Here is a 100566-nt window from a genome sequence, read left to right as displayed (position 1 = left end):
CGGGTAGTTCCTGGCCTTCAGGTCGGGAAGGTTGTTCTGCAGGTCCTCCCGGGTCAGGAACGGAAGGAGGGCCAGGTCTGCCGGGGTCGCGATATCGGCGGGAACAAGCCCTCGTTCGCGAAAGACCCGGCGGTAATAGGGGACGTGTTCGTAGGCATGCTCAAGCAGGCTGGAGAGTGCCTGCGCCTGGTAGGCCGCGAGTTCTTCCCGGCTCCACCGCCGGGATTGCCGGAGAAGAGCATACGTCGTCCTGTAGGTATTGTAAGAAGGGAGAATGCCGAGTGCTCTTACCGTAAACGAATCACGCTTGCAGGCCTTCTCTTCAGGGTTCGCCATGCCTGTCCCTCCCTGGTTTTGTGTGCTTGTCTGCCATGCGCACCGGACGAGGTCCCTGTTCTCTCCTGTCCGGCAGCGCACCGCGGTGATCTCCCGGAACCTCTTTTCCGGGGGAATGCGTTCCGTTCGGCCGGTCCGGACGTCCACCTGGTGTGCATTGGGATGGTATACGCCCGAACGATGTATAAATAAATTGGCATGTCAGCACCTGCTTCCTTCGAGATCAGGGTCCTGTGGGTGCAGGGATGGCGCGTGTGAGGTGTTAGAGTGAAGTCCGGATCCGGCTTCTTTTGGCGAGCGGTCTGTTCCCCTGTATCCCCGGTAACCGAATACCGATCGGCAAACCCAACCCAATGGCGGGAGCATCTGGATAAAGTATAAATATGCACAGACCTATCAGGGGTATGTCTTGGTAAGATAAGGCGACGATTGCCGGGTTTGTGTCTCCGACACGGTCGTACATGCCCGGGATGGGGGGGTAATTATTCTAGAGAAGGCTATACCTGACACCAGTAGCAACGCGGATGTCTTCACGGGTTTTCCGACTGATACGGATCTTCTGGACGAGATACGGGCACTGGCCGGCGGGCTGCGCAGAGAGAACAGAACCGTTCCTGAAGATCTTGATTTCACCGTTCCCATCGGATGGGAGGAGCGGGTAGGCTACCTTGACGGCCAGCCCGTCCGGCGGCTGATCGTCTTCCTGCGTTCCACCGGTTGCGAGTGGGTCGAGAAGACCGGGGGGTGCACCATGTGCGGGTTTTACTGCGCGACTTCCCGGGGCAGGGAGGTCTCGGCCGGGGAGTATGTCGCGCAGTTCGAGTACGTGATGGACGCCATCGACCTCGGGGATTACCCGATCATATCGATATACAACGACGGGAACATCTTTAACGAGCGTGAGATGCCGGTTGATGCTATTGAGAAGATCTGCTCGTACATCGACGGGTATCAGAGCATCAGGAAGGTGGTCGTTGAATCCAGGATTGACTACACACCGGACGGGCATGTTCAGAGGATGAAGAAGGCCTTAAACGGGCGGCAACTCGAGGTGGCGTTCGGGTTTGAGTCCGCGAACCCTCTGGTGATGAACCTCTGCATCAACAAGGGGTTCTCGGCAAATAACTTCGACGTCTTCCATTCGAGGATGCGGAGCATGGGCGTGCTGACGAAACCGCTTCTGCTTGTAAAACCCCCGTTCCTCACCGAGGCGGAGTCGATCCGCGATATCCTCGCGACTGTGTCTTACTGTGTATCCCGGGGGATCGATTACGTGGATCTTGAGGTCACGACGGTCGAGAAGAACACCGTCGTCCACGAACTCTGGAAGAATGACCTCTACCGCCCGCCGTGGCTCTGGAGCCTCGTCGATATCCTCCAGCGATGCCGGGCGCAGTTCGGGGATCATGCCCACGTCTATGTCAGCCCCTGGACCTACTCGGTCGAGTCCCTCGACGGGGCCCGGAACTGCGGGGTGTGCGATGCCGAGATCACGGCTGCGATCGAGCGCTACAACTGCCGTTTCGATACGGCAGAGTTCGAGGGGCTGGACTGCTCGTGCCGTGACGGGGGATGGAAAGAGGCCGTTACGGCGAAAACCCCCCTCACGATCCCGGAGAGGATCCGTGAGCAGCTGGCGTTCGTCCGGCAGGCACGGCTCTCGTCCCTGTAAGTCCCCGGCCGGATAGGGGCGGCCCGTCCGCCCCGGACTATACCTCTATTGTGGATTCCCGGGAGAGCCGGTCCTCCAGGGGCGGATCGCGTTTACGTCGGATTCGTCAGAACGGATAAGGGGACCCCCTCTCGCAGTCCCCGCGGTCCCGGTCGTGGACAGGCTCCTCAAGGTTAAAAAGAGTGGTGAAGACGGTCCTACCGCATCACAACCCGACCCGCCCGAGATCGATCGTCCGGGGCTCTCCGGTATCGATCGACTCCCACGCCGCAAACGTTGCAAGCGTCGTCGCGACGCTCCCTGCGAAATCCGGCTCCTCGCCCTTGACGAACGCCTGGAGCTCCTCGGCGAACCCCTTCTCCTGGGTGAGCCACCGCCTCTCCTTCGATGCCTTCCCGTCTCGCCGGAGTTCGAGGTCGCGAAAGTCGGTGATCCGCCCGACAGCGTTGCCGCAAAAGACCTCGACGGTCTCTTTTGGGTAGGAGCGGTCTCCGAGCGTCGTGTAGGTGACGGTCCCGAGCGACCCGTCGTCGAACGCCAGGGTCGCCTGGAAGTTGTCATACTTCTGGAGGGTCCCGGTCGGTTCGATCGCCCGGGCATAGACCTGGACCGGCCGTGCATCGGTGATATACTGCATGAAGTCGATGAAGTGGCAGCACTCCGAGATCAGCATCCCGCCGCCCTGTTCGTCGTCGTGCACCCAGTGCCCGGGCGGGATCTGCCCGGCGTTGACGCGGTAGTGCAGGACCGCAGGTGTCGTCCGGTTCCCGAAGAACTCCTTCATCCTCCGCGCAAGCGGTGAGTAGCGCCGGTTGAACCCGACCATCAGCCGCTGCCCGGATTCGTTCCAGGCATCAACGATCTCCTTGAGGCCGTCGATATCCGTCGCGAGCGGTTTCTCGACGAAGACGTCTTTTCCGGCACGGAGTGCCTCGACGGCCATGGATGCGTGCAGGTCGTTTCGGGTCGCGATCAGCACCGCGTCGATCCCGGGGTCGTCGAGGATCTTATGATGGTCGGTGGTGCAGTAGGCGAACCCGTACTTCTTCCCCACCGAGTGCGCCGAGAGCCCCGTCGCGGTCGCGACTCCCGCGAGGCTCACCGGGAGCGCCGGAAGGTTCGGGTAGAGGGCGGAGAGGGCGTGGACCCCGGCGCCGATGCACCCGAGCGTCCGGGCGCCGGCGGGGACCTTCCGCGGCCGGGCCGCCGGTTCCGGGAGGCGGACGATTGTCCCGGCGGCGCCTGCACCGTTTGGGCTGTACTGGAGGAGGACCCCGATGAACCGCTCTCTTCCCGTGTTGATGAGGCTGTAAGCCTCGGGCGCCTCGTCAAGCGGGAAGGTGTGGGTGATCAGGGGGTCAAGATCGATCCTCTTCTGCCGCACCAGGTCTAAGAACGCCTCCATGTTTCTGCGCTCCGTCCACCGGACGTAAATCGGGTAATCGACCCCTTTCTCCTCGTAGTTCCGGTCGTAGCGGCCGGGACCGTAGGACCGGGAGACGACGACCTCCGCCTCTTTCGCATAGAAGGTGTCGCGGGGCACGTTCATCCCCACGTTCCCGACGACCACGACCCTGCCCTGCTCCCTGACCAGGCGGCCGGCGGCCTCGATGGGGGCGCTCGACCGTGTGGCCGCGGTGATGATGACCGCGTCCGCCCCGAACGGCGAGAATGCCTTCATCCTCTCCTCAAGGCCGTCGTAGTTCGAGACGACGTCTGCCCCGAGTTCCGCGGCAAGTGCGAGTTTCTCGGGATCGATATCGATCCCGATCACCCGGCACCCCGCGGCCTTGAGGACCTGCACCGAGAGGAGCCCGATCAGCCCGAGCCCGATCACCGCGACGCTCTCCCCCACCGTGACCTGTGCGTTCCGGACACCGTGCATCGCGATCGACCCGACGGTCGTGAACGCCGCTTCCCTGAGGCTGACGCCGTCCGGGACCCTGACACAGAGGTTTCGCGGGACCGCGACATACTCGGCGTGGACCGCATACCCGGCCCCGCCGCAGGCGACGCGGTCACCGACCTCAAAGTCGTCGGACCCGGTCCGGACCACCGTCCCGGCACAACTGTAGCCGAGCGGTTCCGGCTTTGCAAGGCGGCTCATCGCCTGCTGGTAGGCCGAGAAGGGACCGTCCGTCCCGACCTTCTGGAGGACTTTCTTCACGTCGTCGGGGCGTGCCTTCGCCTTCCCGACGAGCGACTGCTGTGCGAGGTTGATCAGCGACGACTCCGTGCCGGCGCTGATGAGGGAGTAGGCGTTCTCGACGACCACCCCCCGTGTTACGGCGGGAACGGGAACGTTCTCCACCTGGATAGACCCTGACTGCAGGTCGAGCAATACCTGTTTCATGTGTGGTTCCCCCAGATCCCTGATTGGCTGAGGCAATCGAGCATCTCCGACGTCATGAAGAGATCGGGAAAGTTCTTCGACGGCTCCACGGTCGACGACCGGATCCCGAGCAGCCGGGAGATGACCTCAAACGACCGCGTCTCCGCGGTCTCGCTGTAGCGTCTCCTGGCAATCTGCCGGTAGACGCCGTAGCCGAACCGGAACGCCCGATGCCGCGTGGGATAACTCCCGAGGGATGCCGTCTTTGCCGCCGCCGCGACGGACGGGACGAGATCGCTCCAGGAGCCCGGCTCCCACCGGGGTGCGAGCCCCTGCACGTTCGCATCGAGCCAATCGAGGCAGAGGCCGGCGTTCTCCCGGTAGCGGTCGTCCATCCGGGACGCGTAGACGAAGGAGGCATGAGCGAACGCGTACGCTCCTGAGAGGCAGTATGCGAATGAGAGCCCGCTCTTCGACCAGTCAAACCGCCCGCCGGGGCGCTGGGCCGCGGCGAGCCACCGTGCCCCCTCCCTGATGCTCTCGTCGATGCGGTCGTCGCAGAGCACCTCGTTTGCCTTTGCAAGGTAGTAGATCGTCACCCCCTGGTAGTGGATGCAGGGAAGGCTGAAGACAAATGGGTAGGTCCCTTTATCGACGGCGTAGGGATAGACGCCGTCGCGGCGCTGATGGCGGACGACGTTCTCCGCCGCCCGCCGGGCGGCGGCATGGGCCAACTCATCGCTGTAGCGCTCAGCATACCGGGCAAGAAACGCCCCGCAGGAGGCGTCGACGTTCAGGTGGTCGGCGGTGTAGCCTGACGACTTCAGGAAGTAGCCCGGCCGCCGTTCGGCCGCGAGGACGAAGTCCCGGGCCTTGTGGAGAGCCTCTTCGTGCGGATGCCGGTCGGCCGCCTCAAGCAGCGCGTCGCCGATAAACGCCGTGATCAGGGCCGAGGGCTCGTTGTAGTTGAGATGGATCTCGTTGTAGGACCCGTCCGGGTTCTGGCATGCCGCGACGTAGTTCAGGATGGGAGCGAGGAGCGGATCGCCGCCCTGGCGAAGCATCGCCTTCGCGACCTCGGCGTGGACACGGTTGCGGATGACCGGGAAGACCGGATCGCGGATGTACGCGGTCTCACCCTCGACGACCGCAAGCTCGCGGACCGCTCCGGTAACCCGGGCGAGAAGCGGTCTCAGGGCCCCGTCCATGTCATCCTCTCGATATGCTGCTTCAGTTTCAGGGCGATCGACCGCCGGTCGTAGTGTTCTGCGACATACGCCCGTCCCCGGCGGCCCATCTCCTCCATCCTCTCCGGGTCGTCGAGGAGCGAGGAGAGTGTGGCGGCGATGGCCTCCGGCGTATTCTCAGCAATGACCCCGGCACCCGACTTCTCTGCGAGCCGGGCGATCTCGCCGCTTCCGCAACCGACGAAGGGGATACCGCATGCCATGTACTCGTAGGCCTTGGTGGGGGCGGCATACTCGAGGTTATCGAGCCTCTTTAGGGGCGCAACCCCGATCAGGGACTCGGAGAGCAGCAGGGGGATCTCCTCACGCGGGAGGATGCCCGTAAAGATGACCGAGTCGGTTATATTCTCGGACTTCGCCAGCTGCTTGAGGTATTCTCGTGTGTCACCGTCACCGACGATGAGGAGTTTCAGGTTGTATGTGCCGTTCATCGACTTGACGGCGAGGGCCACCTTATCAAGGTCCTGGGCATGCCCGACGTTGCCGGCATAGATGATCTGCTTCTTCTTTTCGTTGTTGGCCGGGCGGAAGAAGTCGGTGTTGACGCCGTTCGGCATCAACTCCATCGGCGCCGTGACCCGGTACCGCGACGATATCCGCCGGCCGAGCTCCTCGGTCGTGACCCCGACGAGATCGGCCCGGGCGAGGCAGGCCTGCTCGAACTGCCGGCTCATCCTCTCGTAAATGCTCCCCTCCCGGAGGAACCCGAGGCTTATCGACGCGTCGATCCAGAGGTCACGGATATCAAGGATCCACGTCACCCGGGTTGTCCGTTTCAGGACGTAGCCCGGGATCCCGGTGAAGAGGGGCGGTGCGGACGTGACGACCGCATCGAACCGGTTCCGGGCGAGAAAGAGCCAGAGTGCGGCGTGGAGCGGGAAGAGGAGGTAGTAGGCCATCCTGCTTGCAAACCCCGGATCCCCGGAGACCGGCTGCCAGGTCCAGAGCCGCACAACCCGGACCCCATCGACCTCCTGCACATCCGACCGCTTCCAGACACGGGGAAACGATCCTGTGGGGAATGTGGGGTGAGGCGCAAGCACGGTCACGTCGAGGCCCAGTCTCGCAAGATGCACGGCGGTGTCATAGATGCGTGACGCATTCCCTGATTTTTCCGGTGGATAATGCTGTGATACGATACATATCCGTTTCATGCAATTCCTCGTCTTATTTGAATGCCTGCCGGTGGAGCCTGACGATCATCCCTGGTATGCCGCGTGCGGGGCTAGAGAAGCCCGTCCCGCCCGTTCTGAGTGAGCAGGGAGACTGACGGCGCTGATGGGGATGCGATCGAGCGTGCTGCGTCTGCAGGGTATATGCTTGCTGAGGGGGCGAGCTCGTCTGCCGGCACCGGCTGCACCGATGAACCGTCGCCCAGCACCCGGACGGCAAAACCCTGGCCGGTCCACTTCTCGTGGTCGAGGACGTTCCTGGCATCGATGACGAACTTCGTTCGCATCCGGAGCCCTGCAGGCTCGATCGCCCGGAAACAGTCGTGATCGGTCAGGACAACAATGCAGTCGCTCCCGGAGGCCGCATCCGCTGCGTCCATGAGAGGGTGCGGGAACTCGCTCGCGTACGGGTCGTGGCACCTGATGGCATACCCCTCGTTCTCGGCCAGCTGGATGAACTTGAACGCCGGGCTCTCGCGGGTATCACCGACGTCACCCTTGTAGGCGACGCCGAAGATGCTGATCGTCGGGTCCCTGATACCGGCAAGCAGGCTGCGAACGACGTGCAGCACGTAGTTCGGCATGGAGTCGTTGACCTCCCGTGCCGTGGAGACCATCCTGCACCGTGTCGAGTTCTCGGTCAGGAACCAGGGATCGACGGCGATGCAGTGTCCGCCCACCCCCGGACCGGGGTTGAGGACCGTGACCCGCGGATGCTTGTTGGCGAGGGTGATAGCCTCCCAGACGTTGATCCCGCACTCCTCGGCAAGCTGGGCGAACTCGTTCGCGAGCGCGATGTTGACGTCGCGGCAGGTGTTCTCCATCAACTTGACGAACTCCGCCGTCCGCGTGTCGGTCTGGTAGATCTGCCCGCTGACAAACGTCTGGTAGATCGATGTCGCCTTATCGGTCGAGTCCCGGTCGTACCCGCCGATGATGCGGCAGTTGCCCGCCATCTCATGCAGTGTCCGCCCGGGAATTGCCCGTTCTGGGCAATGGGCGTATAAAAATTCCCCGACAGTAACACCGCTCTTCTCGAGCCTGGGGATGATGACCCGTTCGCTTGTCCCGGGCGGGACGGTCGATTCGAGGATGACGAGATCCCCTTTGCGGAGGTGGGGAGCGATCGCGTCGGCTGCCGCTTTGACATACGAGAGGTTGGAGACCTTTGTTGCCGGATCCAGGGGTGTCGGGACGGCAATCAGGAATGCGTCCGCGGCCTCCGGTTCGGTCCTTGCGATGAACTGGTGCTTAGCATCCCGGTACAGGTCCTCGAGCCCCGGCTCCTTGAACGGGAGGTTTCCATGGTTCAGACAATCTACTACGTCCTGTTTCACGTCGACGCCGACAACATCCGCTCCATTGGCAGCAAACAGCAGCGCGGTCGGCAACCCTATGTATCCCAAGCCCAGTACACAGATCTTCATGCGTATTCTCCTTGTAGGATTATCGGGATCGTGCGGCGGCACAGACCATCACGATCATTTTTCCGGCGATCCCATCGCCGTAAGGGTTCTTCCAGTCGGACTTCCAGGTCGCTATAGAACGAACCCCGGCGAGGATCTTCCCCGAATCGGCACCGACCAGGATGTTTGATCCAACATCCAGCGTCTCGGGCCGCTCGGTGTCATACCGCATCGTAGCGCATGGAACGCCGAGAACGCAGGTCTCCTCCTGAACGCCGCCGGAGTCGGTCAGCACGAGTCTCGCCTGGGACTCGAGCTGCAGGAACTCTAAGAACCCGAAGGGTTTGGTCAGGTTCAGCCCGTCAACCCCGATGCCCAGTTCCTTAATCCTTTTTTCGGTCCTCGGGTGGACCGGGAAGACGACCGGCATGGAGAACTCCTTCTGCACACCTTCAAGGCCTTTGAGGATCTCCTTGAGCCGGGCCCGGTTGTCCACGTTCTCCTGCCGGTGAGCGGTGACAAGGAAGTACTCCCGGGGCTCGAGGTCGAGGTCTTTTAAGACGCTGACCTTTCTCTTTGCTATCTCGAGGTTCTGGTACACAGCATCGACGATGGTGTTGCCGGTCACGCAGATCTTCCGGTCCGAGATACCCTCGTTGAGAAGGTTCTCTCGGGCGTTCTCGGTTGGAGCAAAGAGATAATCCGAGATATGGTCGGTGACCACCCGGTTGATCTCCTCCGGCATCCAGCGGTTGAAGCTCCGGAGCCCTGCCTCGATGTGGCCCACCCGCACATGGAGTTTCGATGCCGCGAGGGCCCCGGCCATGACGGTGTTGGTATCCCCCTGCACGAGGACGATCTCGGGAGACTCCTTCGTCAGGACATCCTCGACGCCGGTCATGATCCCGGCCGTCTGGGCGGCATGGGTCCCTGAACCCACATCGAGGCTGTAGTCCGGGTCCGGCAGGTCGAGTTCCTCAAAGAAGAGCCGGTCCATCTCGTAGGAGTAGTGCTGTCCGGTGTGAATGATGAAGTAGTCAAGACCCCTGCGCTCGCACTCCCGGATGACGGGAGACATCTTGATGATCTCCGGCCGCGTGCCAAGTAGCACTCCGATCATTCTATGCTCCTTCTCTCTGTTCTGCCTCTCATCCCTGCTCACTCCTGCAGCCGTGCGATAAGGGCGAGCATCAAGCCCAGTATGAGTGCGATCGTTCCCGGGATCAGGAAGAGCGATGCGAGCATGCCCTGCTCGATCAGGACGATGCCGGTCTCCGCGAATCCCTGGAGAAACTGGAGCAGGAGAAAGATGCCGGCAAGCATCGCGGCAAGCCCCGGGAGACCGATATGCAGGAGAGGTTTTCTCTCCACCGTGATCCAGAAGAGCGATCCAAGCACCTCTATTCCGTGAGATATGGGGTTTTTGGTGGATGTGTATTGTTCTCCATACTTACAATAGATCGGCGTCTCTCCGATGCGCAGATGCTTCTCCTGCGCAATCCGGAGCATCTCCGACTCGGTTGAAAAATCATTCTTCCGCAACGTGCCAAGCATCGACTCCATGCTCTTTCGGTTCAGCGCCCGAAAGCCGCACTGTGAGTCCGTGATCCCGCTGCCGTTGCTGGAGGCGAGATCGAGCACCGCCCGGCCGAACCTCCGGTACAGGGGCATCTGATCGAAGGTCCGAAACCCGATGACGAGATCGGCGGTATCGGTGAGGATCGGCTCGGTTAGAAGGGGTATCTCTCTTGGGTCATGCTGGCCGTCTCCGTCCATGAAGACCAGGCAGTCGTAGTTGTGATCGACTGCATACTGAAGAGCGCTCTTGATCCCCCGTCCTTTCCCCATCCGGGCGTCGTGCGAGATGACGGTCGCTCCGGCATCCCGGGCAACCTTTACGGTCCCGTCCGTGCACCCGTCATCGATCACAAGGACCTCGTCAGTGTACGGCCGGGCCGTCAGGACGACCGAACCGATGGCAATCTCCTCGTTGAAACAGGGGATAGCTGCAAGTGTCTTCATCTTGCCCGACCGTCGGGACGGGACAAGCGCGGCATCCGCGGTCTCGCTCACGATCTGCCGGTGTCCCGGGGCTGCCGGCGTTCGTAATGGGCTAATCTGCTCCTGGACCTCACAGTGGAGGGCCGGGACATCTATCGGGCTCTCCTGCCCGATACTCCGGGGGGTATGTTGTTTTATCCATCTGCCTCTCTCTGTATCTATGTACTGTGGCAATGGCACAGTTGCCTCTTCGGGGAACCACCCCTCTAAGGGAGCGGGTGGACTCGCCCGAACTGGATCCTTGTTGTACATCCACTTTCCCCTCTTGACGTACTGAAACGGGACTGTGCTGGCATATATTAATAGGTTATTATTAAATGTATATAATTAACATATTACTAAAATCAATGAAGTTAACTTGGTGGGGGTGACCTTAAAACTCTACCAGTCTAATTAAGTGTTCCGGCCCGGAGGCGAGAGGCTTATCTACTCTTGAATAGGCGACCGGGATCTCTGAGCGCTGTTATTCTTGCCCGGTTCGGTCTATACCGGGTATGGGTATCCGAAACGATTAAATACGGTGCTTCTGGACGATCAGCCGCATGCTCGATTTTCCTTGCCGCACCGGCTTTCGGAGATCTATTGCCTATGGTCAGATCCTTTTAAAACAACGGGAATATGAAGAACCCGTTCTTCCGACGATCGCTTCACCACACTGCCACCCCCGTAAACCTTATATTCCGGGTGCGTCCACCCCCCGGCTTTCCAGGGTCGGCAGGGATCACTTACGAAAACGGTCCCTCTCCGGGTGCAAGGCATGCGGATACCTCTGCCATGAGGGTGTGATAGCGACGGCGGTCAGCAAGGTGCCGGCGGCTCTTCTCGTCGATCTGAAGCGGTGTAAACGTGATGCCATACCCGACATCCCAGAGGACAAGGCCCTCGGGGGGAGCCGCAGGGAGCCTCTCCCCGGCCGGTTCCGCAAGGAGCCGGGCGATCTCCCCGGGTCCCGCCTCGCCCCTTCCCACCTGTTCGAGGGCTGTCGCCATGCACCGGACCATATTCCAGAGGAAACTCTCCCCCGTCACCTCAAAGACGGTAAACGGCCCGTCATCGAAGACCCGTGCGGCGAGGATCCCCCGTTCCGGGTTCCGGTCGCCGACGCGGGCAAACGAGGAGAAGTCGTGTCGCCCCACGAACTCCTGAGCGGCTTCGTGCATGGCGGGAGTATCCGGGGCGAAGAAGTAGTAGCGATAGGTCCTTGATACAGCGCTGTACCGGGGATGGAACCCCTCCGGCGCCCTGGCCCACCCCGTACACCAGATGTCGGCCGGGAGTACCTGGTTCAGTGCGGAGACTGCCCGGTCCGGCATCCCGGTCTCAAACGAGCAGACCTGGTTTCGGGCATGCACCCCGCGGTCGGTGCGGCCGGCGGTGGCAAAACCTGCCTCCCGCCAGTCATCGAAGACCCGGAGACGCCTGCAGGCCTCGATGAACTCGCCCTCCACGGTGCGGAGGCCCGGTTGCATCTGCGATCCGAAGAAACGGTCACCGAAGTACGAGAAACGGAACGCCAGATGCATATGGTTAGAGACCCCGTCCCGGCGGGCTGGTTGACTGGTAGACCGTTCGCCGAATCCTGCGGAGAGCGCCCTTGATGGACTGGCGGGTGTAGGTGTGCAGCGGGGTCATCCTCCCTCCTGCCATCGTCCGCCCTTCCCGGATCGCGGAGAGGATAGACGCCACATCCGGCTCGGCCGTGACGTAGGTGATCCCGAACCCGACGTAGCGTGCGTTGTGGGCGTCGCTCCCGGCAACACCGGGTTTCCCGAATCGCCGTGCAATGACTGCAGCCTTCCGGTTCGCCGACCCGGTGATGTAGCGGCTGTTGAAGACCTCCACCGCATCCACCGCTTCGATACCCGCCGCAAGCCTCCTCCCGACGCCGTGACGCCAGCGGTGGTAGGGGTGCGGCAGGATGAGGAGAGCGCCCCGGTCCCGGGCCAGGGCGACGGTCTCAAAGAAGTCGCGTCCTGCCGGCAACGGCTCGGTGACACCGAGAGCGAGCAGGTGACCCTGTTTTGTCGAGATCTCGGTGCCCGGGATGACGGTCACCGCAGTCTCGCACTCCAGGGCGTAGCGGGCACCCTCGACCGTATCGTGGTCGGTGATCGCGACGGCGTCGAGGCCGACCGCCTCCGCCCGCCGGAGGATCTCCTCCACGCTACTCTCTCCGTCTTTGGAGAACCTTGTATGGACGTGCAGATCGCACCGCAGCATGAGATCAGATTATTTGTCCTCCTCTGACTAATAAGTGAAGTGTATGCGCATTCTTCTCCCGACCGGATCGGCAACGGTCGCAATCGTGAAGGCGGCGGCTGAGCGGTTCCGCGACCGCTATGCGATTGATGTGGTGGTTACCGGCGAGATCGCATCCTTCCTTGCCCCCGGCGACCTTACCGGGCTGCTTTCGGGCGGCAACTACGACATGGCGATCGTCTCCGGGATGTGCACCGCGTCGTTTGCCGGCGTCGAGCGCGAGACCGGCATCCCGGTCTACCGGGGCCCGCGGCACGCCGCGGACCTCCCGCTGGTCCTTGCGGTGCTCGATCGTGTCCGGCTCTCACCCACGGTTCCTGCGGATGAGTTCCTTGCAGAGACGCGGCGTGAGGAGGCCTGCCGGCAGGTGGCCCTCCGGGAAGCGGAGGCGGAACCTGACTTCATCATCCGGGGTGTGAAAATCGGCGGGAACTCGAGGATGAAGGTGCTTGCGGAGATCATGGACGCGCATAAGCGCGATGACCTCCTCGCGGATGTCCGGCGGTTCTTTGCCGACGGGGCGGATATCGTGGACCTGGGGTTCGGGTTCGACGCGACCCCTGACGACGTTGTGCGGTGTTTTTCGGGCCTTGCGGGGGTCGAAGGGCCTCTCGCGGTCGATACGCAGGACCCCCGTCTCATCGCGGCGGCACTCGTTCGTGCCGACCTGGTGCTCTCCCTGCACGAGGGAAACATCCCCCTCGTCGGGGAGGCGGTCGCGGATGCCGGAGCGGCCGCGGTCGTCGTCCCGCGCGAACGGACGCTTGAAGAGAACCTCGCCGCCGCACAGGAGGCCGGGATCTCCCGCCTGATCGCCGATCCCCTCCTCCAGCCGGTGGGGTCCGGGCTCGTCGATTCGCTTGCCGGATTCGGGGCGGCGGAGCGCCCGCTCTTCTTCGGGGCGGGAAACGTCGTCGAACTGCTGGACGCCGATTCTCCCGGGGCGAACGCCCTGCTCGCGGGGATGGCCCGCGAGGTCGGGGCTGCCGTCGTCTTCACGAGCGAACACAGCGACAAGACCCGCGGATCGGTGGCGGAGATGCGGCGGGCAACCGATATGATGGCCCTCATGACCGATCGCCCCTACCCCAAAGACCTGGGGCTCGACCTTTTGATCCTGAAAGAGAAGCGGCGGCGGCGGGAACCCCCGCTCGCGTATGAGAGTGTCGTGGATGCGGGCCCCGCGCCGGACGAGATCGTCTACGACCCTCTCGGGTGCATCCGTATCGGGATCGAGGGGGAGTGGATCGTCGCGGTCCACCGGGGATACGCCGTGCGGGGCCGGTGCTGGGAAGACGTCTTTTACACGCTCCTCCGGGAGGGGAGGTTCTCGCGGCTTGACCATGCCGCTTACCTCGGAAAAGAACTCTTCAAGGCGGAACTCGCCATCCGGCAGAAGAGGAGTTTCGAACAGGACGGGCCGTTCTGAGAGGCCCGTTCTCGTGGATCTCCATCCTCGGGGGGAGACGGCCCCCACCCGGAGTTCCAACTCCGATAATTATAATAATATTTATATATTCTCATGCATATTCCCCTCCCGTGGCAGCAGTGAGTGGTGCCGGACGCTTCAGTCCGGTCTCCCGGGCATCATCGACCACTGAAGGTTAATCCCCCTTCAGGGTCCGGATCCTGGATGCCCGTCACTCTCTGCCAGGGTCGATAAACGTGGTGAGACTGTATGAGAAAAATGCCAACCATAACCGGGCTCGTAGTGGCCCTGGCCATCGGACTTATTGCCCTGCCGGTCCTCGCGGCGGCTGCCGATGTTACGATAAGCGGTGGGGCGTACCTCCCCGCCACGCTTACGGTCGAGAGCAACACAACGGTAACCTGGACGAATTACGATCCGGTGAGCCATTCCGTCACCAGCACGGACGGGCTCTTTGACTCCGGGCCGATCGAGCAGAACGAGGTGTTCAACTACACCTTCACCGACACGGGGACCTACCCGTACGGATGCACGATCAACGCCTCAACCCAGCGGACGCCCATGCAGGGTGTCGTCATCGTCGTCCCGGAGGGGATGATGGTCGAACCGGACGAGAACACAACGGCGGATGGGCTGAACATGACGCTCGCCGACGTTATCGCGGGGGATGAGTTCCTGACCCGGTTTGCGGATCTTGTCAGCAGGGCTGCGCTTACCCAGACCGTCCTTGCCTCCGGCGGGCCGTATACGGTCTTTGTTCCGAACGATGCCTCCTTTGAGGCTCTCGGCAACGAGACCCTTGCCGGAGTCTCAAACGACACGGAGATGCTGGATGCTCTCCTGATGCATCACGTGGTGCGGGGGAACTACACCGTGCAAGACCTGATCGCGGAGGTGAACGCCACCGGGAACGAGACGGTTCTTGAGACGCTCTCCGGGGACAACCTGACCATCGCTGCGGTTGACGGCGGCCTCATCGTAGAGAATGCCAGCATCCTCGCAATCGATATCCCGGCCGATAACGGGATCATCCATGTCATCGACAGGGTTCTTGTGCCCCCGGGTCTCATCCTGCCGGATAACGCGACTCCGCCCGCTCAGGCGAACGTCACCGTCATTGAGCCCATGGAGGGCGCCAGTATCCCTGCCGGGAACGTCACGGTGAGCGTCGACGTGATGAACCTCACGCTGGTGGAGCCGACCGGGCAGCCGAACGCTCCCGGCGAGGGCCACCTGCACTACTACCTCGACGCCCCGGTCCCGATGAATGAGAGCGAACCCGCTATCCCGCCAACCGGCGGCTACGTCGTCTCCACGAACCTCTCCCACACCTGGGAGAACGTGACGGCGGGCGAGCACAACCTCTCGGTCCAGCTGGTCAATAACGACCACACGCCGCTCATCCCGCTCGTGTTTGCGATGGTGAATGTCACCGCCGATGGGAACGCCACCACCGACGAGAACGTCACCGTGGATGAGAATGTAACCGTGGAGGCTCTGACGGAAGAACGGATCATCCCCTAACCCCTACCTCTTTCTCCCGGACGAGTCGGTGTATGCGGCCGGGGCTGCATGCCGGACGCGAGGGCTTATGTCCCCTCCTCCCCTACTATTCAGGAGAATGGCCATACGCGGGATCAGCAGGGATCTACTTCGGATGCTCTTTGAACTCGGGAGAGAACATCACCCGAACGAGTTCGTTGCCGTGCTGCGGGAGGAGGGCGGCATCATCCGGGACCTCGACCTGGTGCCCGGCACCATCGTCGGGGAAGAGAGCGCCTCGTTCTTTGTCGATATGCTCCCGCTGGATATCCACCAGGCCGGCAGCGCCCATAGCCACCCGAACGGCGTCCTCTCGCCGTCTTCAGCGGATCTGCGGTTCTTCCCCGGCGTGGGCCGCTACCACATCATCGTCGGGTATCCCTACGGCGAGCGGGACTGGCGGTGTTACCGGGCGGACGGCAGCCCCACGTCCCTGGAGGTGGTCGAATGACCCGCGTGATCGCAACGGGGACGTTTGATATCCTTCATCCCGGGCACCTCTACTACCTCGAGGAGTCCCGGAGGCTCGGCGACGAACTCATTGTGATCGTGGCACGGGACGCGAACGTCAAACATAAGCCAAGCCCCATCCTCCCGGAGGACCAGAGGCTCCGGATGGTCCGGGCGCTGCGGCCCGTCGACCACGCGCTCCTCGGCGACCTCCATGATATGTTCAGGCCGATCGAGGAAATCCGGCCCGATATCATCACGCTCGGATTTAACCAGCATTTCAACGAGGAGAACCTCCGGCAGAGGCTCCGGGACCGCGGACTCGACGCCGACGTCGTCCGGATCCCCGGGTATCCCGGCCCGCTCGCCAGTTCGTCAAAGATTGTAGAGCATATCCTGACGACCCGGGGCCCTCACCGTCCCGCCGGTGAGGGGGAGTGAGCCCGGGCCGACACGCGGGCACTCACCCGCAGGTGACGGCGATTCATGCGGCAGACTGATCGATGGGAGGGTGACGGGGCCGACGACGCGACCAACTGGCTGAAGGTCTCGGTCCCCCTCCTGCTCTGCGGGCTCTTTCTCGCCGTCGTATGGTTCCTCCTCCCGCCGGAACAGTGGCTCCTCCTCTTCGGGGCGATGGTCGCCTACATCGTCCCGCCGCTCGGCCGCGAGACGATCATCCCTGCCTGCATCCTTCTCGGGATCCCCTGGTGGCTGGCTGCGTTCACCCTGGCGTTCCTTGACTTCGCTGGCGCGCTCTTTATGGCCTGGAACTTTCCGCTGGTCCTGCGCATACCCCGGGTCGGCCCCTGGGTCCAGCGGTTCATGGAAGCGGGACGGACGTTCCTGGACCGGCGGCCATGGCTTGAACGGCTCTACTTCGTCGGTCTTGTCGCCTTCGTGAGCCTCCCCTTTGACGGTTCGGGGAGCATCGTCGGTTCTGTCGTCGGAAGGATGCTCGGGATGACGAAGACCGAGGTCCTCTCCTGCATCACCATCGGCGGCATCATCGGCAGTTTCTCCATCGCCCTCGGCATCGACTACGTCACAACCCTCATCCCGGAGGAGGCCGGACTCTGGATCTCGCTCACCGTCTTCCTCGTGGTCGGCGCCATGCTCCTTGCGATGTACCGAAGTTACATGCAGAGAGGGAAAGCAAACGTCTGAGCCCCGTGATACCGTATTCGGCGACGGAACGGGGCAGATGTCTTCTCACGGTCCGACGGTGCCGCGACTCAAATGGAAACAATAATATCAGACCCGGGGGATTGATCATCCTACCCGGTCCGGGAGAGCCCGGACCAGGATCCGGAGAGCAACAGGATGCAGGCCGTCCGAAAGAGTTAAGGACGACTCTGTTCTGCTGCCCGGGATGGTCAGAATATGGATCTGCACACCGTGAACGGTTCACCGGCCAACCTGCCCGTAGAACGGCACGGCGGCGCCTGTCAGGGCTGCCGAAGAGACGAGGACGCTCCCGCCGGCGTGACCGTGTCCGCCATCCCGGGTGTTACTGCTGCGATGCTCCGGCAGGTGGTCGAGCGCTCGCCCTCCGGGATCTGCATCGCCGATAGGAAAGGGCGCATCCTCTTTGCCAACGCTTCGCTGCTTGCCATGTGGGGGTATGACCTGCAGGAGACGGTCGGACAGCCTGTTGACCTCCTCTGGTCTTCCCGGGACGAGGGACCGGACTGCATCGCCCATGCTCTCTCCGCCGGACGGTGGAGCGGGAGGGTTGCCGCCCGGAAGAGAGACTCAAGCCTCTTTGACGTCCGGATCTCAATCGATACCATCAGCGACCCCGGGGCTGCCGACCCCTGTCTCCTCATCTCCTGCACGCCTCTCCCCGCGCAGTGGGGAAGCGCGGACTCCCCTCACCACCGCCTTGAACAGGCCGTCATGGCAATGCCTGCACGCTTTATGGATCTCGCGGAGATGGATCCGGCCATCGACACCTCACTTGAGGACCTCGGCCGTGCGTGCGGGGCGTGCAGGGCCTACCTTTCCCTCCTGAACGATTCCCGGACGCTGCTTGGCACGACCCACGAGTGGTGCGCACCGGAGCAGAAACCCCGGCGCGGGGAGTTTCAGAAGTTCCCAAAGGATCTCCCCTGGTGGCTCGCGCGGCTCCTGGAGGGCGAGACCGTCCGCCTGGACAGGGCATCCGGGGAGGGGCGGCCGGGCAGGGAGGAGCGCGAGTTCCTGAGACGCGACGGGATTACCGCGGTGCTGATGGTCCCCCTCCGGCTGAGAGGGGAGGTCGTCGGGTTTGTCGGGTTTGACCGGAAGACCGAAGGCGCCCGGTTCACGGACGGGGACGTGATGCTCCTCTCTTCCGCCGTCCATATCATCGCGAACGCGCTCAACCGGAAGCAGTCCGAGTACACCTTCCGCGAGTCGGAAGGCCTCTACCAGATCGTCCTTGACGCCATCACCGACACCGTCACCGTCGTCGATACCGGGCTCACGCTCCTCCTTGCGAACGACGCCTTCATCGCCTGGTGCGAGGAACTCGGCCTTGCGACAGACGTCGTCGGGAGGGACCTCTTTGACGTCCTGCCGTTCCTTCCGCCCTCCGCGAGGCAGCAGTACGAGCGGGTCATACGGACCGGGCGGCCGCTGACATCGGATCGGTCCTTCAGGTTCGGCGACCGGATTGTGGTGCTCCGCGAGATGCGGATCCCGATCTTCGAGCAGGGCGAGGTCGCAAGGGTCATCACCGTCACGAGGGACGTCACCGCCCAGAAAGAGGTTGAGGATCTCAAGTCCAAGGCATACGGCCAGATCGAGCGGAACATGGAGCAGTTCGCCCTGCTCGCCGACCATATCCGTAACCCCCTCCAGGCGATCGTGGGGCGCGCCGAACTGATCGACGATGCCGAGGCGCGGGAGAAGATCCGGCAGCAGGTGCAGCGGATCAACGCGATCATCGATCAGCTCGACGAGCGGTGGGCGGAGTCGAGGAAACTCTCCATGTTCTGGCGGAGATACTCCTGATACCGGCGAAGTTCGGCCAGCGTTCTCAAAACTCGCTCCAGACCCGGTTCCGTTCGATGATGACCCAGTAGCGCCGCAGTTCGGCCTCCGCCGCCCGGTGATCGGGGTAGTGTTCGCCGACGAGACGCCAGAACCGCTCCGAGTGGTTCAGTTCCCGGAGGTGGGCGGCCTCGTGGACGACGACGTACTCCCGCAGGGGTTCGGGAAGGGCTATGACGCGCAGGTTGAAGTTCAGGTTGCCGAGCGTCGAGCAACTCCCCCACCGGGTCCTCTGCACCTTCACCGCGATCCGCCCCGACCATCTGCCGGCAAGGTCCGGGCAGGCCTCCAGGCGGCCCGAGACCTCCTCCTTCAGCATCCGCGAGAGGTTTCTCTGGAGAGCGGGGACGGACGGGGAGGCGACGGTCCCGCGCGCGTCGTCGACCGCGAACCGGGCGCCGGGAACCAGGTGGTAGAACCGCCCGGAGAGGAGGAGCATCCCCTCCCTCCCGCGCCCCTCGGCGGCAAGGCGGTCCAGGTCCCTGCGCCGCTCCTCGATCCAGGCCGCGTTGCGCTGCACGAACCCCTCGACGTCGAACGACGGGGGGGCGACCACCCGCAGGCTCCCGTCCGGCCGCACCTGGAGCCGGGCAGAGCGGACTGCTTTCCGGACGATCGTCATCCCGGCAGCGCCTCTCTCCTTCTCTCCCCGATCCATACATCAGTACTGGGACGGCGGTGAGAAAAACTGCGTGATCCGGCACGCACCTATACCCGATGGCAGCAAAGAAGTACGGTAGGGCTCCCGCTCCGGCATTCGGGCGGGTGCGGAGGGTGGTATGATGAGGGATAAAGAACTCAAGATCGGGGATATCGCACGCCTCACCGGGATATCCGAGCAGGACGTCCGCAGACTCGTCCGGACCTACGACAGCCTCTTTACCTACCGGACCGTCGGCCGGGTCAAACTCTTCCCGGAGAAGGCTGTCCGGATCGTCACCGAACTCGTAGAACTCTCAAAGAACGGTCTCACACCGGAAGAGGTCACCGAAGAAATCCGGACCGGCGGGAGACCCGCGGCACCCGAAGAGCCGGCAGAGGAAGTCGGCCGGATTGCTCCTCCGCTTCCCCCGGAGGTGGTGCTTGATCTCGGGGTGATGCAGGAGACGCTCGCCCGGCAGGAACGGCAGATCACCCGCCTCGTGGCTGAACTCGAACGGGAACGGAAAGAGAGGCGGGAGGAGGCCTCCGGGCTGCAGAAACGGCTGGATGAGCAGCAGGAGGAGCTCGTGCTCGTGGCGGAATGGGTGGATTACTTCGACCGACAGATGGACGAGGTCTCCCGCCCGGTATTCGAACGGGTCCGGCGGACCCTCGGGACGAGAGGTGAACCCGGGCCGTCAACCCGCCGTTCCGGGTGACGGGGCCGGCTCTCCCGGGAGAACCGGCCATGCGTTACGCCCGTGTCGGGCAGGTAGCAATGTATAATACAGATTATTATAAAGATAACAAAATTTATATGCGATCCCCGCTACCGGCATCCGAGGTGATTGCATCCATCAGCAGAAAACGGCCACTGTATTGACCGTCGCCATCCAGGCCCTGGTCATTGGCGGGTTGATAGTCTGTATCGTCGTTGGAACACAGGATCGGCCGTCTTCCATTGGTTCGCCGGACGGTGACACCCGGAACGTCTTTGACCGGCCCGAGAGCGCCTCGCCGGCCGCATACTCCATCATCGGCAACCGGCCGGATCTCCCGGTGATGAGCGTCCGGGCCGGTGCCGGGAACACCCTCTCTTTTTCTAACCCATCATGATCTGGATGGCCGTCGGGTAGCGGTTCACGATGGCGTAGACAAGGGGTTTTGCTATCCAGAGCCTCCCGCCCTGCATCCTCCGAAGGGGGCTTATCTCCTGCAGGATCTGGAGAGCCTGCACCGCAGCCTCGTCCGCGAGGAAGAAACTGTCCGGGACCGTGGAGTCGAAGTAGAAGAGGATCGGGAGCCTGAGCCGGCGCTGCAGGTCGCCCGGAAGCCCTTCGGCCAGCCGCTGAAGGACGTCCCGGTCGAAGTCGTACCGTTCGCCGCCCTTTGTGACGGACGATGGGTCCTCCTCCCGAAGAAGCCGGGAGAGGCGTTTTCGCTCTGCAACGACGCCGTCATTGATCCTGCCGATCTCAAGCCGCATCCACTTTAAAAGGGTCGACTCGTCGCTTGCTGATGGTCGGTTAGGCATGGTTCTCCGGTCGTGATCCGTCTCGGATAGAATTCAGTCTCTGGCATCCGATATATACCTGGCCCCGGACGGGCCGGTATGAAGCGGCGGGGTCCCGGGGGATGTTTCCGAATTCAGGGCAGAATATGCCCCTATGCGGATCACGGACCCCTCTTCTCCGGGGGGAAAGTATATCTACCTCTCTTTCCTATCCGAGGCTCTCTATGCGATCATTCGGACGAGATTCAGCCCGCACGAGGCATGGCCGCCGATTCTGGAGGATGCACTTCTCTCTCCTCCTGCTTGCCGGCGCGGCGGTTCTCCTCGCAGCCGCCCCGGCGGGCGCCGCCGGCACGCCCGGGATGGAGTACGATCCTGCCGTCGCCTCGATGCTTGCAGAGATCAACGAATCCGAACTCCAGAAGACGGCATCCGACCTGCAGGAGATCCCGACCCGGGCGTTCGGGTCCGACGGGAACCGGGAGGCGGGCGACTACATCCACCGGAGGCTTGCCGATATGCCCGGGCTCGATGTGGAGTTCCAGGGCGGCGAACTCAACAACGTCGTCGCCATGCTCCCCGGACGCGACAACACCTCTGATGAGGTCGTCATCGTGGGAGCACACTACGACAGCAGGTCATCCGACCCCGCCCGCGCACCCGGGGTCACCGATAACGGGTGCGGTGTCGCGATCGTCCTGGAACTCGCCCGGGTGATGAGCCGGCACTCGTTCGACCGGACGGTGGTCTTCGGGTTCTGGAACGCGGAGGAGGACGGGCGGTACGGCAGCGCCGGGTACGTCGCGAACGTATCGAGCCCGGTCGCGCTCTACTTCAACTACGACTCGGGCTGCTACGATCCTGCAAACCGGTCCGTCCTCGACATCGTCTATGACGAGCGTTCCCGGGAGGCTGCGGCGCTCCTGGCCGGCCATAACATCCTCTACGGGACCAACTTCAGCCTGACCGTGAACAACTACCATTCCTGCGCCTCGGACCATGTGCCCTTCCAGGCCCGGGGCTTTCCGGCGGTGACGACCCACAGCGACGGGCACGGCCCCGCCCATACCCCGGACGACACCGTCGACCACGCATCGTTTGGATATGCGAAGAGAAACGCCGGGCTCGGCCTCTCGGTGCTCGCGAAGGTGGCCGGGCTCCGTGACGACGCGGTTGACCCCGCCGTCCCAAAGGCCCCGCCTGCCGGGTGATCGTCCGTGCCGTCCCTGGCCTGCCTGCGGTTCGTCCTCCTCGCGGTTGCCGTCTCTCTCGTGCCGGCCGCGGCTGCGGCTGACCTATCGAGCGGGTCGGCATACGACCCCGGAGTCGCTGCATTGCTTGCTGAGATCAACGAATCCGAACTCCGAAAGACGGCGTCTGACCTGCAGGAGATCCCGACCCGGGCGTTCGGGTCCGGCGGGAACCGGGAGGCGGGCGACTACATCTACCGGCGGCTTGCCGATATCCCCGGGCTCGATGTGGAGTTCCAGGCAGGGGAGGTGCGAAACGTCATCGCAAGACTCCCCGGGAGCGCCAACACCTCCACCGAGATCGTCGTCGTGGGAGCACACTACGACAGTCGGTCGTTTGACCCCGCCCGTGCACCCGGGATCACCGATAACGGGTGCGGTGTCGCGGTCGTCCTGGAACTCGCCCGGGTGATGAGCCGGCACTCGTTTGACCGGACAGTCGAGTTTGCGTTCTGGAACGCGGAGGAGAACGGCAGACACGGCAGCCGCCGGTACGTCGCAAACATCTCGGCCCCGGTCGCGCTCTACCTCAACTACGACTCAACCTGCCTCGGGGAGGGGGACCGCCCGCGTCTCAACCTTCTCTACAACCGGGGAGCCCGGGAGGCTGCGGAGCTCATGGTCCACCACAACACCCTCTACGGGACCAACTTCACCCTGACCCGGAATGCGGCCCCGTTCATGTCCGACCACATATCGTTCTGGGCCCGGGGCCACCCGGCGATGATGGCGCACGCCCTTCCGCAATGGCCCGCCCACACCCCGGACGATACCGTTGACCGGGCGTCGTTTGAGTTCGCCGGGAAGAACGCCCGGCTCGGCCTCTCGGTGCTCGCGAAGGTCGCAGGGATGGAGGGTATCGCACCGGTCGCGACGGGCGAGAGCGGTGCCGTCCCCTGGCCGGAGGGGTGGGCTGACAACCCGGCGATCCCGGTCATGCCGCGAAACGGTGCCGCTATCCATCGCGCAGGGGAAGACGGCTATCATCCTGCAGTCCGCCTCTCCTCCTCGGGGGCAATTTGGGCCTGTGGATGCTCTTTGTGAGCATGAAGCCACTCTCTGGAGCCCGATCTCCGGTACCAGCACCACACCGGATGCGATGAGGAGAACACGCTTTTATACGGTCGAGACCAACGTTAGAAAAATATGAGAGATTCTGAGATCCTGATGAATCCCAGTGATCTGGTCCGTTTTCTCAAGAAGGATCCTGTGGAGTTTACCAAGGAGGATATCATCCGGTTCTGCCAGGAGACCGGGATTGAGATGGTCAACTTCCGCTACGCTGCCGAGGACGGCAAGCTCAAGACCCTCAACTTCGTCATCTCCTCAAAAGAGCACCTCGATATCATCCTCTCGGACGGCGAACGTGTCGACGGCAGCAACCTCTTCTCGTTCATAGAGGCAGGAAGCAGCGACCTCTACGTGATCCCCCGCTACCGAACGGCTTTTGTGAACCCCTTTGCCGAGGTCCCGACGCTCGAGCTCCTCTGCTCGTTCTACGACAGCGACGGAAAGCCGCTGGAGAGCTCGCCGGAGTACGTGCTCCGCAAGGCCGATGAGGAGTTCACCCGCCGGACCGGGTGCACCTTCAAGACCCTCGGCGAACTCGAGTACTACGTCATCAGCCCCCGGGATGACCTCTACCCCGGCCGCGACCAGAAGGGCTACCACTCGGCCGAACCGTTCGTCAAGTTTTCGGATCTGCGGGATGAGGCGATGCGCCTCATCGCCCGCGCCGGCGGCAGGATCAAGTACGGCCACTCTGAGGTCGGGTGCTTCTTTGCCGACGACCTCTACTACGAGCAGCACGAGATCGAGTTCCTGCCGATGCCGGTGGAGCAGGCGGTCGAGCAGCTGATCATCGCCAAATGGGTTCTGCGGATGCTTGGCAACCAGTACGGCGTCGAGATCAGTTTCGCCCCGAAGATCACCGTCGGCAAGGCCGGGAGCGGGATGCACTTCCACATGCTCGTCGAGAAGGACGGCAGAAACCTGATGGTCGAGGGCGGCAGGTTGAGCCCGATGGCCCGGAAGATGATCGCCGGCATCCTCGACGCCTCCGACGCCCTGACGGCCTTCGGGAACACCATCCCGACCTCCTATCTCCGTCTCGTCCCCCACCAGGAGGCGCCGACGACGATCTGCTGGGGCGACCGCAACCGCTCGGTCGTGGTCCGCGTCCCCCTCGGCTGGGTCGGTGCGGACGACATGACCCGGGACGCCAACCCCTGCGAGGTGGAGGCCCGGGCGGAACGGCCGTCGAAGCAGACGTTCGAGTACCGGGTCGCCGACGGTTCGGCCGATCCCTACCTGACCGTCGCGGGCCTCGTCGTGGCGGCGCTCCGCGGGATCGAGATGCCCGATGCGCTCGAGGCGGCCGAGCGGCTCTACGTCAGCGGGAACATCTTCCGGCCCGAGTTTAAGGAGCGTCTTGCGGAGTTCCGGCAGCTCCCCGCCTCCTGTGTCGAGTCGGCCGAGGCGCTCGAGGCGAAGCGCGCGATATTCGAGGAGAACGGGATCTTCCCTGCCGGGATGATCGAGAGCAGGATCTCCACCCTGAAATCCTTCAACGACCGTGGGCTGAGCGAGAGGCTCTACGGCAACAACGAAGCCATCCGGGAACTGGTCGAGCAGTATATCCACGTGGCGTGAGGACAGGTCTCCCCCTCCCCCACGGCCGAAGACTTTTTTGCCAGCCGGCTCTGGCTGCCCCTTCAAAACCCGGCGCCGGGATAGGCCTATCGCCGCCGGTGTATGGTGTGCTCCTCTCCCGGGTGTGCGGGAGGGGTAAGTTATTATTAGAAGTGGCTCCAGAGGAGGTGGCTCTCCGGGGTGGGGCAAGGGACCCCGATCACGCAGGACCGCGGAACCTGCCGCATTCCGGGTGAAGGAGACATGTCATGAGAGGCGAAACAGGAGAGGCTATGTCGGGAGAACCGGGACCGGTCACGTTTAACTGCTACCAGGTGATGCCGGGCGAGGGGGAGGGTACTCCCGAGGAGGGTATGAACACCTACAGCGTTGTTGTGCTGCTGCCCGGCGGGGAGGTCAAGCACCAGATCGTCTGGGCGGGGGCCCCGGAGGATATCGGCGACGCAATCCGGGTCCCTCCCGGTTCACGGGTGATCATGACCGAGATGAAGAGCCCCACAGTCTGGGACAGCGAGGCCATGGAGGAAGAGGAAGCCATGGAGGCCGCACCGGCCCCCTGACCTTTTTTGAGATCGGCCCGGGCCGATATCTCCGGCAACGCCCTGGCGTGGGTCAGAGCCGTCTGGCATCGAGGAGCATGGATGCCACCCCGACCATCGAGACCGCGATGATCGCGAATATAACGATATTGAAGTTCTCAGAGATGATCGGAATGTTCCCGAAGAGATACCCGGCGAAGACGAAACTCGCAACCCACAGCACCCCTCCCGCGGCATTGAACTGGATGAACCTGGAGTAGTCCATCTTTCCCGTACCCGCGAGGAACGGTGCCAGGGTTCGGACGAAGGGAGCGAACCGGGCTATGACGATGGTCTTTGCACCATATCGCTCGAAGTATCCCTCCGTCTTTCGGATATGGTGCTCTTTGATGAACGGGATCCCTCGTGAGAGGAACCGTGAGCCAAACGACCTTCCTATCCAGTAGTTCACGGTGTCTCCCGCAACCGCCGCGACCATCAGGAGGGCGAGGGCGGTGAGGATGTTGAGGTCTCCCTGCGCGGCGATTGCGCCTACGAGGAAGAGGAGTGAGTCTCCCGGGAGGTAGGGGGTGACGACGACCCCTGTCTCGAGGAAGATGATGAGGAAGAGGAAGAAGTACACGAATACCCCGTACTCCTCTATAATGAGCGGCAGAAAGTCATCGAAGTGCAGGATGAGATCGATGATGGACCACACCTGTTCAAACATTCAACCACCGTGTGCATTAAGACCTCATTATTGCTATGCCGAGAAACCCAATTCCTATCGAAGCGGCCCGGAAACGCCGGATGGATACTGAGAGCCGGTCTTTTTGGAGCCCCTGTGTTCTGGCCGCCCCGCAATATAGATGGCGATCGCGGTCCAGGTTAGATCATGCATCAATCCCCGGGCGATCACGGTGCAATCCCGGCTGTCACGGAGGTCATGACGGCGTTCGGGCCGGTTCGTCTCATCTGGGTTCGGCCTGATACCGGCCCGAAGGTCCGGGAGATCATCCTCCCCGGCGACCCTCGAGCCGGTGCGGTGATGGTCGGCGGGATGGCCTCCATTCCGGAACCCCGGGATGACAGCATCCGGACGCTGATTGCCGGGCTCCAGTCGTTCCTCCGGGGGCACGACGTGCGGTTCGATATCGGGCTCATCGACCTGGACCGGTGCCCGCCCTTCCAGCGACGGGTGCTCCTCGCGGAGTACGGCATCCCCCGGGGGTACGTCAGCACCTACGGGCGGATCGCCCGGCATATCGGGAACCCCGGCGCGGCGCGTGCGGTCGGGAGCGCACTCGCAAGAAACCCGTTTCCCCTCGTCATCCCCTGCCACCGCGCCCTGCGATCGGACGGGCGTCTGGGCGGGTTCCAGGCGGGCCTCGGCATGAAACGACGACTGCTTGAGATGGAAGGGATCAGGTTCCGTGAGGACGGCCAGGTGCTGATGGAGAAGGTGTGGTATTGACGCGACCGTATATATCACGAGGCTACCCGGGCCATCGAGAGGTATATGTGGTATGACGTCCCCCGACCCCGCGGTGACGATAGGATGGCAGATGCGACCGGCCAGCAGATGGCAAAACCCACGGAGTACAGTGCAGTCAACCTGTTGAAGGACGCCGGGGTGGACACGGAGCGGTGGAACCGTATCCCGGACGAGGCGACGATCAGAAAGACGGTTGAGGCGATCGAGGCCCGGAACATACGGGTGATCCTCACGGATACGGCGCAGAAGGCGCTCAGCGCCGTCGTCGACCTGATCCCCGAAGGGGCCGAGGTCATGAACGGCTACTCGACGACCCTGGTCGAGATGGGGTACGACCGGGCGCTCGAGGAGAATCGGAAGGGGTGGCGGGACTACCACGCGACCATCACGGCCGAGAACGACACCGAGAAGCGGCACGCGCTGCGCCGAAAGAGCGTGGCTGCCGAGTACTTCCTCTCCGGGGTCCAGGCGATCGCCGGGTCGGGAGAACTCGTGGCGTGCGACAAGACCGGGAGCCGGACGGGGGCATGGCCTCACGCGGCGGCACACCTCATCCTCGTCTCGGGGGTGAACAAGATCGTGCCGACCCTTGACGACGCCCTCCGGCGGTGCCGGGAGTACTGCCTGCCCCTTGAGAACCAGCGTGCGCAGCATGCCTACGGTGTCGGGAGTTATATCGGCAAACACGTCATCCTCGACCGCGAGGAGGTTGACGGAAGGGTCACGCTCGTCCTGATCCGCCAGCCGCTCGGTTACTGAACGGGGAGGAGACCTCCTCCCTCTCACCCGGTGCGTGCGAAGTCGATGAAGCCGTTGTAAGGATCGGTCGCGAGCAGGCGGACGCGGACCCTCTGGCCGACCCGGAGCCCCTGCTCGCCGATGACCACTTTTCCTTCGGCCGGCGGGTCGATCAGCCGGACATACGTCCCCTTCTCCGATGCGCCGGTGACGAACGCCGCAAACGTCTCGCCGATCTGTTCCCGGAGGAGGACCGCGGCCGCCGCCTTCCGGACGAAGCGCTCGACCTTCTGGGACGCCTTCTCCCGGTCGGTCAGCCGGGCCGCGAGGTCGTCGAGTTCTTCGCAGGTATACGGGCATTCATCCCCGTCGATGACCGATTTTATCAGCCGCTGGATGATGATGTCGACGTAGCGCCGGTTCGGGGCGGTGCCGTGGGTGTAGTCGGTGACGGCGAGGGCGAAGTGGCCGATCGGCTCGTCGCCCGGCCGGAACGCCACGTACTCCCCCGCCCCCATCAGTTTCACCACCGTGAGCGAGAGGTCGGGGAAGCGGTCGGGGTCGGCCGCCTTCTGCCGGATGAGGAACCGGGTGAGGGCCTCAGCGTCCGGTCTGTCGGGCAGAATCTCGCCGCGGTCCGCGGCCTCCCGGACGATGCCGGCCCAGTTCTTCGGCGTGCGGACGATCCGGTGGATCATGGGAAGACCGGCACCGTTCAAGAATGCGGTTATGCTGCCGTTCGCCGCGACCATGAACTCCTCGATGAGGCACCGGGCGAGGTTCTGCTCCTGGACGGCGAGCCCCAGGACCCGGCCGCCTGCCACGACCGGCTCGGCCTCGATCGTCTCGAGGGCGAGGGCTCCCTGCTCCGTCCGGCGCTTCTTCATCCGCATCGCGGCCTCGTGCTGGAGGAGGACCTGCCCGGCAAGCCCCGGTATCTCCGCGACCGTCCGGGGGACGGGACCGCTCCCCTCAAGCCAGGCGCCGACCTCCTCGTAGACGAGTTTTGCGTGGTTCGCGACAATCGCCCGGTAGATATCGCTGGGTCTCGTCCTCCCGTCGGGAAGGACGGTGTACTCGATGACGATCGCCATCCGGTCCCGGCCGGGCAGGAGCGAGGTGAGGTCCGCCGAGAGCCGGTCGGGGAGCATGGGAAACGTCGTGACGCCGGTGTAGACCGATGTCCCGTTCCGGGCGGCGTACCGGTCGGTCGCCGAGTCTTTCGGGACGCGGGAGTCGACGTCCGCAATCGCGACCCTGACACGGATCTCCCCCCCTGGCCCCTCCTCGCAGACCTCTATCTGGTCGAGATCCAGAGAATCGTGGTTGTCGATCGAGGACCAGAGGAGCGCCCGGAGGTCGAGAGGGTCGCCGGGGGTCTCCGGGAAGGCGCCTGCCGCAAGAGCACCGACCTCACGGAGGACGGGCGGCGGGAACGCCGGGACGAAGCCGTACTGCTGCATCGCCGACCACGCGATGCCCTTGAGGTTGACGGGGGGCTGGTTCTGCATCCAGTGAAGATCTCTCTGCGGGCATATATAGCAGGTGAGTCGCGCCCGGTCACCTGCCCTCCTTCTCCCACCAGACCGCGGCCGTCGGCCGGATGGTCCTCTCGACGAACTTCCCGGCCTCGTCTTCGCGGAGCACCCGGGCGAAGTGGTCCCTGACCACCGAGAGGTCCTCCATCTCCGGGTTGTGCATCGCCGCCCAGGCCCGGGCGGCCTCTTTGGGGGAGTCGTAGACCGCGTCCCAGGCGGCGTGATAGATACGGACGTTCGGGTAGATCCCGGCGTCGTGGAGGATGTTGACAGGGTAGATGTAGTCCGGGTAACCCTTCCCGGCAGCCGCCTCCTCACCAAAGACCGCCCGGTAGAGCGCCATCTCCCCGGGGCCCCGCCACTCGCCCGCATGCCAGAAGAGGTAGACCGCCCGGCGGGCCGCGGCGTCGAGTTTCTCGAGGGCGGCGGCGAGGTCGTAGAACCCGATGGAGAACGCCGCAATGACGACGTCGTGCGGTTCGACATCCCTCCCGATCACGGCGTCCTCCCAGCGCATCGTGACGGTGGAGTAGTTGGTCCTCCCCGCGGAGGCCATCCGCTCCCGGAGGACGGCGAGCATCCCCTCCGAGGGGTCGAGGGCCGTGACATGGGCGGCGGTCCGGGCGATCGGCACGGCAAGCCTCCCCGTCCCTGCGCCCATATCGAGCACGGTCTCCTCCGGCCGGATGTCCAGGATCCCGAGTTCCTGCTCGGTTGCCGCTCGCTCGTCGCGGGTGACCCGTTGGTAGGCGGCGGCGCGTCTGTCCCAGTGGGCGGCGGGATCACGGCCTTTCTCGACGCGTTCGGGCGAACTCATGTATATCACTTTCCAGAGTTCGTTCCAGTCGATGATCTTGTGCATGGATGTTCCTCTTCCCGGAACGGCATAAACACTCATGATCGGTTCCTTGCTGCCCTCCCGGAACCCTTATTCGACATCCAGAGGAGATCCGATCATGAAGGTACTTGGCATCAATGGGAGCCCGAGGGCGCGGGGGAACACCGGCCGCCTCCTTGCCGAGATCCTGCATGGGGTCTCTGATGCGGGCGCCGAGGTGAGCGCGGTCAATCTCTCCGAGTATACCATCGAAGGCTGCGTCGGCTGCGAACGGTGCAGGCGCGACCTGACCTGCACCCGCCGTAACGACGGCATGACGCTGCTCTACCCCCGCATCGTGGAGGCGGATGCCCTCGTCCTCGGCTCGCCGGTCTACCACTACAACGTCACAAGCCTTATGAAGGCCTTCATCGATCGGCTCTACGCCTTCTACGATTTCACCGATGATCGTCCGCGGGGCTACTCCAGCCGTCTTGCGGACAGGCCGCGCAAGGCTGTGGTCTTTGCGGTGGGTGAGCAGGCGGATCCTGCCGATCTCGGCGTTGCACTCGAAGCACTCTCCTTGCCGCTCCGGCCGCTTGGGTATGAGGTGGTTGCCGAACTCCCGGTCTTAAACTGCTTTGAGCCGGGGGTCGTCGGGAAGAAGGAGGGGGTGCTTGAGCAGGCGTACCGGTGCGGCCGGGACCTTGCGGCGGGGCTCTCCGGGACCATGGTGCTCTGAGACGTCGGCCCGTATCAGATATTACCGGGCTCATGCCGGACGATCCGCCGGTGGGAGTAGCCTTATTTGCACCACCATCCCTGGACGGTGCCAGTGGGTGATGCCGATGAAGACTACCAGAAGAACGAGGTCTGTGGGGCTCTTCTTCCTGCTAGTCTATCTACTCTCCCTCCCCGTATACCTGCTCCGTCTCATTCCCCCATACAGCCTACTCATGGTCGCTAACCCCTTCATCGCGGCCTCGCTCCTCACCTGCCGGGAGGCAGGATGGGACGGCGTGCGATGTCTGTGGGAGAGATCCTTTGATTACAAACGGATCCGGCGAAAGGTCTGGTATATCCCCCTCCTTCTCCTGATACCGGCCGCGACAATCCTGCAGTACGGGTTGATGAGGCTGATGGGGGAGGTATCCATCCCTCGCCTCCAGTTTCCGCTCCTCGCGATGCCCGTCTACTTCGTGGTCTTCTTCGTCCTCGCGATCGGCGAGGAGGTGGGCTGGTCGGGATACGCCCTCGATCCGCTTCAGGACCGCTGGGGGGCTCTCCCCGCGGGCATCATCCTGGGGGTGGTCTGGGCCCTGTGGCACCTTGTCCCCTACTCCCTCGCAAACCCACCGCTCTGGGTGGCGGGCCAGTGCGTCGCAACGGTGGCGGCACGCATCCTTATGGTCTGGCTCTATAACAACACCGGAGGGAGCGTATTCGGCATGATCCTGTTGCATGCCATGATCAACATGGGATCGGTCCCTGACTACGGTTTCCGGTACGACCCTGTCCTGGTCGGCCCCATCCTGGCCGTCATGGCCGCGGTTGTGGTCTTCCTGTGGGGACCCGGGACCCTGGCCCGCTACCGCTATGCCTGAGCGGACCCGTGGAGTAACGCGGTGAAATTATATCACCCCGACAGCCGGATCCGCACCGATGGTCACGATACGCTACCACACCACCGATTCCCGGGAGATTGAACGGATCAGGCCGTTGTGGGAGAAATTACGGGCGTTTCATGCCGCCTGTCTGCCGGACTTAAGAGACCGCCTTGGTCGGATGACGTTTGAGGAGCGAAGCGATCTCCTTCTGAGGAAAGCGGCGGGCGGCCTCCTGTGGCTTGAGATTGCGCAGGCGGACGGCGGGGATATAGGCTGCTGCGTCAGCACGATCTCGGAGGCGAAGGCCGGCGAGATCGATATGATCTACGTGGATGAGGCGCACCGTGGAGAGGGCGTCGGGATGGCTCTCATGGAGCATGCGCTCAGGTGGCTGGAGGAGCACCGGGCGGACCCGATATCGCTCTCCGTAGGGGTCGGGAACGAGGGAGTGATAGCATTTTACCGGCGGTTCGGGTTCTTTCCACGGCATATCGTTCTTGAGCGGAGGGTGGACGGCGGGCGGCAGTCTTGAGCGGATCGCCTCACCTCCCGGTGCTCTCCGGCAGGACCGTTCCGGCCAGCCCGGCCGCGAGGCTGCGGGCAAACCCGCGGGCAATCCTGCTGTCCGGATCAAGGTCCGGGTTGAAGATGGTGACCGTCAGGCCCACGGCCCGCCCCGACCCGACAGCCGCGTCGAGCGTCTCAGAGAGTTCGGAGAGGCTCAGCCCCCCGGGCATCCGGTAGTCCACCGCAGGCATCACGGCATCGTCCAGGACGTCCGCGTCGAGGTGGATCCAGAAACCGGCGAGGTCGTCCCGGACCAGCCGGGTGAGCGCGTGCGACACCGTCCGTGCGACACCCCGCGAGCGCACCTCCTCCAGGCTGCAGGCCCGGATGGGTGTATCCCGTATATCCCGGCTCCCCTCCCGCGCTGCCTGCTCTTCGTCGCGGAACCCGAAGGCAACGATATCCTCGTCCTGGACGAGAGGGCCGAAGCCGTCGATATCGGCCAGGACTGCGGGGCCGCGGCCGGATACAAGCGCGAGTTCCATCGACGCCACCTCCCCGCGCGGCTCGGCCTCAGGCTGGTAGAAGTCGGTGTGTCCATCGATGAAGAAGAGCCCGTAGCGCCCCATCCGGCGCAGGGCGAGTGCGGGACCGAGGAGGATGCTGCAATCGCCGCCCAGCACGACGGGAAAGCGCCCCCGCTCAATGAGGGGCGCCACGGCGTCGGCCAGCGAGACCGAGTAGGCACGGATGGCGTCGCCGTTCAAGAGATGCGTCTTCGGGTCGCGCCTGCCATCGTAGGGCGGCGGGTCCACCCGTCCGGCGCTGTCGGCACCGAGCATGGCGGACAGGCCCGCGGCCCGGAGGGCGTCAGGCAGCCGTTCGACACCGCCCGGCCGTAACCCCAGGTTCGACGGCGCTTCAAGGATCGTATAATCAGGCATTCATTCATCACCTCTTCCCGGCGAAGGCCGGACCGATCGCCTGTCCGGATCGCCCGTTGCCGGGTGTGCGTCTGGCACCGTCTTCGTTATACCTCTTTGCAGGGATGTCTTACAGCAATACCGGAGTCTGATGGCACTTGATGCAGCGAGGACGAAGGATCTCTGGAGCCGGTTCCATTCCGGGCGCCTGAACCGGTCGGTGGATATAGAGTCTCTATATTCTTCTATATTCTCCGTCGAGAATTGCTATATCCTGCGCAGGGCTACCAATAACCATCCGATATCATGCTCGATCCCACCCTGCTTCTCATCGTCGGCATCATCATCCTCGCACTCATCTTCGATTTCACAAACGGTTTTCACGACTCGGCCAACTCCATCTCGACCGTCGTCTCGACAAAAGTCCTCTCCCCAAGAAACGCCGTGGCATTCGCTGCGTTCTTCAACTTCATCGCGGCCTTCGGGTTCGGTGTCGCTGTCGCGAGCACCATCAGCAAGATCATCAACCTCGATCATGTCGCGGCCCCTGTCATCCCTTTCATCGTGCTCTCCGGCCTCGTCGGGGCGATCGTCTGGAACATCATAACCTGGTACTCGGGCCTCCCGACATCCTCGTCGCACGCGCTCATCGGGGGCCTGATGGGCGGTGGCCTCGCGGCGGCCGGCATTGCGGCGATTCAACTCTCGACCATCGGGACAATCGTTCTCTTCATGTTCCTCTCGCCTATCATCGGGCTCCTTATGGGCCTACTGTTTATGACAGGAGTAATACGGCTCTCCGGGGGTACCTCGCGAGCGGCGGCTGAACGGGACTTCAGGCGCCTCCAGCTCTTCTCGGCGGCCGCGTACAGTTTCAGCCACGGGACCAACGATGCGCAGAAGACAATGGGGATCATCACCCCGCTCCTCTTCTCTATCGGCTACTTCGGAGCGGGCGTCGATCCGAACAACCTGCCGGTTCCCCTCTGGGTGATCGTCGCCGCGCACGCGGCGATCGCGCTCGGCACATTCTTCGGGGGATGGCGGATCGTGAAGACGATGGGCTACGGGATCACCAGGCTCCGCCCGGTCCATGGATTTTCGGCGGAGACCGCCGGTGCCGCGACGATCATCGGGGCTTCCCTTGCGGGGATCCCGGTGAGCACGACGCATATCATATCTTCCTCCATCATGGGCGTCGGGGTCACCAAAGGGGCGAGGTTCGTGAAATGGGGTGTTGCGCGCCGGATCGTCGCGGCGTGGCTCCTCACGATACCGCTCAGCGCGTCGATCGGGTTTCTTGCGTTCTCGGCATTGCACCTGATGGGATGGGCCTGAGGCAGCGGAAACGGGCGCCGGGCATGGGGAACGGGGGCAGCGCAAAAGGGTTTTTTCCTCCTTACATCCATCCCCGCAGCCGAACCTCCCCGTCCCTCAATTCTTGAAACTGTGAATCGGTGCGGGGATCCGTCCGCCGCGGTTGATGAAGTCGGCGCAGCCGAACCTGTTGATCTGCTGGATCGGCGCGTGCCCCAGCAGCCCGCCGAACTCGACGGTCTCGCCGACATCCTTCCCGATCACCGGGATCAGCCGGACGGCGGTGGTCTTCTGGTTAATCATCCCGATCGCGGCCTCGTCGGCGATGATGCCCGATATCGTCGAGGCCGGTGTGTTGCCCGGGATCGCGATCATATCCAGGCCAACCGAGCAGACGCAGGTCATCGCCTCGAGTTTCTCGATCGTGAGGGCGCCGCGGTTCACCGCATCGATCATCCCCTGGTCCTCGCTGACCGGGATGAACGCGCCCGAGAGCCCGCCGACAAACGAACTCGCCATGATCCCGCCCTTCTTCACCTGGTCGGTCAGGAGGGCAAGGGCGGCCGTCGTCCCCGGTGCACCGGCCGACTCAAGCCCCATCTCCTCGAGGATCCCCGCGACGCTGTCCCCGACGGAGGGCGTGGGGGCAAGGGAGAGGTCGACGATCCCGAACGGGATCCCGAGCCGCTCCGAGGCCTCCTGGGCGACGAGTTGCCCGGCCCGGGTGACCTTGAAGGCCGTCTTCTTGACCGTCTCGCAGAGGACCTCGAAGTTCTCGCCCCGGGCGCCCTCGAGCGCGTGCTTGATGACCCCCGGCCCGCTCACGCCGACGTTAATGACCGCGTCGGCCTCCGAGACGCCGTGGAACGCCCCGGCCATGAACGGGTTGTCGTCGGGGGCGTTGCAGAGGACGACCAGTTTCGTGCAGCCGATAGAGTTATGCTCCTTCGTCGCCTCGGCCGTCTCCCGCACGATCTCCCCCATCAGTTTCACGGCGTCCATGTTGATCCCGGTCTTTGTCGAGCCGATGTTCACCGAACTGCAGACCCTCTCGGTCGAGGCGAGGGCCGCCGGGATCGAGCGGATGAGGGCTTCCTCGGTCGGGGTCATCCCCTTCGAGACGATCGCCGAGTAGCCCCCGAGGAAGTTGACCCCCGTGTCCCGTGCGGCCCGATCAAGCGTCTTTGCGACCTCTACGAAGTCTTCGGGGGATCTGCAGGCCCGCCCGCCGACGAGTGCGATGGGGGTTACGGATATTCTCTTGTTCACGATCGGGATCCCGTACTCGATCTCGATCTCCCTCCCGGTCGAGACGAGGTCTCTCGCCAGCCGGGTGATTTTTTCGTATATATTCCGGTTTAAGGCGTCGAGATCGGCGTCGCAGCAGTCGAGAAGGCTGATGCCGAGCGTGATCGTCCGGACATCGAGCCTCTCCTGCTCGATCATCTTGTTGGTCTCGTTCACCTCAAGGATATTGATCATAGGACCCCTCAGATACGGTGCATCTTTGTGAAGATATCTTCCCGCTGGCACCGGATCCGGACGCCGATCGCATCGCCGAGGTCGTCGAGTTCGGTCACCATCTCGGCGTACGGCTTTGACGACCTGCTGGTATCGACGATCATCATCATGTTGAAGTAGCCCTGGACGATCGTCTGCGAGATGTCCTCGACATTGACCTGGTTATCGGCAAGGTAGGTGCAGACCTTCGCGATGATGCCGACGGCATCCTTCCCGACGACGGTAATGATTGTCTTGCTCATGCTTCTTCTGTCCTGTTATGGTATTGGCTCTCCCCAGGCATTAACCCGATTCAAACAATCGGGAGTGAGATGGGGGTCCTTCTCCGGGAGAGAGCGGCGGGTTCATTCGCCGTTCGGGACCCCTCCGTCAACCGGGGAGAGCGTTCTGAGTGCTCCTGTCCCTGAATATAAGTCCCGTCCCGCCCCTGGCACCTGCTGGCGCTACTCTTTCCGTCCGCCAGTCATCTCCACCCGCACCGGTTCAGCCGGACCGAGCAGGAACTCGGTGATCAGCCGGACGAAGAGTTCCGGCGCCGTGCTCATTGCGATATGCTGCTCTCCGGGCATGACAACGATCCTGCTCGCCGGTAGCGCCGCATGCACCGCCTCTGTAGCTGCCTTGAGATAGCGGGGACTCTCCTCACCCTGCAGGAGCAGCGTGGGAACGTCCAGGTCCTTAAAGCGGGAGGGCTCGAAGATATAATCCTCATCCGCGAATTCTCGCGGGATGGTGTGCGCCGCTTCCAGCCGGGCTGCCCAGGACGGGTCCTTTCGGAGAACGGCGAGTTGATCCTCCGGCACCTCGACAACATCACGATAGAATGCGAGCAGAACCCCCTCCCGGTCCCCCGCATCAAGGAGCGCCTGGATCTTCGCCCGTGCACCGGGTGGATACATAGGCAGTCCGACCGGTAACGCGGGTTCGTACAGAACGAGCCTGTTGAGGTTCGTGACGCGGAGTGCTGCCTCAAGGGAGATCAACGCGCCGTACGAGTGGCCGAGAAGGTTCACCGGTCCGGAGATAGAGTTCACCACAGCGGCGATATCCTCGTATTCGCGCTCGATAGCGTAGGCTGCCGAATCGCCGCTCCGACCGCGTCCACGCCGGTCGACGGCATACACGGTGAATGTCCGCTCGAGCATCGGGAGGATACGCCCCCAGCGCGTGTGGTCCGCGGTTGTGCCATGCACCAGGACCAGAGCCGGCCCGGTCCCGCTTCGCTCGTAGGCGATGAGCGTTCCATCGTTCGACCTGACTGTATCCATAGATGTCTCCTTACCCCAAGGGATAACTCCGGCGATGCCGGGTAAAACTTTCGGGTGCCATCTTTAACTCCTCTCATGGGTGCCCGGAGGGCCGGTCGATACCCTCCCCTCCTCACCGGTTGTTCGCACATCGAGCCTCAGGTGCCTCCGCAGGAAGGCGATCTGGTCGGCGATCGCCATTTTCCGCACCTCCGGGCGGTAAAAGTCGAAGTGAGCGACGGGATAACTCTTGAACTCGCCGCGTGGAGCGGCGTCCGCTATCTCGCGGGCCAGTTCCGGCGGTGTTTCGCGGTCGTTTTCGGCGATACAGACCAGCACCGGTATCGCGACCCGGCGCGCCTTCTCGCCAGGCTTGTAGCGCATCATCTCAAGGAGCGCTCGCGGTGCGACCTCGTTTCTCCAGTGGCTGCTCTGCATCCCCTCGATGGCCTGGCGCGCCTCTCGCGTGGCCATGACGGCGGTCTCGCCGGTCGCGCCGACGGCAGGGATGTAGCGGGGCGGGCGGCCCAGCCAGCCCCGGAGGGCGTCTTCGAGTGCCACGAGAAGGAGCCTCCCCGTCGCGGCCGCCGACCTGCCTTCCACCTTTGCCGGGAAGCCGTTGAATGGGACCTGCGCGACGACGGCCGCGATACGCGGGTCGTCTGCGGCAACCGCGATGACGTGGCCGCCTCCAAGAGACGTCCCCCACAGGGCAACCCGTTCCGGGTCGATCCCGGCCAGGCCGCGGGCAAACCGGACCGCGGCGCGGATATCGTCGTGCTGCCTCTTGATCTCGATCACCTGGCGCGGGATGCCCTCGCTCTCCCCGAAGTTCCGGTAATCGAAGGTCAGTGCGGCCAGATCGGCTGCGGCGAACGCACGTGCGGTTGCCTGGATCGATGGCGTATCCTGGGTGCCGGCAAACCCGGCCGCGAGCACCACGCAGGGCCGGAGGGTACCGGCCCCGGCGGAGCGGTAGAGGTAGCCGACGCACGCGGTGCCGCCCGAATCGAAGCGCACCCGGGTCTGCTCGATCATACCGGTCTTGCCGGAGGCAGCTACTCTGCCTTCTCGTCCGGCTGGATCACGCCGAATGTGTTCCCCTCGGTGTCCTTGCAGTACGCGAGCCACCCGACCCGCGGCACCCCCATCTTCGGGAGGGCGATGCTCCCACCGGCTTTGAGGACCGCATCGAGAGATTCGTCCAGGTTGCTGACGCCGATCGTGCAGACGTATGCGTTCACGGGCTGTCCTTCAGTGGGTGCCGGGCCCTGGCGGAATACGAGGCCGCCGTTGATGCCGGGCTCGGTCTCAGGTCCGGTCATCACCATCCAGTAGCGATCTTCGTCTCTCATCTCGACGCCGGGCTGGCGCCACTCCTCTATCTCCCAGCCGAAGACGTCCCGGTAGAACTTCACCGCCCGCTCCGGGTTGCCGGCATGGATCTCGAAATGCACTATCCGGTTCATGATTCACCCTCATTCTGCAGCCTGGGCGCAGATCTCATAGTCCCGACTCGTCCAGGGTACGGATATACTTTCCGATGGGGCGTCAGGCTGCGTACAGTGCGGCTTTTCCGGGATCCACGAAATGCAGCCTGATTCCGGACGTATGGTAGCGGGTGCTCTATCCATGAAAAAATACAGCAAGCAGGACCAGACGGTGATGGCGGCCCGGGCTGCGGACTGTGCCGAGCGGGTCATCTTGCTCTTCGAGGAGGGCCTATCCCGGGGACGACCGGCCGCGAGACGCCATCGAGGCGTGCCGGACCTGGGTCAGGACAGGCGTATTCACGATGGCCGGGGTACGCGGGGCATCCCTCGCCGCCCCTTTATCGATCCAGCCATTCCCGGCCAGTAGGCCTGATCCGCGGGACCCCGCCCGCCCTGCCTCAGCCTCACCAGACCTCCATTCCAGCAGTGCCGGCACCTCCAGCTCGAACGAGGTCCCGGGATCGACAACCGCCTGTCCGAACGTTCCAGGCGCCACCCTGTCGAGCAGAGGGCGATACCCGGCTCCAAAGCGTGCCTGAAGAAACATCTCCGGCATCTTCTCTGTCCGGGCCGAAGGACCGGATTTATGCAACACGGCACCGCTTCAGATAAGCATAAGTATCCGGCGTGTTATGTGGGCACGCCCTCTCAGGGGGGGTCACGCTATGAGGAAACGAATTCTTTTGATAGGAATTGTATGCGTCTGTCTTACCCTGCTGGTTACATCCGGTGTGGCGGCGCAGCACACACAATCTTCCGTAACAAATGACACACAATCCTCTGTAATAAATAATACTACCACCCCGTTGGTCTACTCCCAGGAAGAGTTCGAACTCAGGACGACCATGGACTCGTTATGGACTGAACACGTTGTCTGGACACGCATGTACATCGTATCATCGCTTGAGAACGCTCCAGATACCAATGCCACCGCAGCACGACTTCTCTCGAATCAGGAAGACATTGGCAATGCCATCAAACCCTTTTACGGAGAAGAGGCCGGGGATAACCTGACCGCATTGCTAAAGGAGCATATTCTGATTGCGGTTGATATCATTGAGGCTGTGAAGGCGGAGAATACATCACAGGTGCAAACCGATTCAGCGCGGTGGAACCAGAATGCAGATGACATCGCTGCATTCCTTGCGGATAAGAACCCATACTTCGAAGAATCGGCCATACGCGAAGCGTTATATCAGCACCTGGCGATGACGAACGATGAAGTCGTTGCACGCGTAAATGGAAACTACACCGCTGATATCGAAGCCTACGATGAGATCTATGATCAAATTCTCGTCCTGTCGGATACGCTATCAGATGGGATTGTGCAGCAGTTCCCGGAGCGATTCGGAAAATAATTTTTCTTTTTGGTGTGCCGGCCGGGCATCTCAGCAGGCACGGAATGCCCTCTACCGGTTGGGATACCATAAATCCGCCGTCGATCTCTCACCCCCCGGACGGTATGATGATTGGCGATCCGGGGGCCTCACGTCTGCTCTGCCTGCGCCCTCCCTCATGCATGGTACGGATCCGGCTCCCCGATGGAGCGGTACATTGCCCTGCGCAGTGCGGCTTCCCTTGGATCCTCCAGGTGAATCCCCATCTGGTTCGGGATGTACGCATACCCTATCCCGGCATGCGGGTCGGCAAAGCCGAAGGAACCCCCGGTTCCGGGCGCTCCAAAGGATGTCGGGTGGGCAAAGGGATTCTCATGGTCCGGCTTCATGAATCCGAGCGAGAACCGGACCTCCACCTTCATGCACTCGTCGCGGAACCCGTGGGCCGGCGGGACTGCAGGCGCCATCAGGCGCCGGAGCGTCTCCTCGCGGAGTCCGAGTTCCCTTCCATTGGTCGCAAAGACGCTGTAGGCCCGGGCCATGGCCCGGGCCGTCCCGACACCTCCCCCCGCAGGCACCTCCAGGTTCCGGGCGTAGATGCGCTCTCTGTCTCCTTCCGGCAGCTCCGACCCCTCCAGGCACCTGCGGAAGCGTGATCGCGGGTTGATCGCCGAGAGCACGAGCGGGAGAGGCATCGTGAAGAGCATCGCCGCCATATTGCGCGGCCGTTCAAGCGGCGCCAGCCGGGAGTTCGGGATCTCCTCGGGCAGCCGGATGTAGAAGTCGAGTCCGAGCGTATCGGCGATCTCCTCCTGGAAGAACCGTCCCAGGCTCCGATGTCCGGGATCAACCCGGCGGAGCAGCTCGCTCTCGTAGAAGCCGAGGGTGATGCCGTGGTAGGCCTGGCGGGTTCCCGGCTCCCAGGCCGGTCTCTGCCGGGCGAGGACGACGGCCAGCCGGTCGAGGTTCGCGACGAGGCTCCTGTCCGGCCGCTCATCGAGAGCGAACAGCCCGGCCTGGTGCGAAAGGAGCTGCCGGACCGTGATCCTATCCTTGCCCGCTCGGGCGAACTCCGGCCAGTAGGTGCTCACCCGCTCGTCGTACTCATAGAGGCCCCTCGAGTGGGCGAGCGCCATCGCGAGGCCGGCCATGCCCTTTGTCGAGGAGAAGACCAGGGCCATTGTATCCTCTTCCCACGGCTCCCCCGTCGCCCTGTTCCGGACCCCGCCCCAGAGGTCGACGACCTTCTCCCCGCGGTAGTAGATGCAGCAGGCCGCTCCAAGTTCCCTGCGGCGCCGGAAGTTCTCGATGAACGCCTCCCGGACCCCCTCAAATTCTGGTTTGGCATACCCTCTTACGGTAACATCTTCCATTTGAGCCTTCCAGCCTCCCCTGGCTCTCGTGCCGAGGTGCGGTTTCAACCCCGGAAGACCCGGTCTGTACGGCTCTGAGGCCAGCTCTATAAGCCTGAAAATAGCAGGAGTCGATATACGTTTCGGTGGAGTTCTTCCCGGACCGTATTTGGCACACCGGCCGCAAACGAGAGCATCGGTCTACGTCAACGTAAGTTGTCTTAGACGGGGTGCGTTGATCCTATGTCAACCCGGGTTGACATATGCACCCGTGCGGGTTGTAAGTTCCGTCTGGTTGACTTAGATCTCTTAACCGTGTCTATGTCAACTTGTGTTGACTTGTAAGGCAATTTATACTGTCCTGGATCGAAGTGTACTGCATGGAGAGATATCCCGATAATAGAGCGGGGGTCTTCGTCCGCCAGGATGGGTACGACGCGTTTATTCCGCACCCTTTACCGCCCCCGAACCTGGTTTTCGATGAGGGAGTTCTATATCTATTATCGGGAGCCGATGGCGCCCTGGCCCGCGGACTGCGCTGAGCGGGTGCTTTTGCTCTTTGAAGAGGCCTATCCGGAGGACGTCTGGCGAGCGTGATTCGCGGGAGTCAATTCACCGAACTCTTCGCTGGGCGGCCGGCTACGCGCTTGAGGTGGCGGGGGGTCAGGTGAGGATGACTTGCCACGGAGAGGAGACAGGGGTTTTGCCCCGGTGATCTTTATTCGAGATCCGGACGAGATACCTTGAGCCGGCCAGAACCATGATCCGATTGCGCTTCAGCGTCCTCCGCCGCGCTTCACGCTGACGATGGCAACAATGACCCCGATGATGAGCACAACCGCTCCCGCCGCCGCCCAGAACGGGGATGGGCCGACGACCTCCTCGCAGTTTGCGATGCAGAGGATCGGGCGTATCCGGAGAACCCCCGTGCCCTGCAGAAGCCATAGCAGGCCGAGGGAGGTTACAAAAACGCCGAGAATTGCTCCAACTATCTGTCTTCCCCTCATATGTGATCGAGTGCTGCTCATTGATATCAGGTAACATAACCTCTCCTTCGCAGGGTCATGATGCCGCCCGATACCCGTTCCGGGCTGCTTTGTTCCCATCAAAACAACCTTCATCTCCCCCGAAATCGCATCTAGTATCAACAAAGGGCCCCTCTGTCCATCAGGTCCCGTGAAGCATTATGCACCAGCACAGAAACATCGTCCTCATCGGCATGCCCGGTGCGGGGAAGAGCACCGTGGGCGTCATTCTTGCAAAGACGCTTGGCATGCAGTTCATCGATACGGATATCCTGATCCAGGAGCGGACCGGGAGGATGCTCCAGGAGATCCTTGATGCGGATGGGCCGGGCGCGTTCAAGCGGATCGAGGAGGAGGCGATCCTCTCTCTTCACCCCCGCCGTGCGGTGATTGCGACCGGCGGGAGCGTGGTGCTCAGCCCCGATGCGATGGCGCACCTGAAGTCGGCGGGGGTGGTTGTGTACCTCGCGATCGCGTATGACGAGATGGAAAAGAGGCTCAAGAACATAACGACCCGGGGGATACTCCTCCTCCCGGGCCAGAGCCTCCGCGGGATGTACGACGAGCGCGTCCCGCTGTATGAGCGGTATGCCGATATCACCGTCGCGTGCTCGGGCGAGGATCTCGAGTCCGTGGTCGAAAACGTGCTCGAAGCGCTGTGAAGGGTCCGGGGATGCACGGAGGGGCTCCAGCCGTTCAGGCTGGAGGCGAACCCGATTGGAGCCTACAGCCCTTTCGGGGCACTATCGTAAAGGATATCCGGCGAGGTATTGCAGATAAGAACGATCATGCATATCGCATATCCTGACATCGGCATCTGCGGACTCTCCTGTCGGCTCTGCCCCATGTACAACACCGACGCAGAGAGCAGATGCTCGGGGTGCAAGAGCGCAACCCGAATGGCTGTCGGCTGCCCGTTTATCACATGCGCCGTGAAGAGAAAGGGGGTCGAGTTCTGCTGGGAGTGCGAGGAGAGCGATACGTGCGAGAAGTGGAAGAAGCACAGAAAAGCCGGTAAGGAACGCGACTCTTTCAAGTGCTACCAGACGCTTGAGAAGGATATCTCGCTTGTACGTCAGCATGGGATATGTGAGTTCCAGAGGATACAGGAAGAGCGGGCGCTTTTGCTCCGGGAGATGCTGAGAGATTTCAACGAAGGCCGTTCGAAGAGTTACTACTGTATCGCTGCAACGGTTCTGGAACCCGAAGAACTTGAGGAAGCGCTCTCCCGGGCGAGGCAGGAGTCCGGGGGGCTTGACGTCCGGGCAAGGTCGAAGGCCCTTCATCGGGTTCTTGATGATATCGCTTCGCGAAAGCAGTATCGCTTAAGATTGAGGAAGTAGCGCTTCACACGCCATTAAGTGCCCGGCCGCCTTCCTCATCGTTCCGATCGTTTTTTCTGCTCTTGAGCGCAAGGCATTCTTACCGAAGCCGGGGCGGATAACCTTTACACTCATAGGAGCACTCTTCGACATCGCCTCACTCATGGGCATCATGGGTTCCGGTGGGACTACCATACTTGCATTCAGCGGAATTGTAGGGGCGGTTGTGGGAGGATGCCCGGCCGGCCGGATTCCTACCCAGTCTCTGCGACCAGGAACCGCCCTTCCTCATCCTCGGCAAAGCACACCGTGACCATCTCCCCCTCGTGCACGCCGAAGTTCGAGTAGGGCTCGTTCAGGAGCGTTCCCTGAAATGACGCTCCGTCAGCCGACTGCTCTTCCAGGCGGACCCAGACTCCTTCGGGGATTATTTCCCGGTCCTTCGAGTAGAGGATCACCGATACGTCGTCGAAATACCCCGGAGCCCTGAACCTGTCGAGGTCGGTCCTCTTTCTTACTGCCCGGAGCGGTTCCGGCTCATAGTAGATGCGCCATCGCTGTTCTTCGAGCAGCGAGAGGCTGTTCGCTTCGTCGTTTGAGAGGAGCGTATACGCCTCCACCTCGTCGGAGGGGAGTATGAGCCCCTCGCCGTGGTTCTCGAATTCCACGACGATCTCCGGCGGCCTTCCGGCCTCAGTCCGGCAGAGGGAGTGGATGCGAAAGGTGATCCCCTCCTCGTGGTCGACGTAGAAGAAGCCGATGCATCTTGCGGCATCCGGGCGCATCAATCCTTTATCGGAGAGGATGCGGGAGATGGCGGGACCGATCTCTGCGATTGCCCACCTGTCAATGTTCTCCCGGTCCGAATAGGGCGCTGTTCTATCGTTCATGGTCGTGGTACAAAGTTCGCACGTGCAGCGTGAAAGGGGTTTTGAAATGTTTATGGGATGTTCTTGGTTTGCCGTGGGTGTCAATTGGGTGTGTGGGGTTCGGGGAGGGTGGGGTGGTGGCTTTGGTCGGGCACTGGGAACCCTTGCATTTCCTGCTAAGAGGGCGATCGATTCTGTTGAATGCCGTGTGGGTTGATGTATCCCTCCGCTAGAAGAAGCATACCATCACCATTTCGGCCGAAGGTCTCTTGGAGAAGACCTTCAAATGCGCACACGCCCCCGACGTCTATGAGGGCGAGCAGGTATAAAGTCAGACACACCAGTTTCGCCATGCTCAGGGATGGCGTTCCGCATAAGTCGGCTGTTTAGGAGGCCCCCTCGCTCGAAAGTGTCCGGTGGGAGTTGTGGAAGAGGTGGTAGTCACTGCGGTCTAGGCGTAGGCAGGATTGGATACTCATATATTTTCAAGCATCGAGTTTCTCATCATGGAAATTCCAGACCAGTTGATAGTTACGCTCCTTATTGGGCTCCTCCTTGCAGTGTTAGCACAAGCAATCATGTCATATCGAGCGTTTTATCAACATAAGGAAGAGGTTCGGAATCATTTGGATACAAAATCAGAGAACATCGTCAAGTCCATAGAAAACTGGAATATAAAGAATGAGAATTGTAGCATCAGGATAGATAACATCTACGCTCGATTGGAATCATTTGAAGGCAAGCAGGAGCAGGCCAACAAAGATATCTGGACTAGGACGGATCAGATGGAAAGAAGACTTCACGATGAGCTCTCCTTGTTAAAGAAAGATATATTAGTGCTACAAACTACTTCTGATCTGTTGAGAAAAGTCGGTCTCCGCGGATCGGAAGATACTTACCAAAAACGAGGGGGGGATGAGTAATGCCACTATCGCCTGCGCAACTAGAACGGATGGAATACCTGCTGGGCAAGTCTCAGCACACCTCGCTGACTGCGATGGAGCAGAGTGAATTAAGACGATATGTTGTAGCGGAGCAGCCGGGAGCAAAGGATGTCACGTTTGAAACATTAGTGACATTGGGACTGATCATCGTCGGTGCGTATCTCCTGTATAAGTTTATCGAGTCCACAGCCTGAAGGCAGTGAGGGAAGGGATTCTTCCTTGCATAAAAAGGAAGCAGACTTCCAGCAATCATATTGTATCGTGATCAACAGTGTATCAAGATGGCCCCGCTGTTATGTCCCATACTCTCGCTAACTGCTATTCTATGCGGCTTTAACGTGTATAAAATGCTTACAAGTGAATCAAATTCCAAAGGGTAATGTATTAAAACTCCAATCTGTTAAAATGTGAGATCTATAGTCTGCGTAGTGGTTCTGCTAGTCTGTGTTGCCTCTTGTGGATGTACCAACCTTAGCTTTTCGCAGATCACAGTCTCATCCGAACCGAGTGGCGCAGAAGTCTACTTTAATTCCGAATATCGTGGTTCAACACCCTGTTGCATCAGTAGTGTCCCCGCGGGCACCCACTCAATCGAGTTAAGACATCCTGAACACCTCGTGTGGAAAGACGAGGTAACGGTTAAATCTGGAGAATCGGTAATCGTTTCTGCGGATTTATCCAAGAACACTGTATCCGATGTCCCTACTAGTGCGGCCGACACAGTGAGGGCAGGAGCATACGCAAGTGGCAGTAAAGTGAAGCGGCTTGAACAAATCGTTGAAAACTACCATGATACGCATACCTACAGTATGGTTAATCTCTTTGTTTGCGCAGATATGACAATAGATGTTTGGAACATAGTGGAGACAGCGGGGATAAACGCTAAAATTGCTGTTGGGAATATTGAGCATGCCGATTCGAAGTGGTCCGATTGGAACCATGCATGGGTGCTGGCTGAAGTTGACCCCAACCAGTGGGTGGCATTAGAAACCACAGGTGGTTACCTCGTCTACGGTGATGAGAATAGTAACTACTACAGGGCAGTTTGCTTTGACACCCCAAGGGATTTCAAGGAGTACCTGAACCTAATCCGCGATTATAACAATAAGATCTCATACTGCAATTCCTTATATGACCAATATGACGGTAAAGCGGCTGAGTACAACCGTGAATCTGCGTATTATAGTGATATGGTCAATTATTGGAACACCTACTATGCAGGACAGCCAGTCTCAGTAGCGTCACAATCATACCAGTCCCAGATGGCGGCACAAGCCATACGTGTCTCTTCCTTAGCGGGTGAACTGAACCAGATAACTAGTACAATAAATACGGAGAACGCAGCACTCACGCGAATTGGTAATCAGATTGTCGCCTTGATTTCATGACTCCAGTGATCAAATTGAAACCATCATACCGTGAGAATGTGGCGCATATCCCAGTCGCCAGGAAATCCGCCGCCACAAAATGATCATATCGGTTATTCTTCCTGGGCACATTCATCCCATCCGGTAACTAAATCCCAGGATTTGCCCCTTAATAACTCTCAGAGTACTCGCTTTTAGCCCTTCTACTCCGAAATCCGCCATAGAGAAACCACGAGTCCCTAGCGCAGCTAGGAGAAGGAACCCAAACAGGGGAATCCGCCGCTCTTCTCCTCTTATTCTCCGGTGTTCTCCTCCTCTTCTCTAGGCCCACCTCTGCTTTTCTTCTCTGGTCCTCCTCCGTTCCCCTCATATTTCTGCCGGAGAATCGGCTAGCTGAGTAGCCGCCAGCGATTTTCTTCTTTTTTCAATTCGTTTCTTATCTCGATTTTGTATTTTCCGCACAGCAGGCATTTACGCTTCTTTCCGATTCCAGCCGTTTTCACCGCCCATTCGTTTCCGCATGAGAGACAAACGGTGGTTTTATCTGAGAGTGAAGGTGAAGATAAGCCAATATTCCCTGCCTAATCCGCTCTCCGGGCATACCTGAATCGCGCCAATGTCTTAGATCCCCATAAGTACACCACGATCACAGTCGCGATAGCGATGAGCCCGTAGCCGAGAGCCCCGTCGTAGAGTTCGAACGTTGAACGGCTACCGGGGAATATGCTCCTTCCGGTATTGGTCACGGCATGAAAGAGTATGGCTGCAAAAACGCTTTTTCCGGTGTTGTTATAGATCCAGACCGTCAGAACCCGGAACGTAACGCCGAGTACTATCACTCCCCAGATATACAATCCCAGGGTGTAGCCGATTGAGAACGCCGACGGGACATGCCATACTGCATGGATAAACCCGATGATGAGGCTGGCCGTCAGTGCGGTGTACCGGGCCTGCATTGGATCGGTGACGTATCCTGTATAGCCGAGTTCTTCACCTGCAGCGGCAAAGAAGAGCGCGATAAAGAGGAGCGGTGTAGCAAGGGGCGGGTTCCAGACAGTCGGGACCGGCAGCCCGAGGAGACGCATTATCCCGTAGGTCAGCACGTAGATGAACGGCATCAGGACGATGATGGGAAGATACCAGACTTTCTTCGTGATCCTCTTATAATCAAAGGCTCTCTTCAGGAGACTCTTTACCCCGAAAAGCCCTCCTTCCCGGTAGACAAGGATGGATGCCGCTATCAATGGGGTGAACGTGGCCGCAATGTCCGTCACGGGAAGGTTATCCACGGGAAGTTTTATCGGGTAGATGGCGTTGAGCGCCCAGAGCGGAATGGATAGAGTGTAGACCAGTATGAAGAAGAGGAACGGCGACCTTTTTGAGGTGCTGTTACTCCGGGCCCGGAGTCTCATCGGGAGGCGAAACCCGCCTATTGTATAAAAAGGGTTACTCTTCCCTTCGGTCTATGCCGCCAGGCCGTCCGGGCTTAATTTTGCAGAAAAAGGGAGAATCATGGGCTCGTCGAGATTCGAACTCGAGACCTCCGCCGTGTGAAGGCGACGTCATGACGCGGCCCGTTTCCGGTTTCGGCCCCCAAACGCGCTCCGATGATTTTTCAAGAACCTTGCGGGAGAGTGAGAATAGGTTAACAAGTTATGGTGATACCCCGCCTTTATTGGGTTCTATAGGTCACATAGGGATTGGTTTTAATATCAGTTGATTCGCTGCTCCAAATGTGGATTGCTCTATAACCTACTAATAAAGGATTACATCTCAGCTATTAATCGTAACTTTGTAAAGATGCAGAGAACAGCATTGCCAAAATTTTGATGGTCGAGGTATGGAGCAACGAGCTGAGAGTATTATGATCGACCTAATATCCAGCGATATCAGCATATTCTAGAAACTATTGATGGAGCGAGTGATCTATTACACTTATCTGTGGGATACACACTCCATTTTCTTGAAATATTGATTTTACCGAATCAATTTCTTTTTTTAGCCTATTTATGATCTTTTCAGTATTCTCATTAGATCCTCTTGTTAGTATTATAATATCCGGTTCTTTATATGTTACTAACTGTATTTTCATATGCCCATCCCAAAATGAGTAAGCTGTTGGATCCTCTTTTAATGTGGGGCCAATTAAGTCAAACACTGCTTTCGGACATTTGGTGCAACTAATCTCACAAGCATCAAGTATTCTAAAAATTGCACAAATCAACTGCAGACGGACACCATTTAAATTTTTAGGGACTTCTTCAATATCGTAGGATGAAGAATGAGAGTTGATGGTAAATTTTAGATTGTATAGTGCGTTAGCACTAACGTTATTGATTATATTACATGTACTCTCATCTTGAAGCAATATTTGATACGATACTTCGTTATGATGTTCTCTATCGCAAATACACCCAATATCGTGGAGCCATGCAGATAAATATAGTATATATTTCTCGTCTTCTGTTACTGAGAGGTTCCAATTTCCCGTAAATTCGTTTATCAGTTTAATGATGTTTATTGAGTGATCCAACCCGTGTGATGGAAAATTTTGGATGTTTCGTGGCATAAATCTTAAAAATTGTTCTGCATATATCGCGACCATCTTGAGCGAATCGGATTGGATATCTGAGATCCCAGTATATATTGGATCATAGGGAAACATATTGGTCTGAATCGCCGTGTTAGGGGTAGTTTATCGGTTTCCAATATTTCTCGTATAATTCTTTAACTAAGGGTTTTGCCTCGTTGCTTATCATTAAGAGTCTGCCTGCTCTGCCATTTTCTGTCTCTCCGTATTCTGCTTTTATAATGCCCCAGTCAAATAGGGTATCTATAGCATTTGATATCGTGTTCTTACTGACTTGTCCGGCTAGTCTATCAACTAATTTTCCGTACCATATAACTTCGTTGTTGTTCTGGCAATGATAGATCTCCGTTGCCACTTTGAACTCACTTGATAGAGGACTTTTTACCTCCGAACCTTTTACCTCTGCACCCATAACGTCCTCCTCCAGGCTTCAGATATGCTGACTTCGACGTAGATTTATATAATTCTTTTTGTTTGATCATAACTCTCATTTTTTGGGAGTCTATATCAGTTTATTTGTATCATATTTATCTTTTGGGTATTGTGTCCTAAAGTTGACATATTATATAGAATCAAGAGGTTTAAATGTTGTCGAATTGATACTTCTGCGATAATTCTTGGGGTAATTCTAGAATGTCTGATCTTCCGGCGATCAATATCGAATCAGAGTTTTTAAAATCCCTCGATGCACATCCTGTTGATATTGCTCATCGTATCGAAAATCAGTTGGAAGAATTTGTTCTCGCGGAAATTACACCGCAACATCCAAATGTGTACGTCTTAGAAAGAAAAGGCTTTAATTTGTTTCGCCCATATTTTGACCCCTCAAGAAACGTGAGTGGTTTAAATTCAATTAAACTGCTCTATAATTCTAAAACTATCCGTATTAATTGTTACTCTGAAAATGATCCCGAGAAAGAGAATGTCTTAGTTACTGATGCGATAGGTGAGGGTAAGGAAGTAGATATTACTCTCTCTACCCTCAATGAATTCCGGCCTGAAATAAAGATTTCTAAAGTTTACGCATACTTGGCGAAACAAGATGGATTGAATAAATTAGTTGAGAATTTTCCTTTAATTCAATTCAACTCTCTAAAGTTGGTAACCAGTTCGGAAGATTATCGGGAAGAGCATAAACGGTTATTTTGTGTTTATCATAGTAGGATGGAGCCAATCGATGGAGAGCACCCATATAAGATATATGACATAAAATCCGTGGAATCTGATATAATACACGATGTCCAATCTGCTATCCCATCCATTTACCCAGGGGAATTTGATATCAAAGAGGATAAACTATTGATAAATTCAAAAAAGGCTTTTTCAGTTAATATCTTGGAGCCAGACCTGATCTTAAATAGGTTTTCTTGGTATGATCCAGAGGTCTATGAGGTAGATCGGATGCAATTCAGATTCAAATATGATCCTGAAAACTTCAAATTACGGGTGATGGCACTCTCTCTTATTAATTATAATCCTAATCTGTTATCCAAATGGCCTCATTTAATCTTTGGGAACTGCTTTAAAAAACTAGATGTAAAATTTTGTCAGACCTCCATCGGGTGTAGCACTCGTTCTAGCCAATTCATCGTGACTTGCTGTCCCCACTGTATTGATTGGAATATATCTCAATACCTTTTAAGTCAATTTGAAAGTATTTTAACAACTAATCCTGTTTTTAGCGTGGATATGCAGTAAATATTAGAAGTTAGCAACGATGATTGCCTGGTTTACTTCAGTCGAAATTTGGTATTTGATCTTGTTGTTAGGCATTGCAGAACTGCAGGTGAGCAATCTGAAGCAATCGTCTCTTTTAAACTTGGATATGGGTTGATTTTAGTCGTGCATATTAGAAATAGATATCAAAAAGTTAATCTATCGATAAATAAGACTGCAAGATAAAACGGATTAGCATTTTATTGGATTACCACCCTCTGCGTGCCTCATCGATGAGTGAAAACGAATATCTGACCCGTAAATCGAGGATCGATCCTAAATTACGGGCGGCCGGCTGGGATGTCGTTCCCTACAGAGAAGGACGCTCGCTCAGTGCATACGATCGGTGTTCCATCGAGGAGTATCCGACCGAGAACGGCCCTGCCGATTACGCCCTCTATGTCAACGGAGCAATCCTCGGCATCATCGAGGCGAAAAAAGTCTCGCTGGGGCCGCAGAGTGTTCTTGTGCAGGCCGAGCGGTATGCCCGCGGGATCACCGATACTCCGTTCAACTTCGATGGCATCCGTGTCCCGTTCCTCTACGCAACCAACGGTGAGGTGATCTGGTATCACGATGCACGGCATCCCCTGAACCGTTCGCGGGAGATCGCCGCCTTCCATTCACCGGATGCCCTGCTGGACCGCTTGCAGGCCGATCTCGATCGGGAATGCTCGCAGTTCTTCACGGTCCCCGATAATCCCCGGATGCGTCCCTATCAGCGCGAAGCCTGCAACGCTATCGGAAATGCGATCGCACAACGGCAGCGGGAGATGCTGGTTGCGATGGCGACCGGGACGGGGAAGACATTCACGATGGTCAACCTCATCTACCGCCTGATGAAAGCCGGTGCGGCAAAGCGCGTCCTCTTCCTCGTCGACCGGCGGGCTCTCGCGGCGCAGGCGGTGCGCGCATTCGCTTCGTTTGACACCGAGCAGGGATTGAAGTTCGATAAGACCTACGAGGTCTACAGCCAGCAGTTCCAGCGTGGAGACCTCGACGACGATGACCCCTTTGATGTCACGGTGCTGCCGAACACCTACCTCACCGACCCCCGGCCCGGCCACGCCTTCGTGTACGTCTCAACCATCCAGCGGATGACCATCAACCTCTTCGGCAAGGCTGCCGCCTTCCCCTGCACGGAGGAAGTGGAGGAAGACGCCGAGAAGATGGATATCCCGATCCACGCCTTCGACCTCATTATCGCCGACGAGTGCCACCGCGGGTATACCGCGCAGGAGATGTCGATCTGGCGCAACACGCTCGATCACTTCGATGCGATAAAGATCGGGCTCACCGCGACGCCTGCCGCGCATACGATGGCCTACTTCAGGCACAAGGTGTACGAGTATCCCTACGAGCGGGCTGTCCGGGAAGGCTATCTGGTCGATTACGATCTCGTCACTATCGAGTCAGGTGTCTGGATGCAGGGGATCTTCCTGAAAGAGGGGGAGGCCGTCGATGTTGTCGACCCGGAAACCGGAGAGAAGACGCTTGATATCCTCGAAGACGAGCGTGAGTACTCTTCAGAGCAGATCGAGCGGAGTATCACGTCCATTGACTCCAACCATAAGATCCTTGAAGAGATCAAGCGCTATGCCGACGAGCACGAGCGGCAGTATGGCCGCTTCCCGAAGACCCTGATCTTCGCCGTCCAGGACATCCCGCACATCTCCCATGCAGATCAACTCGTCGATGCCGCCCGCGAGGTCTTCGGGCGGGGAGATGCGTTCGTCCAGAAGATCACCGGCAAGGTCGATCGCCCCCTGCAGAGAATCCGGGAGTTCCGGAACCGGAAACTGCCGGGGGTCGTCGTTAGCGTCGATCTCCTCTCGACCGGAGTGGATATCCCCGACCTCGAATACATCGTCTTTCTCCGGCCGGTGAAGTCCCGTATCCTCTTTGAGCAGATGATGGGAAGAGGCACGCGCAAAGGGGAGCACTACCCGGACAAATCGCACTTTACTGTCTTTGACTGCTTCGGCGGGACGCTGATCGAGTACTTCCGGCAGGCAACCGGCATCACGGCCGAACCACCGCAACGTGAGGCAAAGCCGATCGCGAAGATCATCGATGATATCTGGAACAACCGGGATCGCGCCTACAACATCCGCGTGCTCGTCAAGCACCTGAACCGGATTGACAAAGAGATGTCGGGGGAGGCGCGTGACCTCTTCCGGAAGTTCGTCGATAGAGGGGATCTCAAGCAGTTTGCCGTCTCCCTGCAACGGCGGCTGGAAGAGGATTTCACCGGGACGATGGAGATCCTCCGGGACCCCGACTTCCAGAACCTCCTGGTGAACTATCCCCGGCCTCCCCGGACGTTCCTCATCGACTACCACACGCAGGACGAGGTGACATCGACCTGGGTGGTGCGCGATTCGGCCGGGCACGAGTACAAACCGGCAGACTATCTCACCCTCTTTGCCCGGTTCGTCCAGGAGAACCCCGATAAGATCGAGGCCATCCAGATCCTCCTCGACCGCCCGCAGGAGTGGAGTACAGATGCGCTTGCCGAACTGAAGCAGAAACTCACGGCGACACCGCAGCGGTTCACCGTCGAGAACCTGCAGCGGGCGCACCAGGTGCATTACCAGAAGGCGCTCGTTGACATCATCTCGATGGTGAAGCACGCCGCCCGCGAGGACGAGGAACTGCTCACCGCGGAAGAGCGGATTGATCGGGCGTTTGCAACGATACTGGACGGAAAAACCTTCACCGCAGAGCAGACCGCGTGGCTGGATCGCATCCGTGCCCATTTAATCCAGAACCTCTCAATAAATGAGGAAGATTTTGAGATCATCCCCGTCTTTGCTGATCATGGCGGCTGGGGACGGGCAAACCGCGTTTTTGGAAACCGGCTCTCAAGACTACTTCAGGAATTGAATGAGGCAATTGCGGCATGAGTGACGTCGTACAAAAACTCTGGGGATTCTGCCATACGCTGAGGCACGAAGGGATCGACTATGGTGACTACATCGAACAGATCACCTATCTGCTCTTTCTCAAGATGGCCGACGAGCGCGGCGTCGACCTCCCGGAGGGCTGTGATTGGACCTCACTGAAAGAGCAGTCCGGGACCGACCTCACCGAGCACTATGCCGATCTCCTCCGCACCCTCGGCAAGGCCGATGGGCTGCTCGGCGACATCTTCGCCGGTGCGCTCTCGCGTTTCCACAACCCGGTGAACCTCAAGAAACTGATCGGCGTGATCGACGAGACCGAGTGGACCGGGCTCGATGTCGACGTGAAGGCTGCCGCGTTTGAAGGGCTGCTCGAGAAGGCCGCGAGCGAGGGGAAGAAGGGTGCCGGGCAGTACTTCACCCCGCGTATCCTCATCCAGACGATCGTGCGGTGCATGAAGCCCGATCCCCGCAGGGCTCGCGAGTTCACCATCACCGATCCCGCGTGTGGGACAGGTGGGTTCCTGGTCTGCGCCTATGAGTGGCTGAAAGTCCAGACCGGCGGCGGGGCGCTTGACCGTGACCTTGCGCGGCGCATCAGGAAAGGCACCTACTTCGGGCAGGAACTGGTTGAGCGCCCGCGGCGGCTGGCGCTGATGAACCTCTACCTGCACGGTATCGAGCCGGAGATCCGGCTGGGCGACTCGATCTACGAGGTGCCCGACTTCCGGCGGTTCGATGTGGTGCTCACCAATCCTCCTTTCGGCACCAAAGGCGCGAATCAGTCCCCGCACCGGGAAGACTTCGTGATCGAGACGAGCAACAAGCAGCTCAACTTCATCCAGCATGTGATGACGATCTTAAAGCCCGGCGGCCGTGCGGCGGTCGTGGTGCCGGACAACGTCCTCTTCGCGGACCAGGCCGGAGAGATCTTCAAGGTGCTCTGCGAGGACTGCGACCTCCATACGGTCCTCCGGTTGCCGGACGGGACGTTCACCCCCTACTCGCCGGGGACGAAGACGAACGTGATCTTCTTCACGAAGGGCATTCCGACCGATCACACCTGGGTCTACGACGGACGGACGAACGTGCCGGGGATCACGAAGAAGGACCGCCCCCTCACGAAGGAGCACTTTGCGGAGTTCGAGCGCTGCTACGGCGAGGATCCGAACGGGAGGTCCCCGCGCCGCCCCGAGGACTCGGCGGAAGACCGCTGGCGATCGTTCCACATCACCGAACTCAAGGAGCAGGACTACAAGATCGACTCGCTGAAGTGGCTGCGGGACGAGTCGCTCTCGGACGGCGACGATCTGCCCGCCCCGGAGGAACTGGCCGCCGAAGCCATCAACGAACTTGAGGCCGCGGTGGAGGAGCTGAATGCGATCCTTGAGATGATGGGGAACGGATATGCCAGAGAGGAGTGAGGTGCCGGAGGGGTGGGAATGGGTGACTTTACCCCAAGTTGCTGATATTTGCATGGGGCAATCTCCGCCTGGTAGTTCTTACAATGAGGAGGGAATAGGTCTTCCTTTTTTTCAAGGGAAGGCTGACTTTACAGACTATCATCCAACTATACGAGTATACTGTACCGAGCCCAAAAAGATCGTGAAACCAGGTGCTATTCTAATTTCCGTCCGTGCCCCAGTTGGACCAACAAATGTGGCCGATCGGGTCTGCACGATAGGGAGGGGTTTGGCAGGACTTACCCCTTTGGCGGGGGTACCCACAAACTACATTCTATATAACCTGAGGTATAAGGAACCGGAAATAGCGTTGTGGGGGACGGGCTCAACCTTTACAGCAATAAACAAAGGTCATTTGGAGAGTATTGAGTTGCTCCTCCCCCCTCTCGCCGAACAGCACCGCATCGTCGCCGCCATCGAGGCGCTGTTTGCACGGCTGGACGCCGCGAACGCCCGACTTGAGCGCGTGCCGGGCATCCTCAAGCAGTTCCGGCAGGCGGTGCTCGCCGCCGCGTGTGATGGGCGGCTGACGGAGGATTGGCGGGCAGGGAGTCCACAAGATTGGTTGGAGTGTAAGGTAGTTGATATTGCTCAAGTCAAAGTTGGCGGTACCCCTTCAAGGAAGAAGCCTCAGTTTTGGAATGGTACAATACCGTGGGTTTCATCGGGGGAGGTTGCGAATAACCACATACACTCCACAAGAGAACATATTACTGAACTGGGTTTAGAAAATTCAAACGCCAAAATATACCCAAAGGGCACTATTCTCATCGCCATGATTGGAGAGGGAAAAACGCGAGGGCAGTCTGCTTATCTCGAAATCGAGGCATGTACAAATCAAAATGTTGCTGGAATAGTTCCAGATATCCAGAAGATTACTTCCGATTTTCTTTGGTACTGGTCGTTATCAAAATACGAAGACCATCGTAAGGCAGGTAGAGGTGGGGAGCAACCCGCTTTAAATAAGAAAATAATCAGTGAGATGCAGTTATCTCTCCCTCCCCTCCCCGAACAGAACGAGATCGTCCGCCGTGTCGAGGCCCTCCTCGCCCTCACCGACCGGATCGAGGCCGAAGTCGCCGCGGCACGCGCAAAGACCGAGACGATGCGGCAATCCATCCTCGCCCAGGCATTCTCCGGCCGGCTGGTCCCCACCGAGGCGGGACTCGCCCGGCGGGAGGGGCGCGAGTATGAGCCGGCATCGGTCCTGCTTGAGCGTATCCACTCTGAGAAGAAGGAGAAGACGGGGAGAAGAGGGACTCAGTCCACGCTAGTCTGACGGTGATTCTCCTATGTCTCCTGCATTCTCTCCAGTCTTCTCCTGTTTTTCTCCAGGTTTTCTCCATCGGTTTTTCCGGAGGAAAAACGGCGAAAAAGAGATTATATGTCCGCTTCTCCTGGGAGAAATAGGAGACGAGAACTCTCTTCTCCAGGAGAACTATGGAGAATTCTCCATAGCACAAAGAGAAAAAGAGAAGAATTCAGTTCTCTTCTCCAGAGAAAAAGGGAGAATGCTCCTCCAGATTGCGCGTCATGAAGACATGCGCTGATTCTACGGAGGAACTCTCGACCTACCCCCTCAAATATGCGGACGTCACTGGTATCCACTCGGACGGGCAGTTCGTCTACGACATAAAAGCGCACTGTTGCCGGGATGCTCCGGCGTGGGGTGCCGTATCTCAGGTCGCGGAAGTGACTCTGCGCTACACAACATTCGAGATAAAGGAGTGTGTGGAAGAGGTAGTGGCCGCAGGGGTGGCGGACTGCGAGCTTCTCCCGGGTTTTCCGTGAAGAGAAGTAAGGGAAAATAGGTGGTATCAGGGATCGGAAATATTTAGATAACGACTCCCTTTTCGTGATATAATTGTATTAAACCACTTGCGGATATATGGCAGTCAACCAGGTCTTGAAACTCTCTTCGTTCTAACCGTAACTGATCTGCCATAATGCCTATCATTCTGTCGCCAAGATCCTGCTTTCCATGGCTAACCCAAGTGGTTAGCCCGGTCTTTTTTCCGTTATGATAAAGTGTTAATTTTATATGGTCTGAATTGTGCAATTCGAACCCCTTTTTAGTCAGGGCCTTGAGAACTTTCTTATTGTTTCGCGTTGCCAATTAAATCGCCCCATTAAACAGTGACAGTAACTTTTCCCGGAACTGGATCCCCCCTTCGGATAGGTTGTTAATGTCTTCTTCGACGTAATCAGACCATAATAACACAAACTCTCTGTTAATCTCATCCATGCCTTCTTTTAAATTCTTACTTGTAACCAACAAGTTAAAATCGTTATTATAAAGGATATATTCCTCATCGTCAAAATCGACTTCAAGATTTATCGGCTTCGCTAATTCTTTGACAGTCTTTTTGTCGAATTTTACCTGGGAGAATTGGAGATACTTTAAGGGTTTAAAGGCCATCTCACTCTCAATATTGATTACCTTTCTCCTCCCTTCAAGAACTCCACTTACACTAACAAGATTCTTGATTCTTTTTATAACATATTCTTCAAGTTCACGGGGGTATTTGCAGATATACCGGCCATCTGGTGTATCTACAGCAAATTGGCGTTTTCTCTCCACGCTAATTTCTACTAGTCTACCGGATACAGTTTTTGCCGAAGGTTCTGGTGGTTTCACTAAGGCGTCTCTAATTATCGGTTTTCTTTCGGGTTTTAGTTCAACACGTTCTTTTTCTCCGAAACCAACTTCAATCTGATACGGTGAATCTTCGTCTGGCCAAATGCTTTCTAGTTCTTGGAGCGAGCGATATGCCCGATGCTCATCTCCTCCAAATAGGTCAAGCACTCTAGGATATACGAGATGTTCACTAGATGCTATGCCTAGAGCACAATTGGCCATCTTAATTGCCCGCTCTCCATATGTGCCTTCGAGGTCTGGTATAGGAAGAGCTTGCTGAGTCTGAGACGGCCTCATCTGAATTTCTAAACTTCCTTGCTTCACTCCTGTAATAACCAGTTCACAGTTATCTTTCACAGATTTTGGGTAATCTCCTGCATTCCGGGCCTTATGTCCTTCAAGATAATCCCCGATAAGATACATCAAGTTCTGAATTGCTTGGATATTGCTTACAAGAATATTAACAGAGATTTTTGGGTGTGCTTTGTCAAGGGACTTGATGTAGACATTGATATCTTTCGCAATTTTGTCCATATAGCACCCTTACCAATTCTGCGCCGAAGTTCAAACGGTGCAACCTCTCACATAATGGTATTTATCATCATTTGTTTCGTATGCGCTTCAAATAATTATCGATTTGAATCAATGTGCTTCAAAAGGTATTAACTGTTGAGCGGGGGATGTGAAAGTGTCCGCACACTTTTGGCCGTCCGAAACTTCGCGGCGCCCCTCTCAAACGCCCCCGTTTTTGGTTGCCACCCCTTTAAGACCCACTACGAAGAGAGTTAGGATCCCTGAATGTGTGCGCATATCCGTGTATATGTGCGCACAGGAGAAAAAGAGCATGAATAAAGGAGAAAAACATAAAATAAGCGATGTGCGGCGAGTTAGAAAACCGTTGAATCTCACAATAGATCCTGAGAACTACGAGTATTTGAAGAAAATCGGCGTTAATGCGTCCCGCTTACTCGATAAAGCGGTATTCGAACTTCGAAAGGTAACGCACCAAAAATTGGTCTTAATTTCCGAAAAGAACGAAGTAAAATGGGCTCGTCGAGATTCGAACTCGAGACCTCCGCCGTGTGAAGGCGACGTCATAACCAGCTAGACCACGAGCCCCATGCATCGACCGGGAATTGAACCCGGGCTATTGGCTTGGAAGGCCAAAGTCATACCACTAGACCATCGATGCAATGCACGATATGCCTACATAGATTGACCGTACTGAATATTAAATATTGGGTGGGAGAACCCGGGTGGGTTCAATACCCCCGCTGCTGTGCCTGCAGCTCCTCGAGGGCGGCCACCCGCTTCTCAAGCGAGGGGTGCGTCGAGAAGAGCTCCATCAGGGTGTTGCCTGAGAGGGCCGGGATGATGAAAAAGGCGTTTGCGCCCTCCACTTCCTGCTTCTTCTCGGCGGGGACGTAGTCCATCCGCCCGCTGATCTTTTGAAGCGCCGATATCAGCGCTCGGGGGTTCTCCGTCAGCGCGGCGCTGCCCCGGTCCGCGGCAAACTCCCGGTAGCGGGAGAGCGCACGGGTGAGGAGCGTGCTCACGATCCAGACGACGATCGAGACGATGTAGACCAGGATCAGCGCGCCCATGTTGTTGTCGCGGTTGTTGAAGAGCCCGATGAAGATCCAGTTGCGCATGATCAGGAAGGCGAGCATCGATATGAAACTCGCCATCGTCAGCGTCAGCATATCCCGGTTCTTCACGTGCGACATCTCGTGGGCGAGCACCGCCTCCAGCTCTTCAGGGTTGAGCGCCCGCATGATCGAGTCGGTGACCGCCACGACGGCGTTCTTCGGACTTCGCCCGGTTGCAAACGCGTTCGGCACCGGCGAGGCCATGATACCGATTTTCGGCTTCGGGAGATCGGCTTTGGCCGCAAGGCGCTCGATCATCCGGTGCAGTTCCGGGTACTCGTCTTCTTCGATGATCCGGGTGTTGGTGCTCCAGAGCACCAGTTTATCGGAGAAGAAGAACTGGGCGAATGCCATCACGGCGGCCGCGAGCAGCAGGAACCCGAACGAGAATCCAAGGGCGGAAAGGACGCCCAGAAAGATCAGGTAGACTATGAGGAGCAGAAACGACGTAAGGAACATCCTCATCGTGAGACCGAAGTCGCGCGTCCACTTCATGACAGTGATCTATTAGACCGGAGATGTCTTAAGGTATGCGCCGGGTTTTTTCCGGGCGCTCACGTCTGAACCGGGTTCTTGCCCCTTCTCTCCACGTTTCGCCGCCCTTCGCCGTGGTCCCTGCCTGCAGCCTTCATACGAGAGGCAGGAATGGGCAAACGAGCAAGCGTTCCCTGCGGGCGGTCCGTAGCACCTCAATCCTGGAGAGGAGGCCTCCCCGGCCCCATTGCTGCCGCGATCGCCCCGGAAGTCGTTGCCGCGGAGCGCCGGATGGAGCCAATCTTCCACCGCCCTCCCGGGAAGCCCGGGCCGCAGGCCGACAGCACTTCAAAACTCTTTTCACCGTTCCGGCGGTTACCAATAGGTATGGAAGAGATCGATCCGGGGTCTCTGGCCGATGTCGCGTATGGGATCTTTGAGGTCTACCTCAACCGCGAGCTCCACGCCCGGGGCCCGTACCTGTTCGAGCTCGTCGAGCAAGGGGTCGATTTTGAAGCCGACGTCCGGGACATCTTCGGGCGGTTCGGTGAGGATTACCCGGAACTTGCCGGGGCGCTTCTCTCCCGGTTCGGCGGGATCGATGCCGTCTACGCGCCGCTCAGTGCGGGGGAAGGGGTTCTCCCCTCAAAGACAACCCGGATGTACTGGATCGTCCAGGACGCCCCGGAGCCTCTTGAGCGGGGCCTCGACGACGAGCAGGTGGGGAAGTGGCTCATCTTCGTCCCCGCGGACGAGGTGGACGAGGCGTGGAGGAAGGTCCGGGACGGGACAATACGGGGAAGACTCGGGATATCGGCAAAGGTCAGCACCGCCAAACCCAACCCCGACTCGCGCGACGAGCGGTCGGTCATCTACGTCTACACCCGGGACTGGGCGGACGAGGCCGATGTGATGCGGGTCCGCGAGCGGCTCCGCGACCTCGGGTTTGTAGACCGGATCGGCTACAAGCGTAACATCGAGACGTATCGGGGCGAGTACAGCGAAGAGGGCAGGAAGGTCACCTACTACAGTGCTTGAAGGGCGGCAGACTGTCCCCGCACCCCGTAATTCTCGACAAAAAGAGTATGCCGGACCTCCGGCCCCGCCGCGACCCGGAGTCCGCAGTTACCTTGACGTTACGCCTTCCGTTCCTTGGACTTGGGCCGGAGTTCTTCCGAGCCGCACTTGCGGCACCGGGTCGCACGGATTGCGTTCCGGGCGTTGCATTTCATACAGACCTTTACGTTGAGGAGACGTGCTTCAGCTTCGGGAAATCTTGCCATGTTGAAAACACCACTTGTCAGATGGGTACTATTCGTTCTTGGTCCTATTAACAGTTCTGTCAGGGTGCGCGCTCTTGCATGATCCAGGCGCGGAACGCCTCGAGCGCCCGTGCCCGGTGCGAGATCTTGCTCTTCTCGGCGAGCGGCAGTTCTGCGAGCGTCCGATCCGCGCAGGCAAAGATCGGGTCGTAGCCGAACCCCCCCTCCCCCCGGGGGGCGACGATCGTCCCGGGGAGGACTCCCCGGAAGACCCGGATGCCGTCTTCCCGGGCGAACGCGATCGCCGTCTCGAAGTGGGCGCTCCGGTCCGTGATGCCCTCCATCAGTTTCAGGATCCCGTCGTTGCCGATGGTGTCCTGGACGTAGGCGGCGCACGGGCCCGGGAACCCTCCGAGGGCATCGATGAAGAGCCCGGTGTCGTCGACGATCAGCGGGCGGGAGAGCGCCCGGTAGGCGTATTCCGCCTTCCCGCGCGCGATCTCCCCGACGTCGGCGTGGCGGAACTCCGGCACCTCCAGGGGGACGTGCTCGACCGTGAGCACCCCGGTGAAGTAGGCGGCCACCTCCCGCGCCTTGTTCGCGTTGCTCGTCACCACCGCGAGTCTCACAGGTACCGCCCCCGGAGTTCCACCTCGTGCTCGCGCGCGAGGACCTCCTCCGCCTCCGGGAACGCGCCCGCGTACCCCTCGACGAAGGCCTGTTTCAACTCCTCGAACTCCTCCGTGGTGCTCTCGAGCGTCTGGAAGAAGACGTGGAGGTCGACACCCCGTGCCTCGACCTCCGGGGATGTGGACGCAAGCCCGAAGTCGATCAGGACGCACTGGTCGCCGCGGACGATCATGTTGCTCGTCGTGAGATCGCCGTGCACGATCCCCGCCCCGTGGAGCCTCCCGACGGCCTCCCCCGCGAGCCGGATCGTCTCCGGCGTCGTGACGTACTTCAGCACCTCGCCTTCGACCCGTTCCATGACGATGGTGTCGGCGGTGACGTCCCGGATCACCGGGGTGGGGACCCCGGCCCGCCGGGCCGTTGCAATCAGCCGGGCCTCGGCCCGGGTCCGTTCGGTGATCAGGCGCCGATCGAGACCGGGGTTCCGGTAGCGCTTGCCCGTGCGGCGTTTGACCACATCCTCCTCGCGGATCTCCACGACCGCCTCCGCGCCGTGAGCGACGCCGCCCTCATGCGGTCCGGCGGCGAAGACCCTGCCGGGCTCATCCTCGCGCCAGGTGACCCTGACCTCGTCCGCCCGGTAGCCCGGCCGGATCTGCGACTCATCGAGGGGGAGCGTCACCCCGTGCTCCAGCATGACCTTGCCCGTGTAGGCGATCATCGCGCCGTTGTCGCCAAGGAACGTTCGCTCAGGGACGGCGAACGCCGCGCCCCGGTCCTCGCACATCACCTGCAGCATCTCCTGCAGCCGCCTGTTTGCCCCGACACCGCCGACGAGCAGGACCTCGTCCTTCCCCGCATGCGCGAGCGCCCGCTCGGTCACCTCGACGCACATCGCAAACGCCGTCTCCTGCAGGCCGGCGCAGACGTCCTCGAGTGGTGCCGTGCTCTCCTGGGCGGCGCTGACGAGCCCGGAGAAGGCAAGGTCCATCCCTTTCACCGTGTAGGGGAGCTCGATGTAGTCTCCCTCGCGGGCAAGATTCTCGATGATCGGCCCGCCCGGGTGCGGGAGGTCGTGGCTCCGGGCGAACTTGTCGAGCGCGTTCCCAAGGCCGATATCCAGCGTCTCCCCGAATATACGGTAGCGGCCATTTAAGTAGCCGAGCACCTGCGTGTTCGCGCCGCTTGCATACAATACGATGGGGTCGGAAAATCCGGTCGCCCACCGCCCGATCTCGACATGCGCCACACAGTGGTTGACGCCGACGAGCGGCACGTCGAGGGCTATCGAGAGAGCCCGTGCCGCGGTCGCCACCGTCCGGAGGGAGGGACCGAGGCCGGGCCCCTGGGAGAAGGCGACCGCCCGGATTCGCTCCGGCTCCGTGAGCACCCGGCCGACGACCTCCTTCATCATTGACGCGTGATGCTGCGCGGCCTCCCTTGGGTGGATCCCTCCTTTCGGCGGGACGTAGGGCGAAGAATGGAGGGCGACGAGCCCTTCGCCGAAGAGGGCGGCACTGAGGTTCCACGCCGTCCCCTCAAGCCCCAGCACCAGCCCGTCATGAGACTTCATATTCGGCATAAAACAGGTATCGCTCCATCATGAAAAGATCGGCCGCGGCCGGTTACTGCGGCCGTGACCATATTTGAGTATCAGGGGGGTGAGGACCTACTTCCGGAACTCGGTGTAGCCGCACTTACCGCAGGCCACCCGGTCCTTGTGCTCGGCCATCAGGAACCCGGGGCCGCACCGGGGGCAGTGCCGCTTCTGCAGGACTACCTTGTCACCCTTGACGTCGTAGCACTCGTGTCTCTTGACCTTGACCGATTCCTGTTTCTTGGCTGCCATGGTTTACTCCTCGCTCTCTGCCTTCGGCTGGTCGCGCTTGAGCAGGTACTCCCGCTCGGTCGACGTCTTGCTCTCTTCATCGTCGTAGATCCGGGCACGGCCGAGAAGTTCCATCTTCCCGAATCGGGTCCGCTCAAGATCCAGTACGACGAGGTTCTCATTCTTATTCAGCATCGCGGCGAGCTTCTCCTGAATGCTCTTCCGCGAGGGTGTCGGGCCGTCAAACGTAAGAGTAAACGCGAGTTCCCTCCGGTTCAACACCTCGTTCCTCACGTCACGGGTAATTTCGAAATCCATCGATATCCCTAAAATGTTGTTAGCGGATTTATTTAAACTCTGGGTTGGAAGGTGGGTGCCGGGTCTCTCAGGTGCCCGGTAAAGGTTCCGGGATCCGTTGCATTCCAACGCAAAGCGGGACCTTGCGCGAGGCCAGAGTGCTGTCTCTGCGCCCATGCTTCACGCGAAGGTTCGTGGAGCCGCGAGAGAGCCTTCCGGCCGGTCGTTGCATGAGGTAACTACTGAAGAAAGGATAGAACCCCGGCCTCACTCGCGCACAAAAACTTCGAGCATCGAGGCGGCTTCCCGCTTCGCCGCATCATCAACAAGCCGGAGGACGACCCCCTCACCCGGCTGCCCGTAGAGGATGGCGGCCCCGGCCGGCGCGGCGAGGACGAGCGGGATGACCGCAAGATCCTCCTCGCCGTCGACGAAGATCACCACCGGCGGGTCCCGGACCGCTTTGTCAATCACCTCGACAAGTTCGTCGGCGATCGTGCCGGCGGGGTTCTTCGCCGTCAGCCTTCTCGTCTGGAGCAGGGGTGAACGGGTACAGGGCGAGCGCATCGTGTAGCCGTCGATGATGGCGATATCCGGGACGATCCCCGCACCGAGGAGGTTGTGGGTCACCACATCGCCGACGGCGTAGACCGCCCGGCCTTCGAGCCGGGGGAGGAGATCCCCGATCTTCCGGTAAAGGGTGCCGAACGGTCTTTTGAAGAGGTCCCGGTGTGTTTCGGGGAGCCGGAGCATCAGCGGACCTTCAGTGCGTACCGGCCGGCCATGGTGATGTTCATCTTCTTTGCGATCTCCGAGTGCTCGGGATCGATGATCACGACGTAGCCCGCCCAGTCCTCACTCAGGTTGGCTGTGCTGCAGATGACGCAGGCCTCGCCTTCGACGACCCGGTGGCACTCGCGGCAGACCTTGACTACCTTCTTACTCCGCGCGACCATTATGCCGCTCCCTTCCCTTTCTCCTGTTCGAGTTCCTCTTCCAGCCAGACCGTGGTCCCGAGCCCCGACTGCCGCATCGTGAGACCGATCTTGCTCTCCCGGGGCTCACGCTCGTTCAGCGAGAGTGCAACGATTCGTGCCCGGACACCGTCGCCGACGGCGATATACCGCTTCGAGTCCTGGCAGATCAGCCTGCCGTTCTTCTCGTCATAGTTGATATATTCATCCGATATCTGGCTCACGTGAAGCATGGCATCGATGGGCCCGAGACTGACGAACGCGCCGAAACTCGTCGTCTCCACCACCTCACCCTCGATCACTTCCTGGAGCGCGAGACGGAGGACCGCCGCCTCAAACCGGACATCGTAGTAGACGGCGCCGTCACCGGGGATCAGCTCCCCCTCGCCGACATCGAGGATCTTCGTGACCGCAATAAAGATCCCGATCTCCTTTGCGATGCTGCCTTCCAGCTGCTCCTGCAGTACATTGAGGATGACCTTCTCCAGGTCTTCTCCAAGCCGGTGGGGCGGAACCCGCACCTTATCCTCCAGTGTCATCTTATAATACATGGTAGTTCACCTATCCCCTGATCAGTTCCAACGTTCTCTGTCTCCGCATCACGACAACATCAATCCCCTCGGCAAGGAGAGCGTTCCGGAGTTCCCGGTCGTTCGTCACCACGACGCACCCCTCCCGGCGGGCATACTCGATCACCCGGTCGTCCACACGCTCTGCGGTGCTCCCGCTCGGCACGACCGTCGAGCGCCGGGCCATTGCGAGGCCCACGCGGGCCGCCGCCGCATCGCGGCCGTGACCCCGGGCGAGCCCCGAGAGTTCGCCGACCACCTCTTCGAGGGTGACCGGCTCGAAGTCTCCAAAGAGGGCCAGAAGTTCGTCATACAGGTCAATCCCGAACTGGGCCGGCATCAGGAGGGCATTCGTGTCGAGGAGCACCCTCACTCGACCAGAACGCCCATGCCGATCAGCCGCCATCGTCCGCCGACCTGCCTGCTGATAGCAATCCGTGCGCCGACCTCCGCGCAGACCGCCCGCTTCAGCAGGACCTCGACCTGGTTCTTTCTCGTGTTCGTGATCACGCCGACGGTGACGGCGGTGCCGACCGAGAGCATCAGCGGCTCTTTATGCTTCAATGGCTCGATGATCTGCTCGCTGTCCGCACCGACCACCCGGTCCATGAGCGTGACGTCGAACTTCAGCCGATCCCAGACCGGCGGCAGTTTCCCGACGAGCCCGGCCACCTGCCCCGCGAGAGCATCACTCTTCGTCAGTGCCGGGTCGAGTTTCGTCGCGACACCGAGGAGGCCCCCGGGCGCCGCCTCGGTCACCCTGGTCTTGCCGGCGTTGATGGAGGTGATCTTCGTCTCGATCGGCTCCCATTTTGTCCGGTTCTCCACCTGGACCTGTCGGCCGGGCCGGATCTCGATATCGTCGCCTTCATGCAGGACTCCCCGGATGAGCGAGCCCCCGATGACCCCGCCCTTCACGTCCCGCCAGCTGCAGCCGGGTTTGTTGATATCAAACGACCGTGCAACGAGCAGCAGTGGATCGATCTCCGGGTTGCGCTCGGGTTCCGGGATGACGGTGTCGAGCGTCTGGATCAGGGCGCCTATGTTGATGCCCTTCTGTGCGGAGACCGGGATGATGGGCGCATTCTCGGCGATGGTGCCCTTGATGAACCGTTTTATCTGCTTATAGTGCTCAAGCGCCTCGGTCTGGGAGACCACATCGATCTTGTTCTGGACGATGACGATCTTCTTGATGCCGATCAGCTCGAGCGCCATCAGGTGTTCCTTGGTCTGGGGCTGCGGGCAGACCTCGTTTGCGGCAATAACGAGCATCGCGCCGTCCATCAGTGCGGAACCGGAGAGCATCGTTGCCATCAGTGTCTCGTGGCCGGGAGCATCGACGAACGAGACCGTCCGGTATGGGACCGCTTTCTTTCCGCAGCTCGGACATTCTGGTTGAGCAGTGTAGGCCTCCGCTCCCTCACACTCCTCGCACTTGTAAAATGTCGTATCCGCGTAGCCGAGCCGGATGGAGATGCCGCGTTTGATCTCCTCGCTGTGCCTGTCCGTCCAGGTACCGGTCAGCGCGCTGACCAGGGTGGTCTTGCCGTGATCGACATGACCTACGAGCCCAATATTGACACCGGGAATGAATGCATCTCGCAAAAGTTTTCGAACCTCCTTATCCAATATATAGTGACACTACTTATACATAATCGGTAGGGATTTCACTTCCGCTCCCGGCCGGATCTCTCCAGGGCACCCGGATGCTCTCCTGTTTGCTCTCCTCTATGTGGCATACGAAGTATGAAGAATGACCCCTGATGTTAGCGAAAATTTATACCTCATCAACCGATATATGGAACTGATTATTGTATGTCAGGTGATACCGAACTTTCACGTATCGGGATCTCTCTACCCAAGAACCTTCTTGACAAATTCGACGAGATCCTGAGTCTCCGGGGGTACTCCTCCCGCTCAGAGGGGATACGGGATTCAATACGAAGTTACATCACGCACTACCAGTGGATCTCCGACGTAAAGGGAGAGCGTCAGGGCGTCATCACCATGGTGTATGATCACGACCAGCGTGGTCTGCTCCAGACGCTCACCGAGATTCAGCACCAGTACGCCAATATCATTCAGGCATCCCTCCACTCGCACGTGACCCAGAACAAGTGCCTCGAGGTCATCCTGATCCGGGGGGACGGCGCTCTGCTCAAAGACATTACCGAGCGGCTGATGGCACAGAAAGGGGTCGAGGCGGTGAAACTCACCACCATACCGATCGAGGGTTAGCCGCCGCCTTCACAGCTCTGGTCGGTCCCTTTCTCCCAGACATCTTCGAGTTGCTTCTGGAGGTCCTCATGCTCTTTGAGGTATTCCTCAAGGGAGCGCTCCTTCCTCTCTACGTTCCCGACCGTCCGGTCGGCGCTGATGAGTTCGTCCACCCGGTAAAAGAGCCCGGTGCTGTCGATCTCGGCGTACTTCGAGCCGCCGATCTCCTCGACCCGCAGAACCTTCCCGGTCGTGCCGGTGCGGGGGTACCGGACGACTGCGCCCACTGCTACGTCATCCGTGCTCATACACGGGTAGGTACATCTGTCATACTATTAAGGTATCACCTCCAAGGTATCTTTAATGGCAATCACGATTCATCCGGTAGAGAAACTGTACTTTGATGGAACGCACCGTTCGCGGTCTCCCGAAGAGACCCGTGCCGTCGTTGAGCCGTTGATGGCCGGGATCGGTGTCGTCGAGATCACCGATCTCACCCCTCTTGACCGTCTCGGGATCCCGGTCTTTGCGGCGGTCCGGCCGGGAGCGGCCCGGGGAGGGGTTCGCGTCCACGCTGGAAAGGGGAAGGATCCAATCCATGCCCGGGTCTCGGCGATGATGGAGGCGGTCGAGCGCTACTGCGCCGAGTACCGGGGCGACCGGATGGAGTATGCGACCTACGAGGAGATCGGCCCGGGACGGGCGGTGCACCCCGAAGACCTCCTCATCCCGCGGAGGCTTGAGCAGGGGGAGAAGATCCACTGGACGCCGGCGTGGGATATCCTGAACGATGAGGAGGTCTATCTCCCGAGCAATGCCGTCTTCCATCCCTACGACTCGCTCGGCATGGCGATGCCCCTCTTTCGGAGCGACTCAAACGGGCTTGCATCCGGCAACGTCATGGAAGAGGCGATCCTGCACGCCCTCTTTGAGGTGATCGAGCGGGACGCGCTCAGCATCGCCGATCAGAACCACGATCTCGGCCGCCGCCTCATCATCGAGAACGACTGCGCCGCCCGTGAGGTCCTCGACCGGTTCGAGGAGAACGGGATCGATATCCACCTCTGGCTGCTCAAGGGAAAGACCGGGATCCCCACGGTCGCTGCCGCCGCCGACGACACCGTCACGAAAGACCCGGCGATGATCGTCATCGGGTCGGGGACACACCTCTCGCCGGAGATCGCGGCGCTCCGGGCCCTGACCGAGGTCGCCCAGAGCCGGGGGAGTTACCTGCAGGGCGGCCGGAACGACCCCCAGCGGGAGATGGTCATCAGGAAGGCGGGGTATGAGCGGTTGAAGCGGATCAACCGGATGTGGTTTGCCGACGCCGGGGCCGTCGATATCGGTGACGTCCCCGACGCAAGCACCGAGCGGTTCGACCTTGATATCCAAAAAGTGCTCAAAGAGGTCGAGCCCCATACGGACCGGGTCTGCGTCTGCGACCTCTCACGGACACCGGTGCCGGTGGTGCGGGTCGTCCTTCCCGGGTTTGAGGTCTCGTACATGGACCCGGACCGGAAACGTTCGACGCAGGGGTAATACGGCCCGGACGTCCGGGCTCTTCGCATGAACCCGGCCACCCTCATTTCCCGCTCTCACACTGCCGGTCTACTCAGCGGAACCAGACCTTCTTTAAGATCTCCACAACCCTCCCCGTATGCCGGTGCAGGGCGCTCTCGGCCGGGGTGAACCGCTCCCCCCGCAGGGCATGGAATATCGTGCCGATCGCCTTGCCGAGCGACGGGCCATATCCCCCCTCGAGGGTCAGCGCGAGGGGGAGGTCCGTGCCGTCGATCAGCATCCCGGCAAGCACGCCGTAGTCTTCGGGCACGAGGTTCATCCGGCCGTGCTCGTCGTCGGCGAGGCCGTCCTGCCCGGCCGAGACGATCAGGACGTCGGGCCGGAACCGGGCGATCGCCGGGATGAAGACCTCATCAAAGACGTGCCGGTAATCGGCGATGGTGGACCCCGGCGCAAGCGGGGCGTTGAGGGTGTAGCCCCGGCCTGCCCCGGTCCCGATCTCGTCCACCCACCCGGTCCTCGGGAAACTGTTCTCCTCGTGCACCGAGCAGTAGAGCACCCGGTCGCTCCCGTAAAAAGCCGTCTGGGTGCCGTTGCCGTGGTGCAGGTCCCAGTCGAGGATTGCCACCCGGTCAACCGAGAGGAGCGCTTTCGCCGCCGCGACCGCGGCGTTATTGAATATACAGAACCCCATTGCACGATCTGGTTCGGCGTGGTGCCCCGGCGGGCGGACCAGGGCAAAGAGGTGCTCGCCGTCGAGCGCTCGCTCCACCGCTGCAAACGTCGAGCCGGCAGCATACGCCGCCGCTTCGAATGAATGGCAGGTGACGTAGGTGTTTGGGTCTAAAAAACAGGATCCCCGGGCGATCTCACGCACCCATCGGACGTACTGTGGGTGGTGGACTCGTTCCAGGTCTTCCTCGGTGGCCCGGACCGGGGGGCGCCACCGGACGTTCTCGGGGACCCCGGAGAGGGCCGCCCGTAACCGGGAGCCCGATTCCGGGTGGGCCTCCATATCGTGCCGGGTAAATATGTCGCCGTAGATGACTGAAGAACGCATCCTCGTTAGTTGATGGTGCGTCCCTGCTGGATAGCCTCTTCGGTGACGTCGAATGTCTGGCCGGTGCCCGTGAGCCGGTACGGCCCGGTCGTCTTCACGTCGCCCGACCACCCGGACGTCGCGTACGGAACGACGAACGTGCCGTTCACGCTCTCCTGGCGGTAGGTGAACTCCCGGCCGGTGTTGGTGACGACCGGCACCTCAATGATCCCTTCGCCCTTGATCGTGGCTCCGGGGACATACTCGAAGATCTTGACCGCCTTAAGATCGGGCCCGTCCTCCCCGACGTTGCCGAAGACGTTCTGGGGGCTCTCGTGGATGAGCCGGTAGTGCTGGAGCGCCGGCACCCGTTCGAGCGGCTGGATGATCGAGTCGCCCCGGTACTGGTAGTACATGTTCAGCAGCGTGGCATGGGAGCCCGCCGGTGCGTTCTTGTTGTACTCCTCCACCGCGGCTGCACCGGCGGTTGCGTTCATCTGCTCGGTGCGGGTGATGACGGGGAGCGAGGTGTTTGCCGTTTCCGCGTCGCGGTACTCGGCATAGATCACCTGCGATCCCGGGTCGGTCATGGACCCGTCGAAGTTATGGAGCCGGGCGGCCATCGTCAGGTAGTAGTCCTGGTTGTTGAACGGCACCGCCTGGTAATTCGTCGAGCCTGCGCTCACCGGGAGGAGGTAGTAGGGCTGGAAGCGCTTTTCCCCCACATCGGGGTCGGCCCAGGTCGCCGGGGCGTGGAACTTCCCGGTAGTGATGTCGATATTGGTGATGACGTAGCGGGTGCCGATGTTGTCGAGGATCTGGTTTGCGGCCTCTTCAGAGGTCGAGACCAGGTAGGTTGCCGAGCCGTTCGGCCCGGAGACCCCGTGCTGGAAGGGGTTGTTGTTCGGGATCCTCTTTGAGATGAAGGTGATCCAGTGGCCGTAGTCCCACCAGGACATGACGCCGTAGGCGTCCTCGGGGTAGGTGAAGGTATTCGGATCCGCGATGGCATAGTAGTCGACACCGGGGTCGGGAGTGTTTGCGCCCATCCACTCGAGGGCTTCCATCCACTGCGAGTTCATGCCGCCGTACTTCGCGCTGGTGGCGAGATCGATGTTCCCCTGGAGGGATGCCCCTGCAAAGAAGAGCGTGACGACGGCGACCAGGGCGAAGGCTCCTACCTTGAAGTAATCCGGCTGGTCCTTGGAAGCGGTCTTCGCTTTCCGGGGCTCCGCGGCTTTTCCACCCTTCTTCCCCTTTCGCGCCGGTTCCTCCTGCTTCTCGGCGGTCTTTGGTGCGGCAGAGGCACTGTCTGACTTCAGGAGGCGGGTGACGTCCTTCCATCCCATATTCAGGACGGCGCCCGCAAAGACTGCCGCGAGCAGGGCGATGTTTGCAGCGAGGTAGTACTCGTAGCGGACGTGTGCCGCGGTCGAAGCAAGGATGATCCCCGACCAGATCAGGACAAAGATGTGGGCCGGGTTCACCTTCTCGCGGCTCCACCAGAGCAGGGTGGCGGCCCCGCCGGCCGCGAGGACGAAGCCCCAGTGGAACGTCATCCAGGCCGCGTCAAACGACCAGGGCCGGGCCTCCTGAACGGTCGTGGTCGTGGCACTCTCGCCGAAGAACATGATGAGGTTTGATATCAGGAGGTTGTAGATCTCCGGCAGGGCGACATAGAGCACCGCAATGGCGGCGGCCGACACGACCAGGAGCGCGCCCGGGTAGTAATACTTCGGGCGCCCCTGGAGATAGACCGAGAGGCCATACAGCGCGAGCGTCCCTGCCATGAGGGCGGCATACACGATGACGTGCCCGACGGTGTAGAAGATGAGGCTGAAACCGGGGTGCGGGAAGCCGGAGGCTGCTACCCCGATGATCGCCACAGCGAAGGTGACGGCGTTCACGAGGACGAGGTACTCGCTCGACCGGTCCTGGAAGAAGTCCAGGATGAACTGGACCAGGGTAAACGCGGCCACGACGAGCGCGAAGAGGACCATCGTCGGCATGTTGTAGAACCCGAGGAGGTAGGCGATGCCGGCGAGCGCAGATGCCGCCACCGGGACCTTCAAAGTCTCGAAGTTCCTGGGAGAGAGCGACCGGTCGCGGGTGGTAATCAGCGCGGTGATGTAGGCGAGGGCGAAGAGCACGCCAAAGAGCGTCTCTGCGATATGGTGGTCGACAAACCCGAAGAGGGAGCGGTATGCGTAGTTCCCGCCGATGACTGCAATCAGGCCCGCCGCAATGAGGCCGGTCTTCCAGTCGGCTATCTTTTTTGCGAGCAGGTAGGTGACGGGCACCATCGCCACGGCCATCAGCGGCGGGACCCAGGAGGCCACCACCATGATCTCGGGGCGCGTCGTTGCTCCGGTGATGATGCAGAGCGCTGCTATGATCTCGGCAAAGAGCGGTCCCCAGTGGATGGCATCGCCGTTCGGGTAGAGCGTCATGTGATCGAACCAGGCGTAGCCGGGGAAGTTCGCGATTGTCTGCTCAACCTGGCGGAGACTGAACCAGGGGTCGTTACCCAGGAGATTGACGCCTTCAGCGGTCACCAGACCTTCTGAAGGGATACCCCGCGTCCAGAGCGTGAGCAGGGCAAACAGGACGATGAAACCAATGATGATGTATGGTCGGTACTTATCGAGATCCACGTGAGCCATCGGACCCTCCTTGTTACAAACCTGTTTCCCTTCGAACCATTAATAATCTTGGCGTATCCTGCGGGCCTGAAAAAAGAACGTTTATCTGCGGTTTCCCGCCGGGGCAGGAAGACCGTCCCGATTGCCTTCTGCATCTTTTTTGGGTTGACTACACTTTCCGTATCTTGTTTGATGTACTCTCCCAGACCCGCACATCTTTCCCGAGGTTGAGCAGCCCCCTCGCGAGGTAGATCTGGTTCGTGGCAAAGGAGACGATGGTGTTGCTGCTCCAGAGGTAGCCGATAAGGGCGGCGAGACCAACCATCCCGAGAGCGAGGAGGGGGGATGCCAGAGCGAGTCCTGCGACGAAGAGGATGCTGCCGGCAAGGAAGAGAGCCGGTGTTACGAGGTACATGTAGATCCGCAGAGGATAGAAGAACCGCGAGAACGGGCGGGGGAACCGCAGGAGGTCTAAGTTTGCAATCGTCGCCTCGATCAGCTGCGTCGCCCGCCGGATCTTCTGCCGGTACTGCCTCTGAAAGTCCCGGGGGACGTCCTCGTACACCAGAGCACGGGGTTCGTATACCGCCCGGAACCCGCGCCGGATTGCCTCGAATGCCGTGTTCGCGTCGTCCGCCCCGCGCTTGTCGTCGATCCGGGTCACGAGATCGCGCTTGAACGCGACGAGTGCACCGTTGAAGGCGTAGGTGGAGTCGACGGCACTCTCCCAGCTGCACATCCGCCCGTAGTAGTTCCGGTAGGCGTCCTCCATCTGCGCCGGGTGGGACCCTTCATCCGGAAGGGGGTAGAGGTCCCCGCAGACCGCAGCGATACGCTCATCGCTCTGGAGCCGGGCGATGAGGCGCTCGAGCGCGTCACGCTCAAAGAAGACGTCCGCGTCCGTGGTGACGACGATCGGAGACTCTGCCGCCTCGATTGCTCTGTTATAGGACCGGTTCGTGCCCAGGCGTTCCGTATTCGCAAGGATCCGGTGGGTGATCCCGGCCTTCTCGAAGGCCTCCTCGGCAAGCGCCTTCGTGTTGTCGGATGAACAGTCGTCTACAAAGACGATCTCGTATCGGTCCCGCGGGTACGAGGATGCAAGGATGTTCTTGACCCGCTCCTGGATCACGGCCTCTTCGTTGTAGGCCGATATGACAATACTTATCGGGGGATACTCCGTGAGTGCCGGCGGCTCGTCTGGTTTCTTTCCTATGTGGATCCCGGCAAAGAAGATGACATAGGGTACGATCGCAGCCGCAATAAGCCCCAGGCCTATCCAGAGAAGCATGAATTTAATCTATGGGGTTGGTATTTATCGTTTGGGGATGCCGGCGAATCATCCGCCGATTTCCCGTTTCCCGGTATGATAAGCCCCGTTCGACTCCTGTGCCGGAAAAAGTATCTGGGTGGTTTCGGTGTTACTCCAGTCCCCGGACCGCCTCGCAGATATACGCGAGGTCTTCATCGGTCACCGCCGGGTGGACGGGCAGGCTCAAAACCGATGCCGCAAGGTCGTCGGATACCGGGCAGGTAGCCGTCGCGCCTTCGTTCTCGTAGACCGGTTGCCGGTTGATGGGGATGGGGTAGTGGACGGCGGTCCCGACCCCTGCATCGGCAAGAGCGTTCATGAACCCGTCTCTACCGAGCGGATAGTCGGCGGGGACCTTCACGACGTACTGGTGGTAGACGTGCCGGACGCCCGGTGCCGTGTAGGGTGTCGCAAGCCCCGTCCCCGCAAGGTGGCGGTCGAGGTACCGGGCGTTCTTGATCCGGCGTTCGTTGAACCCCTCGACCCGCCCGAGTTGCACGAGGCCGATGGCAGCGGCGATGTTCGTCATCCGGTAGTTGTAGCCGACGGCTGAGTGGAGGTACTTCTGGCTCTGGCCGTGGTTGATGAGGAGCCGGACGCGTTCCGCAAGGGCATCATCGTCGGTCGTGACCATGCCCCCCTCGCCGGTGGTCATGTTCTTCGTGGGGTAGAACGAGAAGCAGCCGATGTCGGCAAGGCTCCCGGCCCGTTTCCCGTGATACTCCGCACCGTGCGCCTGGGCCGCGTCCTCGATGAGAATGAGGTCGTGGTCGTCGGAGAGCGCACGGAGGGCATCGGCGTCGAAGGGCTGCCCGAAGAGGTCGACGGCGATGACCGCCCGGGTATCGGGCCGGATAAGCCTCTCGACCGAGTCCGGGTCGATGTTGAACGTCTGTGGGTCGACGTCCGCGAAGAGCGGGGTCGCCCCGCACATCGAGACGCTTGACGCCGTCGCAAAGAACGTGAACGCCGGGACGACCACCGAGTCGCCCGGCCCGACGCCCGCAGTCAGCAGGGCCGCATGGAGCGCCGCGGTCCCCGAGTTGACGCCGACTGCGTGGGAGACCCCGCAGTAATCGGCGAACCGGGACTCGAACTCGGTGACGACCGACCCCTGAGCGATCATCCCCGACCGCAACACGTCGGCGACGGCCTCGACCTCCTCATCCCCGACGAGCGGCCGGGCAACGGGGATCTTCATCGGCACCGCCTCGCGTCAGGCGGGAGCGGCCGGAATCGTGCCGGCGTGCCCACAGCGAGCGTCTCCGGCGGGACGTCCTTCGTCACCACCGCGCCCGCGGCGACGAACGCTCCCCTGCCGACGACGACCCCGGGGAGGACCGTTGCGTTCGCACCGATGACGGCGTCGTCCCCGATCACCGGGCCCCGGAGGGACTCGTGGGGTCCGGGCGGGTAGCGGTCGTTCGTCAGCACGGCGTTCGGGCCTACAAAGACCCGGTCCCCGATCCGGGCACCGGTGGGGACGTAGACCAGGCTCTGGAGCCGGACGTCGTCGCCGATCGTGCAGTCGCCCTCGATCACCGCGGCCGTGCCGATCGCCACCCGATCGCCGATGGTCGTCTTCTCGCGGATCAGCACGTTGTGGCCCGACTGGAAGTTGTCACCGATCGTCACGTCGCAGTAGATGATGGTGCCCGACCGGAGGACTGCGTCTCTCCCGATCGTGGCGCCCGGGTAATCCTTCACTCCCATCCGGTCCCGGGAGGGAAACCCGATGGTCACTGGATCGAATATCATCGCCCCTTCGCCGAGGGCATTACGTCCGTACTCAATCATTCAACCGTCACGCTCTTTGCCAGGTTCCGCGGTTTGTCGACGTCCCGCTGCAGGGCGCAGGCCGTATGGTAGGCGAGCAGCTGGAGGGCGACCGAGGCGGTCAGCACCTGCACCAGGAGGTGCGTATTTGGGATCGGGATGAAGATATCCACGATCTCGGCAAGTTCCGTATCCCCGGCAACGCCGAGGGCGATGACCGGGGCTTTCCTCGCCTTCATCTCCTTGATGTTCGAGGCCATCACCCCGTACGTCGGGCCGGGGGTGCAGATGGCGACCACCGGCGTCTCCGGCGTGAGCAGGGCAAACGGCCCGTGTTTGAGTTCTCCCGCTGCATACCCCTCGGCGTGGACATAACTGATCTCCTTCATCTTTAAGGCGCCCTCCATCGAGACCGGGTAAAACGGTCCTCTGCCGACGAAGAAGACATGCTCGGCCTTCGCACAGAGACTGACCGCCTCCCTGACCTCCTGGAGGAGGACGTCCTCGATGGCCAGGTGGGCATGCGAGAGGACACCGTCAAACGCCTCCTCGCACCGCGCGTTGACGATCTGCATCAGCGCCGCAAGTTGCGCCGTGTAGGACTTGGTCGCGGCGACGCCGATCTCAGGGCCGGCCCGCATCAGGAGGGTCTGGTCGGCAACCCGGGTGACGGTGCTTCCCTGCATGTTGGTGATGGCGAGCGTGGGGCAGTTGCGGGATTTCGCCATCTTTAACGCGGCGATCGTGTCCGCGGTCTCCCCCGACTGCGAGACCGCGATCACGAGGCCGTGAAGGGGCGGTATGAAATACTTGAACTCCGACCCCATCTCGACCCGTACCGGTATGTTACAGAGCGACTCGGCCAGGTACTTGAAGATCAGGGCGGTGTGGTAGGATGTCCCGCAGGCGACCAGGGTGATCTCGTCGGCCTCCCTGACCATCTGACGGACGCGGTCGTCGATCCCCGCCCTGATGGTCTCGTAGAATGACTGGGGCTGTTCGTAGATCTCCTTTAACATGTAGTGGGCGAACCCGCCCTTCCGGGTATCCTCGACGCACCAGCTGATCAGTTCGACCGGACGCTCTACCCTCTGGCCGGCGTGGTAGATGGTGTAGTCTTCAGGCGTGATATCGGCGACGTCGCCGTCCTCCAGGTAGATCACGCGCTCGGTGTACTCGAGGAGCGGCGTCATGTCGGAGGCGGCAAAGACCTCGGCATCCCCGACGCCGAGGACGAGCGGGCTCGCGTCGCGGGCGGCGACGATCCTCCGGGTATCCTCCGCGATCGCGAGGATGGCGTATGAGCCCTTGAGCAGGGGAAGGGTCGCGTTGACCGCCGCGAGGAGATCCCCGTCGTAGTGCTCCTCGATGAGGTGGGCGATCACCTCGGTGTCGGTCTCCGACCGGAAGGTATGGCCGCGTCCTGCGAGTTGCCGTTTCAGTTCGCTGTAGTTCTCGATGACCCCGTTATGCACCACGGCGATCTTCTCGCTGCAGTCCGTGTGCGGGTGGGCGTTGCTGTCGCTCGGTTCGCCGTGCGTGGCCCACCGGGTATGCCCGATCCCGATGCACCCGTGGAGGCTGGCCGCCCCGGCCTCACCGTCCGATATCCGGCCGGTCCTCTTGTAGACCTCGATCGCGCTCCCGACCGTCGCGATCCCGAACGAGTCGTAGCCCCGGTACTCAAGCCGCTTCAAGCCCTGGATCAGGACCGGCGTTGCGTCCCGTCTGCCGATGTAGCCGACAATCCCGCACATCACATCACCCTGGTGCCATCCTCGATGAGACCGACCACTGTCTTCCCCTCCTCAATGGTGACACAGTTACCTGCTATACAGTTTTTAAATGTTGTGAAGGGTGCCGCGCAGACCCCGTCACCGAGGACTGCGCCGAACTCCTCTTTCAGGACCCGGTCTCCGACCTCGATGAAACTCGCGGACGGGTAGGTGGTGGTATGGTCGGCGAGGATGCACCCCTGCCCGAAGACCGCCGAGACGATCCTCGAATGGGACCCGACCGTGGTATCGTTCATGACGAGCGAGTCGGCGACGTAGGTGAACGGTTCAAGCACCACCCGGTCCCCGATGCTTACATCGGGCATGATGACGCAGTTCGGCCCGATGTTGCAGTTGCTCCCGATGGTGACGGGGCCGTAGATCACGGTGTTCGGACCGATCGTCGTCCCGGTCCCGATATGCACCACGCCCCGGCGGACGACGGACGCATCGACCGTCCCGCCGATCTCGGGCGTGATCCCTTTGAGCATCCGGCTGTTCAGTTTCAGGAGGTCCCAGGAATAGACGGCGTCCTGCCAGTCGTCCGCCGGGATCGCCCGTATCCGCCGGCCGGACTCGATCATGGCGGTGAGTGCGTCGGGGATCTCGTTCGTCTCAAGGTAGGAGAAGACGTCGGGTGTGAATGAGTAGACCCCGGTCGAGACGGTGAATGTCGGGGCGTCCTCGGGTTTCTCGATGATCTCGCGGACGAGGCCGTTTCGGATCACCACGACCCCGAAGTTCGAGGGGTTCGGGTGCTCGGCAACAAGCATGGCGTTTCGCTCCTGCTTTATCCGGGCGATCGACTCGGCGTTGATGTAGTTGTCGCCCGGAAGAAGAAGGAAATCGCCCGTGATCTCGGACTCGGCCGCCCGGAGGGCGTCGGCGGTCCCGAGCTGGCGTTCCTGCACGACGACCTGGACCGGTGCGTCGAGCCTGTTTAAGTGCCGGATGACGTCCTCTTTACGGTAGCCGACCACCACGATGATGTCGCGGATCCCGTTCTCAAGGAGGGCATCGATGACATACTCGATGATCGGCCGGTTTGCGACCGGGAGCATGGCTTTGGGTTTGCTCCGGGTGAGCGGCCGCAACCGGCTCCCTTCTCCCGCTGCTAAAATGACTGCCTGCATCGGATCACCTGATGACCGAACCGTCCTCGATACACCCCTCCACGAGGGAGTGGGGGGCGATCTTCGCGTTGCTGCCGACGAGGCTCCCGACGTTGACCGAGCAGTTGATCCCGAAGAGGACGCCGTCGCCGATGATGGCGCCGAACTTTCTCCTGCCGGTCGTCTTCCCGCAGACCTTCACCGCCCCGTTGTCGTGGCGGAGGTTTGCGACTTTGGTGCCGGCCCCGAAGTTGCAGTTGCTCCCGATGACGCTGTCGCCGATGTAGTTGAAGTGGGGGATCTTCGTCCCGGGCATGATGATGGAGTTCTTGATCTCGGTCGCGTGCCCGATGTGGCAGTCGTCGCCGATGGCGGTCGAGCCCCGGATGTAGGCGTGCGGGCCGATGACGCAGTTCTCGCCGATGACGCAGGAGGCCTCGATGTAGGTCCCGGCCCGGATGACGGTCCCTCTCCCGATGCTGACCGTCTCGGGGACGGTGCACCCGTCCTCGATGGTGCCGTGCTGTTCGTGGTGCATCGCAGCAATGAGCGCCTCGTTTGCATCAAGGAGATCCCACGGCTGCCCGACATCGAGCCAGTAGTCCAGCGGGTGAGCGGTCAGCGTCCCGTCCCGGATATACACCTCGAGGGCATCGGTCAGCTCAAACTCGCCGCGGCCCGATACCGTGATCCCCGAGAGGAGATCGAATATATCGAGGTCGAAGAGATAGGCGCCCGCGTTGATCAGGTTGCTCTTCGGGTTCTCGGACTTCTCCTCAAGACCGGTGATGCGGTCCTCCTCCACGGTCACCACGCCGTAGTCCTGCGGGTGGTCCGTCTGGTGGATCCCGACGCACGGGGCGCTCTTTTGGCAGAGTTCACGTATATCGTCTCTTTTGAGGACCATATCACCGTTTAAGAGAAGGAACCGGCCGTTGACCAGTCCTGCAGTAGCCCGGAGAGCGTCTGCGGTCCCGAGCTGGTGACGCTGGGTGACGTAGGTGATCTTCACCCCGAGAGCACTCCCGTCCCCGAAGTGGTTCCGGATCTCACGCTCGAAGTACCCGACGACGAAGATGAAGTCGGTGATCCCGGCGTCCCGGGCCGCAAGGACCAGATGTTCCATCATCGGGCGGTTGGCGATAGGCAGCATCACCTTCGGGCGCCGGCCGGTCAGGGGACGCATTCGTTTCCCTTCTCCTGCTGCTAATACGACACACTGCATACACTCACTCCTGACTGCGTTTTGCCCGTTCAAGGGCGGCATGCCCCATATCAAGCATCTCCTTTGCTTTTGCGGCCGTCTTCCCCTCGGCGGTGATCCGGACCTTCGGCTCGGTGCCGCTCGCACGGATCAGGTACCACCCCTCCTCGTCCTCGAACCGGACCCCGTGGGTCGGTTCGTCGGCCCCGAGCGCCGCCATGATCCCCCCCGGAGCATCGATGCGGTAGGACTCCCGGAGGAGGGTATACCGGGGCATTCGGTCCAGTTCTTCGGCGATCGACCACTCCGACGCTATCTCGCAGAGCAGGGCCGCGGCGTAGACCCCGTCCGGGCAGTAGGAGTGCTCGGGGAAGATCCAGCTTCCCGAGGCTTCACCGCCGAAATCCCCCCACGTGAGGAGTTCTTCCGAGACGAAACTGTCGCCGACCGGTGTGCGGCGGACCTCCGCAACCTCCTCGATCGCCATCGAGGCGTCGACGGTGGTGACGACCCGCTTCCGGTCGAGGTATTTTGCAAAGAGCATGAGGAGCTGATCTCCCTCGATATAGCGGCCCTTCTCATCGAACGCCATCATCCGGTCGGCGTCGCCGTCGTGGATCACCGCACACGCGGCCTCCCGTCTCCGGACGATCTCCGGTATGTAAGGGAGGTTTGCCGCGAGCGGTTCGGAGGGACGGGCGAACCGGCCTGCGACGTTGCAGTTTAAACCGGTGACGGTTGTCCCCATCGCGGCAAGGAGGTCGGGGGTGATGACGCTTCCCGCACCGTTGCCGCAGTCGAGCACGGCCGTGATGGGGTGGGAGAGGCTGACCCTCTCAAGGATTGCCTCCCGGTGTGCCTCCACAGCATCGAGAGGGGAGGCGTGCCCCTGCTCATCCCAGTTCGCCCGGTGGGACCCTTCGAGTGCGTCCTCGATTGCCGCCTGCTGCCGGAGGGTGAACGACGATCCGTCGGGGTTGAGCAGTTTCATCCCGTTGTAGGATTCGGGGTTGTGCGAGGCGGTGATCATGCATCCTGCGTCTGCGCATCCCGTTGCATGCGCGACCGTCGGGGTGGGTGCGATGCCGCAGGAATAAACGATTGCACCGGCCGAGAGTATCCCGGCGGCGACGGCGTGTTCCAGCAGTTCGCTGGTCGTGCGGGTATCCCTGCCCACGACGACGGTTGATGCGCCGTCTGTGATGGCTGCTCCTACCTGGAGCGCCAGATTGACGAGAGCAGGTCCAAACTCCCGCCGGATTCCGGAAGAGCCGAAAAGCATACTCTGTATAGTCCTTTCTTTCCTAAAAAAAGGTATTCATCGTCCGTAGGGACACCAGTGCTCGAGATCTAAAAGGCCGCTGACCCCGGCGGTCGATGGCCCGAGAAAGATCATCCGTTTCTTCCCGCGGTACTCGTCGATGCAGGCAACCCCCGCATCCGCCGTCATCCCGTCCCCGGCGACCAGGAGGAGATCGGCGGCCTCCGGCGAGTCGACCACCTGGTCTTTAAGGGCCCTCTCGAGCACCGGCATCGGGCCGACGAGGTAGACCTTCTTTCCGGCGACCTCACGGGAGAGTTCCGCAAGGCAGGGGGCGTAGCGGTCGGGGGTGCAGGGATGGAGTCTCCGTGCCAGACTGAGGAACGCCGAGACGGTGTTCGTGATCACACCTGCCGCCGCCCGCTGCTTCTGGTTTGCAAGCGGCGCGCCGAACATAAAGGAGATCCGGGTGTTGGCCCGGATTGGTTCGCTCGTGATGAACTGTCCGCTCTGTCCGCCGAAGTAGCCCTCCATGGGGACCCCTTTCGGGTACTGGCAGACATCCGCGTCGTAGTTCACGTCGAGTTTGACGACACCGTCCTCACACCCGCTGTCCGCGAGGACATTCTCAAGTCTTTTGATTGCATCGTGCCAGAAACTCATATCTGCTCCTCCGTATCCCACAGGATCACCCGCACGGGCGACCCGTCCGCACCTTTGAGCCGTATGGGGAGCGCCACCATGAAGTAGTCTCCCTCCGGGACGGCCGAGAGGTCGAGGAGTTCCAGGATGACCGTCCCGTTCCCGAGCAGACGGCGGTGGACCGAGCCGTCGCCGTCATACGCCTCGATCGACGGGGTATCGATACCGAGACAGGTGATTCCGGCCTCGACGACGAGGCCCGCCGCCTCAGGGGAGAGCGCCGGGTATCCGGGATCGAACTCCCGCCTCCCGGAGAAGGTGGTCCGGAGAAGGAGTCTTGAGGCGCCGGCGAGGCGGCCGGTGAGGCTCGCCGGGCCGATGACCGCTCCCGCGTCGCTACAGTCGAGCACCCGTGCCGGCCCCATGAGCATCCGGGGCGGGATCTCATCAACCGTCATCCCCCCTTCCAGGTAGTGGGAGGGAGCGTCGATATGCGTCCCTGAATGGCTCCCGAGGACCATCTCGGTCACGCGGTACTGCCCGTTCTCGATCTCGCGAAACCGGGGCCGGATATCCCCGGGGTAGATGACGGTCTCCCCGGAGAGATCCCGGGTGATATCGTAGATCGTCACAGGGACCCTTCTCCCCTCCACCCGAACTGCCCGATCAGCGGCACGAAACAGACGCCGCCGAGAGGGATCTCCTCCACCCTGCCCTCGCGCTTGACGAGTTTGATGAGGTCCTGGCAGTCCCGCGGGCCGACGGGAGCGATCAGGCGCCCGCCCTCGGCGAGCTGGTCGATCAGGGGCTGTGGGATGGAAGGGGATGCCGCCGTGATGATGATGGCGTCGTACGGCGCCTCCGGGGGGTAACCCTGTGTGCCGTCGCCGACGACCACGGTGACGCCGGTGACCCCGGCCCGGGCGAGGTTCTCCCGCGCCTTGTCGGCGAGGTCTGAGAGGCGCTCGATGGAGATGACACGCCCGGCGAGTTCGGCGAGGAGTGCGGCCTGGTAGCCGCTGCCCGTCCCGATCTCGAGGACCCGGTCCTGCGGTGCCAGTTCGAGTTGTTCGGTCATGAGGGCGACGATGTAGGGCTGGGAGATGGTCTGCCCCTCCCCGATGGGAAGCGGCCGGTCCTCGTAGGCGGAACGCTCAAAGCCTTTCGGCACGAAAAAATGGCGCGGGATCTTCTCCATCGCGGCAAGCACCCGTGGATCCCTGACCCCCCGGGCCCGGACCTGGAATTCCACCATCTCCTCGCGCTCACGCGAGTAAGGGTCGGTCTCCACCATACCTCCTCCCGAATCAGAAGCCTGATTCTGCTTTATCTATCGCGGCATCGATCTGGGCCTGCAGGACTGCAGGCAGGCCGCTGATCTTAACATCCAGGAACCCGCGTATAATGGTTGCGGTGGCCTCCTCCTCGGAGAGCCCACGGGCCATGAGGTACTCGATCTCGTGGCGGGCGATCTTGCCGACCGCGGCTTCGTGGGAGAGTTCCGTGCCGGTGAGGGTCCCTTCAATCTCGGGGATGGCATGGATGATCCCGTCTTTTAAGATCAGGCCCTTGCACTCGATGTGACCGCGGGTGTTGTCCTTCTCGCCGAGGATGTGGCCGCGGGAGATGACCTTGCCGCCGGTGGTGATGGCGCGGGTGATGAGTTCGGTGCTTGTATGCTCGGCGGCGAGGATGGTCCGGGAGCCGAGGTCAAGGACTGAGCCGGGCGTCGCGACGACGATGCTCGAGAACCGGGCCACGGCGTTCTTCCCGACAAGGCGCGCCGTCGGGTACATATTGACCTGGTTGACCGGCTGCATGCAGATGTAGTTCGAGAGGAACGTGCCGTCCTCCTCGACGACGGTGGCGCTCCGCGGGAAGACACTGATCCCCGGGTTCCAGTTGTGGATCATCGTGGACGTGACTTTGGCGCCTTTGCCGACGTAGATCTCGGTGACCCCGATGTGTGAGCCGTGCTCCTTCTGCCAGGAACTCGCGCAGCCGGAGATGATGTGGATCTCTGAGCCCTCCCGCGCGATGAAGATGTTATGCACGTGCTGGACCGGCTCCTCGCGCAGGAAGAGGCAGGCCTGGAGGGGCATCTCGACCTTTGCGCCCTCATGGGCGATGACGACGAGGCCCTGCGGGTTCTCCTGCTTCGCCACGTACTGGGTATACTTGTCCTTGTCCTTCTGGACGGCGTTCCAGTAGTAGTCCTTCACCCAGTCGTACTTCTCAAGGGCAGTCTTGATGGGGAGCATCTCGATCCCCTCGGCCCCGCAGGTGGTCTGGATCACCTTCTGGTCGATCTGGAAGAAACTCCCGCACCGGTTCTGCATCCCGACCTCAAGACCGGTCAGGGCCAGGCGTTTTTTGTCCTCCTCCGAGAGGTGCTCCATATCGGTTATATCTGTTTGCAACGCAGACACTCTCCGTATCCTTTCTCTTTGACAACGCGCAGAATCTCGCGGGGATTCCCGTGACACCGGATCTGGCCGTCGATCAGGACGTGGCCCTGGTCGGCCTCGAGGTAATCGAGGATATAGCCGGTATGGGTGATGATGAGGCCGCTCCGGCGCCGGTTCACGATATGGATGTCTTTTTCGAGCAGGCTTGCGATCTCTTTTCCCATCAGGTTCATGTTCTCGAGGTCGACGCCACTCTCCGGCTCGTCCAGCATGATGAAATCGGGCTGCTGGACTTTCAGTTGCAGGACCTCGCTCCTCTTTATCTCGCCGCCGGAGAACCCGACGTTGATGTCCCGGGTGAGGAAGTGCTCCATGTTGACCGACTGCGCGAGCGCCTCGATTGCACCCTCCCCCATGGGGGATGTGGCGGAGAGCAGTTTCCCGAGTTTCAGTCCGGATATTGCAGGCGGGTGCTGGAACATCATGCCTATGCCGAGATGGGCCCGTTCGTGGATCGGCATCCTGGTGATATCCTTCCCTTTAAAGACAATCGACCCCGCCGTGATCGTATAGCCGCCGAATCCCATGATGGCTTTGAGCAGTGTGCTCTTTCCCGAGCCGTTCGGCCCCATCAGGACATGAGTCTCCCCCTGCCCGATATGGAGGTTGATGTCGTGGAGCACCTCGGTGCTATCCACGCTCACGTGTAAATCACTGATATCCAGCATACGCCACTCCGTTTCATGTATATTTCTGGGGGTACATTAACACTTGCACCGTAACACCCGTTTTTACGTCTGGCAGGGCGTTGATGCCTTCGACCGGCTCCTGTCCGTGAGATACCAGGTCGTTCGAGGGACCCGGTGACTGCCGTATCCGGCGGGGAAGGTGGTCACCCATTCCGCCTTCGCGTCCTCGCACCTGCGGAGAACGATCTCCCCCGCATCGTGGGAATCTCTGCGGAACGGGCCGGGATCCCGGTAATTCTGGCCCCGGTGCGGTGGACAGCCCGGGCGAAGCCGCGCATCTTCACTTTCACACCGCACACGGCCTACGGTTAAATAACGGTCTCACCCCGTTTCATGTATGGAGCGATCTGCATTCACCACGTTCGCCTGCATCGCCGAGCGGGCTGCCCGGTATCCGACCATCACCCGGCGAAGCCAGATGCGTAAGGCGGTGTATCTCGCCGCGACCACCCTGCCGGTGCACCCATCCCATCATGAGGTGAGTGGCTACACTTAACATCTCCCGGGAGTATTGGCCCCCCGGGGGATCAGGCCGGGATGCGGCGGAAGGGCATACCGAACCGGAGCGAGAAGGGGAAGATCCGGAAGGGCACGGGCGGCATCAAGCACGCTGTCCGGGCTCCTGAACCTCCTGCCGTCCGGCGGTTCGTGGACAGCATCATCTGCGGCGACGCGATGGCGGTGCTCCCGAAGATCCCGGACCGGAGCATCGACCTCATCGTCACGTCCCCGCCCTACAACTTCGGGCACCACTACGCAAACGACTGCATGAACGACACCCGCGAGTGGAACGACTACTTCCGTGAACTCGGAGCGATCTGGCGCGAGTGCTACCGTCTCCTCAAACCCGGCGGGCGGATCGCGGTCAACATCCAGCCGCTCTTCTCCGACTACATCCCCACGCACCATATCATCTCCTCTCAACTCCTTGGTCTTGGGTTTCTCTGGAAGGCGGAGATCCTCTGGGAGAAGAACAACTACAACGCCCGGTACACCGCCTGGGGGAGCTGGAAGTCGCCGTCGATGCCGTACCTGAAGTATACATGGGAGTTTATCGAGATCTTTGCTAAAGAGACGCATAAGAAGGCCGGACAGAAGGAGAAGATCGATATCACCGGCGACGAGTTCAAGGAGTGGGTCTTTGCCCGGTGGACCTTCCCGGCGGAGGTCCGGATGCGGGACTACCGGCACCCGGCGATGTTCCCCGAGGAACTCCCGCGGCGGGTGATCAAACTCTTCTCCTACCAGGGGGACCTGGTGCTCGACCCCTTCAACGGTGCGGGAACGACGACGTTCATTGCCCGCAGGCTTGCCCGGCGCTTCATCGGTATCGATATCTCCCCGGAGTACTGCAGGACCGCCATGACCCGGTTCCGGGGAGAGAAAGACGCACCCGTCCGCTGCATCGTCTGGGATTGACCCACTCCGCGGGCAAAGCAGCGCCGGTCCGGACCCCCCCTCCTCCGGTCACTCCGCGAGGTATGCCCGGGCGCGGAGGTATGACCCGGGCCGGTCGTAGGCATGGGTGACGATATAGTTGTGGAGGTCAACGGCAGCCTCTGACTCCTCGATCAGGGCGTTATAGGCCTCTACCGCGTCGTTATACTCCCGGGCCTTCTGGTTGTACCCCGGGACGAGGCGGTTATACTCCGCAAACTCCCCGTCTTCGGCGAGATCCGCCAGCTGTTCGTTGAGGGATTCGAGTGCCTCTCGCTGCACCTCAAGGTCATGCATACACCCCGCGAGTTCCGGCGCGATCTCCTCGGCCCGATCACGCGAGGTGGTGATAGCCTGTTCGATCGTCCCGACATCGCCGCACGCCGTATAGGCCCCGCCCCCGTCTCCGATAGGGATGACCAGGGGATCGGTCGAGAGCGTCGTCCCGTCCGAGAGGACTGCCGGCGGGATGCCGACGTAACTTGTGTTCGTGGTCTCGATGTAGGCGAAAGGGGTGTCGCGATAGAGGCACCCGTCGCTCTTCACCCCGACGGCCATATGCCTCTCGTCCCCGAAGTAGAGGAGCGCGACACCGTATCCCTCCCGGACCAGGAGCCCGGCAAGGAGGAGGGCTTTGTCGTCGCAGTCCCCCTCCCCGTCCACGTAGGTCTCGATCGGGAACTTCGGTTCCACGATCGATGTATCGGTCCTGTAGGGGATGGACTGCACGAACGCGGTGATCAGTTCGAGATACCGGTCGTCGTCGAGCCCTTCCCGGTCCCGGATATGGTGGAGAGCCGCGAGCAGGTCTGCATAGAAGGGTTCCTGGCAGGAGTCGTTGATGAATGCCCGGTAGTAGATGGGGATCCACTCCTCTTCCGCGAGCTCCTCTGAGAGGTAGAGTTGCCGATCCGCCTCCTTTGCACCGGCGTAGACCGCCGGGTCGGGCTCGACCCGGATCGTCTCCTCCCCGTCCTCGAAGGGGAAGGTGTAGACCGGCGTCCGGTCGAGGGACGCCCCTTCGACCGGCACGATCGCCGGCGGGATGACCGGGGGGTGCAGGAAGCCGCCCAGGCAGCCGGCCCCGAGGGTCGCGGCGATGAGGACGATTGCGATGAGGGTTCGGCTCCACATGGTATCAGATGTGATCGGGGAGGTCTGCCAGCGATTCGATGACGAGGTCGGGCGTGATGCCTGATTGGCGGACCGCTTCTCTTCGGTACTTTCCGGTCCGGACCAGGATGCCCTTCATCCCGCAGGCCCGGGCGCCGCCGATATCGGTGACGATGTCGTCGCCGACCATCGCGGCCTCATCCGGCCCCGCACCGATCTCCCGGAGCGCCCGGATGAAGAACGCCGGGGAGGGTTTCCCGATCACCTCCGCCTCCTTTCCGGCGGCATACTCGAGTGCGGCGACGAAGGGCCCCGCCGAGAGCATAAGCCCGTCCGGCCCCATCCAGTAGCGGTCTTTCTCGAGCGCGACGAGGTCTGCGCCGTCCATCAGGAGACGGAACGCCCGGTTCATCGAGGCGTAGGTGAGGCCGTCGGCCGCATCGGCGACCACGACCGCGTCTGCATCCTCCTCTACGGCCACAATCCCGGCCTCCTCGAAGTCTCTCCGGGCATCGGGGGTGGTGAGGAGGAAGCACCGGGTCCGTCCTCCCTCTTTGAGGTGTGCGGCGGCGGCGACCGGGGCGGTGATGATCGCGGTATCCGGGATGGTGTAACCGAGTTCCTGCAGCCGGCGGGCGACCGAGCGACGGGAACGGCGGGTGGTGTTGGAGACGAACCGGTAGGGTATCCCTCGCCGGTCAAGTTCCGAAAGCGCCCGGTCCGCCCCGGCGACCGGCCGATCGCCGACGTAGAGGACGCCGTCGATGTCGATCAGGACTGCACCGATCGTCATATCGCTCCTTCTGTTGTCCGAATGGGTATTTATATCATACCCGGGAGCATGGCGGCCCGTCTTAAGTTCCGTCGAGATTGGAAGGGCCTTCATGCCGGCCGGCATCCCGGGGGTTCCGGTTCCGGCCGGGAGAGGGAGATATCGCGGATCCTGAAAATCCGTTCACTTTCACCCCGCGGCGGGTATCTTGAATGCCGGCAGGATCCAACCCTCTGCCGGGAGAATGGCTCACCCTTTCGTTCAGGCAGCGAGGCTCCGGCAGGCCGGGGAGTATGAGGACGCCGGCGAGAACACCCGGTTCGTCCCCGGCCCCCGCTCCGAATACGCCAGGATCCGGCGGCTCTGCGACGACCTCGTTGCCGGGTACCGGGGGCGGGCGTTCGAGGACGTCTTCTGCGGCCGGGAGGTTATCTGTTCCGCCGGGGGATGCTGGGTCCTCGAATCCCGGGAGGCCATGGACCTTGACGGCCGCGACCCCGGCCGGGCGGCGGCGGCTATCCTCAGCGACCTCACGCTGGTCCACGGCATCGGCAGGGTGACCGAACGGAGGCTGAAAGGCCGGGGCTACCGGACGGTCGCCGATCTCGTCCGGCACCCCCGCTACCACGACGAGGCTGCACGGCTCCTGGATTCGGTGACGGAGGGGAATGTTCGCGATATATCAGACCTGATCGGGCGGCGGCATCACCGAAGCGACCCGCTCCTCCTTGAGGCCAGCCGGTTTCATGCTCCCGGGGACTTTGTCTTCCTCGACATCGAGACGCTGGGGCTCTTTTCGCGGCCGATCATCCTCATCGGCCTCGCCCGGGTCGAGGGTGGGTCAATCACCACCCGCCAGTACCTGCTCCGGTCGGTTGTTGAGGAGGCAGCGGCGCTCACCGCTGTCCTCCCCACGCTGGAAGCGGAGGGTGCGGTGCTCGTCACCTTCAACGGCCGGGCGTTCGACCTCCCCTACATCCGGGAGCGGCTTGGCCGCCACGGCATCCCGGCCGGCCTCGATATGCCTCATGTTGACGTCCTCCACTTCGCACGCCGCCGCTGGGGCGACTCGCTCGCCACCTGCCGGCTCGGGGCGCTCGAGACGGCGGTCCTCGGCCTTGCCCGGGAGAACGATCTCCCGGGCTCGATGGTGCCGGAGTTCTACGATATCTACCGGCGGACCGGGAATCCCGGCCCGCTCGTCCCGGTGGTGGAGCATAACCGCCAGGACCTCATCTCGCTTGCCCGGCTCTTTGCGCTCCTCCGCGGGGATGGCAACGGCGGGACTATCCCCGACGCTCTCCGTTGATGCCTGTCCCCCGGACCCCTGACCGATACCCTCAAATCCTCGCCGATCGATATCCGGCACCGGTATACCGCCATGAGTATTGCCCTGGTTCCTATCGGGAAGGTCGATCCGACCGAGATGGAGGTGCTTCAGGGAAGCCTGAAGACGGTGTTCTCCCGGGACGTTCTGATCGGGAGAAAGATTCCGCTCCCCCCGGTGGCGTGGAACGCCGCCCGCGGCCAGTATGATGCGGAGATGATGCTCGAGTTCTTCTCGCTCTCCGTGGAGGCTGCCGGCTACGACCGGGCGCTGGGGGTCACGAACGTCGATCTCTATCTCCCCGGGATGAGTTTTGTCTTCGGGATTGCGGGCAAAAGATGCGCAATAATCTCCTTCCATCGTCTCAGACAGCCGTTCTATAATCTCCCCGAGGACGCAGATCTCTTCCTGTGGCGGGCTGTCGTGGAAGCGGTACATGAACTGGGGCACACCTTCGGGCTCGCTCATTGTAAAAATCCCCGGTGCGTCATGTGCTTCTCAAACACCATCGCCGATACCGACCGGAAAGGGCCGGCATTCTGCACAGCCTGCCGTTTGCAGGTCTTTTCCGGGGAGACCTGCGGCGGCCGGGTGCCGGGTCGTGGGGGCGGCCCGGTCGAACCGTGACGGCGCTCGCCCGGAGTGGGGGGCGGGGTGGAAATGACCTCTACTATTCCCTGAAATATCGAAGGATCGTTCCGATGCGCCGCGCTCATTGTGAATGTTTCAAGCATCTCTTTGAAATATATTTAAGTTTGGATAAAACCGAATTTCTCCAAAATATCTATAATTTGGGTTTAAAACGCTGATAGCGCAAGGTATTCTGCGAATATCAAATCAAAATACTTTTAAACTTTAATTCTAACCTTAGATGTGCCCCCAATATCTTTTTGCAACGCGTTGTTCTGTCGTACCTCCTGTTCCCGGCCACCTGCCGGTTCCCCTGAAGGTGCCGGCTTGTGGTCCACCGGGGCGACCACCCTGACCATGTACCCCCGATCATGCCAGGTCTTCGTCATCGAAGGTGAAGACCTCTTCGATGGTGGCGCCGAGCGCCCTGGCCACCTTATAGGCGAGTTTTAAGGAGGGGTTGTACTTCCCCTTCTCGAGGAAGACGATCGTCTCCCGCCGGACCCCGACCTGCTGCGCCAGCTCCTCCTGCGTAAGCCCCGTCTTCGCCCGGAGTTCCCGGATCCGGGTCTTCACCCGACGTCCCCCTTCCGGAGCAGGCGCTGTCCCGCCGCGCTCATCCGTCTCACGCCACATCTCCCTGCCGGAAGAGGTACCACTGGAAGATGCGGGCCGAGAGCCCCATCAGCAGGATGGTGGAGAGCAGCACGCTCTCGACCGTGAGGGCGAGCACCCCGAGGTAGTCCACCCAGAAGAGGAGTGCGAGGAAGATGAGGGTGAGGAGCCACGAGCAGGAGATGCCGTATGCCCCGATCTTCTGCGTCCGTTCGTCCTTCTCCAGTTCATCCCGGAACTTCCAGTGCCGGACGGCGGCCACCGCGAGGATCACAAGACCGATCGTCACCAGGACTGATGAGAGCGCCCCCATCCCGTCCGTGAAGAACGGGAGAATGAGGCCAGCCGCCCCGACTGCCGTCCCCGCCGCAATCTGGACCATGTATCGTGTCTTCATGTCTGTTCCTGTTATGTAATTCTAACATTGTGTTAGAAAAATATAACTTTGTCGGTAGCAGGCGGCCGTGCTCGGGGGAGATGATGCCCATGTGTGCCAGGAATTTATCGTTCAATCGAGGATCACTATCGGCGGGGAGGTCCGCACCGTGAACCTGACCGGGACATCCTCGATTCCCACGGCCCTCGCCTGCTCATCGACCATCACGTGCAGTGCTTCGACCGAATAGGTTGTCTCCGGGCGAGGAGGACCGTTCCAGAGGGTGACTTCAAGGTAGCCTTCGACGCCGTAGCCGAAACCGATGACGTTTCCCGTGGGATAGAGGTGGCGCTCCCGCAGCATGCCCCATGTGGCTTCGGTGACGTTCTCCAGGTCTGAATACGATGCACTTTTCCCGCCTTTTGAGGAAGGAAGCCCTCCGAGGGTGAAGATGACGGGCTCCCTCTTGTTCAGGCCTGCCTTGAGGAGGTAGGGCCATTGCTTCGTGTATATCGGCTGAAGGAGTTTGAGTTCTTCCGCAGGGTTCGCCGGCTCCCAGCATCCCGGGTCCCCGGAGAGGTACGCCCCCAGGGGTAGACAGCATACGAGAACGAGGGAACCGATCAGGACGAACGAGTTCTTCATGCGCAATTCCTCCTCTGCACCCCGCAGGGCCGGCGAGCCCCGGTGGGGCAGCCTTGCGGTGATAAGGAGTGACTTAATGATTTGTTTGCTTAACTGTTTCGGATTATGCACGTAATCCCTGGAAGAATCCACCTATGGAGTCTTTCAGGTAACTGGGTGCAGGTGTGGCCTTCTTGCCGTGGATACCCCGGCTACCCACGGTCCCACAGGAATCTGTTCTCTCGTTGCACTTCAACGGCGGAGGCCGGAACACCATGTAAACAGGCCGGATGGATACTCGTCTATCCCTCCGGCGGGCGTATCGCCCTGCACTGCCCGCCCCCCGAGGGGGCGGGAGGAGGCGCGGAGCGCCGGGGCCGGCGGGGTCGTGGGCGGGGTGGTGGCGGTGATTGTGAAGGTGCTGGGCGGGGGATGAGGGAGCAGCATAACTATCGGAACAATGGGAAGGTGTGAACGTAGTGAGCATGAAAAGACGGAAGATCTTTGAGGGTGTCTCCCCCACCCCGCCCGGCCTCCGGCCTCCTCCTCTGCACCTCGCATGAGAAGACCGAACTCTTCGAACTGCGATGGACGGAATATCCACCTTCCTTCCGCCAACCGTTACCTCAAATGCCCCGACAGAACCCGCCCATCCGTCCATGCGCGGAGTCTGAAGAGTCTGCCGGCGCCGGGCACGCCGGGGAGAGGTGCTGTTCGCCTGGAGCCTGATATCTGCAATTTTTTGAGATTTGGCCAAAACCTTAATTTTGGTTGAGAATCTTTGGGTGCTGATCATTCCCTCCGATATGAACAGGGTCAAACTATGAACCGGTTATTGATAGTCTCAAACAGGCTTCCGATCAGCATCTCCCGCAAGAACGGCGACCTCCACCTGCAACGGAGCGCTGGCGGTCTTGCGACCGGAGTCGGCTCCTTTTACAAGTCTTACGAGAGCCTCTGGGTCGGCTGGCCTGGTATGAACGTCCAGAAGAAGCAGGAAGAAGAGAGGGACAGGATCGTCGATCTGCTCCGGCAGGAGCAGTGCCACCCGGTCTTTCTCTCCCCGTACGACATCAAGCACTACTACGACGGGTTCTGCAACAACACCCTCTGGCCGCTTCTCCACTACTTCAACCTCTTTGCCGACTACAACCCCAAGACCTGGCAGGTCTACCAGCGGGTGAACGAGAAGTTCTGCGACGCCGTCATGGAGGTGGCCCGGCCCGACGACGTCATCTGGGTGCACGACTACCACCTGATGCTCCTGCCGCAGATGCTCCGGGAACGCCTGCCCGATGCGGAGATCGGCTACTTTCATCACATCCCCTTCCCGTCATTTGAGGTCTTCCGGCATCTGCCCTGGAGGAAAGAGATCCTCTCCGGCCTTCTTGGGGCGGACCTCATCGGGTTTCACACCTACGGATACGTCCGTCACTTCCTCTCCAGCGTCCGGAGGCTTCTCGGGCACGAGCATTCCTTCGGGGAGGTCCGGACCGGCACCCGGATGGTGCGGACCGACCTCTTCCCCATGGGGATCGATTACCATCGGTTCGCCGACTCGGCGGGCAGCACCCCTGTCCAGAAGGAGATCGCCCAGATCAGGCATAAGTACGGGAAACGAAAGATTATCCTCTCGTTCGACCGCCTGGACTACACGAAGGGAATCCCGCTCCGGCTCGAGGCCTTCGATGCGCTCCTCGACAAGAAGCCGGAGTACCGCGGGAAGGTCTCCCTTGTCGTCGTCGCGGTCCCGTCCCGGACGAGCGTCAACAGTTACCGGGCGTTAAAGAAGCGGATCGACGAACTCGTCGGCCGGATCAACGGGAAGTACGGGACGACCGACTGGACCCCGGTCAGTTACTTCTACAACTTCCTCCCGTTCGAGACGCTGGTGGCGTTCTACAGCGCCGCCGACGTCGCCCTGGTGACGCCGCTCCGGGACGGCATGAACCTGATGGCGAAAGAGTATCTCGCCACAAGGACCGACGGGACCGGGGTGCTCATCCTCTCGGAGATGGCGGGAGCGGCGGAAGAACTCGGTGAAGCGATCATCGTCAACCCAAACGACCAGGACGCGGTGATCGAGGCGATCGAGGCGGCGCTTGCCATGCCGGAGAAGGAGCAGATCGAGCGGAACCGGGCGATGCAGAAGCGGCTGATGCGTTACGACATCGAGCACTGGGTCGGGGACTTCCTCACCCGTTTAGGGGATGCCCGGGCGGTCCAGGTCGAGCGCTCCGAGCAGGTCATCACCCCCGGCATCCGGGATGAGCTGGTTGCGGACTACGCTGCCGGCAAGAACCGGCTCCTCCTCCTTGATTATGACGGTACCCTGGTCCCCTTTGCTGCAAAACCGCAGAAAGCCGTCCCCGGCGACGCCACCCGGGAGGTGCTCGATTCCCTCTCCAAAAGACCGGAGAACGAGGTGGTGGTGATCAGCGGCAGGGACCGGTACACGCTGGACGCCTGGTTCGGGGCTATGGATATCGGGCTCATCGCCGAGCACGGCGTCTGGGTGAAGGAGCGTTCTGGGGAGTGGCGGATGCCTGAAGCGCTCTCGGATGACTGGAAAGGAGAGATCTACCCGCTCCTTGAACTCTACACGGACCGCACACCCGGAGCCTTCATCGAGGAGAAGGACTACTCCCTCGTCTGGCACTACCGGAGGACCGAGCCGCTGCTCGGCGCACAGCGGGCAAAAGACCTCAAAGACGACCTCCTGCACCTGACCTCCAACCTCAACGTCGGCGTCATGGAGGGGAACAAGGTGATCGAGATCAAGAACAACGTCGTCAACAAAGGGAGGGCGGCACTGAACTGGATCACAGGTCAGGCCTGGGACTTTGTCCTTGCGATCGGTGACGACCGGACCGACGAAGACCTCTTCGAGGCGATGCCGCCGGACGCCTACTCGATCAAGGTCGGCCTCGCCCCGAGCCGGGCCCGCTTCAACCTGGTCTCCCAGCGGGATGTACTGCCCCTGCTCCGAAGGTGTATCGGGGGTGAAAAGGGCGGTGCGAGCGAAAAAAAAGGAAAGCCCGGACGTGAGAAGAGGCTTATTGAGTCGGTGGCTCCGGGGTGACGACGGACCTGACCGTCAGGAAGACCGGTCCCCGGAGGTCCACCTTTTTGTTGTGGTCGGTGACATACCGCATCGCGTACTCCTCGATCCGGAGGTTGACGTCGGAGGGGAGTTTCGACATCTTCACCTGGACATGGGCTTCCTCCCCGCACCGGGCCGCCTCCTCGATCCGGGCGGCGGCGAGGCTTGCTACCGCGTCGAGGTAGGTGATGCCGGTGGGGGAACCATCCTTCCGGACGGCCGCCCACTTCTCGATGTCGGGCACCCCGAGGACCGAGCCGTTGTGGACATAGACCTCGTTAAAGCAGGCCGGGCCGCAGAGTTTCGTGTTGGACTCGGGCTCCTCGACGATCACCTCCACCTCTCTGCCTGCGATCTCACCCTTCCACGCGGCAAAAGCGCACGGTCCCGGGGCCGTAGCGTGCTCGGCGGCCGTAGCCCGGATCGCCTCCGCCATCCGCTTCCCGGCAGCGGTTCTCGGCTCCTCGCGGAGGTGGACGGCGCCGGCGATCTCGCGGTCGGATATCTCACGCGGGTGGAACTGCGGGTAGGTGAGCTGGCGGATGTCGTTTGACTGGTAGGCGATCATCGCGAGCCGCTCCACGCCGAGGCCGAGGTTCATCACCGGGACGCCGATCCCGTACTCCGCGAGCGCCGAGGGCGAGTAGATGCCGAAGGTGGCGACCTCGACCCAGCCGAGGACCGGGTGGCGGGCGTAGACCTCCGTCTGGGTCTCGGGCATGTAGTACTTCGACCGCTTCTCGTCGGGCTGGAACCGGAACTCCGTAAACCCGAAGGCCGAGAGGAGGGCCTCGCTGACGGCTTTTCCTTCCTCGAGGGTGACGTCCTCGCCCGCGACGACGCAGGAGGCCGAGTGGTAGGCCATCAGGCGGGTGGGGCCTTCCTCCTGCTCCCGCCGGAAACACCGGTCCACCGAGAAGAGCCTTATCGGAAGGTGGCGCTTCTCCCAGAGGGCGGAGAGCGTCAGGAACCAGCCGCTCGTCATGTGGCTGCGGAGGGTGTTTCGCGACGACTCGGGTGCGAGCGCCCGGAATTCGGGGAAGACCGCGTCAAGGATATGCACCACGGTCGCGTCGTCGGCCTCAAGGACGGCGGCGAGTTCGTGCGTCAGTTCGTCGCCGTCGATCGTCCCTTTCTTGTAGCCGTGGAGGGTCTCGCGGAGTTTCACCTCGATCGCGTCCGGGACCGCCCGCCCGAGGATCGCCTCGATCTCCTCGACCTGCTTTCGTGCGATCCCGACGTTCGGGCGGGGCAGGCCGCCGAGGTAGAAGACCCGGTCGAGGACGGCCATTGCCTCAGGCCCGAACTGCCGGTAGATGTCCGATTCCTCGACGATGACGGGGTTCATCGCCTCGTCGAACCCCATCGAGAGGTAGGTCTCGCGGAGCCGCTGCGTGATCTCGAAGATCGGGTGCGCCGTAGCCCGGGTGTACTTCAGCCGGGGGTATCGCTCCTCAACCCCGGCCGGGGTCAGGACCGACGGCCCTTCGTGCCAGGCGTGCTCGAAGTCCTCTCTCGCTCTCTTTTTGAACTCTTCCACATCAAATCTCATACGTCTCGCTCCAGACAGACGACCCGGCTTGCCGGGCTCTCATCCCTGATGAAATAGTCGCAGTGCTCAGTTATTTCCCTGGCAAACGTCCGAACCTCGTTGTGTTCGGGCATCTGGTCCCTCTGCAGTCGATTCCTACTGTACCCCAGATGCATATAACCCTTTACTTCCACGAACCGGGCCCCGGAGTCCTGGTAGATCGCCGCGTAGCGCTCGGGGGAGAAGTCGTTGTAACCGCGGACCACGGTGGTCCGGATGGCCGACCGCCGACCGGCAAGCCCGGCGAGGCTCTCCTGGATCCGCTCCCAGTAGTCTTCCTTTGGCCGGCAGAGGGAGAGGTAGGTCTCACGGTCGGGGGCGTCCAGCGAGACGTAGACCTGGTAAGGCCGGCACCGGTCGAGGACGTCCGGCCGGGTCCCGTTCGAGACGAGGAACGTCGTGTAGCCCTCGGCGTTGAGGCCGTCGATGAACTCCGCAAGGCGCGAGTAGCAGGTCGGCTCTCCCGAGAGGGATATCGCGACCATCGTGGGGGCGAGGGCCTCGGCGAACCGCTCCGGCGCGACGTAGGGCGAGACCTTGTAGCCGGAGAGCGCTCTCTTCTGGAGGCGGCGGAGGTTTGCGATGATCGTCTCCGGCGGGCACTCCTCCTCCTCCACGACCTCGTGCTCGAAGGACCGCCAGCAGAAGAGGCAGTGCTGGTTGCACTTGAGTGTCGGGGTCATCTGGACGCAGCGGTGGCTCTCGATGCCGTAGAACTGCGCCTTGTAGCACATCTCCCCGCCCCTGAGCGCCCGCTTGTTCCACATGCAGGGTTTGACGGCCGCAGAGGAGGCCGGGCTGACGAACTGGTAGCCCTGCCTCTTTAAGGCCTTACATGCTTCTGAGCGCATCGATACCAAGCGTCTCTAAAGACTCCTTCAGGGTGTTCCTGACCGCGTCTACGAGCGTAAGCCGGCTGCTGCGGGTCTCACCCTCGCTCTTCAAGACCGGGTCGTAGTGGTAGAAGGCGTTGAAGAGGTCCGCGAGTTCGCGGGCATAGGTGGCGAGGAGGTGCGGGCGGAGTTCCTGCACGGTCTGCTCGATGACGACCGGGAACCGGGCAAGGTGCCGGGCGAGCGCGACCTCGTGCTCGGTCTCAAGCGTGTAGGCCCGCTCGAACTCTCCTGCCTTCTCAAGGATGCTGCAGGCGCGGGCGTGGGCGTACTGGATGTAGGGCCCGCTCTGCCGCTCGAAGTCGAGAGCCTCCTTCCAGTTAAAGACTGTGCTCTTCTCGGGGGAGACCTTCACGATATCGTAGCGGATGGCGGCGATGGCGACCGACTTTGCGATCGAGCACCGCTCCTCCTCGGGGAGTTCCGGACGGCGGACGGTCACCTCCTCGAACGCCTTCGCGGCAACCTCCTCGATCAGTTCGTCCGCCGAGACGAACTTGCCTGCCCGGGTGCTCATGGAGCCCTCGGGGAGGGAGACGAACTCGAAGAAGACGATCTCGGGCGGCTTCTCGCCGAGGAGTTCGAGGGTGGCGCGGAGCTGGGCCCCGATCAGTTTGTGGTCCGCCCCGAGGACGTCGATCATCCGGTCGTAGTTGCGCGCCTTCCAGGTGTGGTAGGCGAGGTCGCGGGTGCTGTAGACCGACGTGCCGTCGCTTCTCCGGAGAATGTACTTCTTCTCAAAGCCGCATTCCGAGAGGTCGACCCAGAGAGTCTCGTCCTCGTGGACCTGCGGCAGGCGCCGGACCCGCTCGAATATCCGGTCCACGTCGCCGATCCGGACAAAATCGCTCTCCCAGACGAACCGGTCGTGGTGGGCGTTTAAGGCGGCCAGGGTCGCCTTGATCCCTTCCGCACAGAGGGAGACGGCTCTGCGGAATTTTGCGACGGTCTCTGCATCCCCGCGCTCCACCTTCTGCATGAGGTGATTGATCTCTTCGGTGATCGCGGGGTTCTTCTCGATCTCCCGGTTCGCCGCGATGTAGACCCGGGCGACGTAATGGTCCTCCTTCTCACCCTCCTCGCGGGCGAGGCCGAGGTGATCGAATCCCCACGAGACGATGGCGATCTGGCGGCCCATGTCGTTTAAGTAATACTGCACCTCAAGCGGGTCTCCGGCCTTGCGGAACGCCCGGGCAAGGGTGTCGCCGATGATGGTGTTCCGGATATGCCCGACATGGAGAGGGCCGTTCGGGTTCGCGCTCGTGTGCTCGAGGACGACCCGCCCGGACCGGCGCTGCAGGCTCCCGTAGCCGGGCTCGAGTGCCTCCCTGACCGCTTCCGAGAGAAGTGACGGCCCGAACCGGAAGTTGATGTAGGGGCCGGCGGCCTCGACCCGGATATCGCCAAGATCGGGGTTCGCCAGGAGGTTCGCGGCGATATCGGCGGCGATCTTCTGGGGGGCCCGCTTCTCAACCTTCGCAAGTTTAAACGCTATCGTGGAGGCGATATCGGCGTGATCACCGCCTGTTGTGAGGAGGACATCCTCTTCACCGGTGCATGCGCGGAGCATGCGCTCAATCTGGTGGTACTTCTCCTGAAACATCAGTATCCGGTCCTGTAACGCAGGATCGCTGCGATCCCGCCGAACGCATTGTAAAGCATTGAACCTTCTTCGAAATCGTCTGATATGATCTTGACCGTCGTGCTGCTCTGGTCCGCGAGCGCGGTCAGTTCGTCTATGATATCGGACTCTTCTGTAACGTAGAGCGCGGCCCCGTCGTTTGGGCAGGTGCCGAAGTCGATGTCCTTGATGTGCTTGCCCGGCTCGATGTTGATCGTCCGCTCCTCCGTGTAGTCGCTGCCCGGACAGGCAAGTTTCACCCGTGCTCTCCGGAGCCGCTCAGAGAGGAGGAGGGTGTCGACGGCGCCGAGTTCCAGGTTCTTCCTGACGCTCTCCTCACCGTAGGCGGCGGCACTCTCGTCTTTGACCAGTTCCTGGAGGAACCGGTTCATGACGTTCTTCTCCTTGATGATATCGAGGCCTTTTAGAGCATCCGACGCGTTCTCAACGAGTTCGGCAAGCCCGGACTCGTTCGTGTAGGAGACATCGAAGAGCCCGATGATCCTCTTCTGGAGTTCGTGGTGGAGGTAGCCGCCCGCCTCGAACTCCTCCTTCGTGGGGGTCGGGCCGCCGATCAGCACGCCCTTGAACCGCTCAAAGAAGTCCTTCTCGGCGAGGAAGACCTCGCTTGCGAGATCCCCGATCTTCTTGTAGAACTCGTTGATGGCGATCAGCCGCAATCGCTGGAAACGGACGCTCGACTGTCCACCTTTCCGCTGCTTGCCGGGGACCGTCGAGGTGACGCCGCGGACCGGCTCGATCCGGTTTCCCCGGAGAAAGCCGACGTAGGCCTCTCGCCGGTCGAGGACGATCAGGCCGTAGACCTCCTTCTCCCCGAGCATCTGCTGCAGCGGTTCGAGTTCGAACGAGGAGCTGC

100 protein-coding genes, 2 tRNA genes and 1 pseudogene (1 of these 103 cut by a window edge) are annotated in these 100566 nt (G+C 60.9%); 38 read left to right on the top strand and 65 right to left on the bottom strand.

Features of this window, described 5'->3' with window-relative positions:
- A pseudogene (locus QZ650_RS07030) lies at positions 1–336 on the bottom strand (phenylacetate--CoA ligase family protein); the annotation flags it as partial.
- A 481-nt stretch (positions 337–817) separates the two neighbouring features.
- Between QZ650_RS07030 and QZ650_RS07025 the strand changes: the two are divergent.
- Entirely contained in the window at positions 818–2008 is a 1191-nt protein-coding gene (locus QZ650_RS07025; RefSeq protein ID WP_366932182.1) for an archaeosine biosynthesis radical SAM protein RaSEA, read from the top strand.
- 205 nt (positions 2009–2213) lie between these two features.
- Here QZ650_RS07025 and QZ650_RS07020 read toward each other — a convergent pair whose 3' ends face one another.
- From QZ650_RS07020 to QZ650_RS06985, 8 genes are all read right to left on the bottom strand, one after another.
- Positions 2214–4361, bottom strand: a complete 2148-nt coding sequence (locus QZ650_RS07020; protein WP_292518323.1) for a bi-domain-containing oxidoreductase — start codon at positions 4359–4361, stop codon at positions 2214–2216.
- Positions 4358–5548, bottom strand: a complete 1191-nt coding sequence (locus tag QZ650_RS07015; RefSeq protein ID WP_292518325.1) for a hypothetical protein — start codon at positions 5546–5548, stop codon at positions 4358–4360. Before QZ650_RS07015 ends, QZ650_RS07020 begins: the two co-directional genes overlap by 4 nt.
- A complete protein-coding gene (locus QZ650_RS07010) occupies positions 5533–6741 on the bottom strand; it encodes a glycosyltransferase family 4 protein (RefSeq protein ID WP_292518327.1) in 1209 nt (402 codons plus the stop codon). The genes QZ650_RS07015 and QZ650_RS07010 overlap by 16 nt, the downstream gene beginning before the upstream one ends.
- Positions 6742–6812: 71 nt before the next feature.
- Positions 6813–8186 carry a nucleotide sugar dehydrogenase gene (locus tag QZ650_RS07005; RefSeq protein ID WP_292518329.1) on the bottom strand — a complete coding sequence of 458 codons (1374 nt, stop codon included), beginning with the start codon at positions 8184–8186 and terminating at the stop codon, positions 6813–6815.
- Positions 8187–8205: 19 nt separating this feature from the next.
- Positions 8206–9285: a non-hydrolyzing UDP-N-acetylglucosamine 2-epimerase gene (wecB, locus tag QZ650_RS07000; RefSeq protein WP_292518331.1), complete on the bottom strand. Its 1080-nt coding sequence runs from the start codon at positions 9283–9285 to the stop codon at positions 8206–8208.
- A 38-nt stretch (positions 9286–9323) separates the two neighbouring features.
- Positions 9324–10238, bottom strand: a complete 915-nt coding sequence (locus QZ650_RS06995; protein ID WP_292518333.1) for a glycosyltransferase family 2 protein — start codon at positions 10236–10238, stop codon at positions 9324–9326.
- A 713-nt stretch (positions 10239–10951) separates the two neighbouring features.
- A complete protein-coding gene (gene truA, locus QZ650_RS06990; protein WP_292518334.1) occupies positions 10952–11749 on the bottom strand; it encodes a tRNA pseudouridine(38-40) synthase TruA in 798 nt (265 codons plus the stop codon).
- A gap of 4 nt (positions 11750–11753) precedes the next feature.
- Complete coding sequence (locus tag QZ650_RS06985) at positions 11754–12446, bottom strand: PHP domain-containing protein (protein ID WP_292518336.1); 693 nt, start codon at positions 12444–12446, stop codon at positions 11754–11756.
- 43 nt (positions 12447–12489) lie between these two features.
- Here QZ650_RS06985 and QZ650_RS06980 point away from each other — a divergent pair, with 43 nt between their 5' ends.
- The 6 genes from QZ650_RS06980 (at position 12490) to QZ650_RS06955 (ending at position 18903) form a co-directional block, all read left to right on the top strand.
- Positions 12490–13914 carry a dihydropteroate synthase-like protein gene (locus QZ650_RS06980; RefSeq protein WP_292518339.1) on the top strand — a complete coding sequence of 475 codons (1425 nt, stop codon included), beginning with the start codon at positions 12490–12492 and terminating at the stop codon, positions 13912–13914.
- A 258-nt stretch (positions 13915–14172) separates the two neighbouring features.
- A complete protein-coding gene (locus QZ650_RS06975) occupies positions 14173–15438 on the top strand; it encodes a fasciclin domain-containing protein (protein WP_292518341.1) in 1266 nt (421 codons plus the stop codon).
- Positions 15439–15535: 97 nt separating this feature from the next.
- Positions 15536–15907 (top strand): Mov34/MPN/PAD-1 family protein, encoded by a 372-nt coding sequence (locus QZ650_RS06970; RefSeq protein ID WP_292518343.1) that lies wholly within the window; start codon positions 15536–15538, stop codon positions 15905–15907.
- Complete coding sequence (locus QZ650_RS06965; protein ID WP_292518345.1) at positions 15904–16347, top strand: FAD synthase; 444 nt, start codon at positions 15904–15906, stop codon at positions 16345–16347. Before QZ650_RS06970 ends, QZ650_RS06965 begins: the two co-directional genes overlap by 4 nt.
- Before the next feature lie 45 nt (positions 16348–16392).
- Positions 16393–17073, top strand: a complete 681-nt coding sequence (locus QZ650_RS06960) for a small multi-drug export protein (protein WP_292518347.1) — start codon at positions 16393–16395, stop codon at positions 17071–17073.
- A 216-nt stretch (positions 17074–17289) separates the two neighbouring features.
- On the top strand, positions 17290–18903 hold the full coding sequence (locus tag QZ650_RS06955; RefSeq protein WP_292518349.1) for a PAS domain S-box protein: 1614 nt from the start codon (positions 17290–17292) through the stop codon (positions 18901–18903).
- 25 nt (positions 18904–18928) lie between these two features.
- On the opposite strand, the gene QZ650_RS06950 is transcribed toward QZ650_RS06955, so the two are convergent.
- On the bottom strand, positions 18929–19600 hold the full coding sequence (locus tag QZ650_RS06950; protein WP_292518351.1) for a SprT family zinc-dependent metalloprotease: 672 nt from the start codon (positions 19598–19600) through the stop codon (positions 18929–18931).
- A 121-nt stretch (positions 19601–19721) separates the two neighbouring features.
- Between QZ650_RS06950 and QZ650_RS06945 the strand changes: the two genes are divergently transcribed.
- Complete coding sequence (locus QZ650_RS06945) at positions 19722–20303, top strand: hypothetical protein (protein ID WP_292518353.1); 582 nt, start codon at positions 19722–19724, stop codon at positions 20301–20303.
- Between the two features lie 160 nt (positions 20304–20463).
- Positions 20464–20700 carry a hypothetical protein gene (locus QZ650_RS06940; protein ID WP_292518355.1) on the top strand — a complete coding sequence of 79 codons (237 nt, stop codon included), beginning with the start codon at positions 20464–20466 and terminating at the stop codon, positions 20698–20700.
- On the opposite strand, the gene QZ650_RS06935 is transcribed toward QZ650_RS06940, so the two are convergent.
- Positions 20687–21118, bottom strand: coding sequence for a DUF61 family protein (locus tag QZ650_RS06935; protein WP_292518357.1), 432 nt, complete (start codon positions 21116–21118; stop codon positions 20687–20689). The genes QZ650_RS06940 and QZ650_RS06935 overlap by 14 nt on opposite strands.
- Positions 21119–21378: 260 nt before the next feature.
- Between QZ650_RS06935 and QZ650_RS06930 the strand changes: the two genes are divergently transcribed.
- The 4 genes from QZ650_RS06930 to QZ650_RS06915 all read left to right on the top strand — a co-directional run bounded on the left by QZ650_RS06930 (position 21379) and on the right by QZ650_RS06915 (position 25559).
- Positions 21379–22308 (top strand): M28 family metallopeptidase, encoded by a 930-nt coding sequence (locus QZ650_RS06930; RefSeq protein ID WP_292518359.1) that lies wholly within the window; start codon positions 21379–21381, stop codon positions 22306–22308.
- A 6-nt stretch (positions 22309–22314) separates the two neighbouring features.
- The gene (locus tag QZ650_RS06925; protein WP_292518361.1) at positions 22315–23391 is read left to right on the top strand and encodes a M20/M25/M40 family metallo-hydrolase; all 1077 of its coding nucleotides are present in this window, start codon (positions 22315–22317) and stop codon (positions 23389–23391) included.
- 102 nt (positions 23392–23493) lie between these two features.
- On the top strand, positions 23494–24999 hold the full coding sequence (locus tag QZ650_RS06920; protein ID WP_292522479.1) for a glutamine synthetase family protein: 1506 nt from the start codon (positions 23494–23496) through the stop codon (positions 24997–24999).
- Positions 25000–25271: 272 nt separating this feature from the next.
- Complete coding sequence (locus QZ650_RS06915) at positions 25272–25559, top strand: hypothetical protein (RefSeq protein WP_292518365.1); 288 nt, start codon at positions 25272–25274, stop codon at positions 25557–25559.
- A gap of 52 nt (positions 25560–25611) precedes the next feature.
- On the opposite strand, the gene QZ650_RS06910 is transcribed toward QZ650_RS06915, so the two are convergent.
- Positions 25612–26247 carry a VTT domain-containing protein gene (locus QZ650_RS06910; protein WP_292518367.1) on the bottom strand — a complete coding sequence of 212 codons (636 nt, stop codon included), beginning with the start codon at positions 26245–26247 and terminating at the stop codon, positions 25612–25614.
- A 165-nt stretch (positions 26248–26412) separates the two neighbouring features.
- Between QZ650_RS06910 and QZ650_RS06905 the strand changes: the two genes are divergently transcribed.
- Together QZ650_RS06905 and QZ650_RS06900 are read left to right on the top strand one after the other, a co-directional pair.
- Positions 26413–26991, top strand: a complete 579-nt coding sequence (locus QZ650_RS06905) for a methylated-DNA--[protein]-cysteine S-methyltransferase (RefSeq protein ID WP_292518369.1) — start codon at positions 26413–26415, stop codon at positions 26989–26991.
- A gap of 84 nt (positions 26992–27075) precedes the next feature.
- A complete protein-coding gene (locus tag QZ650_RS06900) occupies positions 27076–27771 on the top strand; it encodes a lactate utilization protein (RefSeq protein ID WP_292518371.1) in 696 nt (231 codons plus the stop codon).
- 23 nt (positions 27772–27794) lie between these two features.
- Here QZ650_RS06900 and QZ650_RS06895 read toward each other — a convergent pair whose 3' ends face one another.
- Both QZ650_RS06895 and QZ650_RS06890 read right to left on the bottom strand, forming a co-directional pair.
- A complete protein-coding gene (locus QZ650_RS06895) occupies positions 27795–29261 on the bottom strand; it encodes an RNB domain-containing ribonuclease (RefSeq protein WP_292518372.1) in 1467 nt (488 codons plus the stop codon).
- A 49-nt stretch (positions 29262–29310) separates the two neighbouring features.
- Positions 29311–30150 (bottom strand): class I SAM-dependent methyltransferase, encoded by an 840-nt coding sequence (locus tag QZ650_RS06890; protein WP_292518374.1) that lies wholly within the window; start codon positions 30148–30150, stop codon positions 29311–29313.
- A 94-nt stretch (positions 30151–30244) separates the two neighbouring features.
- On the opposite strand from QZ650_RS06890, the gene QZ650_RS06885 reads away from it, so the two are divergent.
- From QZ650_RS06885 to QZ650_RS06875, 3 genes are all read left to right on the top strand, one after another.
- On the top strand, positions 30245–30847 hold the full coding sequence (locus tag QZ650_RS06885) for a flavodoxin family protein (RefSeq protein WP_292518376.1): 603 nt from the start codon (positions 30245–30247) through the stop codon (positions 30845–30847).
- A gap of 106 nt (positions 30848–30953) precedes the next feature.
- Positions 30954–31709, top strand: coding sequence for a type II CAAX endopeptidase family protein (locus tag QZ650_RS06880; RefSeq protein ID WP_292518378.1), 756 nt, complete (start codon positions 30954–30956; stop codon positions 31707–31709).
- 58 nt (positions 31710–31767) lie between these two features.
- Positions 31768–32244 (top strand): N-acetyltransferase, encoded by a 477-nt coding sequence (locus QZ650_RS06875; RefSeq protein ID WP_292518380.1) that lies wholly within the window; start codon positions 31768–31770, stop codon positions 32242–32244.
- A gap of 10 nt (positions 32245–32254) precedes the next feature.
- Here the strand turns inward: QZ650_RS06875 and QZ650_RS06870 are convergent, their stop codons facing one another.
- Positions 32255–33163 (bottom strand): arginase family protein, encoded by a 909-nt coding sequence (locus tag QZ650_RS06870; protein ID WP_292518382.1) that lies wholly within the window; start codon positions 33161–33163, stop codon positions 32255–32257.
- A gap of 285 nt (positions 33164–33448) precedes the next feature.
- On the opposite strand from QZ650_RS06870, the gene QZ650_RS06865 reads away from it, so the two are divergent.
- Positions 33449–34480 carry an inorganic phosphate transporter gene (locus tag QZ650_RS06865; protein ID WP_292518384.1) on the top strand — a complete coding sequence of 344 codons (1032 nt, stop codon included), beginning with the start codon at positions 33449–33451 and terminating at the stop codon, positions 34478–34480.
- Positions 34481–34576: 96 nt separating this feature from the next.
- Here the strand turns inward: QZ650_RS06865 and QZ650_RS06860 are convergent, their stop codons facing one another.
- From QZ650_RS06860 to QZ650_RS06835, 6 genes are all read right to left on the bottom strand, one after another.
- Complete coding sequence (locus QZ650_RS06860) at positions 34577–35941, bottom strand: PFL family protein (RefSeq protein ID WP_292518386.1); 1365 nt, start codon at positions 35939–35941, stop codon at positions 34577–34579.
- An 8-nt stretch (positions 35942–35949) separates the two neighbouring features.
- Positions 35950–36222 carry an ACT domain-containing protein gene (locus tag QZ650_RS06855; protein WP_292518387.1) on the bottom strand — a complete coding sequence of 91 codons (273 nt, stop codon included), beginning with the start codon at positions 36220–36222 and terminating at the stop codon, positions 35950–35952.
- Positions 36223–36423: 201 nt separating this feature from the next.
- Complete coding sequence (locus QZ650_RS06850) at positions 36424–37248, bottom strand: alpha/beta hydrolase (RefSeq protein WP_292518390.1); 825 nt, start codon at positions 37246–37248, stop codon at positions 36424–36426.
- A gap of 63 nt (positions 37249–37311) precedes the next feature.
- Positions 37312–38265 (bottom strand): alpha/beta fold hydrolase, encoded by a 954-nt coding sequence (locus QZ650_RS06845; protein WP_292518392.1) that lies wholly within the window; start codon positions 38263–38265, stop codon positions 37312–37314.
- A gap of 20 nt (positions 38266–38285) precedes the next feature.
- Positions 38286–38696 carry a VOC family protein gene (locus QZ650_RS06840; protein ID WP_292518394.1) on the bottom strand — a complete coding sequence of 137 codons (411 nt, stop codon included), beginning with the start codon at positions 38694–38696 and terminating at the stop codon, positions 38286–38288.
- Positions 38697–38949: 253 nt separating this feature from the next.
- Complete coding sequence (locus QZ650_RS06835) at positions 38950–39276, bottom strand: hypothetical protein (protein ID WP_292518396.1); 327 nt, start codon at positions 39274–39276, stop codon at positions 38950–38952.
- A 328-nt stretch (positions 39277–39604) separates the two neighbouring features.
- Between QZ650_RS06835 and QZ650_RS06830 the strand changes: the two genes are divergently transcribed.
- The gene (locus QZ650_RS06830; RefSeq protein ID WP_292518399.1) at positions 39605–40078 is read left to right on the top strand and encodes a hypothetical protein; all 474 of its coding nucleotides are present in this window, start codon (positions 39605–39607) and stop codon (positions 40076–40078) included.
- 155 nt (positions 40079–40233) lie between these two features.
- On the opposite strand, the gene QZ650_RS06825 is transcribed toward QZ650_RS06830, so the two are convergent.
- A complete protein-coding gene (locus QZ650_RS06825) occupies positions 40234–41430 on the bottom strand; it encodes a serine hydrolase domain-containing protein (protein ID WP_292518401.1) in 1197 nt (398 codons plus the stop codon).
- Positions 41431–42185: 755 nt separating this feature from the next.
- The gene (locus QZ650_RS06820; protein ID WP_292518403.1) at positions 42186–42416 is read right to left on the bottom strand and encodes a hypothetical protein; all 231 of its coding nucleotides are present in this window, start codon (positions 42414–42416) and stop codon (positions 42186–42188) included.
- A 179-nt stretch (positions 42417–42595) separates the two neighbouring features.
- On the opposite strand from QZ650_RS06820, the gene QZ650_RS06815 reads away from it, so the two are divergent.
- The gene (locus QZ650_RS06815) at positions 42596–43096 is read left to right on the top strand and encodes a shikimate kinase (protein ID WP_292518405.1); all 501 of its coding nucleotides are present in this window, start codon (positions 42596–42598) and stop codon (positions 43094–43096) included.
- Between the two features lie 126 nt (positions 43097–43222).
- Entirely contained in the window at positions 43223–43777 is a 555-nt protein-coding gene (locus tag QZ650_RS06810) for a DUF3795 domain-containing protein (RefSeq protein ID WP_292518407.1), read from the top strand.
- Between the two features lie 233 nt (positions 43778–44010).
- Here the strand turns inward: QZ650_RS06810 and QZ650_RS06805 are convergent, their stop codons facing one another.
- A complete protein-coding gene (locus QZ650_RS06805; RefSeq protein WP_292518409.1) occupies positions 44011–44646 on the bottom strand; it encodes a hypothetical protein in 636 nt (211 codons plus the stop codon).
- A 485-nt stretch (positions 44647–45131) separates the two neighbouring features.
- Between QZ650_RS06805 and QZ650_RS06800 the strand changes: the two genes are divergently transcribed.
- Both QZ650_RS06800 and QZ650_RS06795 read left to right on the top strand, forming a co-directional pair.
- Positions 45132–45548: a hypothetical protein gene (locus tag QZ650_RS06800; RefSeq protein ID WP_292518411.1), complete on the top strand. Its 417-nt coding sequence runs from the start codon at positions 45132–45134 to the stop codon at positions 45546–45548.
- Between the two features lie 428 nt (positions 45549–45976).
- Positions 45977–46957 carry a PEGA domain-containing protein gene (locus QZ650_RS06795; RefSeq protein WP_366932181.1) on the top strand — a complete coding sequence of 327 codons (981 nt, stop codon included), beginning with the start codon at positions 45977–45979 and terminating at the stop codon, positions 46955–46957.
- A 560-nt stretch (positions 46958–47517) separates the two neighbouring features.
- On the opposite strand, the gene QZ650_RS06790 is transcribed toward QZ650_RS06795, so the two are convergent.
- The 3 genes from QZ650_RS06790 to QZ650_RS06780 form a co-directional block, all read right to left on the bottom strand.
- Positions 47518–48348, bottom strand: a complete 831-nt coding sequence (locus tag QZ650_RS06790; RefSeq protein WP_292518416.1) for a CPBP family intramembrane glutamic endopeptidase — start codon at positions 48346–48348, stop codon at positions 47518–47520.
- Positions 48349–48842: 494 nt separating this feature from the next.
- Positions 48843–49505: an HD domain-containing protein gene (locus tag QZ650_RS06785; RefSeq protein ID WP_292522478.1), complete on the bottom strand. Its 663-nt coding sequence runs from the start codon at positions 49503–49505 to the stop codon at positions 48843–48845.
- Between the two features lie 115 nt (positions 49506–49620).
- Positions 49621–49938, bottom strand: a complete 318-nt coding sequence (locus tag QZ650_RS06780; protein ID WP_292518420.1) for a hypothetical protein — start codon at positions 49936–49938, stop codon at positions 49621–49623.
- A gap of 221 nt (positions 49939–50159) precedes the next feature.
- On the opposite strand from QZ650_RS06780, the gene QZ650_RS06775 reads away from it, so the two are divergent.
- The 6 genes from QZ650_RS06775 to QZ650_RS06750 all read left to right on the top strand — a co-directional run bounded on the left by QZ650_RS06775 (position 50160) and on the right by QZ650_RS06750 (position 57399).
- Entirely contained in the window at positions 50160–51224 is a 1065-nt protein-coding gene (locus QZ650_RS06775) for a hypothetical protein (RefSeq protein WP_292518422.1), read from the top strand.
- A gap of 251 nt (positions 51225–51475) precedes the next feature.
- Positions 51476–54148, top strand: a complete 2673-nt coding sequence (locus QZ650_RS06770; RefSeq protein WP_292518425.1) for a type I restriction-modification enzyme R subunit C-terminal domain-containing protein — start codon at positions 51476–51478, stop codon at positions 54146–54148.
- Positions 54145–55569 carry a class I SAM-dependent DNA methyltransferase gene (locus QZ650_RS06765; protein ID WP_292518427.1) on the top strand — a complete coding sequence of 475 codons (1425 nt, stop codon included), beginning with the start codon at positions 54145–54147 and terminating at the stop codon, positions 55567–55569. Before QZ650_RS06770 ends, QZ650_RS06765 begins: the two co-directional genes overlap by 4 nt.
- Positions 55553–56887: a restriction endonuclease subunit S gene (locus QZ650_RS06760; RefSeq protein WP_292518430.1), complete on the top strand. Its 1335-nt coding sequence runs from the start codon at positions 55553–55555 to the stop codon at positions 56885–56887. Before QZ650_RS06765 ends, QZ650_RS06760 begins: the two co-directional genes overlap by 17 nt.
- A 13-nt stretch (positions 56888–56900) precedes the next feature.
- Positions 56901–57158 carry a hypothetical protein gene (locus QZ650_RS06755; protein WP_292518432.1) on the top strand — a complete coding sequence of 86 codons (258 nt, stop codon included), beginning with the start codon at positions 56901–56903 and terminating at the stop codon, positions 57156–57158.
- Complete coding sequence (locus QZ650_RS06750; protein WP_292518433.1) at positions 57142–57399, top strand: hypothetical protein; 258 nt, start codon at positions 57142–57144, stop codon at positions 57397–57399. The genes QZ650_RS06755 and QZ650_RS06750 overlap by 17 nt, the downstream gene beginning before the upstream one ends.
- Positions 57400–57724: 325 nt before the next feature.
- Here the strand turns inward: QZ650_RS06750 and QZ650_RS06745 are convergent, their stop codons facing one another.
- The 4 genes from QZ650_RS06745 to htpX form a co-directional block, all read right to left on the bottom strand.
- Complete coding sequence (locus QZ650_RS06745; protein ID WP_292518435.1) at positions 57725–58780, bottom strand: hypothetical protein; 1056 nt, start codon at positions 58778–58780, stop codon at positions 57725–57727.
- 511 nt (positions 58781–59291) lie between these two features.
- Positions 59292–59365, bottom strand: a tRNA-Val gene (locus QZ650_RS06740).
- Positions 59366–59367: 2 nt separating this feature from the next.
- A tRNA-Gly gene (locus QZ650_RS06735) sits at positions 59368–59438 on the bottom strand.
- Between the two features lie 70 nt (positions 59439–59508).
- Positions 59509–60390, bottom strand: coding sequence for a zinc metalloprotease HtpX (gene htpX / locus QZ650_RS06730; RefSeq protein ID WP_292518438.1), 882 nt, complete (start codon positions 60388–60390; stop codon positions 59509–59511).
- Positions 60391–60756: 366 nt separating this feature from the next.
- On the opposite strand from htpX, the gene QZ650_RS06725 reads away from it, so the two are divergent.
- Positions 60757–61407, top strand: coding sequence for a putative phosphothreonine lyase domain-containg protein (locus tag QZ650_RS06725; RefSeq protein ID WP_292518440.1), 651 nt, complete (start codon positions 60757–60759; stop codon positions 61405–61407).
- Between the two features lie 98 nt (positions 61408–61505).
- Here QZ650_RS06725 and QZ650_RS06720 read toward each other — a convergent pair whose 3' ends face one another.
- From QZ650_RS06720 to QZ650_RS06675, 10 genes are all read right to left on the bottom strand, one after another.
- A complete protein-coding gene (locus tag QZ650_RS06720; protein ID WP_248535191.1) occupies positions 61506–61652 on the bottom strand; it encodes a 50S ribosomal protein L40e in 147 nt (48 codons plus the stop codon).
- Between the two features lie 59 nt (positions 61653–61711).
- A complete protein-coding gene (gene rdgB, locus QZ650_RS06715; protein ID WP_292518442.1) occupies positions 61712–62260 on the bottom strand; it encodes an RdgB/HAM1 family non-canonical purine NTP pyrophosphatase in 549 nt (182 codons plus the stop codon).
- A complete protein-coding gene (locus QZ650_RS06710) occupies positions 62257–63843 on the bottom strand; it encodes a bifunctional N(6)-L-threonylcarbamoyladenine synthase/serine/threonine protein kinase (protein ID WP_292518445.1) in 1587 nt (528 codons plus the stop codon). The genes rdgB and QZ650_RS06710 overlap by 4 nt, the downstream gene beginning before the upstream one ends.
- An 87-nt stretch (positions 63844–63930) precedes the next feature.
- On the bottom strand, positions 63931–64110 hold the full coding sequence (locus QZ650_RS06705; RefSeq protein WP_292518448.1) for a 30S ribosomal protein S27ae: 180 nt from the start codon (positions 64108–64110) through the stop codon (positions 63931–63933).
- A gap of 3 nt (positions 64111–64113) precedes the next feature.
- Positions 64114–64407 carry a 30S ribosomal protein S24e gene (locus tag QZ650_RS06700; RefSeq protein WP_292518450.1) on the bottom strand — a complete coding sequence of 98 codons (294 nt, stop codon included), beginning with the start codon at positions 64405–64407 and terminating at the stop codon, positions 64114–64116.
- A 246-nt stretch (positions 64408–64653) separates the two neighbouring features.
- Complete coding sequence (locus QZ650_RS06695; RefSeq protein ID WP_292518452.1) at positions 64654–65139, bottom strand: GTP-dependent dephospho-CoA kinase family protein; 486 nt, start codon at positions 65137–65139, stop codon at positions 64654–64656.
- Complete coding sequence (gene spt4, locus QZ650_RS06690; protein ID WP_292518454.1) at positions 65139–65342, bottom strand: transcription elongation factor subunit Spt4; 204 nt, start codon at positions 65340–65342, stop codon at positions 65139–65141. Before spt4 ends, QZ650_RS06695 begins: the two co-directional genes overlap by 1 nt.
- Entirely contained in the window at positions 65342–65911 is a 570-nt protein-coding gene (locus QZ650_RS06685) for a DNA-directed RNA polymerase (protein WP_292518457.1), read from the bottom strand. Before QZ650_RS06685 ends, spt4 begins: the two co-directional genes overlap by 1 nt.
- 10 nt (positions 65912–65921) lie before the next feature.
- Complete coding sequence (locus QZ650_RS06680) at positions 65922–66296, bottom strand: PIN domain-containing protein (protein ID WP_366830435.1); 375 nt, start codon at positions 66294–66296, stop codon at positions 65922–65924.
- A 2-nt stretch (positions 66297–66298) separates the two neighbouring features.
- Positions 66299–67534, bottom strand: coding sequence for a translation initiation factor IF-2 subunit gamma (locus tag QZ650_RS06675; RefSeq protein ID WP_292518461.1), 1236 nt, complete (start codon positions 67532–67534; stop codon positions 66299–66301).
- A gap of 210 nt (positions 67535–67744) precedes the next feature.
- Here QZ650_RS06675 and nikR point away from each other — a divergent pair, with 210 nt between their 5' ends.
- Positions 67745–68167, top strand: a complete 423-nt coding sequence (gene nikR, locus QZ650_RS06670; protein ID WP_292518463.1) for a nickel-responsive transcriptional regulator NikR — start codon at positions 67745–67747, stop codon at positions 68165–68167.
- Here the strand turns inward: nikR and QZ650_RS06665 are convergent.
- Positions 68164–68454 (bottom strand): DUF2098 domain-containing protein, encoded by a 291-nt coding sequence (locus QZ650_RS06665; RefSeq protein WP_292518465.1) that lies wholly within the window; start codon positions 68452–68454, stop codon positions 68164–68166. The genes nikR and QZ650_RS06665 overlap by 4 nt on opposite strands.
- A gap of 55 nt (positions 68455–68509) precedes the next feature.
- Between QZ650_RS06665 and QZ650_RS06660 the strand changes: the two genes are divergently transcribed.
- Complete coding sequence (locus QZ650_RS06660) at positions 68510–69685, top strand: YcaO-related McrA-glycine thioamidation protein (RefSeq protein ID WP_292518467.1); 1176 nt, start codon at positions 68510–68512, stop codon at positions 69683–69685.
- A gap of 73 nt (positions 69686–69758) precedes the next feature.
- Here the strand turns inward: QZ650_RS06660 and QZ650_RS06655 are convergent, their stop codons facing one another.
- The 14 genes from QZ650_RS06655 to QZ650_RS06590 all read right to left on the bottom strand — a co-directional run bounded on the left by QZ650_RS06655 (position 69759) and on the right by QZ650_RS06590 (position 85566).
- Positions 69759–70727 (bottom strand): histone deacetylase, encoded by a 969-nt coding sequence (locus QZ650_RS06655; protein ID WP_292518468.1) that lies wholly within the window; start codon positions 70725–70727, stop codon positions 69759–69761.
- A gap of 5 nt (positions 70728–70732) precedes the next feature.
- On the bottom strand, positions 70733–73369 hold the full coding sequence (locus QZ650_RS06650) for an oligosaccharyl transferase, archaeosortase A system-associated (RefSeq protein ID WP_292518470.1): 2637 nt from the start codon (positions 73367–73369) through the stop codon (positions 70733–70735).
- A 148-nt stretch (positions 73370–73517) separates the two neighbouring features.
- Complete coding sequence (locus tag QZ650_RS06645; protein WP_292518472.1) at positions 73518–74639, bottom strand: glycosyltransferase; 1122 nt, start codon at positions 74637–74639, stop codon at positions 73518–73520.
- Positions 74640–74769: 130 nt separating this feature from the next.
- Entirely contained in the window at positions 74770–75861 is a 1092-nt protein-coding gene (locus QZ650_RS06640) for a DegT/DnrJ/EryC1/StrS aminotransferase family protein (RefSeq protein WP_292518475.1), read from the bottom strand.
- Complete coding sequence (locus QZ650_RS06635) at positions 75858–76457, bottom strand: acyltransferase (RefSeq protein ID WP_292518477.1); 600 nt, start codon at positions 76455–76457, stop codon at positions 75858–75860. Before QZ650_RS06635 ends, QZ650_RS06640 begins: the two co-directional genes overlap by 4 nt.
- On the bottom strand, positions 76454–78193 hold the full coding sequence (gene glmS / locus QZ650_RS06630) for a glutamine--fructose-6-phosphate transaminase (isomerizing) (RefSeq protein ID WP_292518480.1): 1740 nt from the start codon (positions 78191–78193) through the stop codon (positions 76454–76456). The genes QZ650_RS06635 and glmS overlap by 4 nt, the downstream gene beginning before the upstream one ends.
- Positions 78193–79344: a sugar phosphate nucleotidyltransferase gene (locus QZ650_RS06625; RefSeq protein WP_292518483.1), complete on the bottom strand. Its 1152-nt coding sequence runs from the start codon at positions 79342–79344 to the stop codon at positions 78193–78195. The genes glmS and QZ650_RS06625 overlap by 1 nt, the downstream gene beginning before the upstream one ends.
- A gap of 4 nt (positions 79345–79348) precedes the next feature.
- Positions 79349–80548, bottom strand: a complete 1200-nt coding sequence (gene glmU / locus QZ650_RS06620; protein WP_292518485.1) for a bifunctional sugar-1-phosphate nucleotidylyltransferase/acetyltransferase — start codon at positions 80546–80548, stop codon at positions 79349–79351.
- A 4-nt stretch (positions 80549–80552) separates the two neighbouring features.
- The gene (locus QZ650_RS06615) at positions 80553–81809 is read right to left on the bottom strand and encodes a phosphopentomutase/phosphoglucosamine mutase (RefSeq protein WP_292518487.1); all 1257 of its coding nucleotides are present in this window, start codon (positions 81807–81809) and stop codon (positions 80553–80555) included.
- Between the two features lie 36 nt (positions 81810–81845).
- A complete protein-coding gene (locus QZ650_RS06610) occupies positions 81846–82451 on the bottom strand; it encodes a hypothetical protein (RefSeq protein WP_292518489.1) in 606 nt (201 codons plus the stop codon).
- Positions 82448–83062, bottom strand: a complete 615-nt coding sequence (locus QZ650_RS06605) for a cyclase family protein (protein ID WP_292518491.1) — start codon at positions 83060–83062, stop codon at positions 82448–82450. The genes QZ650_RS06610 and QZ650_RS06605 overlap by 4 nt, the downstream gene beginning before the upstream one ends.
- Complete coding sequence (locus QZ650_RS06600; RefSeq protein WP_292518630.1) at positions 83059–83721, bottom strand: protein-L-isoaspartate(D-aspartate) O-methyltransferase; 663 nt, start codon at positions 83719–83721, stop codon at positions 83059–83061. Before QZ650_RS06600 ends, QZ650_RS06605 begins: the two co-directional genes overlap by 4 nt.
- A 16-nt stretch (positions 83722–83737) precedes the next feature.
- The gene (locus QZ650_RS06595) at positions 83738–84829 is read right to left on the bottom strand and encodes a SufD family Fe-S cluster assembly protein (RefSeq protein ID WP_292518493.1); all 1092 of its coding nucleotides are present in this window, start codon (positions 84827–84829) and stop codon (positions 83738–83740) included.
- Between the two features lie 5 nt (positions 84830–84834).
- Positions 84835–85566, bottom strand: coding sequence for an ABC transporter ATP-binding protein (locus tag QZ650_RS06590; RefSeq protein ID WP_292518494.1), 732 nt, complete (start codon positions 85564–85566; stop codon positions 84835–84837).
- Between the two features lie 358 nt (positions 85567–85924).
- Between QZ650_RS06590 and QZ650_RS06585 the strand changes: the two genes are divergently transcribed.
- A complete protein-coding gene (locus tag QZ650_RS06585; RefSeq protein WP_292518495.1) occupies positions 85925–86083 on the top strand; it encodes a hypothetical protein in 159 nt (52 codons plus the stop codon).
- A gap of 41 nt (positions 86084–86124) precedes the next feature.
- Positions 86125–87006: a site-specific DNA-methyltransferase gene (locus tag QZ650_RS06580; RefSeq protein WP_292518497.1), complete on the top strand. Its 882-nt coding sequence runs from the start codon at positions 86125–86127 to the stop codon at positions 87004–87006.
- Between the two features lie 48 nt (positions 87007–87054).
- Here the strand turns inward: QZ650_RS06580 and QZ650_RS06575 are convergent, their stop codons facing one another.
- Positions 87055–88158, bottom strand: a complete 1104-nt coding sequence (locus tag QZ650_RS06575) for a hypothetical protein (protein ID WP_292518499.1) — start codon at positions 88156–88158, stop codon at positions 87055–87057.
- Positions 88159–88162: 4 nt separating this feature from the next.
- Positions 88163–88930: a TIGR01458 family HAD-type hydrolase gene (locus tag QZ650_RS06570; protein WP_292518501.1), complete on the bottom strand. Its 768-nt coding sequence runs from the start codon at positions 88928–88930 to the stop codon at positions 88163–88165.
- Positions 88931–89153: 223 nt separating this feature from the next.
- Between QZ650_RS06570 and QZ650_RS06565 the strand changes: the two genes are divergently transcribed.
- Both QZ650_RS06565 and QZ650_RS06560 read left to right on the top strand, forming a co-directional pair.
- A complete protein-coding gene (locus QZ650_RS06565; protein WP_292518503.1) occupies positions 89154–90218 on the top strand; it encodes a ribonuclease H-like domain-containing protein in 1065 nt (354 codons plus the stop codon).
- Between the two features lie 72 nt (positions 90219–90290).
- Positions 90291–90863, top strand: a complete 573-nt coding sequence (locus tag QZ650_RS06560; RefSeq protein WP_292518505.1) for an archaemetzincin family Zn-dependent metalloprotease — start codon at positions 90291–90293, stop codon at positions 90861–90863.
- Positions 90864–91235: 372 nt separating this feature from the next.
- Here QZ650_RS06560 and QZ650_RS06555 read toward each other — a convergent pair whose 3' ends face one another.
- From QZ650_RS06555 to QZ650_RS06545, 3 genes are all read right to left on the bottom strand, one after another.
- Positions 91236–91442: a helix-turn-helix transcriptional regulator gene (locus tag QZ650_RS06555; protein ID WP_292518632.1), complete on the bottom strand. Its 207-nt coding sequence runs from the start codon at positions 91440–91442 to the stop codon at positions 91236–91238.
- A gap of 49 nt (positions 91443–91491) precedes the next feature.
- A complete protein-coding gene (locus QZ650_RS06550) occupies positions 91492–91878 on the bottom strand; it encodes a hypothetical protein (protein ID WP_292518507.1) in 387 nt (128 codons plus the stop codon).
- A gap of 111 nt (positions 91879–91989) precedes the next feature.
- Positions 91990–92502, bottom strand: a complete 513-nt coding sequence (locus tag QZ650_RS06545) for a hypothetical protein (RefSeq protein WP_292518509.1) — start codon at positions 92500–92502, stop codon at positions 91990–91992.
- Positions 92503–93316: 814 nt separating this feature from the next.
- Here QZ650_RS06545 and QZ650_RS06540 point away from each other — a divergent pair.
- Positions 93317–95563, top strand: a complete 2247-nt coding sequence (locus tag QZ650_RS06540) for a bifunctional alpha,alpha-trehalose-phosphate synthase (UDP-forming)/trehalose-phosphatase (protein ID WP_292518511.1) — start codon at positions 93317–93319, stop codon at positions 95561–95563.
- Here the strand turns inward: QZ650_RS06540 and sepS are convergent.
- The 4 genes in view from sepS to prf1 are tightly spaced (each overlapping or abutting the next) and all read right to left on the bottom strand, a layout consistent with a single transcriptional unit that may run on beyond the window.
- Complete coding sequence (gene sepS, locus QZ650_RS06535; protein ID WP_292518513.1) at positions 95538–97136, bottom strand: O-phosphoserine--tRNA ligase; 1599 nt, start codon at positions 97134–97136, stop codon at positions 95538–95540. The genes QZ650_RS06540 and sepS overlap by 26 nt on opposite strands.
- Positions 97133–98026 carry a 4-demethylwyosine synthase TYW1 gene (gene twy1, locus QZ650_RS06530; protein ID WP_292518515.1) on the bottom strand — a complete coding sequence of 298 codons (894 nt, stop codon included), beginning with the start codon at positions 98024–98026 and terminating at the stop codon, positions 97133–97135. The genes sepS and twy1 overlap by 4 nt, the downstream gene beginning before the upstream one ends.
- Complete coding sequence (argS, locus tag QZ650_RS06525) at positions 98007–99671, bottom strand: arginine--tRNA ligase (RefSeq protein WP_292518517.1); 1665 nt, start codon at positions 99669–99671, stop codon at positions 98007–98009. The genes twy1 and argS overlap by 20 nt, the downstream gene beginning before the upstream one ends.
- Positions 99671–100566, bottom strand: the 3' portion of a protein-coding gene (prf1, locus tag QZ650_RS06520; RefSeq protein WP_292518519.1) for a peptide chain release factor aRF-1. Its footprint extends 376 nt past the window's final position; the window shows 896 of its 1272 coding nt (coding positions 377–1272); its start codon lies off the right edge, out of view — the gene reads right to left on this strand; it ends in the stop codon at positions 99671–99673. Before prf1 ends, argS begins: the two co-directional genes overlap by 1 nt.

The organism is Methanoculleus sp., from assembly GCF_020696975.1.
Classification (GTDB): domain Archaea; phylum Halobacteriota; class Methanomicrobia; order Methanomicrobiales; family Methanoculleaceae; genus Methanoculleus.
Note: the sequence above shows the minus strand (reverse complement) of the source record. Positions and strands in the feature narration are given on the sequence as shown.

What these genes read in the sequence shown, in the direction of transcription:
- QZ650_RS06625 (WP_292518483.1), bottom strand. Translation starts at nt 79,344, where the DNA reads ATGCAGGCAGTCATTTTAGCAGCGGGAGAAGGGAGCCGGTTGCGGCCG.
- QZ650_RS06695 (WP_292518452.1), bottom strand. Translation starts at nt 65,139, where the DNA reads ATGCTCCGGCTCCCCGAAACACACCGGGACCTCTTCAAAAGACCGTTC.
- spt4 (WP_292518454.1), bottom strand. Translation starts at nt 65,342, where the DNA reads ATGGTCGCGCGGAGTAAGAAGGTAGTCAAGGTCTGCCGCGAGTGCCAC.
- QZ650_RS06545 (WP_292518509.1), bottom strand. Translation starts at nt 92,502, where the DNA reads ATGAAGAACTCGTTCGTCCTGATCGGTTCCCTCGTTCTCGTATGCTGT.
- argS (WP_292518517.1), bottom strand. Translation starts at nt 99,671, where the DNA reads ATGTTTCAGGAGAAGTACCACCAGATTGAGCGCATGCTCCGCGCATGC.
- QZ650_RS06665 (WP_292518465.1), bottom strand. Translation starts at nt 68,454, where the DNA reads ATGAGCACGGATGACGTAGCAGTGGGCGCAGTCGTCCGGTACCCCCGC.
- QZ650_RS06880 (WP_292518378.1), top strand. Translation starts at nt 30,954, where the DNA reads ATGAAGACTACCAGAAGAACGAGGTCTGTGGGGCTCTTCTTCCTGCTA.
- QZ650_RS06975 (WP_292518341.1), top strand. Translation starts at nt 14,173, where the DNA reads ATGCCAACCATAACCGGGCTCGTAGTGGCCCTGGCCATCGGACTTATT.
- htpX (WP_292518438.1), bottom strand. Translation starts at nt 60,390, where the DNA reads ATGAAGTGGACGCGCGACTTCGGTCTCACGATGAGGATGTTCCTTACG.
- QZ650_RS06830 (WP_292518399.1), top strand. Translation starts at nt 39,605, where the DNA reads ATGTACATCGTATCATCGCTTGAGAACGCTCCAGATACCAATGCCACC.
- QZ650_RS06865 (WP_292518384.1), top strand. Translation starts at nt 33,449, where the DNA reads ATGCTCGATCCCACCCTGCTTCTCATCGTCGGCATCATCATCCTCGCA.
- QZ650_RS07005 (WP_292518329.1), bottom strand. Translation starts at nt 8,186, where the DNA reads ATGAAGATCTGTGTACTGGGCTTGGGATACATAGGGTTGCCGACCGCG.
- twy1 (WP_292518515.1), bottom strand. Translation starts at nt 98,026, where the DNA reads ATGCGCTCAGAAGCATGTAAGGCCTTAAAGAGGCAGGGCTACCAGTTC.
- QZ650_RS06850 (WP_292518390.1), bottom strand. Translation starts at nt 37,248, where the DNA reads ATGGATACAGTCAGGTCGAACGATGGAACGCTCATCGCCTACGAGCGA.
- QZ650_RS06890 (WP_292518374.1), bottom strand. Translation starts at nt 30,150, where the DNA reads ATGCACAAGATCATCGACTGGAACGAACTCTGGAAAGTGATATACATG.
- QZ650_RS06750 (WP_292518433.1), top strand. Translation starts at nt 57,142, where the DNA reads ATGAAGACATGCGCTGATTCTACGGAGGAACTCTCGACCTACCCCCTC.
- QZ650_RS06900 (WP_292518371.1), top strand. Translation starts at nt 27,076, where the DNA reads ATGGCAGATGCGACCGGCCAGCAGATGGCAAAACCCACGGAGTACAGT.
- QZ650_RS06870 (WP_292518382.1), bottom strand. Translation starts at nt 33,163, where the DNA reads ATGCCTGATTATACGATCCTTGAAGCGCCGTCGAACCTGGGGTTACGG.
- QZ650_RS06595 (WP_292518493.1), bottom strand. Translation starts at nt 84,829, where the DNA reads ATGGAGCACCTCTCGGAGGAGGACAAAAAACGCCTGGCCCTGACCGGT.
- QZ650_RS06915 (WP_292518365.1), top strand. Translation starts at nt 25,272, where the DNA reads ATGTCGGGAGAACCGGGACCGGTCACGTTTAACTGCTACCAGGTGATG.
- QZ650_RS06570 (WP_292518501.1), bottom strand. Translation starts at nt 88,930, where the DNA reads ATGACGATCGGTGCAGTCCTGATCGACATCGACGGCGTCCTCTACGTC.
- QZ650_RS06660 (WP_292518467.1), top strand. Translation starts at nt 68,510, where the DNA reads ATGGCAATCACGATTCATCCGGTAGAGAAACTGTACTTTGATGGAACG.
- sepS (WP_292518513.1), bottom strand. Translation starts at nt 97,136, where the DNA reads ATGAGATTTGATGTGGAAGAGTTCAAAAAGAGAGCGAGAGAGGACTTC.
- QZ650_RS06955 (WP_292518349.1), top strand. Translation starts at nt 17,290, where the DNA reads ATGGATCTGCACACCGTGAACGGTTCACCGGCCAACCTGCCCGTAGAA.
- QZ650_RS06770 (WP_292518425.1), top strand. Translation starts at nt 51,476, where the DNA reads ATGAGTGAAAACGAATATCTGACCCGTAAATCGAGGATCGATCCTAAA.
- QZ650_RS06950 (WP_292518351.1), bottom strand. Translation starts at nt 19,600, where the DNA reads ATGGATCGGGGAGAGAAGGAGAGAGGCGCTGCCGGGATGACGATCGTC.
- nikR (WP_292518463.1), top strand. Translation starts at nt 67,745, where the DNA reads ATGTCAGGTGATACCGAACTTTCACGTATCGGGATCTCTCTACCCAAG.
- QZ650_RS06760 (WP_292518430.1), top strand. Translation starts at nt 55,553, where the DNA reads ATGCCAGAGAGGAGTGAGGTGCCGGAGGGGTGGGAATGGGTGACTTTA.
- QZ650_RS06790 (WP_292518416.1), bottom strand. Translation starts at nt 48,348, where the DNA reads ATGAGACTCCGGGCCCGGAGTAACAGCACCTCAAAAAGGTCGCCGTTC.
- QZ650_RS06840 (WP_292518394.1), bottom strand. Translation starts at nt 38,696, where the DNA reads ATGAACCGGATAGTGCATTTCGAGATCCATGCCGGCAACCCGGAGCGG.
- QZ650_RS07010 (WP_292518327.1), bottom strand. Translation starts at nt 6,741, where the DNA reads ATGAAACGGATATGTATCGTATCACAGCATTATCCACCGGAAAAATCA.
- QZ650_RS06765 (WP_292518427.1), top strand. Translation starts at nt 54,145, where the DNA reads ATGAGTGACGTCGTACAAAAACTCTGGGGATTCTGCCATACGCTGAGG.
- QZ650_RS06910 (WP_292518367.1), bottom strand. Translation starts at nt 26,247, where the DNA reads ATGTTTGAACAGGTGTGGTCCATCATCGATCTCATCCTGCACTTCGAT.
- QZ650_RS06800 (WP_292518411.1), top strand. Translation starts at nt 45,132, where the DNA reads ATGGAAATTCCAGACCAGTTGATAGTTACGCTCCTTATTGGGCTCCTC.
- QZ650_RS06935 (WP_292518357.1), bottom strand. Translation starts at nt 21,118, where the DNA reads ATGCCTAACCGACCATCAGCAAGCGACGAGTCGACCCTTTTAAAGTGG.
- QZ650_RS06700 (WP_292518450.1), bottom strand. Translation starts at nt 64,407, where the DNA reads ATGGATTTCGAAATTACCCGTGACGTGAGGAACGAGGTGTTGAACCGG.
- QZ650_RS06705 (WP_292518448.1), bottom strand. Translation starts at nt 64,110, where the DNA reads ATGGCAGCCAAGAAACAGGAATCGGTCAAGGTCAAGAGACACGAGTGC.
- QZ650_RS06930 (WP_292518359.1), top strand. Translation starts at nt 21,379, where the DNA reads ATGCACTTCTCTCTCCTCCTGCTTGCCGGCGCGGCGGTTCTCCTCGCA.
- QZ650_RS06565 (WP_292518503.1), top strand. Translation starts at nt 89,154, where the DNA reads ATGGCTCACCCTTTCGTTCAGGCAGCGAGGCTCCGGCAGGCCGGGGAG.
- QZ650_RS06685 (WP_292518457.1), bottom strand. Translation starts at nt 65,911, where the DNA reads ATGTATTATAAGATGACACTGGAGGATAAGGTGCGGGTTCCGCCCCAC.
- QZ650_RS06960 (WP_292518347.1), top strand. Translation starts at nt 16,393, where the DNA reads ATGCGGCAGACTGATCGATGGGAGGGTGACGGGGCCGACGACGCGACC.
- QZ650_RS06855 (WP_292518387.1), bottom strand. Translation starts at nt 36,222, where the DNA reads ATGAGCAAGACAATCATTACCGTCGTCGGGAAGGATGCCGTCGGCATC.
- QZ650_RS07020 (WP_292518323.1), bottom strand. Translation starts at nt 4,361, where the DNA reads ATGAAACAGGTATTGCTCGACCTGCAGTCAGGGTCTATCCAGGTGGAG.
- QZ650_RS06725 (WP_292518440.1), top strand. Translation starts at nt 60,757, where the DNA reads ATGGAAGAGATCGATCCGGGGTCTCTGGCCGATGTCGCGTATGGGATC.
- QZ650_RS06575 (WP_292518499.1), bottom strand. Translation starts at nt 88,158, where the DNA reads ATGTGGAGCCGAACCCTCATCGCAATCGTCCTCATCGCCGCGACCCTC.
- QZ650_RS06610 (WP_292518489.1), bottom strand. Translation starts at nt 82,451, where the DNA reads ATGAGTTTCTGGCACGATGCAATCAAAAGACTTGAGAATGTCCTCGCG.
- QZ650_RS06815 (WP_292518405.1), top strand. Translation starts at nt 42,596, where the DNA reads ATGCACCAGCACAGAAACATCGTCCTCATCGGCATGCCCGGTGCGGGG.
- glmS (WP_292518480.1), bottom strand. Translation starts at nt 78,193, where the DNA reads ATGTGCGGGATTGTCGGCTACATCGGCAGACGGGACGCAACGCCGGTC.
- QZ650_RS06645 (WP_292518472.1), bottom strand. Translation starts at nt 74,639, where the DNA reads ATGCTTCTCTGGATAGGCCTGGGGCTTATTGCGGCTGCGATCGTACCC.
- truA (WP_292518334.1), bottom strand. Translation starts at nt 11,749, where the DNA reads ATGCATCTGGCGTTCCGTTTCTCGTACTTCGGTGACCGTTTCTTCGGA.
- QZ650_RS06825 (WP_292518401.1), bottom strand. Translation starts at nt 41,430, where the DNA reads ATGGAAGATGTTACCGTAAGAGGGTATGCCAAACCAGAATTTGAGGGG.
- QZ650_RS06755 (WP_292518432.1), top strand. Translation starts at nt 56,901, where the DNA reads ATGTCTCCTGCATTCTCTCCAGTCTTCTCCTGTTTTTCTCCAGGTTTT.
- QZ650_RS06820 (WP_292518403.1), bottom strand. Translation starts at nt 42,416, where the DNA reads ATGAGGGGAAGACAGATAGTTGGAGCAATTCTCGGCGTTTTTGTAACC.
- QZ650_RS06885 (WP_292518376.1), top strand. Translation starts at nt 30,245, where the DNA reads ATGAAGGTACTTGGCATCAATGGGAGCCCGAGGGCGCGGGGGAACACC.
- QZ650_RS06775 (WP_292518422.1), top strand. Translation starts at nt 50,160, where the DNA reads ATGTCTGATCTTCCGGCGATCAATATCGAATCAGAGTTTTTAAAATCC.
- QZ650_RS06550 (WP_292518507.1), bottom strand. Translation starts at nt 91,878, where the DNA reads ATGAAGACACGATACATGGTCCAGATTGCGGCGGGGACGGCAGTCGGG.
- QZ650_RS06860 (WP_292518386.1), bottom strand. Translation starts at nt 35,941, where the DNA reads ATGATCAATATCCTTGAGGTGAACGAGACCAACAAGATGATCGAGCAG.
- QZ650_RS06650 (WP_292518470.1), bottom strand. Translation starts at nt 73,369, where the DNA reads ATGGCTCACGTGGATCTCGATAAGTACCGACCATACATCATCATTGGT.
- QZ650_RS06560 (WP_292518505.1), top strand. Translation starts at nt 90,291, where the DNA reads ATGAGTATTGCCCTGGTTCCTATCGGGAAGGTCGATCCGACCGAGATG.
- QZ650_RS06895 (WP_292518372.1), bottom strand. Translation starts at nt 29,261, where the DNA reads ATGCAGAACCAGCCCCCCGTCAACCTCAAGGGCATCGCGTGGTCGGCG.
- QZ650_RS06635 (WP_292518477.1), bottom strand. Translation starts at nt 76,457, where the DNA reads ATGATTGAGTACGGACGTAATGCCCTCGGCGAAGGGGCGATGATATTC.
- QZ650_RS06965 (WP_292518345.1), top strand. Translation starts at nt 15,904, where the DNA reads ATGACCCGCGTGATCGCAACGGGGACGTTTGATATCCTTCATCCCGGG.
- QZ650_RS06745 (WP_292518435.1), bottom strand. Translation starts at nt 58,780, where the DNA reads ATGGACAAAATTGCGAAAGATATCAATGTCTACATCAAGTCCCTTGAC.
- wecB (WP_292518331.1), bottom strand. Translation starts at nt 9,285, where the DNA reads ATGATCGGAGTGCTACTTGGCACGCGGCCGGAGATCATCAAGATGTCT.
- QZ650_RS06590 (WP_292518494.1), bottom strand. Translation starts at nt 85,566, where the DNA reads ATGCTGGATATCAGTGATTTACACGTGAGCGTGGATAGCACCGAGGTG.
- QZ650_RS06945 (WP_292518353.1), top strand. Translation starts at nt 19,722, where the DNA reads ATGATGAGGGATAAAGAACTCAAGATCGGGGATATCGCACGCCTCACC.
- QZ650_RS06875 (WP_292518380.1), top strand. Translation starts at nt 31,768, where the DNA reads ATGGTCACGATACGCTACCACACCACCGATTCCCGGGAGATTGAACGG.
- QZ650_RS06640 (WP_292518475.1), bottom strand. Translation starts at nt 75,861, where the DNA reads ATGAAGATCCCCGTTGCCCGGCCGCTCGTCGGGGATGAGGAGGTCGAG.
- QZ650_RS06615 (WP_292518487.1), bottom strand. Translation starts at nt 81,809, where the DNA reads ATGCTTTTCGGCTCTTCCGGAATCCGGCGGGAGTTTGGACCTGCTCTC.
- QZ650_RS06580 (WP_292518497.1), top strand. Translation starts at nt 86,125, where the DNA reads ATGCGGCGGAAGGGCATACCGAACCGGAGCGAGAAGGGGAAGATCCGG.
- QZ650_RS06920 (WP_292522479.1), top strand. Translation starts at nt 23,494, where the DNA reads ATGAGAGATTCTGAGATCCTGATGAATCCCAGTGATCTGGTCCGTTTT.
- QZ650_RS06585 (WP_292518495.1), top strand. Translation starts at nt 85,925, where the DNA reads ATGGAGCGATCTGCATTCACCACGTTCGCCTGCATCGCCGAGCGGGCT.
- QZ650_RS06780 (WP_292518420.1), bottom strand. Translation starts at nt 49,938, where the DNA reads ATGGGTGCAGAGGTAAAAGGTTCGGAGGTAAAAAGTCCTCTATCAAGT.
- QZ650_RS06655 (WP_292518468.1), bottom strand. Translation starts at nt 70,727, where the DNA reads ATGCGTTCTTCAGTCATCTACGGCGACATATTTACCCGGCACGATATG.
- QZ650_RS06835 (WP_292518396.1), bottom strand. Translation starts at nt 39,276, where the DNA reads ATGCCGGAGATGTTTCTTCAGGCACGCTTTGGAGCCGGGTATCGCCCT.
- QZ650_RS06810 (WP_292518407.1), top strand. Translation starts at nt 43,223, where the DNA reads ATGCATATCGCATATCCTGACATCGGCATCTGCGGACTCTCCTGTCGG.
- glmU (WP_292518485.1), bottom strand. Translation starts at nt 80,548, where the DNA reads ATGCAGTGTGTCGTATTAGCAGCAGGAGAAGGGAAACGAATGCGTCCC.
- QZ650_RS07015 (WP_292518325.1), bottom strand. Translation starts at nt 5,548, where the DNA reads ATGGACGGGGCCCTGAGACCGCTTCTCGCCCGGGTTACCGGAGCGGTC.
- QZ650_RS06980 (WP_292518339.1), top strand. Translation starts at nt 12,490, where the DNA reads ATGCGCATTCTTCTCCCGACCGGATCGGCAACGGTCGCAATCGTGAAG.
- QZ650_RS06845 (WP_292518392.1), bottom strand. Translation starts at nt 38,265, where the DNA reads ATGATCGAGCAGACCCGGGTGCGCTTCGATTCGGGCGGCACCGCGTGC.
- QZ650_RS06720 (WP_248535191.1), bottom strand. Translation starts at nt 61,652, where the DNA reads ATGGCAAGATTTCCCGAAGCTGAAGCACGTCTCCTCAACGTAAAGGTC.
- QZ650_RS06905 (WP_292518369.1), top strand. Translation starts at nt 26,413, where the DNA reads ATGCATCAATCCCCGGGCGATCACGGTGCAATCCCGGCTGTCACGGAG.
- QZ650_RS06710 (WP_292518445.1), bottom strand. Translation starts at nt 63,843, where the DNA reads ATGCCGAATATGAAGTCTCATGACGGGCTGGTGCTGGGGCTTGAGGGG.
- QZ650_RS06785 (WP_292522478.1), bottom strand. Translation starts at nt 49,505, where the DNA reads ATGCCACGAAACATCCAAAATTTTCCATCACACGGGTTGGATCACTCA.
- QZ650_RS06805 (WP_292518409.1), bottom strand. Translation starts at nt 44,646, where the DNA reads ATGAACGATAGAACAGCGCCCTATTCGGACCGGGAGAACATTGACAGG.
- QZ650_RS06985 (WP_292518336.1), bottom strand. Translation starts at nt 12,446, where the DNA reads ATGCTGCGGTGCGATCTGCACGTCCATACAAGGTTCTCCAAAGACGGA.
- QZ650_RS06970 (WP_292518343.1), top strand. Translation starts at nt 15,536, where the DNA reads ATGGCCATACGCGGGATCAGCAGGGATCTACTTCGGATGCTCTTTGAA.